Source organism: Actinoplanes sp. NPDC051388 (assembly GCF_055586225.1).
In genome coordinates, this window is sequence record NZ_JBVJIP010000013.1 from 189,257 (window position 1) to 289,826 (window position 100,570).

Here is a 100,570-nt window from a genome sequence, read left to right on the forward strand (position 1 = left end):
GCTTCCTCTGAGGAAGCACAACGCGCTCGCCACGGCTGGGCCCTTTGCTCTGCTTCCTCTGAGGAAGCACAACGCGCTCGCCACGGCTGGGCCCTTTGCTCTGCTTCCTCTGAGGAAGCACAACGCGCTCGCCACGGCTGGGCCCTTGCTCTGCTTCCTCTGAGGAAGCACAACGCGCTCGCCACGGCCGAGCCCTCTGCTCCGCTTCCTCTGAGGAAGCACGCGCGCCCACCACAGCCGAGCCCTCTGCTCCGCTTCCTCTGAGGAAGCACAACCCGCTCACCACAGCCGAGCCCTTGCTCTGCACACCTATACGCAACACCTAGCGGCGCTTTGCTCTAGATACCTCGAGGTAACGCCCGGCGGTTTGCTTTTGCTCTGGGCACAAGCAGCCGCATCTCGCCACGGTTCTCTGCAGGCTCGTCAACGACTCCGGATGGACTCGCAACCCTAGGCGTCCAGTCCGGCTGCATGGCGACGCAACCGTGGCACCGTGTCCAGGCGGACACGAGCTTCTGGATCGCCGGCCCACAAACGGTTACCAGGTCGTGCGCACCTTGAGGCGTTCGCTAGAAAGCGGATGCGCTGTTCCCCTGGCTCAGGAATCGGCGCGAAGATCCTGGCGACTCCATCACCGCGTTGCCGCGCTTGCGGCAAGTGACGGCACATGGACTGGCGCCTCGGCGCTCGATTCGTCCACGGTCTACCGGCTTACGAATCAGGCGCAGGCAAAGGACGTCAGCTCGACGGCACCGGCCGCGCGGCTCACCATCGCACTGAGCGACGAAGGCAGCCGTCAGCGGCGGCGATTGCTTGTTTCGTCATGCTCGATCACGTCGTACCGGCGCCATGGCCGATGTGACGGAGCGCGAGGGTAGCGATGTCCAGAATGGAATTGGGCGCATGCCGAGGAGATAAGCGTGACGCCACGAAACGAGCTGGATCGTGACGTGCCGCAGGACGACACCATCCACCGGCAATTGGTCGGGCCAAATGGTGCGGGCGACTTCAGGTGCTCCCCGACAATGCCTACTGAGCTGAGCGACGATGCCGAGCCCTCACGCCAAGGCCGTCGCGGAAATGTGAGCCAGGCCGCGCCCTTTCGACAATGCGGGCGCGAAGCGAGCTTCAGGGTCGTTGGGTATCGGCCGCCCGACGGCGCCGCGCCGCCTCGCTTGGTCGGCAGGACACTGCATAGCCGACAATCGGCGGCTCCTGCGAGTCAGGGCCTCGGTCGCGATGACCGATGATCCGGCCAAGGTGACCGGATCATCCGGTGGAGCCGCAAGGACGACATCGGGAGGTCAACCGCGAACACCAGCCGCCGGAGGGCATCCTGCTCCATGGCCCACCCGCCCGCCGCAGACGCTCATCGCCGCCCACGCAGGAAGCAGCTCGAGAGGTGCCCGCCAGCAGCCGCTGCACAATCCGCTTGCCTCCCCCGACTTCGCCGGTGTCTCGTCCGCGGCGGTCAGCGGCATCGTGGTGTTCCAGGCCGGCGGGCTGGTGGTCAGCGGCCATGCGTGATCGAAGAAAAGGCCCGCTTCCTCAGAGGAAGCAGAGCAAAGGCGCGCCAACCGTGCCGCCGGAGGGCACGAAGGCAAAGGCCCGCTTCCTCAGAGGAAGCAGAGCAAAGGCGCCAACCGCGCGTTGGAGGGCGCCAAGCCACGGGTCAAAGCGGATGTCGCACACTTGCGCTCGGAGCAACGGCGCGCCAACGGAGGGCACCAAGCCACAGGTCGACCCGGATGATGCGACCTTGCGTTCGGAGCAAAAGCACGCCAACCGTGCGGAGGAGGACGCGAAGCCACAGGTCAGCCCGGATGATGCCAGCTTGCGCTCGAAGCGAAGGCGCGCCGACCGTTCGCACGAGGGCACGCGGCCCGAGGTCAGGCCGGGAGACAAGCAGAGCAAACGAACGGATGTCTTGATCACCTTGCCTCAGGGCGCGCGTCAGGCTTAGCCTGACAGGTGTCAGGATGATCCTGACGAACTGAGGAGGACCCCATGTCTGCCGCGGCTCGCGCCCAGGACGGCCTCGAACTGCGCTGCTCCTTCTGCGGGAAGACCCGGGATCAGGTGGCCCAGCTGATCGCCGGACCCGGCCCCTCCATCTGTGACGAGTGCGTCCACCTCTGCAACGACGTCCTCGCCGGCAAACGTCTCGAAGGGGTCCGCCTGTGGGACGACCAGTCCGACGAGGAATTGATTGCCACCATGGTCCGGGTCGCCTCCCTGCGGCATCACGTCGATCGGGCGGTTGGCCGCATCGCCAGGATGTTGCGCGCCCGGGGCACGACCTGGACGGCCATCGGTGACGCTCTGGGCATCACCAAACAGTCGGCCTGGGAGCGATTCTCCGGCGAGGACTGAAGGAGACCGAGCGGTGGCTGATCGGGCGGTGGCGATCGATGGGCGAATCCTGCGTTACCGCCTCTACGGGCCGGCCGACGGGTTTCCGATCATCGCGCAGAACGGCACGCCGAGCACCCGGTGGCGGCGGCCGGATCAGATCGCCGCGATGCACGAGAGTGGCGTGCGGGTGCTGATGCCCGACCGGCCCGGATACGGGGGTTCGACCCGCCGGCCGGGGCGGACCGTCGCCGATGCGGCCGAGGATGTTCGAGTGCTCGCCGATGCCCAGGGCTGGGAGCGGTTCGGGGTATTCGGTGGTTCGGGTGGCGGGCCGCACGCGCTGGCGTGTGCCGCGCTTCTGCCGGAGCGGGTGATCCGTTGCGCGGTGCTCGCCGGGATCAAGCCCTCCGAAGACGCGGATCCACCGGAGGAGCGGACGCTGCGGCCCGCGCTGGAGCAGATCGCCCGCGACATCATGGACCAGGTTGCCGGTGGCGGGCCGGAGTGGCCGGGCACGCCGGGTCCACCGGTCCGCGATGATCCGGATGCCATGGCACGGTTGACGGCCACCTTCGTGGACAGCCATGACGGCTGGGTCGACGACCAGATCGCCCTCGCCCGGCCCTGGGGTTTCGCGATGCCGGATGGCGCCGTGCCGGTCGGCGTCTGGTTCGGAACCAAGGACGAGAACGTCCCCAGCGACCATGCGCAGTGGCTGCTGGCACACATTCCCGGCGCTCAGGGACACCGGTACGCCGGCGGCCACCTGCCGGGCCCGGAGACTTCGCGGGAGATCTTCGAATGGCTGCGCGGGCCAGACGCCTGACCGCCGGGTGTTGCGTATATGTGTGCAGAGCAAAGCGTGGTCAGACGGCGGTCACGGTCATGGTCAGTTCGACGTCCACGTGGCGGCTGATCAGGGCTCGGCCGGTGGGGACGCCCACCGCTACGCGGTCCACTCGGGCGGTTGCGGTGATCCGGGCGCCCGAGGCGGTCGGCGCTACGCCGGTGATGGTCAGTTCCACCTCGCCGGAACCGCCTCGGACGCTCAGGACTCCGGTCAGCTTCCAGCCGGCGGCGGCGGTGGTCAGACGGGTGCTTCGGAAGCCGATCACCGGAAACGCGGCCGCGTTCAGGAAGCGTTTTCCTTTGACGTCCTTGTCGCGGCGAGGGTTGTCGGTCTGCCAGCCAGTCGCGTCCAGTTCGGCGGAGACCGTGGAGCGGGCCGGCTCGGCGGCCACCGTGACCGTGCCGGAGCGGACCGGCATCTCGCCGCGGACCGCCTTGCTTCCGATGGTGTGGTAGGCCGCGAATCGGATCGTGGAGGCGGCGGGGTCGATGGTGTACGTGCCGGGCAGCAATTCGATCAGGGTGTTCGTCATGCGTCCAGCCTCGGCGTCACGGAGGCGCGGCGACTCAGTACGACTACGTAGACGCGCCACGCAAAAGCGCGGCCAGCTCGGTGCGGTTGCGGGCGCCCAGCTTGGCGAGCACGTTGCGCACGTGGGTCTCCACGGTGCGCTCGGAGAGCACCAGCTTGGCGGCGATCTCCCTGTTCGGCAAGCCCGCCGAGACCAGGTCGGCGATCTCCTTCTCGCGCGCGGTCAGCCCGGAGCCGCCCAGGTCACGGGCGATGCGCAGCAGGCGGTGCAGGCCCAGCCGTCGGGCCGTCGCGGTGGCCGGGGCGACCAGGCGCTCGACGCCGCGCCGGTCGTCGCCGCGGGTGATCCGGGCCCGGGCCAGGGACAGCTGCGCGAAGGCCACGAACGGCACTGCTCCGATCCGCTCCTCCATGGCGACCGCCTGCTCGAGCAGCCGCACCGCCTCATCGTGTTCGCCGAGCGCGGTGGCCAGTTCGCCGAGCGGGCGGGCGAAGGCGCCATAGCAGCTGACCGTCGAGTTGAGGAAGCGATGGGCGTGCGGCAGCAGCTGCTGGTAGCTCTGCCGGGCCACGGACAGGTCGCCCATCCAGACGCCGACCTCCCCCGCCGTCAGCATGATGTATCCCCACCGCCGGTCCCGGGCCAGCCCGGGCAGCGCCGCCCGCAGCCGGGGCCAGCTGTCCGCCGCGAAGGACCGGTCGTCCATCATCCGGGCGACGTCGCTCACCTGCGCGGCGGCGATCGGCACGTCGATGAATCCCCGGGACATCTCGACCGCCGCGGCGTCCCAGTGCCGGAAGTCGCCGGTGAGCGCGCCGATGCCGCCGGCCAGTGCCAGGTGCAGCCAGAACGCGGTCTCGTCCTGGGCCCGCAGGCCGCGCTCGCGGGCTTCCCAGCCGAGCGCGTCGGCCTCGGCCACCCGGCCGTTGAGCAGCTCGCGGACGGCCTGCGCGCGCAGCAGATGCCAGCGCGCCACCGGCCAGCCGAGCCGGTCGGTGAGCACGCTCAGCCGCTGCAGCTCGGCGGTGAAGGCGGGCCGGTCGCCGAGCATCAGCAGGGTGTCGATCCGCCACATGCGGCCCCACAGCTCGGCGTCCGGCCGGCCGCTCGCCGCGGCCAGCTCGCAGCTGCGGTCGGCCAGCTCGAGGATCTCGCCGGCGTGCGTCAGCGGTTCCAGGATTTCGTGCCGGGCGTGCGCCGCCGCGACGATCGCCTCGGGCCGGCCGGACCGCTCGGCCATCGCCATCGCCCGCGCGCTGGCTTGCTCACCGGCCGCCCGGTCGGTGTCCTCGGCGAGCAGGAACGCGTATTGCGCCAGCACCTGCGCGGCGTCGTCGGAATCGCCGAGCAACGCCAGCGCCCGCTCGCACAGGGCGATCAGGGCGGGCGCCAGCGGGCCGGAGAGTCCGCGCACGACCAGCGCGGCGGCCGCCGCCACCGAGCGGTCGCCGGACGACTCGGCGGATTCCATCGCCGCGCCGGCATCGGCGAGCGCCAGGTCCAGCCGGCCGTCGTGGTAGGCCGCCTCGGCGCGGGCCAGGCGCAGCGCCGGATCGGCCGGGGACAGCTCGATCGCGCGGCCGTACCAGTGCACCGCCTCGCCGTGGTCGAGCCGCAGCGCGGCGGCCCGGGCGGCGTCCACACAGGACTCTTCGGCGGCACGGCGCGACGGGGCGGAGACCGCCGCCCGGACGCGGTGCCGGGCCACCTCCGCGGGCGTCGCGCCGGTGCTGGACAGGGCGGTGGCGATGCGGTCGTGCCAGCCGACCCGCTCCGGGCGGGACATCTCGTCGTAGCGCGCCTGCCGCACCAGATCGTGGGCGAAGCGCAGCGTCGCCGGGCGCCACGGGTCCTCGGTCAGCACCCCGGCGGCGAGCGCCTCGGCGAGCAGCTCGTCGACCGCCGCCGGGTCGGGCGCGGCGGCCCGCAGCACTCCGGTGTCCACCTCGGCGCCGAGCACCGACGCGCCGCCGAGCAGCTCGCGAGCCGCCGGACCGAGCTGGGCGGTGCGCCGCCCGACCAGCTGGCGCAGGCCGTCCGGCAGGTCGACGTCGGTGGCCGGGCGCCGCAGCCGGTCGCCGCGGGCGAGCAGCCGGGCGAGCTCGCGGACATAGAGCGGGTTGCCACCGCTCAGCCGGTGCACCACGGACGTCCAGGTCGGATGCGCCGGCGCCAGGCAGGCCGCCACCTCGGCGGGCGCGAGCTGCTGCAGCGGCAGGATCTCGGCGGCCACCGCGGCCAGGTCGCCGGTCACCGACCGGGCGGTGCCGATCACCAGCAGCGGCCGGCCGGCGATCTCCGCGGCGAGCCGCCGCAGCACCGTCAGCGAGCCCTCGTCGGCCCAGTGCAGATCTTCGAGTACGAGAAGCAGCGGTCCCGCCGTACTCAAAGCCCGGACCATCTCGTGCACCACCCGGAAGCGCGCCGCGGCGGCCGACTCCCCCGCCGCCTCGCGGATCGTCAGCAGTCCGGGCGAAAGCCCGGGCACGCGGGCGCCGTCGAGCAGCCGCAACCACGGCCAGAAGGCCGGCGCGCCCTCGTCGGGATCGGCCCGCCCGGTGAGCACGGTCAGCCCGCCCGCCTCGGCCCGCGCCACCGCCTCCTCGACCACCGCGGTCTTGCCGATGCCGGGCTCTCCGGTCAGCAGCGCCACCGCCCCGCGGCCACCCGTCGCGGCGGCGCGCAGCCGGTCGAGGGCGACCACCTCCGCCACCCGCCCGACGAGCTTCATCACTTGGCCGGGACGTCCACGGCGATCTCGTCGCCCAGCCGGTATCCGTCGCAGAGATCGAGCTCGTCACCGCTCCAGAAGCGGCCCGGGTCGTACCAGCTCGCCTTTCTGCCGTGCGGCAGCAGGCCCATGTCCTCGAAGGTCACCGCGACCACCTCGGCGCAATAAGCCGTCTCCAGCGCCGCGGTGTCCGGGCCGCTCTCCTGCCACGGCGCCCGGATCTGCGGCACCCGGCCGCGCACCCAGCGCCAGGCCAGCTGCGCCGAGGAGGGGAACGGAGTGCCATCCAGCCGGGCGACCGTCCTGAGCGCGCGATCCTCCATCTCCTTGGTCGCGGTCGGTTCGAGCTGCCGCAGCCAGCCGCGCTGCCCGTAACGATGCGCCCAGACGCCGACCGCGTCGCGCAGGTCGTGCAGCTGCACCCCGCGCGCGAACTTGCCGGTCCACAGGTCGGGCAGCGAACGGCCCAGCTCGGCGTGCCACATCAGGGGTGGCATGTCCTCGATGACCAGCGACATCCCGACGTGGTTCACGGGGCTGTTGGTGAGCGCCTGGATCGCACGATCGGGGCCCGAACGGCCACGGAAGATCCAAATGTCACCCGTACGCGTGAGTTCGATCGCCTCGTCGAGGCTCAGGTCGGCGTCCATCTGTCTATCCTCAGCAGATGCGTTGGTGGAAGTTAGCGGGTTTGGCCGGACTGGCAGGCGTCGCCGCGACGGGCATCGTGCTCGCACGCGCGGAACGGGAGCGCAGGGCATATACCCCCGACGAGATCCGCGAGCGCCTGCACGCGCGCGTCAGCGAGGCGAACGGCGCCAAGCCGGACGGTGAACTGCCGGACAAGTAATCAGACCACATCGGTGTCCCGCAGGAGTGACCACAGGCCCGCGCCGTCCGGCGCGGAGAACCAGGTCTTGCCTCCGGACCCGACCGCCTCGGCGCCGCCGGACGGGCTCGGGATGGCGCCGGCCAGCACCGCCTGGGTGGGTGACAGCCGCCGGATCGCGACCGCGGCCACGTTGTCCGGGTGGTCGTGCGCGAACTCGGAGTAGATCTCCAGGTCGTGCTGCCCGTCGTCGCCGATCAGCAGCCAGCGGATGTCCGGGAACTCGGCGGCCAGCCGGCGGAGCGAGTTGCGCTTGTGCTCCTGGCCGCTGCGGAACCAGCGGTCCGGCGTCGGGCCCCAGTCGGTGAGCAGCACCGGCCCGGCCGGGTAGAGATGCCGGGACAGGAATCGGTTGAGCGTGGGCGCCACGTTCCACGCACCGGTGGACAGATAGATCACCGGGGCGCCCGGGTTGGCGGTGACCAGCCGCTCGTAGAGGACGGCCATGCCGGGCACCGCGTTGCGCGCGTGCTCGTCGAGCACGAACGTGTTCCACGCGGCGAGCAGCGGCCGCGGCAGGGCGGTGACCATCACCGTGTCGTCGATGTCGGAGAGCAGGCCGAACTTCATCGCCGGATCGACCACCCGGATCGGCGCCTCGACCGGCATCGCGCCCTCGGAGCTGAGCCGCACGCTGCCCCAGCCCGGCTCGAGGTCGCCCTTGACCTTGACGTCGACATAGCCGCTGCGGTCGGTCTCGGTCTCGTGGACCTGGTCGCCGATCTGGATCTGCACCCGGGCGTGGTTGACCGGCGAGCTGGTGAAGCTGCGCCAGCCGCGCGCCTTTTCCCGCTGCTTATGTGACTGTGCGTGACGAGTCAGGACCACGCGAGCCATCACCCGGGCCCAGCCGGGCGCGCCGTATCCGGTATATGCCGTGATCACCGGTTGCCACCCGCGCTGTCGCAACCGGCGCACGATGATCTCGTGCGCGGCATCCTCGATGCGCGCTGCCCGGTGCATCCGCACGGCAGGCGACTTGCTCGTCGGAGTCGACGCCACGGTCCCTGACCTCCACAACCTCGGTGTCCGTCCCGTGACGGTACCCGCAGGGCCTGACAGGTTGCCGGGGAACGCCCCGAACAGGGGACTTACGTCCACAGTCGACGGGTGTCAGGCCGCCGCGGCACGCACCGGCTCGGCGGTCGCCCACTGCTCGGCCCACCAGTCGGCGTCCGCGGAGAGGGTGTCCTCCTCATCTGCCCGCACGGTCGCCATGCATGCCTCGGCCCGCAGACTGCGCAGCGCGACGGCGGCCTGCTCGGCGGTCTCCCAGGCGGCCCGCTCGCGTTCGGCGGCCTGCAGATAGGTGGCCAGACGATGGTCGCGGACCGCGGCCCGGATCGCCGACTCCTGCGCGGCCGGGTGCGCCCGCTCGTTCCAGCCGCGGTGCGCGAGCACGTCGTTGAGCTGGGCGATGCCGATCTCCCGGTGCCGGCAGGCGGTCAGCGCGGCGTGGTGCAGGAAGCGCTCCCGATCGGCGTTCTCCCCCTTGGCGCGGCGCCGGCGCATCACCGGGTAGACCGCCGCGGCGGCGAACCGGCGGGCCTCGGCCTCGGCCTTCTCATAGGCCACCCACGCGGCATCCACCTCGTCCTGCGCCGCCGACCACTCGTCACGGCGGCGCCGGGCGGTGGCCGCGGCCCGATCGGCGGCGACCGCGATCTCCTGCGCGTACCGAAGGTCCTCGGGGTCGGGTTGTCTGATGGCCGGGACGTCGCCGGCGGCGAGCCGGCGCGGGAGAGCGATGACGGCCGCCGAGGCGGCCACGACGAAGAGCAGGATCATCCAGAGGGCAGCAGCGATTTCCATGATCTGAACCTCACGCGAGCTGGGGGGTCACGGTTTCTTCCGGATACGCCCGCTCTGCCCGTCAGGAGCAGAGCCGGGGCAACGCGCGTCAGAGCAACCACAGCGAAGCAGTGGCAGCGACCGCATGACCAGCACAGTGATTTTGGGCCGGCAGGCCTAACCCCGCGGCGGACCCCGGGTGCGGATGCCGGCCGGCTCGGCGGAGCGCAGCGCCCGCACCGGGGTGAGCACGACGGCGGCCAGCAGGATCAGCAGGCCGAAGTAACCCACCGTGAGAACCTGCGTCGCCGGCGGGAGCTCATCACCGTCGGTGACCGCATCGAGCGACGGCGCCGCCTCGACCACGGTGATCGTGGTGGAGGCCGTCGGCGGCGGGACGGCGGCCGGCCCGATCAGCCCGGCGTGCGCCGCGAACGCCATGGCCAGCATCGCCAGCCCGGCGAGAAAGCGCAGCAGCCGCTGCCCGTCCCACAGACGGGGCGAGAGACGCACGGCATCGGCCACGATCACCAACCTACCGTTCTGCCCCTGAAATCGCACTCCTCGATCTTTCTGGCCCGGTTTGTCACCGGGTCGGCCGATGGTGGGCAGATCGCGGTCCGGCGAGGGACCATGGCCGGGTGAGTGTGGCTGAGCTGGCGGAGTGGGTCGCCGAGGGTGACGTGGTGGTGCTCAGCGGCGCCGGGCTGTCCACCGAGTCGGGCATCCCGGACTACCGCGGCCCGTCCGGCGTCGCGCGCAAGGCGACGCCGATGACCTATCAGAGTTTCACCCGCGACCCGGTGGCCCGGCGGCGCTACTGGGCGCGCAGCCACCTCGGCTGGCGGACCATCGGCGACGCCCGGCCGAACGACGGCCATCGCGCCGTGGCCCGGCTGCAGGATCTGGGCCTGCTGCGCGGCATCATCACGCAGAACGTGGACGGGCTGCACCAGGCCGGCGGCGCCCGCGACGTGGTGGAGCTGCACGGCAACCTGGCCCGGATCACCTGCCTCGACTGCCACGCCGGCACCGACCGCGGCGCGCTGGAAACCCTGCTGCGGCAGGCGAATCCCGACTTCACCGCGGAGGCCGCCGAGATCAACCCGGACGGCGACGTGGAGCTCGCCGACGATCAGCTGGACGGCTTCCGGGTGGTCGACTGCGGCGACTGCGGCGGCCTGCTCAAGCCGGACGTCGTCTACTTCGGAGAGACGGTGCCGCCGGAGCGGGTGGCCCGCAGTTTCGAGCTGGTCGCCGCCGCGAAGACGTTGCTGGTGCTCGGATCCTCGTTGACCGTGATGTCCGGGCGGCGGTTCGTGCTGCGGGCGGCCAAGGACGGCATCCGGGTGGCGATCGTGAACCAGGGCGTGACGCGCGGGCAGCCCTATGCCTCGCTGGTCGTGGACGAGCCGCTGGGCCGGGTGTTGCCGGAGATCGCCCGGCGTGCGGAGATCGGTTTCGCGCGCTCGTCCGCCTGATTTCAGGGTCGTCCGCCTGATTTCAGAGCCGAGAGAGCGTTTACCGACCTGAAACCTAAATAAAGGCGAGCCCATATTGACGTGACGGTTGTCACTGCTGTTAACTGCCGGAACCGCTCCCGAAACCGGTTCCGAAACTCCGGTGTTACGAGCAGGACATGCCAGCACGAGCACCCCAGGAGCACCAGTGCCAATCACCATCGCCGATGTGGCGGCCCGGGCGAAGGTCAGCAAGACCACCGTCTCGCGGGTCCTCAACGGCAAGGGTGAACTGGACGAATCGACCGCCGCCCGGGTCCGCGCCGTGATCGACGAGCTTGGATATGTTCCCAGCTCCCGTGCGGTCGGTCTGGCCCGGGGTCGCACCCGCGTCGTCGGCATGCTCGTACCGTCGCTGACCTGGCCCTGGATCGGCGAGGTCCTGCAGGGCGCGGTCGACGTGCTGGAGACCGAGCGATACGGCCTGCTGCTGTTCACCTGCAACCGGGGCGACGAGTCGATGCGGCAGTTCGGCGCCCAGGTCTCCGCCAAGTCGTTCGACGGCCTGCTGGTGATCGAGCCCGAGGGCACCCTGGACTACATCGCCACGCTGCACGCGCGGGGCCTGCCGGTGGTGCTGATCGACGACCGCGACTCGCAGCCGGTGCAGATCCCGAGCGTCGGCACCACCAACCACTCCGGGGCCGGCGCCGCCGCCCGGCATCTGCTGTCCATCGGCCGGCACCGGCCGCTGGTCATCGCCGGACCGGAGCACTTCGGCTGCACCCAGCAGCGGCTGCACGGTTTCGCCACCGCCTATGCCGACGCCGGCCACCCGATCGCCGCCGAGCGGGTGCGGCCCGGCGACTTCACCATCGCGTGCGGCTTCGAGGGCGTGCAGCAGGCGTTCGACGCCGGGCTCGAGTTCGACGCGGTCTTCTGCCACAACGACCTCTCCGCCACCGGCGCCATGCAGGCCGTGCTGGACAGCGGCCGGCGCATCCCGCAGGACGTGGCGGTGGTGGGCTTCGACGACATCCCCATGGCGGCGCACACCCAGCCGCCACTCACCACCGTGCACCAACCGTTGCGCGAGATGGGCGAGGCCGCGGCTCGCACGCTGCTCGCCCACTTCGAGGGCACACCCCTGCCCAATCGACCCACCGTGATCCCGGCGACGTTCATGGCCCGTGGCTCGACCACGGCGACCGTCGCCAACTGAAAAACCGCCCTCACCGGGGCCACCCCTGATAACCGACCCGTTCCACCGTTGAGGAGTATTTCGATGCAGAGAAGGAAGTTGTTCTCGGTGGCCCTGGCGGGCGTGCTCGCCACGGGCGCCCTGGCCGCCTGTGGGGACTCGCCCAACGAGAGCCCGAACAGCAACAACAACGGCAAGGCCGCCACCACCGTGCTGACCGTGGGCATGCCGAACGGCCCGCAGACCGAGAACCACAACCCGTTCCTGTCCACGTCGGCGGCGTCGTCGCTGGGTTACAAGTGGGTCATCTACGAGCCCCTGATGATGTGGAACCCGGTCAAGCCGGCCGAGGCCGCCAAGCCCTGGCTCGCCACCGCCGCGGAGTGGGCGCCGGACAGCAAGAGCGTGAAGATCACCGTGCGGGACAACGCGACCTGGTCGGACGGCACCAAGCTGACCGCCAACGACGTCGTGTTCACGCACAACCTGATCAAGAACACCAAGGCGCTGAACACCAACAACACGCCGTACGGTGAGATCTCCGCCGCCGGCAACGTGGTGACCATCACCTTCACCTCCTCGATGTTCGTCTACAAGGAGAAGTTCCTCGGGCAGACGCCGATCGTCCCCGAGCACCTGTGGAAGGACATCAAGGACCCGGCCACCGACACGGTCAAGGCCCCGGTCGGCTCCGGCCCGTTCACGCTGAAGTCGTTCACCCCGCAGACCACCACGCTGGTGGCCCGCGACAACGGCTACTGGGGCACCGCCCCGGCCGTCAAGGAGCTGCGCTACAGCTCGCCGACCGGCAACGACGCGCAGACCACCGCGCTGGCCGACGGCTCGATCGAGTGGTCGTTCGTGTTCATCCCGAACTACAAGACGGTCTTCATCGACAAGGACTCGGCGCACTACAAGGTCTGGGCGCCGCCGGTGCTGGGCATCCACGGCCTCTACATCAACACCACCAAGAAGCCGTTCGACAACGTCGCGCTGCGCCAGGCGATGAACATGGTCGTCGACCGTGAGGACATCTTCAACGTGGCCGAGGCCGGCTACTTCCACCCGCTGGTGTCCAGCGTGACCGGCCTGCCGTCGCCGGCCGGCGACGCGTTCATCTCGGAGCAGTACAAGGGCAAGAGCCAGGCCGTCGACGTGGAGGGCGCCAAGGCGCTGCTCACCGGCGCCGGCTTCAAGCTGGACGGCACCACGCTGAAGGACCCGTCGGGCGCCCCGGTCAAGCTCACGCTGACCGACCCGGCCGGCTGGTCGGACTACCAGACCTCGCTCGAGATCGTGAAGGACAACCTGTCCCAGATCGGCATCGCCGCGACGGTCGAGAAGGCCAACCAGGACGCGTGGTTCAAGAACGTCGAGGAAGGCAAGTTCGACGCGACGTTCCGCTGGACCAACGGTGGCTCCACGCCGTTCGACATCTACCAGACCGTGATGGACGGCTCGCTGCTCAAGCCGATCGGCCAGGCTTCCCCGGGCGGCAACTTCGGCCGCTTCAACAACGCCGAGGCCACCGCCGCGCTGACCGCGTACAAGAACGCGGCCGACGACGCCGCTCGCAAGACCGCTCTGGACACCCTGCAGAAGGTCTTCGTCGAGCAGGTCCCGATGATCCCGGTCGGCGCCGACAACATCGGCATGGCCTACAGCACGAAGAACTGGGTCGGCTGGCCCGACGACTCCAACCCGTACGGCGCCGGGCAGCCCACCCAGGCCAACGCGCTGGACGTCATCCTGCACCTCAAGCCCGCCACCAGCTGATTCGCCGCCGCTCCCGCGTGCCCGCCCGGCACGCGGGAGCGGCATCCCCCTCCAGAAGGAACCGGCATGACGTCGATCCAAGACGCGAAGGCGCCGGCCGGCGAGGTGGTGCTGGAGGCCCAGGGCCTGACCAAGCACTTCCCCGTTCGCCGAGGTCTGCGCGACCTCCTCACTCGCAAGCGCACCGCCGTGCACGCCGTCGATGACGTGCATCTGGTCCTGCGGCGCGGCCATGTGACCGCCCTGGTGGGTGAGTCCGGCTCCGGCAAGTCCACGGTGGCCCGCCTGCTCGCCCAGCTCTATCCCCGCACCGGCGGCGACATCCGGTTGCATGGGGAGTCGTCCCGCGTGAAGGGCGGCCGGAACTTCCGGCGGTACGCGCGCAAGGTCCAGATGATCTTCCAGGACCCGTTCGCCTCGCTCAATCCGGTGCACACCATCCGGTACCACCTGACCCGGGCGCTGAAGATCCACGGCAACGCCGGCAACTCCGCGCAGGAGCTCGAGCAGGCGCTCTACGACCTGCTCAACCGGGTCAGCATGACGCCGCCGGAAAGGTATCTGGACAAGTTCCCGCACGAGCTCTCCGGTGGCCAGCGCCAGCGCATCGCGATCGCCCGCGCGCTGGGCGCCAACCCGGAGGCGCTGCTCGCCGACGAGCCGGTGTCCATGTTGGACGTCTCGATCCGGCTCGGCGTGCTGAACCTGCTGCGGGACCTGAAGGAGCGCTTCAACCTCGCGATCCTCTACATCACCCACGACATCGCGTCGGCCCGCTACTTCGCCGACGACACCATGGTCATGTACGCCGGCCGGATGGTGGAGGGTGGCGACTCCGAGACGGTCACCCAGTCGCCGGCACACCCGTACACCAGGCTTCTGATCGAATCGGCTCCTGACCCGGACCGGCTGCACGGTGAGCTCGGGCCGGACACCGGCGACCGCGGGAACGGCGAGCCGCCCAGCCTGATCAGCCCGCCGAGCGGCTGCCGGTTCCACCCGCGCTGCCCGATGGCGGGACCGCGGTGCAGCACCGAACTGCCGGTCCCGCTGGAGATCGGCGACAAGCCGGGCCACTGGGCCGCGTGCTGGCTCTACGACGCGCGGGGGGTCGGCAAGTGAAGTACATCCTGCAGCGCATCGCGTTCTACGTGTTCACCGCGTGGGCCGCCATGACGCTCAACTTCTTCATCCCCCGGATGATCCCGGGTGACCCGATCAGCGCGCTGCTGGCCCGGTTCCAGGGCCAGATGAACACCGACGCGATCGAGTCGCTCTACGTGCTCTTCGGCATCGACAAGGACGCCAGCCTCTGGAGCGAGTACATCGACTACTGGAAGCAGCTGGCGCACGGCGACCTGGGCCTGTCGTTCAGCGCCTTCCCGACCCCGGTGTCCGAGGTGATCGGCGACGCGCTGCCCTGGACGGTGGGGCTGGTCGGCATCACCACGATCATCAGCTTCCTGCTGGGCACCAGCCTCGGCGTGCTGGCCGGCTGGCGGCGCGGCTCGTGGGTCGACGGCCTGCTGCCGGTGACCACGTTCCTGTCCTCGGTGCCGTACTTCTGGCTCGGTCTGCTGGCCATCTTCCTGCTGGCCGGCCCGGACAGCTTCTTCCCGTCCTCCGGCGGCTACGCGCCCGGCCTGGTCCCCTATCCCGACTGGGCGTTCATCTCCAGCGCGCTGAGATACAGCTCGCTGCCCGCGATCACCATCCTGATCTCCTCGGTGAGCGGCTGGATCCTGAGCATGCGCAACATGATGGTCACCGTCGCGGCGGAGGACTACATCACCGTGGCGCACGCCAAGGGTCTCTCCGAGCGGCGGGTGGCGCTCAGCTATGCGGCCCGCAACGCGTTGCTGCCCAACGTCTCCGGCTTCGCGCTGTCGCTCGGCTTCATCGTCGGCGGCACGCTGCTGGTCGAGATCGTGTTCTCCTACCCCGGGCTGGGCTTCCTGCTCTTCCGCGCGGTGGGCGCCAAGGACTACCCGCTGATGCAGGGCATCTTCCTGGTCATCACGATCGCGGTGCTGGTCGCGAACCTGCTGGCCGACATCATCTATCTGCTTCTCGACCCGCGCACCCGCAAGGAGGGCTGACCGATGACGATTCCCACCTCGAGCATCGACCAGGTCATCCCGGAGGGCGCGATGGCGCAGCCGGATGCCCGCCCGACCAAGGCCAAGCGCCGCAAATTCCGGTTCATGGCCAACGCCAAGGCGGCCACCGGCCTGATCATCCTCGGCATCTATCTGCTGTTCGCGGTCATCGGGCCGTGGATCGCGCCGTTCGACCCGAACAAGCGCGGCAAGGACCTGGTGGCGCCGCCCTCCGGCGAGCACTGGCTGGGCACCACCCACCTCGGCCAGGACGTGCTCAGCCAGCTGCTGGTCGGCACCCGCGGCGTGATGGTGGTCGGCCTGACCGCCGGCATCGCGGCGACCATCCTCTCGGTCATCGTCGGCGTCACGGCCGGCTATCTGGGCGGCGGCTGGGACGACACGCTCTCCGCGCTGTCCAACGTGTTCCTGGTGATCCCGGCGCTGCCGCTGATCATCATCGTGGCCTCGACCTTCGAGAACGCGGGCTCCACCATCGTCGCGCTGACCATCGGCCTGACGTCGTGGGCGTGGGGCGCGCGGGTGCTCCGGGCGCAGACCCTCTCGCTGCGCAGACGCGACTACGTCGAAGCGGCCCGGGCGTCCGGCGAGACGACCTGGCGGGTGATCTTCTTCGAGATCCTGCCCAACCTGACCGCGATCATCGCCTCCGGTTTCGTCGGCACCGTGATCTTCGCGGTCGGCACCGAGATCACGCTGGCCTTCATCGGCATCGGCGGCATCTCCAACTGGAACTGGGGCGAGATCCTGTTCTGGGCGCAGAGCCAGCAGGCCCTGCAGCAGGGCGCGTGGTGGTGGTTCGTGCCGGCCGGTCTGGCCATCGCGTTCCTCGGCACGTCCCTGTCGCTGATCAACTTCGGCATCGACGAGTTCGTCAGCCCGCGACTGCGCAGCGCCGGCAAAACCAAGATCAAGACCGCCTCCGGCCACACGGTACGCATGCGCGTCGGCTTCACGCCCGTCCTGGACAACTCGGCCGCCCCGCACACGCACGCGCGGCCGCTGCCGATCAACCTGAACGGGGCCACCCCGGTGCACCGGAAGGAGACCACCCCGTGAACGAGCCGGTGCTCGAGATCCGCAACCTGAACGTCGACTACGGCCTGGGCGACCAGGCGGTGCACGCGGTCCGCGACGTGAACCTGACCCTGCACCGCGGCGAGGTGCTCGGCCTGGCCGGCGAGTCCGGCTCCGGCAAGTCCACCCTGGCGTACGGGCTCACCCGCCTGCTCGCGCCCCCCGGCGTGATCACCGGCGGCGAGGTCGTCTACCACCCGGAGAAGGGCGAGGCGTACGACGTGCTGGGCCTCTCCGACTCAGGGCTGCGGGCGTTCCGCTGGGCCGAGACGGCGATCGTGTTCCAGGGCGCGATGAACTCGCTCAACCCGGTGCACAAGATCTCCACCCAGCTGAACGACGTGCTGCAGGCGCACGAGCCGAAGATGTCGACGCACAGCCGGGCCGCCCGCTGCCGGGAGATGCTCAAGCTGGTCGGCATCTCGCCGGACCGGATGGAGGCCTACCCGCATCAGCTCTCCGGCGGCATGCGGCAGCGCGTGATGATCGGCATGGCGCTGATCCTGCAGCCGCAGGTGGTCATCATGGACGAGCCGACCACCGCGCTCGACGTGGTGATGCAGCGGCAGATCCTGGGCCAGCTGATCGAGCTGCGCGAGCGGCTGGGCTTCTCGGTCATCTTCATCACCCACGACCTGTCGCTGCTGGTCGAGTTCTCCAACCGGATCGCCATCATGTACGGCGGCCGGATCGTCGAGGAGGCGCAGGCCGCCTCGCTCTACCGGGACTCGCTGCACCCGTACAGCGCCGGGCTGCTGGGCTCCTTCCCGGCGCTGCGCGGGCCCCGGCGCGAGCTGTCCGGGATCCCGGGCTCACCGCCGGACCTCAAGGGCATGCCGACCGGCTGCTCGTTCCACCCGCGTTGCCCCAAGGCCTTCGAGCCGTGCGCGGAGCACATCCCCGTCCTCGGTCGGCCGGACACTCCGGACGGCGGCACCCGCACGGTCGCGTGCTGGCTGCACCCCGTGAAGGAGCCGGTCGGCGCCCCCCACGCCGGCATCACCACTAGTGGAGACCGATGAACCCCACCGCCATCCCCGAACTTCTCGTCCCCGCCGTGAAGTTCCCGACCTCGTTCCAGTGGGGCGTCGCGACGTCCTCCTATCAGATCGAGGGCGCCGTCGCCGAGGACGGCCGCACACCGTCCATCTGGGACACGTTCTGCCGCAAGCCCGGCGCCGTGCACGATGCCGACAACGGTGACGTCGCGTGCGACCACTACCACCGGATGCCGCAGGACGTGGCGCTGATCAAGAGCCTGGGCGTGGACGCGTACCGGTTCTCGGTGGCCTGGCCCCGGGTGCAGCCCGGCGGCTGCGGCCCGGCGAACGCGGCCGGCCTGGGTTTCTACGACCGGCTGGTGGACGAGCTGCTCAGCAACGGGATCGACCCGTGGGTCACGCTCTACCACTGGGACCTGCCGCAGGAGCTCGAGGACGCCGGCGGCTGGCCCAACCGGGACACCGCCTACCGGTTCGCCGACTACGCGATGATGGTGTTCGACAAGCTTGCCGACCGGGTGGAGACCTTCACCACGCTGAACGAGCCGTGGTGCTCGGCCTGGCTGGGCTACGAGGTCGGCGTGCACGCGCCGGGCCGGCAGAACTTCGACGACGCCATCAAGGCGGTGCACCACCTGCTGCTCGGGCACGGCCTGGCGACCCAGCGGATGCGGGCCGCCGCGCAGCGGGAGCACAAGTTCGGCATCACGCTCAACATGGGCACCGCCGACCCGGCCGCCGACACCCAGGAGGACCGCGACGCGGCTCGCCGCGCCGACGGGATGGGCCTGCGGATCTACCTGGATCCGTTGCGCTACGGGCGATACCCCGACGACATGGTGGCCGATCTGGCCGATCGCGGCGCCGCGTTCCCGGTCGTGGACGGCGACCTCGAGGTGATCGCGACGCCGTTCGAGGTGCTCGGCGTGAACTTCTACTTCGGGCAGGACTTCAGCGGCGTCGACGAGCAGGGCCGCACCCGCGACGACGACGGGCACCCGGTGGTGCGGCAGGTGCTGCCGGACACCGCGCGCACGGCGATGGACTGGCCGATCACCCCGGAGCGGTTCACCCAGCTGCTGGTCCGGCTGCACCGCGACTACCCGGGGCTGCCGATGGTGGTCACCGAGAACGGCGCCGCGTTCGACGACGTGGCGGACGACGACGGCAACGTGGCGGACGACGACCGCACGGCCTATCTGGCCGACCACATCGCGGCCGTGGCCGACGCGCGGTCGCAGGGCGCCGACATCCGCGGATACTTCGCGTGGTCCCTGATGGACAACTTCGAATGGGCCTACGGGTACGCGAAGCGGTTCGGCATCGTGCACGTGGACTACGAGACGCAGACCCGCACCCCGAAGCAGAGCGCGCTCTGGTATCGGGACGCGATCGGCCGCTTCAAGGGCGGCCCGCAAGCCTGATTCACGGGGGAACGAAAGAGGCCGCGTCCTGTCGCCGGACGCGGCCTCTTTCATTTATCTTCATTAATCTGTTAAGCGGGTTTACTATCACCGGGTGAGACACTCATCCCCGCATCTTGTCGCCGCGGCCGTGCTCGCCGTGGCCGCCACCGTCTTCCCCACTTCGCCGGCGCTCGCCGCCGGCGAACAGGTCTCGGTCGTCCTCACCACCACTTCGGACTCGGCCGGCCGCACCGTCACCCGCGGCCTGCAGGCTCAGCCGCCGATCGCGTTCGCGTCCTCCAGCGCGGCCGCCCCGACCACCATCACGGTCAACGAGAACACCCGCTACCAGACCTTCCAGGGCGGCGGCGCCTCGATCACCGACACCACCGCACACCTGCTGCGCGGCGGCCCGATCAGCGCGGCCACCCGCGACGCCACGATGCGCAAGCTCTTCTCCCCCACCGACGGCATCGGGCTCTCCTTCGTGCGCAACCCGATCGGCGCCTCCGACCTCTCCCGGCCGGGCAACGTGTCGCTCGACGACACCTGCTGCAACCTGAACGACTTCGGCGCCAACGGCTACGACACCAACGTGCGGCTGCTCACCCAGCAGGCCAAGGGATTGAACCCGGCGCTGCGGGTGAAGGGCGTGCCGTGGAGCGCGCCGGGCTGGATGAAGGACAACGGCCGGATGGACCAGATGGGCTGGCTCAAGGCCGAGTACTACCCGATGTACGCGCAGTACCTGGTGAAATACGTCCAGTCCTATCAGGCGGCCGGGATCCCGGTGGACTACGTGTCGGTGCAGAACGAGCCGAACTGCTGCCACGCGGACAACCCGCCGGCGCAGACCTATCCGGGGATGAACTGGAATCCGGCCGGACTCGCCGAGTTCACGAAGAACCACGTCTATCCCGCCTTCCGCGCGGCCGGGATCAGCACCAAGGTGCTCGTGCACGACTGGAACTACGGCGACTACGCGAACTTCGGCTCCGGGGTGCTGAACGACGCCGGCGTGCGCAACGATCCGCTCTTCGGTGGCATCGCGTGGCACGGTTACTTCGGCGACCCGGCGGTCGGCACCCAGGTGCACAACCAGTATCCGTCGGTGCCGCAGTTCTCCACCGAGCACAGTGGCGGCGAGTGGATCCCCAATCAGCACAACGAGGACCTGACCGACATCATCTCGTACGCGCGAAACTTCAGCGGCAGCCTGGTGAAGTGGAGCCTGGCCGTGGACCAGGCCGGCGGCCCGCACAACGGCGGCTGCGGCACCTGCACCGGCCTGATCACCGTGCAAAACGGCGGATCGCGGGCCGGGCAGGTGGACTACACGGTCGAGTACTACACCACCGGGCACCTCACCAAGTTCGTGAAGCCCGGCGCCCAGCGCATCGAGTCGAACGACGGCTCGGCGGTGCGGAACGTGGCCTGGCGCAACCCGGACGGCTCCAAGGCGCTGATCGCGCACAACGCCGGCACGTCGGCCCAGGCGGTCAAGGTCAACTGGGGGAACCAGTCGTTCACGTACACCCTGCCGGCGCGTACGACGGCGACCTTCGCCTGGAATGGCACCGCTCCGCCGCCGGCCACCCGCACCGGGCAGATCGTCAGCGCGGCCAACGGCAAATGCCTGGACGTAACCGGCGGCTCGACCGCGGACGGCACGCTGCCGCAGATGTGGACCTGCTATGCCGGATCGGCGAACCAGACCTGGACGGTGTCCTCCGACGGCACCGTGCGCGCCCTCGGCAAGTGCCTCGACGTGCAGAACGGCGGCACCGGCGACGGCGCGGTCGTGCACCTGTGGACGTGCTATCCCGGGCTGGCCAGCCAGACCTGGACGGTGACCGCCGGGCGTGACCTGGTGAACGCGGGCGCGAACAAGTGCCTCGACATCACGAACAACAACCAGTCGGACGGCGCCAAGCTGCAGATCTGGTCCTGCACCGGCGCCGCCAACCAGAAGTGGACGGTGCCCTAGGGCGACTTACGCCGCGCGCCGGCGGTGGCGGGCATGCCGCCGTCGGTGAGCAGGCGGGCGATCGGCAGGGTGGCCGCGCCCATCGCGACCGCGTCCGGACCGAGCTGGCAGACGTCGATGCGGGTCTTCTCAAAGGGATGGCGCAGGGCGTAGCGGGACGTTGCGCGGCGAATGTCCGGAAGAAAGCGCTCTCCCAGCGCCACGCCGATCGGGCCGCCGAGCACGATGCGGTCCGGGCTGAACAGGTTGACCAGCCCGGCCACCCCGGCGCCCAGATAACCGACCGTCTCCGCGATGACCGCCTCGTCCACCGGCCCGGTCAGCACCCGGGCCAGCGACCGCGGTTCCACGTCGACGCCGAGCCGCGCGGTGATCGCGTCCGCCCCGATATATGCCTCGAGGCAGCCCTTCGCCCCGCACCGGCAGGGAGCGCCGTCATAGACCAGCGTGGTGTGTCCCCACTCCCCCGCGCCGGCCTCCGCGCCACTGCCGGTGACCACCGCCGCGCCGACGCCACGGCCGATCATCACCACCACGGCACGCCGGGCGCCGCGGCCCGCGCCGAACCACATCTCCGCCTGGGCCACCGTGTTCGCGCCGTTCGCCACGAACACCGGCACCTCGGTGGCGGCCCGCAGCATCTCGGTCAGCGGCACCCCGTCCCACCCGGTGGTCTGCGAGAACACCACGCCGCCGCGGTCCACCACGCCGGCCACGCCGATGCCGTAACCCAGCACCTCGGCCACGCCGACGCCCGCCTCCGCGGTCACCGCCCCCAGGCCGTCGAGCAGCAGCGTCGCCGCGCCCTCGTGGTCGGAGGGGTCGCGCAGGTCGTAGCTCGCCGCGCCGAGGCGGGACATCGCCAGGTCGTACAGCTCCACCAGCACCCGCGACTCGCCCACGTCGGCGCCCACCACATAGCCGAAACCGGGCGCGACCCGCAGCAGCGCGCGCGGCCGGCCGCCGTCCGAACCGACCAGCCCGGCCTCCTCGACCAGGCCCTCCTCGATCATCTCGCCGACCAGGTTGCTGACGCTCGCCTGGCTCAGCGCGGTGGTGTCGCCGAGCTGCTGCCGGCTCTGCCGGCCGCCGTGGAACAGATCGGTCAGCAGGCTGGCACGATTCGCCCTTCGCACGTCCCTGACCGTCGTCCGCCTGCGCTCCACGGGCACCATCTAACGCTATGACCATGGACGTTGTCTTCCGGGTAGGTTGCTGCCGTGAGCTACCAGGACCTGAACCGGGCGAACTGGGACGACCGGGCGGACGCCCACGCGGCCTCGGGCGACTACAACGTGGCGGCTTTCGCGGACCCGGCGCACCTGAGCGACGTGGTGCGCTTCGATCTGCCGCTGCTCGGCGACATCCGCGGGATGCGCGGCGTGCACCTGCAATGCCACATCGGCACCGACACGATCTCGCTGGCCCGGCTCGGCGCCACCATGACCGGACTGGACTTCTCGCCGAAGTCGCTGGCCCAGGCCCGCCGCCTGGCGGAGCTCTCCGGCGACCCGGTCGACTTCGTCGAATCAGAGGTGTACGCGGCCCCGGATGCGCTCGGCCGCGCATCCTTCGATCTGGTCTTCACCGGCATCGGCGCGCTGTGCTGGCTGCCCGACATCAAGCGCTGGGCGCGCACGGTGGCGGCGCTGCTCAAGCCCGGCGGCCGGTTCTTCATGCGTGAGGGGCACCCGGTGCTGTGGAGCCTCGAGCAGGGCCGCCAAGACGACCTGCTGGTGATCCAGCTGCCCTATTTCGAGCAGCCCGAGCCGCTGGTCTGGGACGAGGGCGGGACGTATGTGGACACCGACGCCGAGTTCCAGCACAACGTCACGCACGAGTGGAACCACGGGATCGGCGAGATCCTGACCGCGCTGCTCGAAGCCGGTCTGACGATCACCGGTCTGGTCGAGCATCAGAGCGTGCCGTGGCCCGGGCTGCCCGGCAAGATGCGCGCGCTACCCGGCGGGGAGCAGCAGGTCGCGGTCGGGCCGGAGCGGTTGCCGCACACGTATACGTTGCAGGCGGTGCGCGACGCCGTTTAGAGATCGACCCGATCGGGGTATCTGCGGAGCCACCCCACAACCCTGCTCGAGGAGATCGCGATGCGCTTCGGATCGATCGGCGGCTTGATCGTCCTTATCTGGCTCGTGCTGGGCGGCGTTGCCGCGTACGAGCGTGGTTATTTCTCCGACACCGGCGACGCGAGCTGCGCCGAGGCCGGGACGGTGATCGTCACGGTGGTCGCCGGCCCGCTCAACTGGCTCGGCGTCAACCCGAAGATCTCCTGCGACATCGACGTGCCGGAACCCAGCAACTGAGGCATTCCGAAAGCCGTCGCTCCGGCTCAGGCGGTCCGGCCGCCGTCGGGGCGGCGGCCGGTGCGACGGCCTCGCGGGCGGGGACGAGCGGCCGGGCGATCCGGACGGGGACGGTCCGGGCGGGGACGCGGAGCATCGGAGCGGTGGGGCGGCACGGGCCCACGCTAATCAGGCGGGCAGATCAAGAGCTGCGCTTAAGCCAGACCTAAGCTGAATTTGTGAGTCCACTGCGGATGGAGACCCACCGGCTGAGGCTGCGCCCGTGGGAGCCCGGCGACCTCGAGGACTACGCCCGCATCTTCGCCAAACCCGGCGCGCTGGCGTTCCAGATGGACCGCGGACTGACCCGCGCCGAGGCCCGGCAGTTCCTCCGTTTCCACCTCGATGCCTGGACCAGGCACCCGTTCGGCGCGTGGGCGCTCATCCCCAAGGACACCGGCCGTCCGATCGGCTGGGTGTCGCTGGAGACCACCGAATCCTTCCCGCAGGCGCCGCCGGGCGTGCAGATCGGCTGGCGGCTCGACCCCGACGAGTGGGGCAAGGGCTTCGCCACCGAGGGAGCCCGGGCCGTCCTCGCCTACGGCTTCGACGTCCTCCGGCTTCCCGAGATCTGGGTACTTTTCCACAGCGACAACACGCCATCGGCCCGGGTGGCCGCCAAGCTGGGCGCCGTCCCGCACGGCAGCGTCACCGACGAGTCCGGAGCCCACCTGCGCGAGGTCCACGTGATCCGACCACGAAATATCGGTCCGGCGTCCGGCGGCCCACCCCGGCGCTGATCTCCACCTCTTCCAGGCCGCAGTCGCGCAGCAGCTCGCGCAGTTCGGGCTCGGTCCACGGCCGCATGGTGAACCGGCAGCGGGACGTGCGGGCGTCGAGTTCGTACTCCTCCTCGACGTGCAGGAGGCCAGCGGACCAGGTGGTGCGGGCACGGAAGGTGAGCCGCCGGCCGCCGGCGAGGTCGACCGACGTGGACCGTGCGGTGCCGTCCGCCCGGCGCCGGGAGCCGTCCTGCTCGCGGACGTCGAGAAACAACAGGCCGCCCGGCTTGAGACTGCCGGCCAGCGAGAGCATCGCCGACCTGCGGTCGTCGTCGGTGGTCAGATCGTTGAGTACGCCGCGGCAGGTCACCGCGTCGTGGACCGGTTGCACGTCCATGGCGCAGAGGTCGGCGAGCCTGGTGCGCGATGACGGGCAGCGGGCGGCGGCCAGCTCGAGCAGCTCCGCGGAGGCGTCGACCAGATCCACGCGGTGCCCGAGGGCGATCAGGCCGGCGGCGTGCCGTCCGGTGCCGCAGCCGGCGTCCAGGACGTAAGAGGCCCGCGCCAGCCGGTCGTCCACCGCGGTCACCCAGGGCCCGATCGGATCCGTGATCAGCAGGTCGTATGCGTCGGCATGCGCCGCATAAAAGGGCCGCGACTCCACCGGACGACCCTAGCGTGGATACCATCCGCGGATGGATGCCTTGAAGCCGCTGGTGCTGCCCGTTGAATTTCGTGCCGCCGAGCGACGGGACGCCGTGGACCTCTATCCGCCGGATGACGTTGCGCGGCCGGGGCCCGCGGTCCTGCTCGTCCACGGTGGACCGCTGCCGGCCGAGGTGCGCCCGACGCCGCGTGACTGGCCGCAATACCGGGGCTACGGGTCACTGATCGCCGCGCGGGGCGTGTTCGCCGCGACCGTCGATCACCGCTTGCACAGTCCGGCCGCGTACCCGACGGCCGAAGGTGATGTGCGGGCCGCGATCGAGGCGCTCCGCGCCGATCCGCGCGTGGACGGCGATCGGATCGCGTTGTGGTTCTTCTCCGGTGGCGGGCTGCTGTCCACGGCATGGCTGCGCGAGCCCCCGGCGTGGCTGCGGTGCCTGGCGCTGACCTATCCGCTGGTGGCGCCGGTGGAGGGCTGGGACGTCGACCCGCGGTTCCGGCCGGTCGAGGCGGTGGCCGGCGCCGGCGACCTGCCGATCGTGCTGACCCGCGTGGGCCTGGAACGGCCGGACGTCGCCGAGGGGGTCGCGCGCTTCGTGGACGCCGCCGCGAAGGCACGCCTGGAGATCATCGACGTGCCGCAGGGGCACCACGCGTTCGACATTCTGGACGACGACGACGCCTCCCGGGCCGCGATCACCCGAGCCCTGGACGCCGTGCTGCAGACACTGGCCTGACGGAAACTCCCGGGTGCGGGTCGTCTCCCGGATACTGCCCGGGTGATCAGGTTTCGTTTCGAACTCACGCCGGTGGACGCCGTCGCGCCGTGGGGCGGTGAGCGGCCCGCGCTGCACTGGTTCGGGCTCACCGACGGGTGCTATTGGATCGAGGCCGGCGGACACGAGTTCCTGCGCCGCACCCGGGCGGACCGGACGGGCGCGGCAATCGACTACTACCTGGCCCGGTTGTGGGAGGACGTCAACGACATCACCCCGTCGGTGCTGGAACCGGTGCCCGAAGACCTGGAGGAGTTCATCGCCACCGACCCGGAGCGGTGGGTGTGCGACCCGGTCGAGTTCTTCCCCGACAAGGACCCCGACACGCCCGAGCATCCGGTGATCACGGCGTCGAACTGGCGCAGCGACCGCTATCTGGACTTCGGCTACGTGCGCAACGCGCCGGACGTGCGGCTCTGGCGCACGACCCGCGACGAGGTCGTCCTGGACTGGCGGCATCGCGACGACGGCGGGATCGGTTTCACGGCGGGCCCGGCGGTGCGGGTCAGCTTCCCCGCGGCCGAATATCTCGACGCCGTGCACACCCTCGACCGGGAGCTGATGACCGCGATGCGGCAGCGGGTCGAGGAACTGGCACGCCGGGGCGGTCTCCCCGGCGTCGACCTCGACGTCGCCGCGTTGCGCCGCGAACACGAGGACCGCGAGAAGTGGCAGGCCAGAAGACTGGAACACCGGCCGAGAACCGATTGGAGCATGGTGCGAGCGGGTGCCCATCGCCTCCTCGGCCATTGACCCCGCCGATAGCTTTACAACTGTTTAGTCAGCGCCTAGGTTTACGGCTGTATAGCGAAGCCGGAGCATCTGGGGGCCACCATGACCGTCTCTGCCACCGAGGTCGTCCTTCCGGGGCTCGTGGGGCCCGACGGCTTCCAGATCCGCCGCCGGGCCGTGTCCGCCCCCGCATCGGGCCAGGTGCTGGTGACGGTGGAGGCCACCGGCATCTCGTTCGCCGAGCACGCCATGCGTCTGGGCCGCTATCCCGGTCAGCCGAAATTCCCGTTCGTGCCCGGCTACGACCTGGTCGGCACCGTGACCGCCGCGGGCGCCGGCGTGCCCGAAGCCCTGGTCGGCCGGCGGGTGGCCGCCGTCACCAAGACCGGCGGCTGGTCCACCCACGCCCTGCTCAAAGCCGTCGATGTGACCCCCGTCCCGGCGGGCCTGGACCCGGCCGAGGCCGAAGCCGTCGTGGTCAACGGGCTGACCGCGCACCAGATGCTGCACCGCAAGGCCCGGGTGCGCCCGGGCCGGACGATCCTGGTGCACGGCGCCAACGGCGGCGTGGGCACCACCCTGGTGCAACTGGCCCGGCACGCCGGGGCGAAGGTCATCGGCACCTCGTCGCCCCGCCACCACGACGCCCTGCGGGAGCTGGGCGTCCTGCCCCTGGATTACCAGGATCCGGACCTGGCGGCCCGGGCACGCGAGATCGCCCCGGCGGGCGTGGACGCGGTGTTCGACCACATCGGCGGCAAGAGCATCGCCCGCTCCTGGTCGATGCTGGCCAAGAACGGCACGCTGGTCAGCTATGCCATGCTCAAGGACACCGGCCCGATGATCCCGGCGTTCGTGGCGTTGCTGGCCCAGCTGTCCTGGCTGAACACCATGCCGAACGGCCGCCGGGCCGGCTTCTACGACGTGTGGGGCGGCCGCCTCCTGCACCCGGCCCGTTTCCGCGCCCAGCGACGAGAAGACCTGTCCAAGGTCTTCGCCCTGGTGACCGAGGGCGTCCTGCACCCGCAGATCGCCGCTCGCCTGCCCCTGACCGAGATCCGCAAGGCAGTGGAGCTGGCCGAGTCCCGAACGATCGTCGGCAAGGTCGTCCTCATCCCCTGACCCGGATCCCGTTGTGCTGAGGTGGAGAACGTGACCACGACCTCGCCCGCGACACCGCCCCGCGGACGCAACGCCCGCGGTGAGGGCGGGCGCCTGCGCGCCGACATCCTCACCGCGGCGGCCGAGCTGCTCGACGAAACCGGCGACGAACAGGCGGTGACGTTGCGCGCGGTCGCCCGGCGGGTGGGCATCACCGCCCCAGCCATCTACGGCCATTTCGCGGACCGCCACGAGATCCTCTTCGCGGTCGTGAGAAGCGCCTTCCAGGAACTCACCGAGACCCTCGCCGCCGCGGCCCAGCCGGCAATCGACCCCACCACGCACCTCATGGCGGTGTGCACCGCATATCTGGACTTCGCGGTCCGCCACCCCCAGCGTTACCGGGTCATGTTCGGCGGCCTCTGGAACGCCCAGCACGCCGTGGACGACGCGGCCATCACGCCCGAAGACGCCACCGGCCTCGGCCGCAACGCCCTCGGCGTGCTCATCACCGCAATGGACGACTGCGTGCGCACCGGGGCGTCCGCCAGCACCGACACGACGACCGACGCGATCGCCCTGTGGCTGGGCCTGCACGGCCTGGCTCACCAGCGCGCCGTCATCCCCGGCTTCCCGTGGCCGCCCGACATAGCCACCCACCTGATCCGTTCCCTGGCCCGCCGAACCACCTGACCAGCGCCCCGACGATCCGACGCAGCCCGACCCCAACGCGGCCCGGCACGACGCGGCCCGACCCAACGCGACCCGGCACAACGCGACCCGGCACAACGCGGCCCCGCGGGCCACCCAGCACGGCCCGGCCCGGCCCGTTCAGGGCCGGATGGCGCCCGGCGGGTGGGTCAGCCTCGTTCGATCTGGTGGCCGATGATCTGCGGGCCCATGAGGACCGCCTCGCCCGAGCCGTCCCGCCGCTCGTCCACGCCGGGCAACTCGACCGGGTCGCCGTTCGCGCCCGCGCCCACCGGGCGCGGACCCACCCAGGCCACGGCCAGGCGCGTCTCGCCCTTGAGGAAACGCTGTGCTCGCACGCCGCCGGTCGCCCGGCCCTTCGCCGGGTAGACCCGGAACGGAGTCACCTTCACCTGCGTGCCGGTGGAGGTCACCACCATCGGCTCGCCGTGTTCGGTGTCGGTGGTGTTGATGACGTGGAAGGTCAGGACCTCGGCGTCGGCGGTCAGATTGACCCCCGCCATGCCGCCGCCCTTCAGTCCCTGCGGGCGCACCAGCTTGGCCGGGAAGCGCAGCAGCGACGCGTCCGACGTGACGAAGACCAGGGACTCCGTGCCACCGGCGAGCCAGGTGGCCTGCAGCACCTCGTCGCCGTCTTTGAGGCTGATCACCTCGAACTCGTCGGAACGCACCGGCCACTCGGGGGCGCAGACCTTGACCACGCCCTGCTTGGTGCCGAGCGCCAGACCCGGCGAGCCGGCCGGACCGCCGAGCGGGGCCAGGCCCACCACGCGCTCGCCCTTTTCCAGCGGGATCAGCTCGGACACCGACATGCCGCCGCGGATCGACACCGTGCCGGTCTGCTCGGGCAGCACCGGCAGCGGCAGCACGTCCACCTTGAACGCCCGGCCCCGGCTGGTCACCAGCAGCACGCGGCCGCGGGCCGTGGAGTGCACGACCGCTCGTACCGCATCGTGTTTGACCCGGCCCGAGCGCCGCCGCCCCTCGGTGGCCTCCTCGCTCTCCGCCGCGGTCCGGGCGATCAGCCCGGTCGCCGACAGGATCACCTGGCACGGGTCGTCGGCGACCTCGAGCGGGCCGGCCGGCGCCGACGCGGCCAGCACCTCCTTGAGGTCGCCGTCGATCAGCGTGGTGCGCCGCGGCTGGCCGAACTCGGACGCCACCGCGGCCAGTTCGTCCGAGACCACCTGCTTGAGGACGCCCTCGTCGTCCAGGATGCGGCTCAGCTCGGCGATCTCGGCGCGCAGCCGCTCCTGCTCGGTCTCCAGCTCGATCCGGTCGAACCGGGTCAGGCGCCGCAGCGGGGTGTCCAGGATGTACGTCGCCTGGATGTCGGTCAGGCCGAACTCGCTCATCAGCGACGCCTTGGCCTGGGCCGCGTCGTCGCTGGCCCGGATGATCGCGACCACCCGGTCGATGTCGATCAGGGCGATCAGCAGGCCGTCGACCAGGTGCAGCCGGTCCTGCCGCTTGGTGCGCCGGTGCGTGGTGCGCCGGGTGACCACCTCGTAGCGGTGCTTGAGGAACACCTCGAGCAGTTCCTTGAGCCCGAGGGTCTGCGGCTGCCCGTCCACCAGCACCAGGTTGTTGATGCCGAACGACGACTCCAGCGGCGTCAGGCGGTAGAGGTCGGCCAGCAGCGCCTGCGGGTTGACGCCCACCTTGCACTCGATCACCAGGCGGGTGCCGTGCTCGCGGTCGGTCAGGTCCTTCACGTCCGCGATGCCCTGCAGCCGGGCGGCCTGGCGCTGGCCCTTGCGCGGCCCGGAGACGATCAGCTTGCCCTTCACCTCGTCGGTGATGGCCTCGATGATCTTCTCGGTGCCGACGCCATAAGGCAGCTCGACGACCGTGATCGCCTGCCGGCCGCGACCGCCCTCGAGCAGCCCGGTGGTGGCCTTGGCGCGCATGCGCACCACGCCGCGGCCGGTCTCATAGGCCCGGCGCACCTCGTCGAGCCCCAGCAGCTGCCCGCCGGTCGGCAGGTCGGGCCCGGGCACGAACCGCATGATCTCGTCGAGGTCGGCCTCCGGCACGGTGATCAGGTGCCGTGCGGCCGCGACCACCTCGCCCAGGTTGTGCGGGATCATGTTGGTCGCCATCCCGACCGCGATCCCGGACGTGCCGTTGACCAGCAGGTTGGGAAAGGCGGCGGGCAGAACCTTGGGCTCGACCTCGGAGCCGTCGTAGTTGGGCTTGAAGTCGACAGTGCCCTCGCCCAGCTCACCGACCAGCAGCATCGCCTCACGCGACATCCGTGACTCTGTGTAACGCTCCGCTGCCGGTCCGTCGTCTGGGCTCCCAAAGTTGCCGTGCCCGTCGATCAGTGGGGCGTTCAGGGAGAAGTCCTGGGCCAGGCGGACCAGGGCGTCGTAGATCGCCAGGTTGCCGTGGGGGTGGTAGCGGCCCATCACGTCGCCGACCACCCGGGCCGACTTCACGTAGGGCCGGTCGGGGCGGTGGCCCTGCTCGGTCATCGACCAGAGGATGCGCCGGTGCACCGGCTTGAGGCCGTCGCGCGCGTCCGGCAGCGCGCGCGAGTGGATCACCGAGTACGCGTACTCCAGGTAGGAGTCCTCGACCTCGGTGCTGAGGGAGTTGTCGATGACGCGGGCGCCGGCGTTGTCGAACGCCGACAGGTCCACCCGCTGCGAATCGTTCTTGCGGCGTGCCATGAACGTGTCCCTCTCAGGCGTCGATCGTCTCCTGGTCGATCCGGCCCGCGGCCTCGATCAACCAGTTCTTCCGTGGCTCGACCCGCTCGCCCATCAGCAGTTCGAGCGTGGCCTCGGCGGCCTCCGCGTCGTGCAGCGTGATCCGCCGCACGGTGCGCGTCGCCGGGTTCATCGTGGTGTCCCACAGCTCGTCGGCATCCATCTCGCCGAGGCCCTTGAACCGTGGCACCGGCTTCTGCACCTGCTTGCCGGATCTCTCCAGCCGGGACACCGTGGTCTCCATCTCCTGCTGCGTATACGTATATAGCGTCTCGGAGTTGCGGCCCTTGGTGACCACCTTGTGCAGCGGCGGCATCGCGGCGAACAGCCGGCCCTGCTCGATCACCGGTCGCATGTATTTCGCGAACAGGGTGATCAGCAGCGTGCGGATGTGGGAGCCGTCGACGTCGGCGTCCGCCATGATCATGATGCGGCCGTAACGCAGCGTGGTCAGGTCGAAGGTGCGGCCCGAGCCGGCGCCCAGCACCTGCACGATCGCCGAGCACTCCACGTTGTCCAGCACCTGCTGCAGGCTGGCCTTCTGCACATTGAGGATCTTTCCGCGGATGGGCAGCAGCGCCTGGTATTCGGAGCTGCGGGCCATCCGGGCGGTGCCCAGCGCGCTGTCGCCCTCGACGATGTAGAGCTCGCTGCGGGCGATCCCGGTGCTGCGGCAGTCGACCAGCTTGGGCGGCATCGACGCGCCCTCGAGCGCGGTCTTGCGGCGGGCGGCGTCCTTCTGCTGTTTCTGGGTGAGCCGGACCCGGGCCGCGTCCACCACCTTTTGCAGGACGGTGCGGGCCTCCGACTTGGTGCGCCGGCCGTCCACATATTCCTTCAGGTGCTGCTCGACCAGGCCCTGCAGCACCCGGGTGATGCCCGCGGTGGACAGCTCGTCCTTGGTCTGCGAGGTGAACTGCGGCTCCGGCAGGCGCACGTGGATGACCGCGGTCATGCCCTCGAGGTAGTCGTCGAGGACCGGCGCGTCCTCCTTGGGCCGCAGCAGGCCGCGGGTGTTGCGGACGGCGTCGCCGAGCGCCCGCACCAGGGCCCGCTCGAAGCCCTTGCGGTGGGTGCCGCCGTGCGTGTTGCGGATCGTGTTGGTGAAGCACTCGACGATGCGCTCATAGCCCGTGCCCCAGCGGAACGCGATCTCCACCTCGGCGCGCCGCACGACGTTGGACTGCATCACGCCGTTCTCGTCGGCGGCGTTCTCCTTATATGTCCCCTCACCCGTCACCATCAGGATCTGGGACACCGGCTTGTCGGCCGCCGGGCTGAGGAACTCGACCATGTCGGTGAGCCCGTTGGGGTAGTGGAACGTCTCGGTGACCGGCTCCTCGGCGGTCTCGTCCCGCAGCGTATAAGCCACTCCGGGCACCAGGAACGCCGTGTTGCGCAGCTTGGCGCGGACCGACTCCACGTCCAGCCGCGCGCCGGTCTCGAAGTAGCGGGCGTCGTACCAGTAGCGGATGGAGGTGCCGCCGCGCTCGCCACGCTTCATCTTGCGCACGATGCGCAGCCCGGACTCGGGGGTGAAGCGCGCCTTGGGACCCGGGCCCTCGAAGGAACCGGCCACGCCGCGCTGGAACGAGATCTCGTGGACCTTGCCCTCGCGCTTGACCGTGACGTCGAAGCGCAGCGACAGGGCGTTGACCGCGGACGCGCCGACGCCGTGCAGTCCACCGGAGGTCTTGTAACCCGAGCCGCCGAACTTGCCGCCGGCGTGCAGCCGGGTGAGCACCAGCTCGACGCCGTTCAGACCGCTTTTGGTGTTGATCGCCGTCGGGATGCCCCGGCCGTCGTCGTCGATCTGCACCGATCCGTCGGCGTGCAGGATCACCGAGACGGCCTCGGCATGCCCGCCGACGCCCTCGTCGGTGGCGTTGTCGAGGATCTCGTTGACCAGGTGATTGATGCCGCGGCTGTCGGTGGAACCGATGTACATGCCCGGGCGCTTGCGGACGGCGTCGAGGCCCTCGAGATGGGTGAGGTCGTCGGCGCCGTACAAGATCTCGGGTTGGGCGGTCACGCTTACTCTCCCCGCTGGGCGTGGTGGCTCGGGACGCGGCGAGCCTACCGGGGAGCTACGACGAGATCGGGGAGCCGAGCCGCACCCGGCTACCCAATCCAGCGAACAAGCCGGACAAAAGCAACACGCCGTGACCTAAGACACGTGTACGAGAGGATGCCGTCAGCCGCTGACGTGGCGCAGGACGGCCAGGACCCGGCGATTGTCGCTCTCCGAGGACGGCAGCCCGAGCTTCGCGAAGATGTTCGCCACATGCTTCTCCACCACTCCGGAGGTGATGACGAGGGCCGCCGCGATCCCCGTGTTGGATCGTCCCTCGGCCATCAACGCCAGCACCTCACGTTCCCGCGGCGTCAGCGACCGCACCCCGGTCGTGGCGTGCCCGGCCCGCATCAGATGGCCGACCACCTCCGGATCCAATGCGGTGCCACCGGACGCCACCCGGGTCAGCGCGTCCACGAAGTCGGCGACGTCGGCGACCCGGTCCTTGAGCAGGTATCCGACGCCGGACGGCCGATCGGCGAGCAGGCGGGTCGCGTAGCGGGTCTCCACGGACTGCGAGAACACCAGCACCCCGACGCCGGGATGGTCGCGGCGGATGTCGATCGCGGCGCGCAGCCCCTCGTCGGTGTGCGTCGGTGGCATCCGGACGTCGATGATGGCCACATCCGGCACGGTGGCGTCGATCGCGGACCGCAGCGCCTCCGCGTCGGCCACCGCGGCGCACACCTCGAAGCCGCGGTCGGTGAGCAGCCGGACCAGCCCCTCGCGCATCATCGCCGCGTCCTCCGCGATCACCACCCGCATGTCGTCCTCTCCTTCACAACCGTGTGGGCAGTTCGATCTCGACCCGGGTCGGACCGCCGGCCGGGCTGTGCACCCGCAGCAGGCCGTCCACGACGGCGATGCGGCGGGCCAGGCCGGACAGGCCGGGACCGGCCGGGTCCGCACCGCCGACGCCGTCGTCCTCGACGGTCAGCACGAGACCCGCGCCGGACCCGGCGAGGCCGAGCCCGACACGGGTCGCCCGGCTGTGTTTGGCCGTGTTCGCGAGCAGCTCGGAGGCGCAGAAGTAGGCGATGGTCTCGATCGCGGGCGCCGGGCGGCCGGGCAGTTCGACGTGCACCGCGACCGGGATGGCGCTGCTCGTCGCGAGGGTTGCCAGCGCGTCGCCGAGCCCGTTGTCGAGGACCGGCGGGTGGATTCCGCGCACCAGGTCGCGCAGGTCGGCGAGGGCGTCCTTCGCGCCGCGGTGGGCGAGTGCGACCAGCTCGCGGGCCTGCGCGAGGTCGGGTGGCGGGCCGTCGGCGCCGAGCTTCTCGGTCGCCATGCCGAGGTTCATCGCCAGCGTGGCCAGCCGGATCTGCGCGCCGTCGTGCAGGTCGCGTTCCAGCCGGCGCATCATGGTGGCCGCGTCGTCGATCGCCCGGGCCCGGCTGATCTGCAGCTCGCGGACCCGCTCGGCGAGCCGGCGCGGACCGAGCAGGCGGCGCATCGCGGCCACGTCCAGGGTCGTGCCGGCCCGCATCAGCCACGGTGCGACCAGCAGCATGGCGAGGCCGGCGCCGGCGATCAGGAACGTGCCGGCGAACGTCCGCGTGCCGATGGCGCCGAACGGAGTCAGCGCCCACACCGGCCCGAGGCTGGTGCCCGGCGGGTGATTGCGGAACAGCGGCCACCACACCGGGTAGCTGAGGTTGACCAGACCGAACACATAGCAGAACGCGCCGTAGCCCTCGGGGATGGCCAGCGGCACCTTGAGCAGCGCGTATCCGACGGCGGGCCAGCCCGAGCGGAGTGGTGAGGCGTCCACGTGCTCGTCGAGCAGCCGGTTCGCGAGTGAGCGTTGCACGGCTCCCATCGCCCGCCCGATCGGGCGGGCCAGCACGACCACGAGCGCGATGGTGAGCGGGAAGAGGACCAGGAACACCGGTCCGACGGCGGGTGCGGGCTGGCGTGACAGGGCCCCGGTCGCCCAGAGGATGAGGACGGCCAGGGCCGGCAAGATCGCCGGTACGCTCAAGATCGCCGCCGCACTGACCACGCCGCACACGCAGAACACCGCTCGGCGCAGGGCCATGGCGGTGAACGGGGCGCGCAGCGCGGTCATCGGCCCATTGTCGTCGGTCACGCGTCACGTCGGCGCAGCAGCACACCGCCGCACAGGATCGCCACCGCCGCGTAGCCGCACATCAGCAGGGTGCTGATCCAGGCGGTGAACAGCCCGGGGATGGGCGTGGTCACCGTGATCGAGTTGAGCAGCATCAGCAGCGGGACGAACCGGCCGACCGCGATGCCGCTCTCGCCGAACAGGCCGGCCACGATCATCGGGACGAACATCAGGCCGAACAGCGTGCCGATCGCGGCGCCGGAGTGCCGCATGATCGTCCCGACGCCGACCCCGATCAGCGCGGTGGCGGCCAGATAGACGCCGGTCAGCACGACCGCGCGCAGGACCACCGGGTCGCCGAGGGAGGCGGCCGGGATCGCGGTGCCGCGGATCGCGAGTTGCCCGCTCAGATAGCCGGCGAAGCTTGCGGCCAGGCCGACGGCGAGAGCCACCCCGCCGCACACCGCGGCCTTCGCGGCCAGCACGGTCCGGCGCCGCGGTACGGCGGCCAGCGTCGAGTGAATCATCCCGGTGCCGTATTCGCCGGTCACCAGCAGGACCCCGAGCGCGCCGAGAAGCAGCTGGGCGACGATGGCGCCGCCGAGGCTGTTGTTGAGGATCTGGGCGGCGGTGGCGACCGGGGTGTGCGATCGGTAGCCGAGCCCCACCCCGGCCCCGGCCCCGGCCATCGCGACCACCGCGGCGATCGCCAGCCACCAGGTCGACCGGACACTCGTCAGCTTGATCCGTTCCATCCTTGCCGCGTGCCGGAATCCGTACCCGCTCATCAGGCTGCTCTCGTTCCGCGATAGTCGGTGGCCTGCTCGGTGAGCCGGAAGAACGCGTCCTCCAGGCTGTCGTCGCCGATGGCGAGCTCGGCGACGGTGGTCTCGGCCAGCAGCCGTCCGCGGCCGATCACCACCAGCCGGTCGGCGGTCAGCGCCATCTCGGCGATCAGATGGCTGGACACGAACACCGTCCGGCCCTCGGCGGCGAGTCCGCGCAGCAGGTCCCGGATCCACCGGATGCCCTCCGGGTCCAGTCCGTTGACCGGCTCGTCGAGCAGCAGCACGCCGGGGTCGCCGAGCAGGGCCACCGCGACCCCGAGCCGCTGGCGCATGCCGAGCGAGTAGGTGCCGGCGCGCCGCGTCGCCGCGTCGGACAGCCCGACCATGCTCAGCACCCGCTCGACCCGGGACCCGGGGAGGTCGTTGCTCGCGGCCAGCGCGATCAGGTGCGCCCGGGCGCTGCGGCCGGGATGGAACGCCCCGGCGTCGAGGAGCGCGCCGACCGTCCGCAACGGCCAGTCCAGATCGGGGTATCGGACGCCGCCGATCAGTGCCTCGCCGTGGTCCGGGGCATCCAGGCCGAGGATCATCCGCATCGTCGTCGACTTGCCGGATCCGTTCGGCCCGAGGAAGCCGGTCACCACCCCGGGCTGCACCCGGAAGCTCAGCCCGTCGACCGCGACCTGGTCGCCATATCGTTTCGTCAGTTCACGTAGTTCGATCACACGATCGACGCTAGGCAGTCCCGCCGACGGCCAGAAGCCGGAAATCACCCGGCCGGACCCGGGGGTTATCCGCCCCCACGTGACTTGGCAACGCGCGCCAGAGGTCCAATTGACGCGCCCGGCCGGGCAGCGACACCGGCGGCAGGTCCTGGTAGGCGATGGCGCGGTCGGTCACGTCGCGGGTGGTCTCGCAGACCACGACCGTGTCGTGCGGGGCGTAGGCCTGGAGTTTCGCGGCGAAGCTGACCACCGAGCCGTTGATCATGGCGTGGCCGCCGTCGCGCGCCGCATCCTCGTCCACCATCACGTCCCCGGTCGCGACCCCGGCCCTGGTCCGGACCGTGTGCCGGCCGGCCAGGCGTACCCCGGAAACCGCCTGCTGGATCGCCAGGCCTGCGCGGACCGCCGCCGCGGCGCCCCCCTCCGGGCGCCGCGACGACAGACCGAACACCGCCATCACGGCGTCGCCGACGTACTTCTCGACGATGCCGCCGTGCCGGCGGACCACCGCCGAGACCGTGGTGAAGTAGTCCATCTGCAGCGCGCGCACTTCCGCGCAGTCGAGTTCGTCGACGAGCGTCGTGAAACCGACGATGTCCACGAAGAGGACTGACACGGCTTGCCGGCGCACGCGCACCGCCATGATGGTCATCTCCCACGCTCCCCCTGTTCGGCGCTGGCGAGGTCAAACAATCCCAGCCGGGCGTCGCCGCCGGATCGGCAGAACTACCTATCTGTGATACATGGATCGACGGTCTGATTTGTGACGCAGATCGGGCCGAACACACGAGAACGTGCTAGGTGGTTCCGGTTTAGGCTGCCCTTCATGACCGGCGAAACGGACGACGCGCCCCTCGTGGGGCGTGCCGAGACGCTGGACGCGATCCGCCGCGATCTCCTGGACGTCGGTCCGGGTGGCACCGCCGCGGTCTTCGTCACCGGCGAGAGCGGGGTCGGCAAGAGCCGGCTGCTGCGGGCGGTCGCCGAAACGATGGCGGCGGCCGGTGCGGCGGTGCTCTCCGGCGCCTGCCTGGACATCGGCGACGCCTCCCCGCTGCACCCGGTGCTGTCCGCCCTGCGCCGCGGAGACCCCGGTTTCGAGAGCCACGGCGCGGACGCGGGCGCCCTGCTCGAGCGGGTGTCGCGGGCGTTGCGCGAGGTGGCCGGCGACCGTCGCCTGCTGCTCGTGCTCGACGACCTGCAGTGGGCCGACCGCAGCACCCGCCAGCTGCTGCTCTATCTGCTCGCCGGGCTCGGCGAGGTGCGGCTGTCGGTGCTGGCCGCGGTCCGCGCCGAGTCGTTGCAGGGCACCCACCCGCTGCGCCGGGTGCTGGCCGAGCTGCGCCGGCTGCGCTCGGTGCGGGTGGTCGATCTCGCCCCGCTGACTCGATCCGGCACGCATGAGCTGGTCACCGCGATCGCCGGTCCCGGGGTGCAGGCCGAGGACTCCGACCGGGTGTTCAAGCGCAGCGGCGGCAACCCGTTCGTGGCCGAGGAGCTGGCCCGTGACCTGCGCGACGGCCGGGTCGAGCTGTCCGACACGCTGCGCGAGATCTACCTGTCCCGGGTGGACGAGCTGCCCCGGTCGGCGCACGCGGTGGTCCGCGCGATCGCGACCGGTGTCGAGCCGGTGGCGCACGACGTGCTGGCCGCGGTGGTGCCGCTGCGCGAGGAGCAGCTGATCGAGGCGATCCGGGCGGCGGTGGCGCACCGCATCGTGGCCGGCGAGCCGGCCGGTTACCGGCTGCGGCACCGGCTGGTCGCCGAGATCCTCGAGCAGGAGGTGCTGCCGGTCGAGCAGGCCGCGCTGCACCGGCGTTACGCGGAGGCGCTGACCACCGACGAGCCCGACCACGCCCGCCTGGCCCACCACTGGCAGCGGGCCGGCGAGCCGTCCCGCGCGCTGCCCTCGGTGGTCGCCGCGGCTCACGCGGCCGAGGCGCTCTACGGCTTCGCCGAGGCCCACCGGCACTGGACCCTCGCCCTCGAGCTGACCGGCGACGACGACCGCACCGAGCTGCTGGCGCATGCCGCCGAGTCGGCCCACCACTGTGGCGAGCACCTGCGCGCGCTCTCCCGGCTGGAGGAGCTGGCCGCCCGCCCGGACGGTCCCGGCGTCTGCGAGATCCACCTGCGCCGGGCGCGTTACCTGGCGGCCGCGGGCCGCACCGCCACCGCCGAGGTGGAATACGAGAACGCGCTCGCCGCACCCGGTTGCACCCCGGCGGAAAGGGTGACCGCCGCGGCCTATCTGGCCGAGCTGCTGCTGCACCTGGGGCGTTATGCGGACGCCGGCGAGCGGGCCCGCGCCGCCCTCGAGCCGGCCGAGCAGGTCGAGGGTTCCACCGCCGACCGGGTGCGGGCCAGCGCCGCGCTGGGCTTCAGCCTGGCCTTCCGCGAGGACCCCGATGCCGGCCTGCTGGTGATCCGGCAGGCGCTGGAGGAGGCCGAGCGCGCCGGGCGCCCGGACGACGTCGGCTGCGCCTATCTGCACCTCGCCGAGCTGCTCACCGGCCCACTCAACTCCCTGGAGGAGGGCGTGCTGGTGGCCCGCCGCGGCGCCGCCAAGCTGGCCGGCCTGGGCGTCGGGCGCACCTATCAACTGCGGCTGCTGGCGATCGCGGCGAACGGTCTCTTCCGGGTCGGGCAGTGGGCCGAGGCGGACCACATGCTCGAGCGGGCCATGCGGCAGCGGCCGTCCGGCGCCGACGCGGCGGACATCCTGCTGGCCCGCTGCCGGTTGTGGGTCGGCTTCGGCGACATCGAGGCGGCCGAGCGCGACCTCGACGCGGTGGCCACCCTGCTGGCCGGCGGCGGCGCGCGGCACGTGCTGCCGATGCTCACCCTGCGAGCCGGCCTGGCGATGTGGCAGGGCCGGCACGACGAGGCGCGGCTGGCCGTGCAGCGCGGGCTGACCGAGACCCGCTCCGACGACCTGGTGTTGCTCGGCGTGCTGGCCTGGCACGGGTTGCGGGCCGAGGCCGAGGCGCACTGCGGCGGCGAGATCGCGGTCGACCCGGGCGCGGTGCGCCGGCTCGAGGTGGTGGTGGACCGCATGGCCGCGGGCGTGGACAGCGCCGCGGCGCCGGTGCGCGCGGTGGTCGACGGTTATCTGGACCTGTGCGCGGCGGAGATCACCCGGATCGAGGACCGGCCCGACGCGGAGCTCTGGTCCCGCGCGGCGCAGGCCTGGGACAAGCGGCTGCAGCCCTATCCGGCGGCATATTCGCGGCTGCGGCAGGCCGAGGCGCTGTTGCAGGGCCGGGGTCGCAAGGCCGCCGCCACGGCGGCCTTGCGCCAGGCGTTCGGCACCGCTCAGGCGATGGGGGCCAGGCCGCTGGCCGCCGAGATCACCGCGGTGGCCGGCCGGGCGAAGGTCTCGCTCGGCACCGACGACGAGACGATTGCGATGCCGGCGCCGGAAGCGCCCGGCGACGACCTGGCCGCGCTCACCGGCCGGGAACGCGAGGTGCTGGCCGCGGTCGCGGAGGGCCTGACCAACCGTGAGATCGGGCAGCGTCTGTTCATCAGCGAGCGCACGGTCGGCGTCCACGTCGGCCACATCTTCGACAAGCTCCAGGTGCGCAGCCGGGTGCAGGCCAGCCGGCTCTATCTGGAGAACCGCACCGCAGCCTAGGCATACGTATATACGTCGTTCTACCGATCCCTGCGTACCCCCGTGGTGCAAGAGTCGGGCCACGGGGGAGCACCGCCCGGCGCCGGCCCGGCGCCGGGCGGTGCTGGGGGCCCCGGCAAGACATGGAGGAAACCCGATGACCGAGCCGGTCTGGGGACCCGTGCATCCGGACATGTCCGCGCTTCTGACACGTCATCCCGAGGACGTGCCGGCGGTGGTCGACCAGCTCACCAAGCTGCAGGACGTGCTCGAGCGGGTGCCCCCGCTGCATGACAGCAACCCTCTCGCCGACTTCAATCGGCTCTACCTGCGGATCACCACCAGCGTGCTCGAGCGGCTCTATGAGGGACGCTTCGCCGATCCGCAGTTCCTGGCCCGGCTGGACGTCGAGTTCGCGGCCCGCTACTTCGAGGCGCTGCGGGCCTGGAGCGACGGCCACGCGAGCTGCCCGCGGGTCTGGTCGGTGCTGTTCCACCGGATCGCCGGCCCGGACTGCCGTCCGCTGCCGTCGGCCGCCGCCGGTGTCAACGCGCACATCAACTTCGACCTGCCGTTCGCGCTGGTCACCACCTTCGACCACATCGGATCCGATCCGGTGGACGACGGCGATCAGCACCTGGACTACCTGCAGATCAACGAGATCTTCGCGGAGGCGATCCCGGAGCTGCGCCGGGGATACCTGGAGAAGTGGCAGCTGCTGATCGACACCATGAACGGCGATCTGGACGACTGGTGGCAGGGCGAGGTCGTGGAATACACCCGGAACGTCGCGTGGCGCAACGCCCAGAAGCTCTGGGCGGTGCGCCACGATCTGAAGGCCACGGCGAAGGAACGGGAGCGGCTGGACGACAACGCCGCCGCGCTGGGCAAGCTGCTGATGTCGCCGCTCGGGACGTTCCTGCAATAGCGGCTAGGAGACGGCGACCAGCCGGGCCGTGGTGGCCGAGCCGTCCTTCGCGCCGGCCACCCCGACCTCCGCGCCGACCTTGATCGCGCTCGCGTCGGCCTTCTCCTGGTCCCGCACGACCTTGAGATCCGCGGCGGCGGTCCAGGTCAGCGTGAACCCGTCGGCCGACTTGACGGTGATCGATTTCCCGTCGGTCTCGGTCACCGAGCCGCGCTGCACGACGACCGTCCGGACGCCGTCCTTGCCCTGCACGGTCATCTCGCCGTGCAGGGGGTTCTTGCGCAGGAACTTCCGGGCCGCCTGCCGCCGCTCCTGACGCTTCTCGGCGCGGTCCGGCGCGGCGGGTGCGGCGGACGAGGACGGGTCGGGCGCCACCTCGAACCCGACCTGCTGCAGGGCGGCGATCTCATCGCCGAGGTCGGCCGCGGCGGTGGTCGCGGGCCCGCCACAGGCGGAAAGACCCAGGACAGAGGCCAGGCCGAGGGTGGTCACGGTGAGTGCGATCCGGGTACGAGTCATAGCGAAGAGACTCGCCCCGCCATGCGAGCACAGAGTCAGCGCTGTGTACGAATCGTGTAAGGCAACGTGACCGTGAACCGCGCCCCGCCCTCCCCCGCATGCCCCGCCTCGATGGTCCCGCCGAGCCGGGCCACCAGCCGCGCCGCGAGAGCCAGCCCGAGCCCGCTGCCCACCTTGCGAATCCCCCGATACTTGCGGTTCAACGCGCCCCGCTGGAACGCCACCGCCAGATCCTCGTCGGCGAACCCGGGCCCGCCGTCACGCACCTCCACCACTCCCCCGGCCGGCGTGGCCCGAACCGCCAGGATCAGCGGCGCGCCCTGCGGCACCACCCGCAACGCGTTCTCGCACAGCCCGTCCACCACCTGCCGGATCCGGCCCGGGTCGGTGTGCACCGGCACCGGATCGCCGGGCAGCTCGGTGTGCAGGCTCGGCCCGTCCGGGCCGCAGCGCGGCGCCCACGCCTCGGCGGCCGCCGAGATCAGCTCGACCAGGTCCACCGCGACGATGTCGAGCGGCAGGTCGGCCGCCTCCAGCCGGGAGAGCACGAGCAGGTCGGAGATCAGCCGGTCCAGCCGTTCCGCCTCGGCGAGCATGGTCTCGCCGGCCTTCGGGGCGCCGTCCGGGCCGACGACGCCGTCCGCGAGCGCCTCGGCGTACCCCCGGATCGTCGACAGTGGGGTGCGCAGCTCGTGCGAGACGCTGAGCAGGAAGTCGCGCTCGCGACCCTCACTGACCTGCAGGGCGCTGGCGAGCTGGTTGAACGCGCCGGCCAGCTCGGCGGCCTCGGCCGGGCCCTGGGTGGAGAGCCGGATCGAGCGGTCGCCGGCGGAGAGGTGTCCGGCGGCGGCCGCGGCCCGGCGGATCGGCCGCACGATGAGCCGGGCCAGCACCGCGCCGGCCAGCAACCCACCGGCGAGACCGGCGAGCAGCGCGATCCACACCCCGCCGAGCAGGCCGCCCGCGGTGCCGGAGCTGACCGGCCGGGTGAGCACGACGCCGCTGGAGTTGCCGGTGAGCGGGCGGCCGACGATGAACTCGGCCCGGCCGCCGACCATGCCGCGGGTGTCCACGACGGCGCCCTCGGAGACCTGCTTGATCACCCGCTGCGGCAGGCCGGGGGTGTCCACCACGCCGCGCCGGATCAGGTAGACCGCGATGTCGTCGTCGCGGAGCCGGCTGACGATGCGTTCGCGGGCGGCCGGGCGTTCGGTGGCGAGCAGTTCGACGGCGAGCGCGCTCTTCTCCATCAGCTCGGCGCGCACCTGGTTGTTCACCGCGCGGACCGCGATCGGCACGGCGACCAGCGCGGTGATGATCACCGCGATCACCGCGGTCGCGGCCGTGATGAGCACGACGCGCGCGGTCAGTGTCCGGAAAATCAAGATTCTTTTTTCCGGTCAGGGGCGGTGGGCGGGGCGGCGGACGTATCTGCGGTGTAACCGACTCCGCGGACCGTGCGGATCAGGCCGGCGGCTTCCCCCAGCTTGGCGCGGACCTGGGCCACGTGCACATCGACGGTACGAGTGCCCGCATGCGACGCGTATCCCCAGACCGAGGCCAGCAGCTCCTCCCGGGTGAACACCCGCCCCGGCCGACCGAGCAGGTGTCCGAGCAGGTCGAACTCGGTCGGGGTGAGGGTCAGCGGGCTGCCGTCCACGGTGACCAGCCGACGGCCGGGGTCGAGGACGACCGGGCCGAGCGCGCGCACCTTCGCCCCCTGCTCCGGACCGGCCGCCCGGCGCACCAGGGCCTTGACCCGCGCGACCAGCTCGCGCGGGCTGAACGGCTTGGTCACGTAGTCGTCCGCGCCGAGCTCGAGCCCGAGGATCCGGTCCACTTCGTCGTCGCGGGCGGTGAGGAAGATGACCGGCGTCCAGTCGCCGTCGGCGCGCATCCGCCGGCAGATCTCGGTGCCCTCCAGGCCGGGCAGCGCGATGTCCAGCACGCAGGCCACCGGCCGCATCCGGCGGGCGGCGGAGAGACCGAGGCTGCCGTCGTGCTCGACGTGCACGCCGAAGCCCTCCCGGCTCAGATAGAGCCGCACGAGGTCGGCGATCGGGCGCTCGTCCTCGACCACCAGCACGAGGCCCTTGCCGGTCGTATCGGTCACCCGACCATCATGCCCGCCGGGCGGCCGGCTCAATGTTCGGACGCGGTAAGGGATGCCCGCAGGGTCAGGTAGCGCATCTCCGGCACGCTGGTGGTCAGCCCGGCGGCCTTCAGATAGGCCTGGTGCGCGGCCTTGCGGTCGCCGGCTCGTTCCAGCAGGTGCGCGCGGACCGCCTCGACCCGGTGGTTGCCGGCCATCCGCTCGTCGCCGTCGAGCTCGCCGAGCGCGGCCAGCCCGGCCAGCGGTCCGCGGGCCCAGCCGACCGCGACCGCCTTGTTCAGCGTCACCACCGGGCCCGGCGACACCCGCTCGAGCACCTCGTAGAGCGCCAGGATCTGCGGCCAGTCGGTGGCGTCCGCGGTCTTCGCCTCGTCGTGCAGCGCCGCGATCGCCGCCTGCAGCTGGTAGGGACCGACCGGGCCCTTGCCCAGGGTCGCCGACACCAGCGCCACGCCCTCGGCGATCTGCTCGGCGCTCCACCGCGACCGGTCCTGCTCGTCCAGCGGGATCAGCGCGCCCTGCGCGTCCGACCGCGCCGCGCGGCGGGCATCGGTGAGGAGCATCAGCGCCAGCAATCCGCCGGTCTCCACGTCGTCCGGGGTCAGCGAGCGCAGCATCCGGGTGAGCCGGATCGCCTCGGCGGTCAGGTCGGCACGCAGCAACGCCGGGCCGCCGCTGGTCGTGTAGCCCTCGTTGAACACCAGGTAGAGCACCTGCCGGACGACCCGCAGCCGCTCTGCCCGCTCGGCCGGCGGGGGCAGCGCGAACGGCAGCCCGCTGCTCTTGATCTTCTGTTTGGCCCGGCTGATCCGCTGGCCCATGGTGGTCTCCGGCACCAGGAACGCGCTGGCGATCTCGCCGGTGGTGAGGCCGCCGACCGCGCGCAGGGTGAGCGCGAGCTGTGAGGGCGGCGAGAGCGACGGGTGGCAGCAGAGGAAGAGCAGGCTCAGGGTGTCGTCCCGGGAGCTGACCGAGCCGGGCTCCACGTCGAGCTGGAAGACGCTCTCCTCGCGCCGGCGCCGGGCGCTCTCGCTGCGGAACTCGTCCACCAGCCGGCGGCCGGCGACCGCCATCAGCCAGGATCGCGGGTTGTCCGGCACGCCCTCGGCCGGCCACTGGGTGGCGGCCGCGAGCAGCGCCTCCTGCACCGCGTCCTCGGCGGCGTCGAACTGGCCGTAACGCCGGGCCAGCGCGCCCAGGACCTGGGGCGCCAGCTCGCGCAGCACCTGCTCCATCAGACCTCCGGCGGCCCGGCGGCGACCGGCCGCAACTCCACCCGCTGAGCCCATTTGACGATCTTGGAGGCCAGCTCGATCGCGCGGGCCTCGTCCTTGACGTCCCAGATCCAGTAGCCGGCGAGCGACTCCTTGGCCTCGGCGAACGGACCGTCGGTGACGGTCACCTGACCGTTGTCCAGCGAGATCGTCTTCGCCGCGGACGGGAACTCCAGCCCCTCCGCGGAGACCATCTCGCCGCTGGCGGTGATCTCCTCGTTGAAGGAGGTCATGAACGCGACCATCTCGCGGACCCAGTCGGTGTCCTGCTCGGCCATCATGTCCTCGGCGTCGCCGAACATCATCAGCATGTACTTCATCGCTGTCTCCCTATCCCCAAGAGCATCGGTCACCGGCTGGTCGGAGCCGTCGGCCGGTTCTCGACACCGGAGGACACATTCTCACGAAAAAAGAGCCACCCGGATCACCGGGCGGCTCTTCAGTCTTTCGGCGGGTGGTTCAGCCGAGCAGCGTGGGGATCTTCTCGAACAGGTCCTGAGTGAACTTGATCATCTCGTGCAACATCCAGTTACCCGAGAACAGAATCGCCGCACCCACCCCAATGGCCTTCGGCACGAACGAGAGCGTCGCCTCCTGGATCTGCGTGACCGACTGGAACAGCGAGATCGCGAAACCGATCAGCAGCGCGGTCAACAACACCGGCGCGCACATCTTCGCGGCGATGGTCATGGCCTGCAGGCCCAGCTCGACGATCTGCGTGTCGGTCATGCCCATCAGTTCGCCGGACTTGAGAAAAGCCGGAGAGCGAAACGGGTGAACGTTGGTTGCCGTTCGGTTACCGGGTGTTCAGCGTGGGCTGCCCTGCATGATCCCGGTGATGATGTGACGGCCGAGCAGGGCGAAGACCAGCAGCAATGGCACCGTCGCGATGGTGGCGCCGGTCAGGATCAGCGAGAAGTCGCCGACGTCGCCGCTGGCCAGCGTGGAGAGGGCGACCTGCACGGTCGGATCGTCCGGGTTCAGCGCCACCAGTGGCCAGAAGAAGTCGTTCCACGCGGACATGAAGGTCAGCGTGGCCAGCACCGCGGCGGCCGGGCGGGCGGCCGGCCACCCCACGTGCCACAGCACCTTGAACATGCCGCAGCCGTCGACCCGCGCCGCCTCGATCAACGAGTCCGGCACCGCGGCGCGCAGGTACTGCGTCATGAAGAACACGCCGAACCCACTCACCATGAACGGCACGATCACCGCGGGCAGCTTGCCCACCAGCTGGAACTTCGCCATCACCAGGTAGAGCGGGATGATGCCGAGCTGGGTCGGCACCATCATGGTGGCGATGATGATCAGCAGCAGCGCGCGGCTGCCCCGGAAACGCAGCTTGGCGAAGGCGAAACCGGCCAGCACGGAGAAGAACACCACGCTGATCGTGATGGTGCCGGCCACCAGGAACGAGTTGAGCAGCGCCCGGCTCATCGGCGCGCTGCCGAACGCGCGCTCGATGTTCTCGATCAGATGACCGCCGGGCAGCAGCGGCGGCGGTGTCTGGCTGAGCACCGCGTTGTCCTGGGACGCCACCACCACCGACCAGTAGAACGGGAAGATCGAGAAGAACCCGACGGCCAGCAGGATCAGCACCACCAGCCGGCTCGGGCGGTGTTCGCGGGAGCGGCGCACGGCGTGCCGGGAGTGCCGCATCGGCGGACCCGACCGGCTCGGCGGGCGGGTGGCGGTCGCGGTCATTCGTGCCTCCGGAGCCGCGCGACGGACAGATAGCTCACCAGCGCGGCGACCAGGATCAGGGCGAACGTCACCCAGGCCGCGGCGGACGCGTAGCCGAACTCCCAGCGGGCGAAGCCGACCTCGTACAGATAGAGCGACAGGGTCTGGAACTGGCGGTCCGAGCCGCCGGTCAGGCCGCCGCCGCCGAACAGCAACGGCTCGGCCAGCACCTGCATGCCGGCGATGGTCGAGACGATCACGGTGAACACGATGGTCGGGCGGATCGCGGGCAGCGTGATCAGCCGGAACTGCTGGAACCTCGAGGCGCCGTCGAGGGCCGCCGCGGCATAGAGCACCTTGGGCACGCCCTGCATCGCGGCCAGGTAGATCAGCGCGGTGTAGCCGGTCCACCGCCAGATGATCATCACGGCGATCGCCGTCTGCGAGGACGCCTTGCCCGCCTGCCAGTCCACCGCGCCCAGGTCGAGCAGCCCGAGCAGCCAATTGATCAGGCCGTAGTCGCGGCCGAAGAGCTGGCCGAAGACCACCGCCACGGCGGCCACGCTGGTGATGTTCGGCAGCAGCGCGCTCATCCGCCACAGTTGCGGCGCGCGCAGGCCCTGGTTCAGCGCATAGGCCAGCAGCAACCCGAGCACCAGTTGCGGGATCGTCGCCAGCACCAGGATCTGCAGGGTGTTGACCACCGCGTTCCAGAACGTGTAGTCGCCGAACAGCCGGGTGTAGTTGTCCAGCCCGATGAAGGTGTGCGTGTCGGCCAGGAAATCCCAGTCGAACATCGACACCCACACCGTGTAGAACAGCGGGAACGCGCCGAACAAACCGAACAGCACGAAGAACGGGAGCACGTAGAGATAGGGCGAAACGCGGGCGTCCAGCCGATGGAACCGGGAGCGCCGCCTCACGAGAGCGCGTCCACCTCTCGCAGCACCTTGCGCCACGATTCGTCGGGGGTGTCGCGGCCCTGCTCGATCCGGATCAGGCCGTCGGTGATGCGGCCGTTGATGTCGCCCGAGCGGGGTCCTTGATATTGCGGCACCAGCGCGGTCACCGACGCCGAGAAGATCCGCCCGACCGGCGCGTTGCCGAAGAACTCGCTCGACCGGTCGCGGATCACCCCGTCCCGGTAGAGCGCCACTGTGGACGGAAAGTTGCCGGTCTCCCGGAACACCTTGGCCTGCTGCTCGGGCGCGGTCAGCCAGATCGCCAGCACGACGGCCTCGGCCGGGTGCTCGGTCTGGGCCGGCACGCTCAGCCACGAACCACCCCAGTTGCCGCCCTTGCCGGGCACCGTCGCGATGTCCCACTGCCCCTTCGCCGAGGACGCCTCGGACTGGATGTAGTTCGTCAGCCAGGACGGGCAGGCGATGGTGGCGAACCGGCCCTGGGCCAGACCGGCGGTCCAGTCCGCGGTGAAGGCGGCCTGCTTCGCGGAGAGCCCGGCCTGCAACGCCTGCGCGGTGAGATCCCACGCGCGCTTGACCGCCGGGTTGGTGGCCACCACGACGTTGTTGTTCCCGTCGTACACGCCGACCTTGCTCTGTCCCAGGATGCCGCGGTAGATGGCGGCCGGCCCGTCGAAGAACGCGGAGTCCGGCACCCGTTGCTTGTAGGTGATGCCGGTCGCGATGTACTCCTCCCAGCTGGGCCAGAGTCGGCCGACCGCCTCGCGATCGGTGGGCAGACCGGCCTTGGCGAGCAGGTCCTTGCGATAGCACATGGCCATGCCGCCGACGTCCGTGCCGAGCCCGACCACCCGGCCGTCGGGCGCCACGCCGGCCGCCCACTTCCAGTCCGGCCAGCGCGTCCGGACGGTCCCGGCGCCGTAGCGGTTGAGGTCGCGGAACCGGTTGGGCGCGTTGGCGAACTGGCTGATCCAGCCCTCCTCGATCGCCTCCACGTCGGCCGCGCCGGTCCGGGTGGCCAGGTGCGCGGCGAGGTTCTTGTGGTGGTCCTCGCTGCGGGTGACCCGCTCGGTGATCCGGATCCCCGGATGCAGCGCCTCGTATTCGCGGTAGAGCGGCCCGAATCCGAACGCGCCGAAGGTGCCCACGGTGAGGTGGATGCGGCCGTCGTCCTCGCCGCAGGCCGCGGCCGTGCCCAGCAGGATCACGGCGATCAGGCCGGTGAGCAGCACTCGTCGCACGGCAACCTCCGCCACCGGACGGAAACATCTGTGTCGATCAATACGGTGACCCCCGAACGGCCGAGCACGCATCAACCGATCATCCAAAGCTTGCAGAGCAGGTGCATGATTCTCTGTCGGAGAGCGCTTTCCGAGGCCGGTACGAGCGGACGGCAAGAAAGTGTTATTCGTCCGTCTTCGACCCGTCCTCACGCATCGAGGCATTGACATGACCGAAAGCCTGGCGTAACACTTCGGCCATCATGGAGAGCGCTTTCCCACGCTCGCGACCAGTCAGGAGATCCCCGTGCATCCGGCTCCGGTCATCCGCCGACTCATCCCCCTCCTCGTCATCGGCGTCGTGGTCGCGTACCTCGGCATCGCCCAGCTCAGCGCGCACGCCGCCGACACCCTTCTCTCCCAGGGCCGACCCGCCACCGCCTCGTCCGTCGAAGGCGGCGACGTGACCGCGGCCAACGCGGTCGACGGCAACGCCGGCACCCGATGGTCCAGCCAGTTCAGCGATCCCCAATGGCTGACCGTCGACCTCGGCGCCACCGCCACCATCAGCCAGGTCGTGCTGCAGTGGGAGACCGCGTACGGCAGCGGCTACCAGATCCAGACCTCGAACGACGGCGGCAACTGGACCACCGTCAAGACCGTCACCGGCGGCGTCGGCGGCACCGAGACCCACGCGGTCACCGGCAGCGGCCGCTACGTGCGGATGTACGGCACCACCCGCGGCACCGGCTACGGCTACTCGCTGTGGGAGTTCAAGGTGTACGGCGGCGGGACGCCGACCGACCCCGATCCGCAGCCCGAACCGGGGTGGACCCAGGTCTGGACCGACGGCTTCGACGGCGCGGCCGGCACCTCGCCGTCCGGCGGCAACTGGCTGCTGCGCACCGGCACCCAATATCCGGGCGGCGCGGCCAACTGGGGCACCGGCTCGGTCGAGACGGCCGGCAACTCCACCGCCAACGTCAGCCTGGACGGCGGCGGAAAGCTGAACATCAAAGCGATCCGGGACGGCGCCGGCAACTGGACCTCGGGCCGCCTGGAAACCCAGCGGGCCGACTTCAGCCCGGCGCGCGGCGAGATGCTCAAGTTCGCGGCCGTGCTCAAGCAGCCCGACGTGGCGAACGGGCTCGGCTACTGGCCGGCCTTCCGCGCCACCGGCGCGGCCTTCCGCGGCAACTTCACCAACTGGCCGGGCATCGGCGAGACCGACATCATGACCGACGTCAACGGGCGCGGTCAGCTGGCCCAGACGCTGCACTGCGGCACCGCGCCGGACGGCGTCTGCGCGGAGTACAACGGACGGTCCAGCGGGCTGGCGTCGTGCACCGGCTGCAAGACCGGCTACCACGAGTTCAGTCAGGTGATCGACCGCACGAAGACCGACGAGGAGATCCGGTTCTATCTCGACGGCCGGCAGACCTGGGTGGTCCGCGAGTCGCAGGTCGGCGTCGCCGCCTGGCAGGCCGCCGTGCAGCACGGCTTCTATCTGCGGCTGGACCTGGCGATCGGCGGCTCACTGCCGAACGCGATCGCCGGCCGGACCACGCCGAACGCGGAGACCACCAGCGGCGGCGTGCTCAGCGTCGACTCGGTCACCGTCTCGCGCGCGACCGGGACGACGCCGGCGCTGATGACCGATCCGGCCACGCCCGCCGGTCCCAGCACGGTCCGGGTCACCGGCTCGCAGGGCAACTGGCAGCTGCAGGTCAACGGCAGCCCCTATGAGATCAAGGGCATCACGTACGGGCCTCCGCAGGCGGCCGCCGACGGATACATGCGCGACCTGAAGAACATGGGCGTCAACACGATCCGCACCTGGGGCGTGGACGACGCGAACACCCCCACGCTGCTCGACCGGGCGGCGCAGCAGGGCATCAAGGTGATCGTCGGGCACTGGCTCAACCAGGGCGCCGATTATGTGAACGACACCGCGTACAAGAACGCCGCCAAGGCCGAGATCGTGGCCCGGGTGAACGCGCTCAAGAACCGCCAGGGCGTGCTGATGTGGGACGTCGGCAACGAGGTCATCCTGACCATGCAGGACCACGGGCTGGCGGCCGACGTGGTGGAGGCGCGGCGGGTGGCCTATGCCCGGTTCGTCAACGAGGTCGCGCTGGCCGTGCAGGCGGCCGACCCCAATCACCCGGTGACCTCGACGGACGCGTACACCCAGGCGTGGACGTACTACCGGCAGTACTCCCCGGCGCTGAACCTGCTGGCGGTGAACTCGTACGGCGCGATCGACACCGTGAAGCGGGACTGGATCGCGGGCGGGTACACCAAGCCGTACGTGCTGACCGAGGGCGGGCCGGACGGCGAGTGGGAGGTGCCCAACGACGCCAACGGGGTGCCCACCGAGCCGACCGATCTGCAGAAGCGGCAGGGTTACACGGACAGCTGGAACGCGATCAAGGGGCACCCGGGCGTGGCGCTGGGCGCGACCGAGTTCCACTACGGGCTGGAGAACGACTTCGGCGGCGTCTGGTTGAACACCACGACCGGCGGGTGGCGGCGGCTCGGGTATCACGCACTTCGCCAGGCGTACACCGGGCAGGCCGCGTCGAACACGCCGCCGGAGATCACCGCGATGACCGTCGGCACGCCGCAGGCGGTGCCGGCCGGCGGAACCTTCCCGGTGTCGGTGAACGCCACCGACCCGCAGGGCGACCTGATCCGCTACAACCTGATGGCCAGCGAGAAGCACATCAACGGCAACGTCGGCCTGACGAACCTGACCTTCACCCAGAACGGCACCTCGTTCTCGGTGCGGGCGCCGGAGAAGCTCGGCGTCTGGAAGGTCTACGTGTACGCCTTCGACGGCCACGGCAACGTCGGCATCGAGCAGCGCTCGTTCCGGGTGGTGCCGCCGACGGTCGGCGGGACCGAGCTGTCCCGCGGCCGGCCGGCGACCGCGTCGTCCTATCAGCCGACCGGCACCAACGGGCCGCAGCTGCCGGCGTACGCGGTGGACGGGAACTACGGCACCCGGTGGGCGTCGGAGTGGCTGGACACCGCGTGGGTGCAGGTCGACCTGGGCTCGGTGCAGTCGTTCAACCACGTGCAGCTGGCCTGGGAGGACGCGTACGCGCGGTCGTACCAGGTGCAGACCTCGAACGACGGCAACAGCTGGACCAACGTCTACGCCACCACCAGTGGCGACGGTGGCTTCGACAGCCTGAACATCAGCGGTTCCGGGCGCTATGTGCGGGTCAACGGCACGGTCCGGGCCACCGGCTACGGCTACTCGCTCTGGGAATTGGGTGTGTACCGCACCTGACCGACAGGTAGAAATGCAGGCGTGCGCGAGGTCTGGTGTGACGAGTCGGGTTATGAGGGCGAGAAGCTCATCGACTCCACCACGCCACTCTTCGCGCACGCCTCGGTCGAGATGGACGAGGCCGTCGCCAAGGACCTGCTCGCCGAGCTGCGCGCCCGGGTGAAGTCCCCGGTCAGCGCCTACCGCGCGAACCACCTGCTGCGCGAGAAGCACCGGGCGCACCTGCGCTGGTTCCTCGGCCCGCACAGCCCGGTCCTCGGCCACGGCCGCGTCTTCGTGCTGGACAAGACGGAGTGGGTCGCCACCCGGCTGGCCGAGCTGCTCGACCTCGACCCGGCCACCGTCGACCGGTCGCCCTATTTCCTCGCCGCCGCGAACGACCTGCTGCGGAGCAAGGACCAGCCGGGCGTGGTGGACGAGTTCTTCCGGGTCTCCGGGCTGACCGAGGGCCGCGAGCGCGCCGAGCTGTTCCGCTCCTGGCTGCTCGCCGACCCGGCGGTCAACTCGGTGCTCGACCCGCTGGTGCCGGCCCTGGTCGCGGCGGCCCGGCACTGGGGTCCGGTGACCGTGCTGCACGACCGGCAGATCATGCTGCCGGCCCGCCGGGTCGAGCACATCCGCGAGCTGTCCGGCGGCCTGCTCGCCGAGGTGCGCTTCCTGAAAATCGAGCAGCACCCGCGGATCCAGGTGGCGGACATGCTCTCCGGCACGGTGCGCTGGATCCTGGAGCACCCCGACGCCGGCCTGACCGAGCTCGCCGAAACCCATCTCCTTCCGGCTCAGGGTGCTTGACCCGCCCCTGACATGCGAGAAGTCTGGGGCGGGTCCGGTTCACAGGGAGGTTGGCGATGGACAGCGTCGTTCATTTCGAGGTGCCGTTCGACGACGGCGAGCGCGCCACGACGTTCTACCGCGAAGCGTTCGGGTGGCAGCTCAACGCGATGCCGCAGTTCCAATACGTGATGGTGCAGACGGGTGAATCCGACGAGCGCGGCGCCCCGAAGTCGCCCGGATCGATCAACGGCGGCATGCTCTCCCGGCAGGGCCCGATCACCGCGCCGGTGATCACCGTCGGGGTCGAGGACCTGGACGAGGCGCTGGCCCGCGTGGAGAAGCTCGGCGGCAAGGTGGCGATCGGCCGCCAGCCGGTCGGCGACATGGGCTTCAGCGCCTATTTCCACGACACCGAGGGCAACCTGATCGGCCTCTGGCAGAACGCCTAGGGTGGACCCTAGGGCAGCAGGCCGGTCGTCTGGCCGGTCCAGGCGAAGTCCTTGACCACGGTCAGCAGCAGTCTCAGGAACCCGGCGAAGTCCTCGGCGATCCGCACCGGCTCGCCGAGGCCGCCGGTGTAGACGCCCTCCAGCAGGCCACCCGGCGGCAGGTGGTGGATCGTGCCGTCGGCGCGCGCCAGCACCAGGAAGCCGCCGCCGCCGTCGGTGCCGAAGGTCGCGACGTCGCCGATCGCACCGGCCTCGGACCGGACCGGCAGCCCCCACTCGACCGACTGCGGCAGCCGCTTCGCCGGATGGATGAAATATCCGATGTGGATGTCCGGCAGGCAGACCTCGCCCACCTCGGCGTAGAAGGCGGCCAGGGCGGGCGGGAAGAGCGCGTCGGCGGCCGGGTCGAAGTCCGGATCCGGTTCGGCGACGAAGTTGGCCTCCGCCGGATAGCCGAAGCGCTGTTCGAAGATCGCCCCGAGCCGCTCGAGCTCGGGGCGCATCTCCGCCTTCCATTCGGAAAGTTCGCTCATGCCGGCGCGACTACCTCCAATAGAAGGATCCGAAGTTCTCGTCCACCCGCCGGGCGAACTGCTCGATCTGCGCCCGACTGGCGTTCGGGTGGGCCTGTTGGAAGGCCGCCCACTCGTTGGTGATCACCTGATGCACGTTCTTGTCCGGCCCGGCCCGGGACCCCTGCACACCGCGAAGATTAGCCGGTGAGTCGAAGTCGAAACCTTTGAAATCCGGGTGATCACGGTAGTACTGCGGCACCGCGTGGTGCGAGTCGTAGTCGTCCGGCAGCCGCTGCTTGCCCTGCTTGGCCAGGTCCGCGTTCAGCCGCCCGCGATGGTTGTCCGCGGCGATCTTGCAGTCGCACGGGTTGCCGCGGTGGTCCACGCCGCCGGTGCAGTTGTGCACCAGCACCGGCGTGTCGCCGGCCAGGACGTAGAACGTGTGCGCCTGCTCGACGGTGAGGTTGTGCACCCGGGCCGGCTCGACCCGGCTCGCGGTCGCCCGGATCCGCACCTCGGCGCCGGTCGGCGACCGCAGCGACTCCCCGGCCACCAGGTCGCCCGCGTTCACGAATCGGCCGAGTTCGGCCACCCAGAACGGATGCCCGGCCGTGGCGGTCACCGAGCGGACCCGGCCGTCGCTCTCCACCGCGACGTCGACCAGATCCTTCTCGCCCTGGCCGACGATCGCCGCGGTGACCCGCCGGGCCGAGGTGCGCCCGGTCGCCGGATCGGTGGCGAGCACCAGGTCGCCGACCACCACGTCCTCGATCGGCTTGCGGCTGCCGTCCGCCATCACCACGAGGGTGCCGGGGGCGAAACTGTTGCTGGTGCAGTCCGGTCCCTTGTTGGCCACCGTCGACCCGGCGTCGTCGACGTTGTCGGCCTTGGACGCCTTGTTCACCGTGTTCGCGTCGGCGATCTTGTCGGCCGCCCGCGCGGTATCGCCGGCGTGGTCCGCGGTGCGCAGCGCCTCGCCGCCCTTGGTCGCCGCCTTCAGGGCGCCGGCCGCCTTGCCGCCGCCGCGGACCGCGCCGATCACCGAACCGGCCGCGCTGGGCACCGGCGTGAAGAACGTCGCGGTGTCGAGGGCGACCCCGACCGCGTCGAACGCCGCCGCGCCGTAATTGCCCTCGCGCACGTTCTGCACCAGGCTCACCACGCCGCTGCCGATGCTGATCAGCTGCCAGGGGCTGGGCAGGGCGCCGCCGGGGTCGGTGTATTTCAGTGGGTTCTGGTACCCGTACGCATAGCTGTTGAGGTTGTCGGTGTTGAAGACGCCGCCCTGCGGCGCGCCGGACAGATATCCCTCGCCCGCCGGGTCCGGGCTCTGCCAGGTGCCCAGCCGCGGGTCGTAGTAGCGCGCGCCGAAGTAGTAGAGCCCGGTCTCGTTGTCGAACTCCTTGCCGGCGAACCGGTAGTCCGGCTCCGGGTCGTCGCCGCGGGTCTCCGAGACCCAGCCCTCGCCGCCGGCGAAGTACTCCTGGTGCTGCAGCAGCTTGCCGTCCCGGTCGGTGACGTCGTTGGTGCTGCCCAGGTGGTCGCCGTGATAGAAGAACTGGTCCTTCTCGAGCGGGTCGGGGTCGTGCCGGTCGCCGCTGCGGACCACCTTGGAGGCGATCCGGGTGGTGCCGACGAAGATGTGCTTGGTGCCCTTCTGCTCGTTCCGGACGGTGAAGAACTGATTCGGGTACGCGGTCCGGTCGTCGTCCTCCTCCTTGACCACCCGGGCGCCGGACGCGTCGTAGGTGTACTCGTTCTCGTCGTCGTCGTCGACGCTGCGGATCTGGTTCTCCTCGTCCCAGACCAGATCCCGGTCGTCGCCGTCGTCCGGCTCGCGATGCGTCTGGTTGCCGTTCAGGTCATAGGAGAACTCGGTGTCACCGACCTTGGAGACGGCGTGCGGCTGGGCGCCCTCGTAGTGGTAGACCCAGTCGTAGCTGGTCCTGGCGAGCCGGTCGCGCGTGCCGTCGGCGTTGTTCACCAGTTCGTGCCGCTGCCACTTGCCGACGATGTTGTCGATCGGGTCGTAGTTGAGGATCGTCTGGTACTCGTTCGTCGTGCGCGGATCGGCCAGATAGCTGCCGTTCGCCTCGAGCAGGCGGTGCTGGTCGTCGTACTGGAAGGTCTGGTAGGTCGGGCCGGTCGCGATGCCGTCGCCGGTGCGCTCCCGGACCGCCACGTCGTTGACGATCGCCTCGACGTCGCCCACCTCGTCGTAGGCGTAGCTGCGGTTCTCGAACAGGCCACGGGTGTCGCTCGCGGTCAGGGTGGACAGCCGGCGGTCCTCGTCGCCGTACGCCCAGGTGCTCCGGGTGCCGTTGCCGGCCTCCAGCAGCACGCGCTGGTCGAACTTGTCGTACTCGAGCCGGTTCACGTAGGGGTACGCGTGCGCGCCCTTCTGCCCGGCCGCCGCCCGCACCTGACCACCGGAGTCGTACGCGTAGGTCAGCACCTCGCCGTCCGGATAGGTCATCGTCCGCAGGCGCCCGAAGGTGTCGTAGACGTACCGCGTCGTGTACCCGCTGTTCGTCGCGACGTCGTGATCCGACCCGCCGAGATACCGGGTCTCCCGCACGGTCTCGCCGAGCCGGCCGTAGCCGAGCTCCTGCCGGCCGGCGCCGTCGCTGATCGACGCCACCCGGCCCGCCGTGTTCTCCGGGGCGCCCGGCCGCCCATACGTGTAAGTGATGTTGTTCTGGCTGTTGATCGGGTAGTTGATCTTTTCCAGCCGGGTGAAGTCGTAGGTGTAGGTGATCTTCTTGTTCCTGGCCCGCAGGTTGGCGGTGGCCTTGCTGATCGGGTTGCCCGCGGTGTCGTAGGCGGTCTCGGTGCGCCCGCCGTCCGGCGTGGTCACCGCGGTCACCCGGCCGGCCAGGTCGAACTCGGTCCGGCTCAGGTTGCCGCGGTCGTCCTTGACCTCGATCAGCTGGTCCAGCGGGTCGTAGCCGTAGCTGGTCCAGATGTCGGTCGGCGCGCCGGACGGCGTGGCGTGCGGCTCCTGGATGGCGGTCACCAGGTCACGCACGTTGTGATAGGTGCGCTTCTCGGTGCCCGAGGCGTCCGTCGCGATGCTGCGGAACTGGGTGACGCCGGCCCGGTCCGGTCCGAAGCCGAACGCGGTCCGGGTGCCGGTGCCGTCCGGCAGCCGCATCGAGGTGCCGCGGTCCAGCACGTCGTAGGTCAGCCGGCTCGGGCTGATCTCGTCGACGCTCTCGTTGAAGACGCCCGGCGTGCCGAGCTCCTCGGTCACCGGATAGGAGGTGCCGACGGTCCGCCCGACGAAGTCGAACTGCGACCGGCCGGACACCGTCATCACGTCGATCGGTGGCGCGTCCGGTCCGGCGTGGACGGTGGCGTCCTTCTTGGTCTGCACGGCGCGGCCCAGGCCGTCCACGAACTGGACCGTGTCGATCGTGTCGGTGGCGCTGCGGAACCTGTCGTCGTGCCGGCTGATCGCCCACGGCACGCCCGCCTCGGGGTGGTACTCGAAGCGGATCGTCGCGGTGTCGCCGCCCTGCTCGTACGGGCCGGTGACGGTGGCGGTGCGGCCGAACTCGTCGAACGTGTACGAGGTGGCGTTGCCGGTGGTGTCCTCGGACCGGTTCAACGCCCCGAACCGCAGGTCGTAGGTGCTGGCCGAGGAGAGCCCGAAGCTGTCGGTGACCCGGGCGACGTGCGTGCTCAGGTCCGGGTCGTAGGCGTAGGCCAGCTGGTAGCGCTGGCCGCGGGCGTTGCGCGGCCCGGTGACCTGGCGGATGTTCCCGTCCGGGAAGTAGGCCAGGTCGGTGATCGCGGTGGCCTCCGCACCGGACCCGCCCAGCGACTCGCGCACCTGCGTGACGTCGCCGGTCGCGCAGTTCACGTCGGCGGCGCTGCGCCGCAGTTCCTTGCCGGCCCGGCCGGGCGCGGTGACCACGGTGCTGTTCGCGACGCCCAGCACATGGGTCGACGGGCACGAGCTGTAGCCGGTCGCCGTCTCGACGTCGTCCAGCGCCCCGGTGTCACCGAGGTCGAGCACCCGGACGATGTTGCCGGCCGCGTCGTACGCGAACGTGGTCGCCGTCGTCTTGGCGGCCGTCGCGGTGCCCTCGAAGAACAGCTCGTCGGTGCGGATCAGCTCGGGGAACACGGTGGCCGTGGTGCTGTGCGGGTCGGCCACCGCCGCGCCGGTCGCCACGTCCCGCAGACGGTAGGTGCGCAGCGTCTCGACGAACTTGCGCCCGGCCGCGTCCGCGGTGGTCTGCCTGGTCGGCAGGCCGGCCGCGAAGATGCTGTCGGTCCGGTACTCCCGGGTGATGGTCCGGTAGACCGCGTTGTTGCTGCCCGGGTTGCGGTGCTGCTCGATCACCTTGGCGTGGCCCAGGAAGGTCCGTTCGAGCCGGTCCTGCACCCCGCCCTCGTAGGTGAAGGTGGTCAGCTGGGTGTCCGCGCCGTCGCCGGGGTGGCCGTCGTGCACCGCCACCCGGGACAGCACGTAGCGGGATTCCGGCGCCGACTCGGTGTTGCCCGAACGGCTGTAGTCCAGGCTGATGGTGGCGCCGAGCGGGCGTTCCACCGACTTGAGCAGGTTGGTCCGGCCGGTCCTGTTCAGCGCCACCTTCATGCTGCTGTCGTCGGAGCTGGCGATGTGGTCGGCGTACCCGTCGCCGTCGATGTCGCGGAACGCGGCCTCCTCGCGCGACATCGAGGTGTTCCCGTCCGCGCCCGGGTTGACGATCAGGTAGCAGGCCAGCAGGCAGAGCGGACCGATGCCGATGGTGAAGTAGGCGCCCGCGCCCAGCCCGGTGGTGCCGGAGCAGATCCGCGTCGTGTCCCAGTCGATGTCGCTGATGCCCAGCCGGGTGTCGTCCGCGCACACCCCGCTCATCCCGCCGGACCAGGCGACGTCCGGCGCGAACCCGTTGCCGGTGTTGAAGCCCACCCGGACCGTGCCGCCGCCCGGGCGGATCCGGTCGGCCAGCCCGTCGCCGTTCAGGTCGGCCAGCGTCTGCCCGGTCTGCGACTTGTCCTTGCTCAGCGACAGGCCGCCGGCGAAGTCGTAGATGCCGCCGTTGAAGCCCAGGTTGGCGCCGAGCGAGCCGTTCTCGCTGCCGCCCTGGTTGAGCCGCGCGTCACCCCACGGCTCGGCGGGCGCGAAGCCATAGCCCAGGTTGAGCGCGACGGTGAGCCCACCGCTGCCGCTGGAGATCCGGTCCGGCAGGCCGTCGCCGTTGACGTCGGCCAGATCCGAGCCGGGCGTCGAGTCGCCGGCGCCGAGTCCGCCGGAGAGGCCGAGCGGGGTCATCTGGGTGCCGGTGCTGTTGCCCCGGCGGGTGTTCCCGCCGGTGGCGTCCACGTCGCCGGAGCCGTTCGGGAAGAACGCCGCCGGGCTGCCGCCGACGCCGACGTTCTTCGCCGACGCGTCGGCCTGCCGCGGCGCACCCAGGCCGGCCACCGCGCGGGCGCCGTCCTCCAGGCCGCCGCCGGGCGTCGTGTACTGCACCCGGCCGGCGCTCACCACGTCCGGGAACTTGTCGCCGTTGAGGTCGAGGAACTCGGTCTCGCCGGTGGTGTCGCCGGTGGACAGCGATCCGGACAGGAACGAGGCGCCGGCGCCGACCGCGGTCTGCGCGCCGCTGCCGCGCCGGGACACCGCCCGGGCCGCGGCCTGGGTCGCCATCTGCGTCGCCGTCCCGGTCGCGGCGACCGCGTCCGGGCCGAAGCGTGAGCTGCTCATCGTGCCCGCGGCCACCCAGGTGTCCTCGTCCGCCCCGCGCCATTGCCGCTGCTCCGGGAAGGGCAGGAACGGATGGGCCGGCGCGGTCAGCGGGTCGAAAGTGGACTCGTCGGTGAAGCCGACGTTGAGGTCGGCCTCGCGGATGGGTTGCGCGCCGCGCTCCCCCTCGCCGTTGTACCCGGCGTACGCCCAGCCACGGTACGAACGGCCGAACAGTCCCTGCGCGGTGGCGGTGTGCAGGGCCGCGGGGGCGATCTCCGGTGTCGCCTCCGGGTCGCCGGGCGGGCGCACCTCGACCCGCGGCGCGGACAGCCGGCGACCCAGCTCGGGATCGGCCGCCGAGAAGTCGAAGAACAGCTCGTCGCCCTCGGTCACCGCGAGATCGACGGACGCCTCCCGCGTCTTGGCGACCAGCTGGCCACGCTTCTTCACGGTGAAGATCACCGTGCCGTCCGGCCCGTTCCGGTCGACCAGCGGCGTCAACCGCACCGTGCCGGTCCGCGGCGCCACCCAGGCCCGCGCCGGCGTGGCCGGTTCGGCCTGCGCGTAGGTGTCGATGTCGAACGGCGGGTGCAGCTGGACGATCGGGTTCCCGTTCTCGTCCTCGGTGACCGGCAGGTCCGGCGAGGCGACGTAGGCGATCTTCGGCTGCCAGCTCAGGGCGGTCACGTCGATCGGCGAGTCCACCTGCACCCGCAGCTCGATCTTGTCCTGCTCGGCCACCTCGATGTCGCGGCCCACGTCGACCGGCCCGGTGGCGGCGCCGGGGATCTCCCGGCTCAGCACCGGCTGCCCGTTCTTGAGCACCAGCACGGTCACGTCGTCAGTGGTGGCCGCGGTCTTGGTGAACGCGCCGGACAGCCGGACCGTGCCGTTCAGCGGCGCCAGCACGTGCGCGCCCGGACGCCCGGCGGTCACGAAGTCGGCCGCGGCCGCGTAGGAGTAGGCGTCCAGACCGTTCACGTCCGGGGTCGCGGGCAGGTCCAGATAGGCGATCCGCGGATCCCAGCGCACCTGGTCGTAGGCGCCGTCGCCGGCCGAGCCGACCCGGAAGTAGAGATGATCGCCGCGCTTGACCTCGATCGCGCCGACCCCGTCCGGCGTGTGTGCCGAGTAGTCGGTGGCCGCGATCCGTGCCGTCCACAGCTCGGCGCCGTCGTGCTGCACGGCCACCCGTACGCCGTCGGCCGGATAGCCGGCCCGGTCCGGCGTGGTGTCCTCGACCAGCGCCACCTCGCCGGTGACCGCGACCCGCCCGTCGAACGGAGCGGTCCACCGGCGCAACGTGTCGATCAGCGGGAAGACGATCGGATCCTCGGCCGCGGCGTCCGGCCGGCGGGTCAGCGCGGCGGTGTCGACCACGCCGTCCTCGATCGGCACCGGGCTGCCGGCGCTGTTCGCCTCGAAGGTGGGCACGCCGTCCGGGCCGAGCCGGTTGTACCGGACCCGGCCACGGTCGACCAGGTCCGGCAGGCCGTCCGCGTTGACGTCGGAGAGGTAGGTGTCGTTGCTGGTGGCGGTCCGCGAGCGGTTGACGAACGCGTTGCCCACCAGATATTGCTCCGCGCCGACCGAGGTGGTGCTGGTGCTCTCCCCGTGGATGGCGGGCAGCGTCGGCACCCGGCGCACCGCACCGGAGAAGTCGCTGGACCCGTCCGGCCCGGACGTGTTCAACCGGAAGGAGACGCCGTTGCCGTCCTTGAACACCTTGTCCGGCAGGCCGTCGCCGTTCAGGTCGACGAGTGCCAGCACACCCTCGCTGTCGCCCTCGGTGTAGCCCACCTTGGCGCCGGCCGAGCCCTGCTTGAGCGGCAGCAGCGGGTTGTACCCGACGTACGAGTGCCCGCCCACCGAGGTGCTCCGGTTGCCGCTGATCGCGCTGGCCCCGCCACGCCCGAGCAGCCCGGCGCTCACGTCGTCGTCGCCGGTCTGCCAGGTGCGCACCGCGGCGAAGCCCTCGTAGCTGCCGTCCGCCGCGCCGAGGTCGTCGTGGTAGCCGAACCGGTGCGTGTGGAACGCGGTCCCGTCGCTTCCGGCCTGGGTCACCGTGGCGAGCAGCGTCTTGCCGAACGCGCCCCGGGTGTAGCCCAGGTCGTAGCGTCGGACGGCCTGCTCGCCGCGCTTGACCTCGATCCGGCTGAGCAGGTCGGCGGTGACCATCTTGAAGCCGCCGCGGGCGTCGATCTGCACGTCCGGCCGGCGCTGGAAGCCGGGCAGGTCACGGTCTCGGACGAAGGTGACGGTGTAACCGCCGGGCCGGTCGCCGAAGCCGGTGTAGTTGATGCTGCGGGGGTAGATCTGGACGCCCGGCACGGTGCCGCCGGCCACGCCCGGGTCGGCCACCGTGTCGTACGCATAGGTCATGGTGTTGCCGTTGAGGTCGCGCACCTCACGCACCGGCCAGCGGAACCCGTTGCCGGCCCCGTCGGCGAGCCGGCTCTCCGCGGTGCCACCGAAGATCGTGCTGGTGCCGTCCTTCGCGGTCACCTCCCACCAGTAGCCGGCCGGGCCGTCGCCGTGCCGCACGATCCGCTGGAAGGCGCCCTCGACCCGGGTGTGGAAGACCTTCTCCGCGGTGCGCGCGGCCGGTTCGCCCCGATGCGCGACCGGGGTGAGCTCGGCGCCGTTGAGCAGGTAGGTCTCGGTCTCCTTGGCGGCGTCGTAGCGCGGCACACCCCACCGGGTGTCCACGGCGATGGACGGCGTGACCAGGTCCCACCCGACACCGGCCCAGCCGTTGGCGCGATCGGAGGCGTAAGTGAGCGACAGCTGCGGCGACATTCCGGCACGGCCCGGCGGCAGCTCGATCGGATAGCCCAGCCGGGCGGCGCCACTGGAGTCCGCGGCCGGCGGCTCGACCAGGTTGACCGCGGACGACGGGTCGGCCGCGGTGATGTCCTTGATGCTGGTCGGGTTGTTGGTGACCGTCTCCGGGTGGTCCGGCACGGTGACCGTGGCCGCGATCATGTCGGTGAAGTGGTTGGTGCGGCTGCGCACGACGCCGGCCGCGGTGTCCACGCCGATCCGGCTGAGCGCCTGCCACATCTTGCGCTTCTCGTCGAAGTAGAAGACGTGGATGTCCTGCTCGGACTGGCCCGGCGGGATCAGCTCACGGTCGTAGGGCAGGCTGACCTCGAGGTCGGCGGCGAACGTCGTGTGCGGCAGGAAGCGGTAGCCCCGGCGCGGACCCGAGGTCACGTTCGTCATCCCGCTGTCCAGCTCGGCCAGGTCGGCGCCGCAGAGCGACTCGGCCTTGATCGCCGTGCGCCCGGTCACCGCCTTCGGCCCGAAGGTCAGGCCGGCCCGGTCGTGGGTGAGCAGCAGGTGCTTGCCCGGCTCGGCGACCGCGCCGGCCGCGGCCGGCAGCTGCGGCTTGGCGCACTCCGGCTGCGGCGCGGCGGCCCGGAAGCTCGCCAGCAGCGGATCGACCAGGAATGGGCCGGTCGGTGCGGACCGCCCGGCGGGGTCGCCGCCAGGGCGGATGACCGCAGCGGTCTGCACGGCCATGGCCAGGATGAGCAGGATGGCGGCGGCGCCGGCCAGGGGGCGGCGGGCCAGTGGATTCCGGGCGGGCACAAGGAGCCGGGACATGGACGGACCTCCCCCATAAAGTCACCGTCATCGATGACCGAGGTCCACGTTAGACAGAGAGAGATCCGGCCCAAACATGTCGATCTTCGATTGTTTCTGTCGGACATCGGACGGTTATCTACTGTGGACAACCGCCGGATGTCGACTCCGGCAACCGGAGCGTCGACCCCGTTACGCCGAGATCACCGCGGCGCGGAGCCGGGTCAGGGCCTCCCGGCGCGCGCCGGTCAGGGACGGCTCGGCGATCGACGAGGCGGGCCGCAGCGGAGCCCGGCGCGGCAGCTCCGCCACCGCCGCCTCGATCGCGGGCAGCAGCGGAGGACCCCAGGAGCCGCCCACCACCACGCGGCCCGGATCGGCCAGCGCGATCACCGCCGCGATCACGCCGGACACCGCGCGTGCCACCGCCGCCCGGGTGCCGGCCGGTGCGGCGAGCAGGGTCGCCACGTCGATCGCGCTGGACTCGGCGCGGCGCAGGCCGAGCTCGTCGAAGACGTCGATCAGCCGGGTCGCGCGGCCACCAGGGCCGACAGTCACCAGGTGAGCGATCTCGCCGGCCAGCCCGGAGCGGCCGCGGATCAGCTCGCCGTCACCGACCACCGCGCAGCCCAGACCCTCGCCCAGGAAGAGATAGGCGAAGTCGTCGCCGGCGTGCGCACGCTCGGCGCGGGCCGCCCAGTTGACGTCGTTGTCGACGGTGATCGGGCCGGTCACGTGCGGGGTCAGCACGGCCACCGGGTCGAGCTCGCCGACCAGGAACGGCGCGTCCGGCAGCTGTACGAGCCGGCCGGAGTCGCGGTCCACCGGGTCGGCCGCGCTGACCACCGCGAGGGCCGCCGCTTCTCCGCCCAGCACGCCGGAGATCGCGTCGACCACGGCGGCGGCCACCTCCGTGGGCCGAGCGGGCCGCCCGATCGGCGCGGTGGCGCGGCCGACCGTGTCGCCGTAGGCGTCCACCGCCTCCGCGACCACACCCCCGGGCGCGATGCTCAGCGCCAGCGCCACGCCGGCCCGGGCGGTCAGCGCGTAATAGGAACCGACCCGGCCGCGGCCGCGCCCGCCCGGGGTGCGCTCCCCGGTGTCCGCCACCAGGCCGCGCTCGGTCAGCCGGCGCACGCTCTCGCCCGCGGTCGGCTTCGAGATGCCGGTGCGGGTGGCCAGCTCGGCGCGGGTGAGCCGGCGGTGCTCCATCAGCGCGCGCAGCACCAGCTCGTCGGTCGGCGGGGGGTTCACGTTGACGATTCTAGGCAACCCTCTTGCCTAGAAGGTGCCGACACGCCTACAGTCTTCAAGTAAGGAGAGCTGACTAGAAGGAGTGCACGCCGTGGACCTGCCGCACTGGGACGAGACCCCCGCCGACCTGAAGGCCGCCGTTCGCGAGACCAAAGCAGCGCTGCGGGCCAGGATCGCGGCGTCCGGGCGTACCGTCGAAGAGGTTTTCGCGGTCGTCGAGGAGCGCGTGCGCGTGGCCGTGGAGGAGATCGAGGCGGCCCGCGAGAGTGGCGAGCAGGTCTGGCCGGTGATCGACTATGCCGATCTCGCCGCCGGCCGTGTGCCGGCCGAGCAGCTCGCGCTGCTGCGCAAGCGCGGGTGTCTGGTGGTGCGCGGGCACTTCGAGCGCGAGCAGGCGCTGGCCTGGGATCAGAACATCGTGGACTACGTCGAGGGCAACCACTTCTTCGAGAACTACCGCGGGCCGGGCGACGACTTCTTCGGCACGGTCGGCTCCAAGCCGGAGATCTACCCGGTCTACTGGTCGCCGGCCCAGATGCAGGCGCGGCAGAGCGAGCGGATGGCGGTCGTGCAGTCGTTCCTCAACTCGCAGTGGCGCAGCGAGTCCGAGGGCGTGCGGTGGTTCGACCCCGAGCGCGACTCGCTCTATCCGGACCGCATCCGCCGCCGGCCCGAGGGCGCCGACTCCGGCGGGCTCGGCACCCACCTCGACCCGGGCACCCTCGACCTGTGGATGACGCGGGACTATCAGCAGGCGTTCCGGCACCTCTTCGACGGCACGGTCGAGCAGTATGACCCGTGGGACGCCGCGCACCGCACCACCGGCCCGCAATACCCGGGCTCGACCATGTGCTCGGTGTTCCGCACCTTCCAGGGCTGGACCGCACTGTCCGACATGGACCACGACCAGGGCGTGCTGCACACCGTGCCGATCCCCGAGGCGATGGCCTATCTGATGCTGCGCCCGCTGCTCTCCGACGTGCCCGAGGACGACATGTGCGGGGTCACCGTCAACCAGGTGTTCCCGGCCAACGAGAAGTGGCACCCGCTGCTGATGCGCGCCCTCTCCGGCATCCCGGACGTGCGGGCCGGCGACTCGGTCTGGTGGCACGCCGACATGATCCACAGCGTCGCTCCGGTGACGAACCAGCGCGGCTGGGGCAACGTGATGTACATCCCGGCGGCGCCGTGGTGCCCGCGCAACGAGCGCTACGCCGAGTCGGTGCGCGACGCCTTCCTGACCGGCTCGAGCCCGAGCGACTTCCCGGCCGAGCACTACGAGCGCACCTGGCCGGACCGGTTCCGCCCGGAGGACCTGAACGACACCGGCCGGCGCGGCCTCGGCCTGCCGGCGCCGGCGATCGCCTGAGAAAGAGGGGGAGCCCACGGTGGCGGGGCTCCCCCTCTTTCTGCCTGCGGGTTACGGACCGCTGGTCAGGTACTGGATCTCGGCCCCGCGCCGGGCGGTGCCGCCGCTGTTGTTGATGATCCGGTTGATCGTGCCCTGGCCGCCGAGCGACACCGTCACCATGTTGGTGAAGCGGATCCCCGGTTTGACCGGGGCCTCGATCGCCCGTTCACCGACCACCGACTCGTCCAGCGTGAAGACGCAGTAGCTGCCCACCCCCCAGGCCTGATGGTCGCTCACCGAGTCGGCCACCTTGTAGGCCGCGTAGCCCCGGGTCGACCCGTTCATCCAGGACGCCTGGTTCGGCATCTCGTAGGGCATCTCGTTCTGATAGAAGTACGTGCGCCCGCGCTCGCCGTTCCAGACCGTCTGATACTTCTGGAAATGCTCGACGAACAGGCCGTACATGGTCACGTCGTTGCCGTTGACCACCAGGCCCTGATCGGCCGTGTTGACACTCCAGCCGACCCCGGCGCCGTGGTCCGCCCGCCACAGCCACATGTGGTCGCCGATCACGTGGTTGCTGTTGATGATCAGCGTGTTGGTGGCCCGGCCGACGCCCGGCCCGCCGAGGCGGAAGAAGACGTCGTGCAGCGAGATCGGGTTGGCGCTGTTGTTGGCGCTGGAGCCCGGCGCGCCGACCTCCATCAGGGAGGGCGAGTTGGTCGGGCCGGCGTCGAACATGATGCCGGCCACCTTCACTCCGGCGACGTCCGCGACCTTCATCGCGGTGACGCCGTTGTCCGCGGCGAACGTGGCCAGGCCGAGGCCGAGCACCACGGTGTCCGGGCGGGTGATGGTGATGGTCTGGTTGACGTGGTGCGTGCCCGGGGTGACGAGCAGGTGCTTGCCCGCGGCCAGCGCGTTGTTGATGGTCGCGGCGGTGGTGCCCGGCCGCACGATGAAGAAGTCGGCCAGCGAGATCGAGGAGCCCGCCGGGGTCTTGTTGTACCAGCTGGTGCCGGTGCTGTTCTGGCGCAGCGCGGGCACGAACACCCGGTACTGGCCGTTGGCGAAGTACAGGAACGGCTTCTCGCGCACCACCGGGGTGGTGTTGATGACCGTGTGCGACGGGTTCGGGAAGTGGTTCGGCGGCGCGCCCTGCACACCCTGGAACACCATGTTCCAGACCGAGCCGCTCCAGCTGCCGAACTCGCTGTTGCGCGAGTACCACTGCTGCTGCGAGCCGGAGACGACCGCGCCGTCCACCTTGGTGTCGGCCATCAGGCCGCCGGAGGACCAGCCGTCGCCACCGTTCCAGAGCTGGATCTGGTTCTGCGCGCCCCTGAGGTGCATGCGGCGGTAGGGCGCGGCCTGGGAGACCGCGTAGCGCTCCACGGTGGTTCCGGCGGGGAGCGTGACCGACAGGTTTTCGGCCGTACGCCAGAAGTTCTGCGTCGCGTTGCCGTTCATCCAGAACGCCTCGACCCGCACGTGGCCGTTGAGGTTGACGTCGTCCGGGGACATGCCGAGGCCGGCCACCTGCGTGAAGAAGCCGAGGTTCACGTCGGCCTGGTAGCTGCCGGGCTTGAACAGCACCGCGTACCGCTCCGGGCCGAACTGGTTGGTCTCCTGCGCGGTGAACAGCTGGTTCAGCCGGTTCTGGATGGTCGCGGTCGGGGTGGACGGGTCGTAGACGTTGACGTTCGGCCCGAAGTTGGGGTTGACCGGGTCGGTCGGCTCCACCGGGTCGGTCGGCGTGCTGCCGTCGCCGGCGAAGACCCGGAACTCCCAGAGCGAGTAGCCGTAGCCGGTGCCGCGGGCGGTGCCGTACATCCGGATGTAGCGGCCGGTGCCCGCGACGGTCAGGCTCTGCGTGCCGCCGGCGCTGGTGGTGGTCGAGTAGACGCTGGTCCAGGTGCTGCCGTTCGGGCTGGTCTGGATCTGGAAGCTCCGGCCGTACGCGGCCTCCCAGAGCAGGTCCACCTGGCAGATCGTGGCGCTGGCGCCGAGGTCGACCTGGATCCACTGCGGGTCGCTGAACGCGCTCGACCAGCGGGTGCCGGTGTTGCCGTCGACGGCCAGCGCGGCGGTCGTGCCGCCACCCTCCTGCGACGATGCGGTGGTGGGCTTGCCCAGGGCGACGTTGGTGGTGCCGCAGGCGGCTGCGGCGGCGAGCTGAGTTCGTGCGCTCTGGGTTTCGGCGCCGGCCCGGGTGACCCCGGTGACGGTCAGGCCGAGCACGGTCGCGGCGGTGGCGACGGCCGCGACTAGGGAACGGCGGACACGCCGCCGGGCATCAGGGTTCATGGTCCTGCCTGTCGTGACGGGGTGGGGCCGGCCCGCGGGGAAACGGGCCGGCCGCCGTGGGGACTGGGGCAATAGAAAGAGGGGATAGCTAGGAAAGCGCTCTCCAAGCTCTGATGATTGTTTCGCCCATGTTGCGGGACGTCAATACGTCCACGGTTCCGGAACAATTCCCGGAACCGGTCGTGCATTGACATCGTTCGCCCTATTCGCCGAGAATTCGGCGGTGCCCGTCCCCCGCCTGGCGTCCGCGACGCTCGCCGCCCTGCTGGCGGCCGGCCTGTGTGGCTGCACGGCGGAAGCGCCCGCCTCGGTGCCCGCCCCCGCGCCGCCCGCGGTGAGCAGCGCGCCCGCCTTCGGCGGCACCGACCGGGCCTGGATCGAGATCAACATCGCCATGAACGACGAGCTCGCGCCGCTGCTCGAGCTGCCCGCCGCGCACAGCCGCGACGCCGGGCTGAAGGCGCTCGCGGGGCAGGTCAAGGCGTTGAACGAGCGGGAGTCGGCGACCCTGCGCGAGCTGCACGACGCGGCCGGGCTGCCCGCGGAGAACCCGCACAAGGGGATGCCGATGCCGGGCATGGTCACCCCGGAGCTGATCGCCAAGGCGGCCGCGGCCGAGGGGCCGGCGTTCGACCGGCTCTTCCGCCAGCACGTCCGCGGTCACTTCGAGCAGGGCGTACGGCTGGCCACGAGCGAATCGACAGCGGGCCTGGAGCCGCGGTCGAAAGAGCTCGCCACCCGCATGATCGCGGATCGTCAGTCGTTGTTGGCCAAGTTCGGCCGGCCCGTGGAATAGGTCGGTTCCGGAACATGAAGAAGATTTCCGCGCCATTTCCTCGATGATTTATTGTTATTTGCTCGGCTCGCGACCGTCCCCGCCTCTCCCCCGGCGGGACGGTCGCGAGCCCGCTCTCACGGCAGCTCGTAGTTCTCGTTGAGCGCCGCCCCGCGCTCCGGCTTGTAGAGGTCGAAGCCGCGCGGGTCGCACTGCAGCCCGCCGTTGATGCAGTGGCTGGTCAGGGCGGCCAGCACCGGCTGGTTCCAGACGTTGTAGAAGTCGTAGTGGAACGAGTAGCCCCGCCCACTGGACAGGCGCACGTTGGCCATGTTGCCGCTGACCGGGAACGCCATCTTGAACTCGATCATCGGCACCGCGACCGGGTGGCTGGTCGGACAGACCCCGAGCACCGGGTACGCCATGTGGCTCTTGTGGTCCGGCGAGTCCAGGTGGATGCCGTTCCAGCAGCTCGGCGCCTGCATCCGGATGTTCAGCTGCGACCCGGCCGGACAGTTCGCCGGGAAGTCCCAGTTGAACGAGCTGTCCCCGCACTCCCAGCCCTCGACCGCGCCGGGCGCGTTCTGGAACTCGGCCTGCGTCGCGCTCGGGCTGCCGACCAGGTAACGCAGTCCGGGCGGCGACGGCCGCACGCTGCGGTAGTCGATCACGCCGGACTTGTAGTAGATGACCTGCCGGCCCACCGGCTGCACCGCGGTGTCGCCGTTGAGCAGGGTCGGCATCCAGTAGCCGGTCTTGTCCCCCGGCGTGATGCAGCTCGTCCCGCCGGCCTGCAGGCTGCCCAGCGTGGAGTTGGCGTTCGTGGAGTTGTTGCCCATGAACGTGTGCGAGTGCGAGGCGCCCGGCAGACCCGGGAAGACGATCGGGTCGTCCGGCAAGTTGGACCTGCTCACCGAGCAGTTCATCTGGAACTCGTGGTGCGTGGTCGGCGGGTTGGTCGGCGGCGGCACCTGGGTGGACGGGACCACGCCGAGGACCGGCGGGTCGGCGAGCACGTAACCGCCGCCGCCGGGCGGGACCGAGGTGCTGGTGCCGAAGACCTGGAACTCGTAGAGCGAGTAGCCGTAGCCGGTGCCGCGGGCCGTGCCGTGCATCCGCACGTAGCGACCGCTGCCGCTGACGGTCAGCGTCTGGTTGCCACCGGTGCCGTTCGTGGTGCTGTAGATGGTGGTCCAGGCGTTGCCGTCGGGGCTGGTCTGGATCTGGAAGGCCCGCGCATAGGCGGTCTCCCAGCGCAACGTCACCTGGTTGATGGTGGAGGTGGCGCCGAGATCGACGCGCAGCCACTGCGGGTCGGCCCAGGCGCTGCCCCAGCGGGTGTCGTTACGGCCGTCGACCGCGGCGACGGCGGGAGCGCCGCCGTTTTCCTGCGAGGACGCGATCGCCGGCTTGCCCTGCGACAACAGGGTGTCCGCCGCCATCGCGTCCGGCCCGGCCACCAGCAGCGCGCCACCGAGTGTGGCGGCGGCGCAGATGGCGATCAGGCGTCTTCTTCCTCTTCTCATCTCGAGTCTCCAGGGGATCGGGGAACGGAGAGCTTGGAGAGCGCTTTCCGAAGTGTTGCGCCAAGGTTGCACGGACGTCAATGTCTCGCGTAGTGAAGACCGTAATGTCGCATTCGCTGGCGCCTTAGGAGAGCGCTCTCCGGCCGTTGTGCTATAACTCCCGTATGACCACCACGAGCGGACGCTCCCGTGTCGGCGATCGTCTGCCGACCCTGGAGGACGTGGCCCGCGTGGCCGGCGTCTCCCGGGCCACCGTCTCCCGGGTCGTCAACGGGGTGCGCAACGTCGATCCGCAGCTGCACGAGGTGGTGTGGCATGCAGTGGACCAGACCGGTTACGTGCCCAACAAGCTGGCCCGCTCGCTGGTCACCCGGCGCACCGGCACGGTCGCCCTGGTGGTGTCCGATTCGGAGTCACACGACGACGACCCGTTCCTGAGCCGGTTCTTCGCCGATCCCTATTTCGGGCGGGTGGTCGGCGGCCTGATGAGCGTGCTGCGCCAGGCCGGCGTGCAACTCGCCCTGCAGATCGTCGGCTCACCCGAGCAGCGCACCCGGCTGGTCGGCGACCTGCGGCACGGCCAAGCCGACGGCGTCATCGTGCTCTCCCTGCCCGCGCACGACCCGCTGCCCCGCATGCTCACCGACGCCGGCGTGCCCGCGGTGCTGATCGGCCGGCCGCCCGAGCCGGTGCCGATCGACTATGTGGACCTCGCCAACGACACCGGCGCCGCGCTGGCCGCCGACCACCTGGCCGGCCGCGGCTGCCGGCTGATCGCCATGATCTCCGGCCCGGTCGACGTGCCGGCCAGCAGCGACCGCATCTCCGGCTTCCGGCGGGCGATGGCCCGCCGCGGGCACGGCTGGGTGCCGCTGGTGTCCGGCAACTTCACCCAGGAGTCGGGCGAGCAGGCGATGCGCGAGCTGCTGACCGAGCACCCGGCGCTGGACGGCGTGTTCGTCGCCAACGATCTGATGGCACTGGGCGCCCTGGGTGCGCTGCGCGAGGCCGGCCGCAGCGTGCCGGACGACGTCGCGGTGGTGGGCTTCGACGACAGCAGCGCGGCGACCGCGGCGAGCCCGGCGCTGACCACGGTGCGGCACCCCTTGGAGGACATGGCCGCGGAAAGCGCGCGGTTGCTGCTCGCCCGGGTGGAGGATCGCGACATGCGGGTGTCCTCAGTGATCTATGAGCCGACGCTGGTCGTGCGCCGCTCGGCCTGAGAGCCCCGGGTGCTGCCGCGGACCACGGGGCGGCGGCAGCACCCGGCCCCTCTTCGGACGCGCTGACCGCGGCGTTCCGGCCGTCCTTTGTCCGGCTCGGACCGCGGCGGCCGCCACTGGCTTGGCGGGCCCGCGGTCACGGGCCGGCCGAGATCGGCTCCGGGGTGGCCGGCGGGCTGGTCACATAGCGCCGGCTCAGGCGCCGGTACGGGTTGCTGCGCAACGCCAGGCCGGTGGCCACCAGGCCGACGATGCCGGTCAGCACGAAGACCAGCGCGAGGCCGCGGTCGGCGCCGACGCCGAACCACTCGCCGATCGTCCGGGCGCCCGCACCGTCGGTCATGAACGGGATGAACACGAACTGGGCGATCGGCGAGATCAGGAACGCGGTCAGCGGCGAGGCGGCCTGCTCGACGCTCTGCGCGAAGCCGAAGACCCTGCCCTGCCGCTCATAGGGCACCACCCGCTGCAGAATCGTCTGCTCGGCGGCCTCCGCATACGGGATCAGCAGCATGTAGGCATACATGCCGGCGGCGAGCAGGACGATCGAGGACCGCAGCGGGAAGAGCATGGTGACCGCCCACAGCACAAGGTTGACGATCAGCAGCAGCCGCACCGGGTTCCGGCCCAGGCCCCACCGGGCGACCATCAGCCCGCCGACGATGAACCCGGTGCTCAGCACTCCCCAGAGCAACCCCCAGGTCTGCACCGAGACCAGCGACAGTCCATACGCGTCGATGAGCGCCATGAACACGCCGCCCAGGAAGTTGTTGAACGCGGAGAAGAGGATCAACGCGGTCAGCCCGGGCACCTGGCGCACCAGCCCGACAGTGCCCCGCAGATCGACCATGCCTTCCCGGGTGGCCGGCTCGGCCGGGGTGGCCGGCTCGGCCGGGCGGTCCGCGGCGGCCGGCGCGGCCGGGCGTTCCGGCATCGGGACGAGGGCCAGATGCCCGATCGCGACGGCCAGCACCACCAGCGCCAGGACGAGCACCCAGAACATGCCGCCGGCTCCCACCAGCAGCCCGCTGATCACCGACGTCGCCAGGAACGACACGCCCGTCGTGGTGCCGACCAGCCCGTTGGCCCGGTCCCTGGTGTCCTCCTCGATCAGCACCGTGACCAGCGTCGGCAACGCGATGGTGCGGATGTTGCCGGCGATGACGCCGAACATCAGCAGCACGATGAGCGTCCACAGGGAGACGCTCGCCGGGTCGGTGAACGACACGTGCGGGACGACCAGATACACCGCGAACGCGACGGTGAAGAAGAGGAACGACGCGGCCGCCGACACCTGCATCATCGTCTTCTTGGGGTAGCGGTCCACCAGGCTGCCGAACCAGATGCCCGAGGTCGCCGTGAGCACCAGGAAGATCCCGGCCACCACGCCGGTGGCGAAGACCGAACGCGTCTGCAGATAGACGTAGAAGGTGATCGCGAACCAGACGGTGAAGTTGATCACCGACACCAGCAGGGTGTTGATGAGGACCTGGAAGAACACCTTCCGGTTCCCGCGGATCACGCTCATGCCATGAACCGTATGACCTCAAGGCGGGTTGATGTCCAGGAAGATCTCACGGGCTTGCGGCCAGGAACAGGAACACTGCAAGCAGGCTCAAGTGGATGCCGCCCTGGAGGACGTTCGCTCGGCCGGGGACGACGGTCAGGGTGCCGGTGACCACCGTCAGGGCCAGCAGGACCATCTGGGTGCCGCCCAGGCCGAGGAGCAGCGGGCCGTCCAGCCAGATCATCGCGATCGCGATCGCCGGGATGGTCAGGCCGATGCTGGCCATCGCCGAGCCCAGGGCCAGATTGAGGCTGGTCTGCATGCGGTCGCGGGCGGCCGCGCGGACCGCCGCGATGGTCTCCGGCAGCAGCACCAGCAGGGCGATCACGACGCCGACGACCGATTGCGGCAGGCCGGCGTTGCCCACCGCCGCCTCGATCGACGGTGACACGCCCTTGGCCAGGCCGACCACCGCGATCAGCGCGACCAGCAGCAGGCCGAGGCTGATCCCGGCGTCCCGGTTGCTCGGCGGGTCGAGGTGCTCCTCCTCGTCGATCACCTGGCCGGCGGTGGTGATCGGCAGGAAGTAGTCGCGGTGCCGGCGGGTCTGCACGGCCACGAACAGCAGGTAGAGCCCCAGCGAGGCGACCGCGGCGAAGGCCAGTTGGGCGGGTGAGAACTCGGCGCCCGGGCGGCTGGTGGTGAAGCTGGGCAGCACGAGGCTGAGGGTGGCGATCATGGCCACGGCGGCGAGGGCTCCGCCGGTGCCCTCCGGGTTGAACACGGCGAAGCGGCGGCGCAGGGCGCCGACCAGGATCGACAGGCCCAGAATGCCGTTGCAGGTGATCATGACCGCGGCGAAGACGGTGTCCCGGGCCAGCGATTGGGTCTTCTCGCCACCGCTGATCATCAGCGTGACGATCAGCGCGACCTCGATGATCGTGACGGCCACCGCCAGCACCAGGCTGCCGTAGGGCTCGCCGACCTTGTGCGCGACCACTTCCGCGTGGTGCACGGCGGCCAGCACCGCACCGGCGAGCAGCAGGGCGACCAGCACGACCACCGGCGGCGGCAGGCCGCGGCCCCAGCTCAGGATGAGGGCGAGGATTCCCAGCACGGGCACCGAGACGGTCCACTTAATCTTCGCGATCATCCAACTAGCGTCCCAGACCGGCGTCGCGCGCGCGGACGATGGCCTCGGCCCGGGACGACACCTGGCTGGCCGTACTGGACGCCTTCTGGCCGCTGTCCATGCTGGGCATGGCGATCATCGGCATCAAGGTCGCGTTCACCGGCGCCTGGCGTGGCCCGGATCTGGCCGTCGGTGGCCGAAAGCTGGGCCCTGGTCACGGTTCCGACCTTCGGCATCCTGGGCGCGACCGCCGGCTGGGCGGTCGGCGTGGCTCACCTCTTCGTCGGCTACCTGCTGCTGGGCCTGATCATCGCCCTGCGCCCGCACCTGACGGGCGCCCGTGACTGAAACCCGATGATGGAGACCCGATCGGTTCGCCGACCGGGTCTTTTCCGGTACGCACACAGCACCCGCTCGTCCCCCGCCTCCCCACCGCCGCGCATCCCGCCGTGCGGACGCCCGGTCAGTCGCGCAGCGCCAACAGGTCATCCTCGAAGTCGCGATATCCGGAGTTGTTCAGCGCCCCGTTCAGCAGGCCCAGCGCGAGGCGCCGGGCCTGCGTGGCGGTGTCGTCGGCTCCGAGGTCGCAGGGGAAGTGGTTGATGAGCGAACGGGTGCTGAAGGTGTCCTCCTTCCCTTCGAGCCGCGGCAGATCGCGGACGATGAGGATCGCCGGGCGGCGCGACGTGATCGTCGCCTGCAGAATCGTCCGGGCGAGCGTGATCCCGGCGATCAGCTCGTCGAACAGCGCCGACGACGACTCGATCCCCGTGGCGATCATGGCGGTGAGCAGTGCGTCCACCTCGGCCAGCGAGGGTTCCGCGGCCGGCGGAGGGCCGTCGCCGTCCGGGACTCGCTGGGATAGCGCTCGGGCCAGCCAGAGTTCGACCTGGAGGTCGGTGAGCAGCAACGAATCCGTCTCCTCCGGAAGGCGTGCGAAGGTCTGGATCTCGGCGAAGACGCGGATCGCCCTCGGCAGCCGCCACGAGTCCTCGTCGCCCGCGGCCGGCCGCACGACCGTGCCGACCCGGACTCGATTCGCGCCGTCGCCGTCCGAGTCGGCCAACGACCACGGAAGTTCGATCGACGGCCGCGCACCGGCGGCGCCCCGCAGCCATAGTGCCAACGGGCTGCGCTCGAAGTGCGAGAGGACGACCTGCCAGCGTGTGGCGCCGGTTAGCCGGGCCGGCTGCTGCGATGCGAGAAGCTCGCCGTGCGGCGGCCTCATCGCGGTCACCGTGATCTTGAGATCCGGCTCGTTGTCGTCACCGACCGGCGACAGATGGACGGAGCGCGCGATCAACGATCTCGGGAGGCCATCGCGCATCGTGGGCAGCGAAAGCATGGCCTCCCACGCCGACGCGATGCGCCGGAGCGCCGCCTCCGCATGGTGGCGACGGCTCGGCCAGGAGACGTCGTGACCATCCGGCTCTCCGGGGCGATCGGCCGCCGCCCGCAGCGCGGCTCGCACCCGAGCCCGCCCGACCCGCCGGATCATCGCCTCCGCGTCGACGCCGATCACGACCGGCCGGTTCGTCTCGCTCGCCACGCCCACCTCGACCAGGCGGGCCGCGACCGTGCCCAGCCCGACGCCGTCATCGATCGCACGCTGCAGGCGCAGATTCGTCTCGGTCGTGCCCAGCATCAGTTCGACCAGGTTGAAAAGGGTCTCCGCGGGCACGTCCGGCGCCCGGTCGCCCGCGTCGAGGTGGGCGCGGAAGTGCCGCCAGCCCAGCTCCGCCGCGCCCTCGGCCAGCGTCTCCAGCCACCCGGCGCTGATCGAACCCCGGGAGGAACGCGCGCAGGAAGTCGATCAGGCCGCGGATGCCGCGCTCCTCGAGGCCGGCGATCAGGCCCGCGACGTCGAGTTCGCCGGCCCGATCGAGCAGACGAACCAGCCACTGGATCATGGCCGCGTCCGGCCCTCCGAGAATCAAACCCGGGCCGGGCGGCAGCGGAAGGAATCGCACCGCGCCGCCGAGCACCCCTCCGGCCTCGGCCGCGGAGAGCTGATCGGTCAGCGCCTGCAGCCGCCGCAGGACACCCGCGCTCGTTTCGCAGGCCTCCCGGTCGCCGGCATCGGGAGCGAGTGACCCGGCCAACGCCGCCGGCACTCCGCCGGCGTCGCGCGCCCAGGCGTGCAACGCGAGCGTCAGCTCGGCGTCCGAGATGTCGGCCGCGGCGCGCGGGAAGGTGAAGTACCGATCGACGTAGTCCGGATCGCTGACCCCCCGGCGTCGCGGTGCGACCCGATCGGCCTCGTCGAGCAAGGGGAACAAACGCCTGATCGCGCCGCTGACCCGCTCGGCCGGGCCGGCCGGCAGGCCCAGGCCGGACATGCTGGGCACCTGCCGCCAGAACGCGAGCCGCAGGTCCCCGGCGGTCGGTGCGACCAGGCGAAGGCGGTCCGCCAGCAGGGCTCGATAGACCGGCGGATACGTCGACCGCAGGTGCGTGATCACCAGGTAGTCGACCAGGTCGACCTCGTCCGGTCCCACCAGTGGCAGATAGACCCGCAGCTGCGCGATGAACCGGCTGATGGTCCGTGGTTCGGCCAGATCGGCGGACAGCAGCAGCTCCCACTCGTCGGAGAGCCGTCGCCGTTCCTCGTCTCCGAGGTTGGCCCGCAGGTCGGCGAGCAGCGTGGTCAGGCCGTCGTTGAACAGCGCCGACGACTGCCCGGCCCGGATCATCGGCTGGTCGGCCCGCAGGGTGACGATCTTCTCCAGGAAGGCCAGCGCGCGATCCTCCCGCCCACCCGCGATCGACGTCGCCTTCAGCAGATCGACCAGCGTGTGCTGGTCGTACGCGACGAGGTAGTGCACGTTCGGCAGCCGGCCGACCACCCGGATCGCGCGCAGCAGCGCCAGCAGCTCGTCGGGTTGCAGGCGGTCCACATCGTCCACGAAGACCAGCACCGGGCGGCTCAGCGCCCGCATCTCATCGCTCAGCGCGTCGAACGCCGACTGCACGGTGGTGTCGGTCTCCAGCAGCTTGGCGGCCTGGGTGGCCGCGCCGGCCCCGCCCGGCACCAGGGACACCGCGATCGGCAGGTAGCGCGCGTAACCGGTGAGCCTCTCGCGGGCTTTCCTGGACCGCTCCGGGAGCGCGGATCGGATGGCGCCGAGCAGTTCCGTGACGATCGCCTCGGGTGAGCCGAGGGCCCACGGGTTCACCCGCGCGATGCCCCAGCTCTGGTCGCCCAGGCCGTCGAGGACCAGGTTGATCGTGCTGGTCTTGCCGCTGCCCCACGGGCCGACGAGGGCGACCACCGTGCTGCTCGGGTGGGCGCCGATCTCGCCGAGCATCGCGACCAGCCGGGCCACGAACGGGCCGCGGCCCAGCGCCTCGGCGTCCGGTGTCGAGATCGGATCGTCCACCCACCAGGTGCTCACCTCAGGCACGCTAACGGAGAGGAGCCCGCGGCAGACCTGTCAGATAGGCGCGCAGGATCGGCTCGGCGGGAGGGCGCGCGTCCGGATGCAGGCCGCTGCCGGCGACCCGGTCGTACAGAAGGCCGTCGAGGAGGGCGACCAGGGCCGGCGCGTGGGTGGCCGCGTCGCGCACGCCGATCGCCTCCAGGGTGGCCTCGGCCGCGGCCAGCGTGCCGGCCCGCACCGGAGATCGCGCGGTGATCATCGCGTGCAGTTCGGGGTCGTTCGCCAGATCGACGGTGAGCGCGTAGCGCGCCCGGTGATCGCCGGCCCGGGTGGCCAGCTGGTCGAGGAGGCCGGCCAGGCGTTTCGCGGCGCCGTTCACCGTGCGCGGCGTGATCGGCTCGGCGCGCATGTCGGTGACCGTGCGGTTGGCCAGCCGGTGGACCATGGCCTCGATCAGCTGCCGCCGGGTGCGTGCGTAGTACGACGCCGAGCCGTCCGGCAGATCCAGCTCGCGATCCACCGCCCGGTGGGTCAGTGCCCGCAACCCGGACCGGGCCACGATCGCGATCGCCGCGTCGCCGATCGCCGCCCGTCGATCTGTGCCTCCTGCCACCTTCACAACCGTGACTCTACAGCGGTAGAGTCCTCTACATGCGTAGAGGAGTCCAGGTGATCGGCGCCGGCATCGGTGGCCTCGTGACGGCGATCGGCCTGCAGCGGCATGGTTTCGAGGTCACCGTGTTCGAGCGGGCGCCCGAGCCGCGCCAGGTCGGGTCTGGGTTGTCGTTGTTCGGCAACGCGTTCACCGCGCTGGACACGGTCGGTGTGGGTGACGCGGTGCGCGCGCTCGGATCGCCGCCGCCCGGTCTCGTGGCCGGCCAGCGCCGGCCGGACGGGCACTGGCTGGCGACCGCGCCGGCCGCGGCGGGCGGTGAGTTCCGTGTCGTGCACCGGGCCGACCTGCACGAGGTTCTGGTGGACGCGCTCGAGCCCGGCACGATCCGGTGGGGGCAGGACGCGGCGGCCGCGCCGGGCGAGTTCGACGTGGTGGTCGCGGCGGACGGCCTGCGCTCGGCCACCCGCGCGTCCTGGCCCGGCGATCCGGGGGTGCGCTATTCGGGTTACAGCACCTGGCGAGGCGTCACGTCCGGCCCGGTCGACCTCGGCGACGCCGCGGGCGAGACGGTGGGCCGGGGCGAGCGCTTCGGCATGGCGCCGCTGCCGGACGGGCGGGTCTACTGGTTCGCGGTGGTGACGATGCCGCTGGACGCCACGTTCGCCGACGAGGGCGCCGAGGTGCGCCGCCGGTTCGCCGGGTGGCACGCGCCGATCCGCGAGCTGCTCGACGCGACCGACCCGGACGACACGTCACGCACCGGCATCTTCGACCTGGCCCGGCCGCTGCCGACCTTCCGCCGGGGCAACGTGGTGCTGCTCGGCGACGCCGCGCACGCCATGACGCCGGACCTGGGCCAGGGCGCCGGCCAGGCGATGGAGGACGCCGCCACGCTGACCACCCGGCTCGCCCGCACGGGCATCGACGAGGCGCTGGCCGAATACGACCGCGTGCGCCGCGCCCGGGTCCAGCCGATCGCCGCCCGGGCCCGGCAGATGGGCCGCCTGATGCAGAACGGCGGGCTGCTCCGCGACTGGACGCTGCGCCTGACCCCGCGGCGTGTGGTGGCCGCTCAGTTGGCGAAGTTGTCGGGTTGGCAACCGTGATCGAGCGGCTTGTCGCGGCGGCGACCGCCGGGCGGGGGCAGGATGGGGGCATGGCGCAGGAGAAGGAGTCCGGTGAGTTCCGCCGGGACCAGAACTACATCACCACCCGGATCACCGCGGACGGACGCGACGGTTATCCGGTGGAGCCCGGTCGCTACCGGCTGGTCGTGGCCCGCGCCTGCCCGTGGGCGAACCGGTCGATCATCGTGCGCCGGCTGCTCGGGCTGGAGGACGCGCTGTCGATGGGTGTGTGCGGGCCGACCCACGACGAGCGGAGCTGGACCTTCGACCTCGACCCGGGCGGTCGCGACCCGGTGCTCGGCATCGAGCGGTTGCAGGAGGCGTTCTTCAAGCGCGACCCGGGTTACGAGCGCGGCATCACCGTGCCGGCCATCGTGGACGTGCCGACCGGGCAGGTGGTGACCAACGACTTCGCGCAGATCACCATCGACCTGTCGCTGGCGTGGACCGAATATCACCGCGAGGGTGCGCCGCAGCTCTATCCCGAGCACCTGCGGGCGGAGATCGACGAGGTCGACGACGTGGTGTTCCGGGACGTGAACAACGGCGTCTACCGGGCCGGGTTCGCCAGTGGCCAGGACGCATACGAAAAGGCCTACCACCGGCTCTTCGATCGTCTCGATTGGCTGTCCGAGCGGCTGGCCGGGCAGCGTTACCTGGTCGGGGACACGATCACCGAGGCGGACGTGCGGCTGTTCACCACGCTCGCGCGCTTCGATCCGGTCTACCACGGGCACTTCAAGTGCAATCGGCAGAAGCTCGACGAGATGCCGGTGCTGTGGGCGTATGCGCGGGATCTCTTTCAGACGCCCGGGTTCGGCGACACCATCGACTTCGCCGACATCAAGAAGCACTACTACGTGGTGCACACGACCATCAATCCGTCGCAGATCGTGCCCGCGGGACCGGATCTGAGCGGCTGGCTGACCCCGCACGGGCGCGAGAAGTTGGGCGGACGGCCGTTCGGCGACGGCACTCCCCCGCCTCCGCCGCGCGAGCCGGTGCCGGCCGGGCATGGGGCCAGTGCGTGACGTAGGACACCTTGAACCGCCGAACGGCTGTACCGTCTCGCCATGACCGACGACGAACTGGACGTCCGCGCCTTCGCGACCGAGTTCCGCGCGTTCATGAAGGCACTGCAGCGGGCGACCCCGCCGCCGGAGCCGACCGAGCTCGCCCGGCGGATGGCCGAGCACCTCGGCGCCGACCCCGCCGAGCTACCCGTCACGGTCGAGGCGCTGCCCTCCTATGAGCAGGCCAACGTGCAGGCGGCGCTCGATGCGTACCTGGCCCGCGAGGGTGTCACGAGCGACCTGATCGGGGTCGTCGGCAGCGGCCGCGAGCACCAGGGCTTCGCCGATCTGGTGGACGCCGCCCGCAAGCACGGCCAATACGACGTGGGCGCGGTCGACTACGCCACGGTAGCCGTCGGGGTCGGCAAGGAGCAGGCCTGCGTCAGCTACGGGCTCTTTCTGCTCACCACCGGCGGCAGCAAGCTGGCCGCCCTGGTGCGGCTCAGCGGCCATCGCCGGGCGGTGCCGGAAATGCTGATCGAGGTGATGTGCGCGGACGCCGAGGTGTCCCGGCAGTTCCTGCGCACCATCCGGGAGTACACGGTCACCCACCACGTCTGCCGCGGCCAGGTGCTGTCCTTCGAGTCGTACGAGTACGGCGACGGCATCGGCCCGCTGCGCTTTCACGAGCGCCCACACGTGGACGCCTCCGACGTCATCCTCCCGGCCGGCGTGCTCGACGCGGTGCACCGGCAGATCCTGGGCGTCGCCGAGCACCGCGAACGGCTGCTCAAGGCCGGCCACCACCTCAAGCGCGGCGTGGTGCTGTTCGGACCGCCGGGCACCGGCAAGACGCACACCATCCGGCACCTGATCGGGGCGCAGCCGGACACCACGGTGATCGTGCTGACCGGGCTGGGCGTGCAGTTCATCCGGGAGGCGTGCAGTCTCGCCCGGCTGCTGCCGCCGGCCATCGTGGTGCTCGAGGACGTCGACCTGATCGCCGAGGAGCGCACGATGTCGCACCTGGGCATGGGCAACCCGCTGCTCTTCCAGCTGCTCAACGAGATGGACGGGGTGGCCGGCGATGCGGACATCGCGTTCCTGCTCACCACCAACCGGCTGGACCTGGTCGAGCCGGCGCTGGCGCAGCGGCCCGGCCGGGTGGACCTGGTGGCCGAGGTGCCGCTGCCGGACACGCACGGGCGGCGGCGGCTGCTCTCGCTCTACGGCGTCTCGGCGCACCTGAGCCCGGACGAGGTCGAGCGGGTGGTGAACGCGACGGCCGGCACCACCGGCTCGTTCTTCGCCGAGCTCTCCCGCCGCGCCGACCTGCTCGCCGCCACCGCGGACGACCAGGAGACCGAGATGAAGCACGTCAGCGCGGCCCTGGACGAGCTGGGCCGGAGCCGGGCCGCGGTGTCCAACGCGATCGCCAACTTCAGGAGCTCCGGAGGGCTTGGCGAAGAAGCTCACCCAGGGCCCTCAAACTCTCCGGCTCCATATGTCTGAGCAGGCGCCGCTGCTCTGACAGACCGGCCGTGACCGCCGGGTCGATGACCTCGCGACCGGCGTCGGTGAGCCGCACCAGCACGCTGCGGCGATCGGAGTCCGACGGGCGGCGCTCGATCAGGCCGGCCTTCTCCAGCCGATCGAGCCGGGCGGTGGTGCCGCCGCTGCTGAGCATCATCGAGGCGGACAGGGCGCCGGGCGGCAGCTCGAAGGGCGGCCCGGAGCGACGCAGGGTGGCCAGCACGTCGAACTCGGGCCGGCCGATGCCGAACCGCCGATAGGCCGCCTGCGTGGCCTCACCGGCCAGGGCGGCCAGGCGGAACACCCGCCCGAAGACCTCCATCGGTGCGGTGTCGAGGTCGGGACGCTCGCGGCCCCACTGCTCGACGATCTCGTCCACGCCGTCACGTTCCGTCATACGAGTAATTTATCTCGACGTCGAACTTCTTGACAAGGAGATACCTGCGAGCAACTATCTTCATGTCGAGATACTTTGGATCGAGGGAGTTCGTGATGAGGGTCCTACTGCTCACCGCCGTCACGCCGATGGTCTGGGGCACCACCTATGCGGTGACCACCGAGTTCCTTCCGCCCGGCCGGCCCCTGCTCGGCGGCCTGCTGCGCGCCCTGCCGGCCGGCCTGCTGCTGCTCGCCGCCACCCGCCGCCTCCCGCGCGGCGACTGGTGGTGGAAGTCCGCGGTGCTCGGCGCCCTGAACATCGGATTCTTCTTCGCGCTGCTGTTCGCCGCCGCCTATCGCCTGCCCGGCGGCATGGCCGCCGTGCTCGGCGCCGCCCAACCCCTGGTGGTGGCCGGCCTCACCGTGTTGCTTCTGACCGAGCGGGTTCGCCTGCGTACGGTCATCGCCGGCGTCCTCGGCGCCGGAGGGGTGGCGCTGGCCGTGCTCACCGCCACCGCGCGACTGGACGCCGTCGGGATCGTCGCCGGGCTGGCCGGCACGATGTCCATGGCGCTCGGGCTGACCCTGACCAAGCGCTGGGGCCGCCCGGACGTGTCGCTGCTGACCGCGACGGGATGGCAGCTCACCGCGGGCGGGCTGGTGCTGGCGCCGATCACGCTGCTGGCCGAGGGGCTGCCGGCGGGACTGTCCGGGACGAACCTGGCCGGGTATGCCTATCTGTCGCTGGTGGGGACCGCGCTGGCGTACACGATCTGGTTCTGGGGTCTGGAGCGGTTGCCGGCCGCGAAGGCCTCCCTGCTCGGGTTGCTCTCACCGGTGGTGGCGACCGCGGTGGGCTGGGCGGCGCTCGGCCAGAGCCTCACGCCGGTGCAGGTCGGCGGCATGCTGCTGGCCTTCGGCGCGGTGGTCTGGGGGCAGCGCGGCGGCTCAGCGGACGTCGAGCCCCTCGATGATGTGCGTGTGGAAGCCACCGCGGGCGGCCCGCAACATCGCCCGGCCGACCCGGTCCGTGCTGGTCGTGTATTTCGGCGCGAACCGGTCGAGGACGGCGAGCAGCGGCGCGGCGAGCGCGTAGCCGACGCGGTAGACGCGGGTCTTCGAGGCGGCGCCGTGGGTGGGCACGATGATGCCGGGGCGGCACGCGTAGCCGTTCGGCAGTAGCTGGATGATCTCCTGCTCGGTGCGCCCCTTGACCCGCTGCCACATCTGCCGCCCGGTCGGATTGGTGCCGGCCCCCGAGACGTAGACGAAGGTCACGTCCGGATTCAGATCTCCGAGGGTGCGCGCGGCCGCCATCGGGAAGTCGTAGCTGATCCGGCTGTACGCCGCCTCGTCCATGCCGACCGACGAGACGCCGAGACAGTAGAAGCAGGCGTCGTATCCGGCCAGCTGGTCCTTGATCGGCGACAGGTCGGTGAAGTCGGCGAGGGTGACCTCGCGCAGCTTCGGGTGCCGCACCCCGGTCGGGCCACGGCCGACCGTGAGCACCTGCTCGACGTCCTTGGCCAGCAGGCTCTCGCGCAGCACGCCCTGCCCCACCATGCCGGTCGCGCCGAAGACGATGACCTTCACGCCGGTCTCCCCTCTGTTGGCCTCGACCCTGCCCGATCCGAGGCCCGTTGTCTTGCTCCCGCCCCGCGCGGCTCAAAACGTCGTACCGGTTGCCTATGGTTGCCCGGTGCCGATTGAACGGTGGTCCCCCGCCCAGGTCATCGCGCTCGCACCCGATGCGAGCTCGCTGCGTGGCGCGCGCGGGGTCAGCTCGCTCAGCCACTGGTCGTCCACCGGGCGCACCGGCGACGTCCTGTGGGGACTGTGCCGGGGCTCCGGGAAAAATCCCTATCAGGTGTGTGTCGATCTGGCGGGTCCGGCATACAAGTGCAATTGCCCCAGCCGTAAATTCCCCTGCAAGCACGCCCTCGGGCTGCTCTTCGTGTGGGCCGAGATCGGGTTGTCCCCCGGCGATCCGCCCGCTTTCGTGACCGAGTGGCAGGCCTCGCGGGAGGCCCGGGCGACCAGGGCCGCGGCTCCGAGATCCGACGGGCCGGCCGATCCGGCCGCCGCCGAGAAACGGGTGCTCCGGCGGGCCGAGCGGGTGGCCGGCGGCATGATCGAGCTGCGCCGCTGGCTCGACGATCAGGTCCAGCAGGGGCTGGCCGCGACCGGCAGCGCGGGCTTCCGGCCGTTCGAGACGATGGCCGCCCGACTGGTCGACGCGCAGGCCCCGGCGGCGGCGTCCGCGGTGCGGCGGCTCGGCGGCATGGCCGGCGTCGGCCCGCAGTGGGCCGACCGGCTGCTCGGCGAGATGGGCCTGCTGCGGTTGCTGGTCGCCGGGCACGAGCGGCTCGCCGACCTGCCGCCCGATCTGGCCGCGACCGTGCGCACCCGGATCGGCTTCCCGGTGAGCGCCGAGGACGTGCTGGCCGGCCCCCGGGTCCGCGACCAGTGGCAGGTGCTCGGCCTGGTCGACTCCGACGACGGCGCGCTGATGTCCCGGCGCATCTGGCTGCGCGGCGCCACCACCGGCCGGTTCGCCATGCTGCTGTCCTTCGCGGTGGCCGGGCAGAGCCTGCTGTCCGACGTGCTGCCGGGCACCACGCTCGAGGCCGAGCTCTGCTTCTATCCGGGGGCCTACCCGCTGCGGGCGTTGATCGCCGACCGCTGGGAGCAGTTGCCACTCGCCGAGCCGGGCGGCGCCGACCTCCGCGGCGCACTGGCCGCCTGGTCGGCCGCGCTGGCCGCCGAGCCGTGGCGGCACGACGTGCCGGTCCTGCTCGCCCGGGTGCGGCCGGCCAGTGGCGGCTGGCTGGTCGACGACTCCGGCGACGCGCTGCCGTTCGCGCCCGGCCACCGCGAGCCGTGGTGGCTGCTGGCCGCCGCCGGCGGGCGCCCGGCCACGGTGGCCGCCGAGTGGTCGTCGTCCGGGCTGCGCCCGCTCGCGGCCTGGGTCGACGGTGGCTATGTGCCGGCCGGTGAGGCGATGCCCGACGGCGTCGTGCGCCGGGCTGCCGAGCTGCCGCCGGATCTGCTGGCCGCGGCGCTGGTCGGCACCGCCCGGCGCCCGTGGCAGGCCACCGCGGTGACCGTCGGCGGGCGCCCGCTGGCGACCGACGGCGCGTCGCTGCTGGAGGCGGCCGGGGTGGCGCTGGTCTATCACCGCGCCGGGGCCGAGCCGGCGCCCGGGCACGACCCGGTCGCCGAAGCGCCGGTCGAGACCGGGCCCGCCCTGCCGGCCTCCGCGGGCGCCCGGCTGCTGCGCATCCTCGCCGACGGCGGGGTGCCCGGCGGCGCCCAGATCGCGCAGGAGGTGCTCGCGCAGTGGCTGGCGCTGGCCGACGCGCACGGCGGGCACGTGCCGCCGCAGACGCTGCCCGCCCTGCTGGATGCGGGGCGCCGCAACGGTTCCATCCGAGGCGCGCTCGGCCGGGTGGCCGGCCGGCGCGGCGCCTGGCTGGCCGCGATGCGCGACGACTGGGCGTGGTTGCTCGATCAGGCGCCGGCCGGCGACGCGGCCGACTGGGAGACCGGCTCGGCCGGCGAGCGGCTGGCCCATCTGCAGCGGCTGCGCGCCGACGACCCGGCCGCCGGGCGAGTGCTGCTCGAGACGGCCTGGCCGGGCGAGTCCTCCGAGGACCGCGCGCGCTTCCTGAGCGGGCTCGAGATCGGTCTCTCCCTCGACGACGATCCGCTGCTCGAGCAGGCGCTCGACGACCGGCGCCGCGAGGTGCGCGAGTCCGCCCTCGAGGTGCTGCGCCGGCTGCCCGAGTCGGGGCTCGGCCGGCGGATGCGCGACCGGGCGCGGCGGGCGGTGCGGCTCGAGCGACGGCTGCTCGGCCGCGACCGGCTGACCGTCGAGCCGCCCGAGGACCTCGACGCCGACCTGCGCCGCGACGGGGTCGGCGCGTCCCCGGCCCGGGGCATCGGCATCGGCGCCTGGCTGCTCGAGGAGATCGTGGCCGGCGCGCCGCTGTCCACCTGGCACGACTACGGCCGCGGCCCGGCCGCCGTGATCGACCTGGCCCGCGGCAACGACTGGGAGACGGCGCTGCTGCACGGCTGGGCCAAGGCCGCGATCGCGCAACGCGACCCGCTCTGGGCCGGTGCGCTGGTCGGCAACGACGCCGGATCCGACGGCCCGGCGCTGCGCGAGGCGGTGCGCTGGGACCTGCATCTGATCCTGCCGCCCGAGGAACTGGCCCGGATCGCGGCTGACTTCCTGCGCCGCGAGGACCATCTGGCCAACCGCCTGCTCGCCGTGCACACCGGCGACTGGCCCGACGAGCTGGCGATCGAGGTGATCAGCACGATCGCGCGGCGGGCGCGCACCGACCGGCACAGCTGGCAGCTGTCCGAGCTGTGCCGCTCGGCCGCGCTGTCCATGCCGCCGCGTTATGCCGGGCACGTCGAGCGGCTCGCCGAGGAGCTCGACCACGACCCGGCCACCTCCGTCCGCACCAGGCCGGTCGCCGAGCTGGCCCGCACCCTCACCTTCCGCAACGAGATGCACCTGGAGTTCGAGTGACCGCACTGCGCCCGCACGCCGAGGACCAGTACTCCGAAGAGCTGGCCCTGCTCGCCGCGTCCGACGACCGCCCGCGGCCGGCCGGCTGGCGGCTCTCCCCGGCGGCCGTGGTGACCTACCTGCTGGGCGACGGCGCGAAGATCACCCCGAAATACGTCGGCCCGCGGCGGCTGCTCGAGGTGGCGGTGTCCACCCTGGTCACGGACCGCGCGCTGCTGCTGCTCGGGGTGCCCGGCACGGCCAAGACCTGGGTCTCCGAGCACCTGGCGGCGGCGATCTCCGGCGATTCCAAGCTGCTGGTGCAGGGCACGGCCGGCACCGCGGAGGAGGCGATCCGCTACGGCTGGAACTACGCGCGCCTGCTGGCCGACGGCCCGAGCGAGGCGGCCCTGGTGCCGAGCCCGGTGATGCGGGCCATGCGGACCGGCGCGATCGCCCGCGTCGAGGAGCTGACCCGGGTGCCGTCCGACGTGCAGGACGCGCTGATCACGGTGCTGTCGGAGAAGACGCTGCCGGTGCCGGAGCTCAACACCGAGGTGCAGGCGCAGGCCGGCTTCAACCTGATCGCCACGGCGAACGACCGCGACCGTGGGGTGAACGAGCTGTCCAGCGCGCTGCGGCGGCGGTTCAACACGGTGGTGCTGCCGGTGCCGGCCTCCGCCGACGAGGAGGTGGAGATCGTCGCCCGCCGGGTGGCGCAGCTCGGCAAGTCGCTCGACCTGCCCGAGGTGCCGGCCGCGATGGAGGAGATCCGCCGGGTGGTCACGGTGTTCCGCGAACTGCGATCCGGCATGACCGAGGACGGCCGCACCAAGCTCAAGTCGCCGACCGGCACGCTGTCCACCGCCGAGGCGATCTCGGTGATCACCAACGGCATGGCGCTGGCCGCACACTTCGGCGACGGCCGGCTGCATCCGTCCGATGTGGCGTCCGGCATCCTCGGCGCGGTGGTCAAGGACCCGGTCTCCGACGACGTGGTCTGGCGCGAATACCTGGAAACCGTGGTCCGCGAGCGGGCCGAGTGGCGGGACTTCTACCACGCGGCCCGCGATGCCTGAGCGGTTCTACGGCATCCGGCACCACGGCCCGGGTTCGGCGCGGGCGGTGGTGCAGGAGCTCGAGACGCAGCGCCCTTCCATCGTCCTGATCGAGGGCCCGCCGGAGGCCGACGACCTGGTGCGCTGGGTGGCCGACGAGGGCCTCGAACCACCGGTGGCGCTGCTGGGCTACGCGACGGACGACCCGCGGCGGGCGGCGTTCTGGCCGTTCGCAGTCTTCTCCCCCGAGTGGCAGGCGATCCGGTGGGCGCTGGCCAATGCGGTCCCGGTCCGCTTCTTCGACCTCCCTTATGGCTTCCGCATGTCCCCGGCCCAGGCCGGGCCCGATGCGCCTTCCGGTGGGCCCACGCCCGATCGAGGGCCGGCGGCTTCCCACGGGTCCGGGCCTGACGAGAAGCCCGCCCCTGGTGCGTCCCGGCCTGACGAGAAGCCCGCCCCTGGTGCGTCCCGGCCTGACGAGAAGCCCGCCCCTGGTGCGTCCCGGCCTGACGAGAAGCCCGCCCCTGGCAGAGACCAGGCGGGTGGCGGCGATGCCGCCGAGCGGACCGCGCCGGCCGGTCTGCCGACGGGCACCGGCGGACACCCGCCTGGCAGAGAATCCACGCCCGACAGCCGATCTGTGTTCAGCGATGGGCAGGGGGCCCCTGGCTCGCCGACGCACGACGCGCAACTCGACGATGGCGAAAAGCCGGTTCTCGGCGGCAACGCCGCCGCGCCATCCGCGCTCGGTGGACTGCCCCCGGCACTCCCCACGTCCTCGGCAGGCGAATCCACGCCGGTTCCGCTCGCTCCCTCTCCGCCCTTGGGTGAGGGCGGAGATGAGCCGGTGAAGCGGGTTCGGCCTGTTGACCCGATTGGGGAACTGGCCGCTGCGGCCGGCTATGACGATGCCGAGCGGTGGTGGGAGGACGTTGTGGAGCATCGGGGGATGCCGGCGTTCGAGGCGGTTGCCGAGGCGATGACCGCGATCCGGGAGACGTCGCCGGAGGATCCCGACGATCTGGTTCGCGAGGCCTACATGCGGACCGTGCTGCGGGAGGTGCGCCGGAAGCACGAGAACATCGCGGTCGTCTGTGGGGCCTGGCATGTGCCCGCGCTTCTTCGCAAGGTCGCCGTCAAGGACGACGCCGCGCTGCTCAAGGGGCGGAAGAAGGGCAAGGTCACGTTCACCTGGGTGCCGTGGACCTATGGGCGGCTGGCGTCCTGGTCCGGCTATGGCGCGGGGGTCAGTTCTCCCGGGTGGTACCACCATCTCTTCACCACCTCGGACGAGGTGGTGCCGCGCTGGCTGGTGGACGCCGCGCGAGTCTTGCGCGCCGAAGGGGTGCCGACCTCGTCGGCGCACGTGATCGAGGCGACCCGGCTGGCCGAGGCGCTCGCGAGTCTGCGGGGACGGCCGCTGGCCGGGCTGGCCGAGGTCACCGAGGCGGCCGAGGCGGTGATGTGCGACGGCGAGCGGCTGCGGGTCGAACTGATCGGCCGCAAACTCGTGGTCGGCGAACGGCTCGGCGGGGTGCCCGAGGAGATGCCGGCCGTGCCGCTGGCCAAGGATCTCGCGGCCCAGCAGCGCCGGCTGCGGCTCAAGCCGGAGGCCCTGGACCGCACCCTCGACCTGGACCTGCGCAAGGAGACCGACCTGGGTCGCAGCCGCATGCTGCACCGGCTGCGGGTGCTGGACGTGCCGTGGGGCGAGCCGGAGACCGGCCGCCGGGGCTCGGGCACGTTCCGCGAGCAGTGGCGGGTGCGGTGGCAGCCGGAGTTCGCGATCAGCCTGGTCGAGGGCAGCATGTGGGGCACGACGGTGGCGGCCGCGGCGACCGCCCGGGTCACCGACCGCGCCCGCAAGGCACAGTCACTCGCCGACGTGACCGCGCTGGTCGAGGTCTGCCTGCTCGGCGAGCTGACCGAGGCGTACGGTCCGGTGCTGGCCGCGTTGGACACCCGCGCCGCGCTCGACGCGGACGTCAACCATCTGATGGCCGCGCTGCCCGCGCTGGCCCGCACCCTGCGATACGGCGACGTGCGCAAGACCGACGTGGCCGGGCTCGGCGCGGTCACCGACAGCCTGCTGCGCCGCATCTGCGCCGGGCTGCCGGCCGCGATCGGTTCGCTGGGTGACGAGGCCGCCAAGGAACTGCGCAAACACCTCGACGGCGTGCACTCGGCGATCGCCCTGCTGGACGACGAGGCGATGCGCGAACGGTGGCTGGGCACGCTGGTGTCGCTGGCCGACCGCGCGGATCTGCACGGGTTGCTCGCCGGCCGGCTGACCCGCCTGCTGCTGGACGCCGGGCGACTCGGACCGGCCGAGGTGCGCCGGCGGCTGCGGCTGCCGCTCACCGTGGGCACCGCGCCCGCGCACGCGGCCGCCTGGGTCGAGGGCTTCCTGTCCGGCGGCGGGCTGCTGCTGGTGCACGACGAGAGCCTGCTGGAACTGCTCGACGACTGGCTCGCCGACATCGCGGCGGACTCGTTCGACGACGTGCTGCCGTTGCTGCGCCGCACGTTCGGCGCCTTCGAGGCGGGCGAGCGACGGGCGATCAGCGAGCGCATCGCCGGCCCGCGCGACACCGCGGCGGCCGGCACGACCCTCGATCACGGGCGCGCCACCCAGGTGTTGCCAACGCTGAGCGCGTTGCTGGGCCGCGAAATCACGGGAGCTGAAGCATGAGCGCTCCGTGCGGGACCCGGCGAGTGCAGGGGCCGGCGGGCACGCAGACCAGATGGGCCATGTCGTCGCCGCGTCGGTCGGGCGGCATCGAGCTGTTGAGCGGGGAGGCGGGGGCATGACGGCGCGGGAGGATTCGGAGCGCGGCGAGCGGATGCGGCGGTGGCGGCTGGTGCTCGGCGGGCCCGCGGAAGAGGCGTTGGGGTCGGCGGAGGGGCGGGACGGGCAGATGGACGCGGCGCTGTCCGCGCTCTATGACGCCGGGAACGACGAGGAGGGCGATCCGCAGCAGAAGAACCGGCGGTCGGGTGGGCTGGGCGGGTCGGCGCCGCGGGTGGCGCGCTGGCTCGGTGACATCCGGGAATACTTCCCGAGCACTGTGGTCCAGGTGATGCAGGCCGACGCGATCGAGCGGCTCGACCTGCATCGGCTGCTGATGGAGCCGGAGATGCTGCGGGCCGTCGAGCCCGATGTGCACCTGGTCGGCACGCTGCTCTCGCTCAACCGCGTGATGCCGGACGAGACCAAGGAGGCGGCGCGGCAGGTGGTGCGTAGCGTGGTGGAAGATCTTGAAAAGCGGGTCGCACAGCAGACGCGGGCGGCGGTCACGGGTGCGCTCAACCGGGCCTCGCGGATCAATCGGCCGCGGCACGCCGACATCGACTGGAACCGCACCATCCAGGCGAACCTCAAGCACTACCAGCCCGAGCACCGCACGGTGATCCCGGAGCGGCTGATCGGCTACGGCCGCCGGACCAGCGCCGTGCAACGCGACGTGATCCTCTGCGTGGACCAGTCCGGGTCGATGGCGGCGTCGGTGGTCTTCTCCGGCGTGTTCGCGGCGGTGCTCGCCTCGATGCGGTCGCTGCGGACGTCGCTGGTCGTCTTCGACACGTCGGTGGTCGACCTGACCGAGCAGCTCAACGACCCGGTCGAGGTCCTTTTCGGCACGCAGCTCGGCGGTGGCACCGACATCAACCGGGCGATCGCCTACAGCCAGCAGCTGATCACCCGCCCGCGGGACAGCATCTTCGTGCTGATCAGCGACCTCTACGAGGGCGGCGTGCGCGAGCAGATGCTGCGCCGGGTGGCCGAGATGACCGCGGCCGGCGTGCAGGTGGTGGTGTTGCTGGCGCTCTCCGACGAGGGGGCGCCGGCCTACGACCACGAGAACGCGGCGGCGCTGGCCGCCCTGGGCGTGCCGGCTTTCGCGTGCACTCCGGACGCGTTTCCGGAATTGATGGCCGCCGCCATCCAGCGCCGCGACCTCCAGGCCTTCGCCCAACGCCTCGCCGACGGCTGACCCGGCCGGCCGCGCCGCCGGCTCGGGGGCACGTCGGCTCGGGGGCACGTCGGCTCGGGGCGCCACCGTCTTGGGATGCCGTCGGGGCGGGGTGCCGACAGGATGGGCTGCCGTCAGGGCGGGTGTCATGCGCGGTTATCGCTAACCACTGGATACGCCAATCTCGGGTCGGGGATTGCGTGCGGCCTGGAAGTGTAACTACCGTAGTGCTCATGACTGCTTACATTGACAATCCCGAAGCTTGGCAGCTGAGTTGGGATCGGCAGCAGGAGGAATACCTTCCGGATCGGGAGCATCGGTTTGCCACGATGCTCGACGCGGTGGATGCCGTTGTCGGTGGTGCGGCGCCTCGGCTGCTCGACCTGGCCGGTGGGACCGGGACTATCACGTTGCGCGCGCTGGCTCGCTTTCCGGGGGTGGCGGCCACCGTGCTTGATCAGGATCCGGTGCTGCTGACGATCGCGCGGTCCACGCTGCGCGAGCGGGCTACTGTCGTCGCCGCCGATCTGAACGATCCGTCTTGGGCGGCCGCGCTGCCGCATCGTGAGTTCGACGCGGTGTTGACCGCTACCGCGCTGCATTGGATTTCCGAGCATCGGCTGACCGCGCTGCTGGGCGAGATCCGTGAGGTGCTGCGGCCGGGTGGGGTCTTCATCAACGCCGATCAGATGCCCGATGAGGATCTGCCCGGGCTGAGCAAGGTGCTCGGCGGCCGCGAGGACGCGCGCCGCGATGCGCGGCAGACCGCCGGCACCGCGCTGTCCTGGAACGGGTGGTGGGACCGGGTGCGGGCGACCGAGGCGTTCCGGGAGCAGATGGCCGAGCGCGACGTGATCTATCCGCCCGAGCGGGCCGAGCACACCGAATGGCTGCCGGCCGCGTCCTGGCATCTCTCGACGCTGCGTGCGGCGGGCTTCACCGAGGCGGGCCTGCTGTGGCGGGGCGGCATTGACGCGGCGGTCATCGGCGTCCGCTGAATCACGACCCACGAAGCACCGCACGGGCAGGCCAGCATCGCAGCACCCGAGATAGCCGCGCGCGGCCCGAGCGAACGCGGCTTGAGGCGAGCGGAAACCGCGGCGCGGGCAGCGCGCGTGCGCAGCGCGGGCAACGCGGGTGCGCAGCGCGGGCAACGCGGGTGCGTAGCGCGGGCAACGCGGGTGCGCAGCGCGGATGCAACGCAGGCAGCGCGACCAGCGCGGGTGAGCAGCGCGGGTGAGCGGCGCGGGTGAGCGGCGCGGGTGAGCGGCGCGGGCCGCGACGCGACGTAGGTCACGGCGCGACGTTGGGGTGCGACGTAGGCTCGCGGTCATGCCGTTGTCGGGAGAATATGCGCCCAGCACCTCCGATTGGGCCCGCAAGCAGGCCGAGACCTATGAGGCCAGCGGCGGGCAGCGCGCCAAGGACATGATCGGGCTTCCGGTCATCGTGCTGACCTCGGTCGGCGCCAAGACCGGCCTGCTGCGCAAGACCGCCCTGATGCGGGTCGAGCACAACGGGGAGTATGCCTGCGTCGGGTCTCTCGGCGGGTCGCCCAAGAACCCCGTCTGGGTCTACAACCTGCGCAACAACCCGCTTGTCGAGTTGCAGGACGGGCCGGACAAGCACGACTACACGGCCCGCGAGGTCGAGGGCGCCGAGCGCGACGAGTGGTGGGCCCGGTCGGTCGAGGCGTTCCCCAACTACGCCGCCTATCAGAAGAAGACCGAGCGCGTCATCCCGGTGTTCGTGCTGACGCGCGTCTAGCGGCACGGCCGGCCGGCACCACCAGCGGGGTGCCGGTCTGCGGGTCGGGGATCACCTCGCAATTGAGGCCGTAGACGTCCTCGACCAGTTCGGCCGTGATGATCGTGGACGGCTCGCCCTGCGCGACGATCGCGCCCGCCTTCATCGCGATCAGGTGCGTCGCATAGCGGGTGGCCTGGTTCAGGTCGTGCAGCACGGCGACCAGCGTGCGGCCCTGCTCGTTCAGGTCGGCGCACAGGTCGAGCAGATCGATCTGATAGGCGATGTCGAGATACGTGGTGGGTTCGTCCAGCAGCAGGATCCCGGTCTGCTGGGCCAGCGCCATCGCCATCCACACCCGCTGCCGCTGACCGCCGGACAACTCGTCGACGGCCCGGTCCGCCAGCGCGGTCACCCCGGTCGCCTCCATCGCCAGCGCGACCTGCTCCTCGTCCTCCGGCGTCCACTGCCGCAGCAGCTTCTGGTGCGGGTACCGGCCGCGGGCCACCAGGTCGGCCACCGAGATGCCGTCCGGCGCTATCGCCGACTGCGCGAGCAACCCCAGCCGCCGGGCCACCTCCTTCGCGCGGTAGGACGAGATCGCCGCGCCGTCCAGCACGACACTGCCGGAACGAGGGGTGAGCAGGCCGGAGAGCGCCCGCAGCAGCGTCGACTTGCCGCAGGCGTTGGGCCCGACGATGACCGTGAAGGCGCCGTCCGGGATCTCCACGTCCAGGCCGGACGCGACGACCCGCTGGTCGTACGCGAGGGTGAGATCCGCTCCGGAGAGCCTGGTCATGTCGTTCCCTTTCGCCATTGCACACTGAGCAGCCAGGCCAGGTACGCCCCACCGACCGCACCGGTGACCACCCCGACCGGCAGCTGGGCCGGAGACAGCAGCCGCTGCGCGACGAAGTCGCTCGCCATCATCAGCACCGCGCCGGTGATCATCGACGGCACGAGTTGCAGCGTGGCGGCGCCGGTCAGCCGCCGGGTGATCTGCGGCGCGGCCAGCGCCACGAACGCGACCGGCCCGGCGGCCGCCGTGGCCACCGCGCAGATCGCCACCGCGAGCAGCACCAGCAGCAGCCGGTCCCGGCCGGCCCGCACGCCGAGCGAGTGCGCGGAGTCGTCGCCCATCTCGAGCATCCGCAGCCGGCGGCTCATCAGCAGCAGCGGCGGGGTGAGCACGATCAGCGCCAGCCCGAGCAGTTGCACATAGATCCAGGTGCGCCCGTTCAGCGTGCCGACCAGCCAGACCGACGCGGACTGCGCGGCGTCCAGGCGGGCGCGGCTGATCAGGTAGCTGTTCAGCGCCACGAGCATGGCGCTGACGCCGATGCCGACGAGCACCACCCGCCGGATGGCGCCGCCGCCGATGGACGCGAGGCCGTACACGATCAGGGCGGTGATCAGGCCGCCCGCGATGGCCGAGAAGGCCGCACCGGCCGGGCCCGCGCCGAAGGCGATGATCGCCAGCACCGCGCCGGAGGCCGCGCCGGTGGTGAAGCCGACGATGTCGGGGCTGCCGAGCGGATTGCGGGACAGGCTCTGGAAGACCGCACCGGAGACCGCCAGGGCGGCGCCCGCGAGCGCGGCCAGGCTGAGCCGCGGCAGGCGCAGGTCGAGCAGCACGAAGCGGTCGGCGCGGCGGCCCCGGCCGGCGAAGACGTCCATCATGTCGGCGAACGGGATGCGGGTGCCGACCGCGAACACGGTGATCGCGGCGACCGCCAGGACGGCGAGCAACAGCAGCGCGGACACCCACAGTGTGCGCACGTCCAGCCGCAATGCGACGCCGGGCGCACGCAGCATCACCCGGCGGCTCACAGCGGCACGATCCGGCGGCGCAGCATCACGCGGCGGCTCACAGCGGCACGATCCGGCGGCGCAGGATCACGGTGAGGAAGATCGGCGCGCCGAGGAACGCGCACACCAGGCCGGCCTGCAGCTCTCCGGGCCGCACCACGACCCGCCCGGCCACGTCGGCGAGCAGCAGCAGCGTCGGGGCCAGGATCATCGAGTACGGGAGCAGCCACCGCTGATCCGGCCCGACCAGCGCCCGGGCCAGATGTGGCACGGCCAGCCCGACGAACGCGATCGGCCCGACCGCCGCGGTCGCCCCGCCGCAGAGCAGCGTGATCGCGATCGCGCTGAGCACCCGCGTGCGGTTCAGGTTGGCGCCCAGCGCCCGCGCGGTGTCCTCGCCCAGCGCCACCACGTTCAGCGACGGCCCGAGCCCGAGCGCGAGCAGCGCGCCGATCGCGATGAACGGCAGCACGCCGAGCACCACGTCCATGTCCCGGCCGGACAGCGCGCCGACCACCCAGAGGCGGTAGCGGTCGAAGGTGGTGACGTCCAGCAGCGCCACCGCGTTGGTGATCGCCAGCAGCGCGGCGCCGACCGCCGCGCCGGCCAGCGCGAGCCGTTCCGGTGAGGCGCCCGAACGGCCGCGCGAGCCGAGCAGATAGACCACCACGAAGGCGCCGGCCGCCCCGGCGAACGCGAACCAGATGTAGCCGGTCAGCGAGCTCACCCCGAGCACCCGGATGGCGAGCACCACGGCGGCCGCCGCGCCCGCGTTGATGCCCAGGATGCCGGGGTCGGCCAGCGGGTTGCGGGTGAGCGCCTGCATCAGCGCGCCGGCCAGGCCCAACGCGACGCCGGCGGCCAGGCCGATCAGCGTACGGGGGATTCGCAGGTCTTGAATGATCGTCAGATCCTCGGCGCGGGACGGGTCGGTGACCACGCCGTCAAGCGCGTCCCACACCGTGCCGAGCGGGATGGCCTTGGTGCCGATCGCGATGCTCAGCGCCGCGGCCACGATCAGGGCGGCGACCGCGAGGAGCAGGCCCAGGCCGCGGGTGGTGAGCCCACCGCGAGCCTTGACCCGCTCCGCGGCGGGCAGATATCCGGCCCGCGCGGCCGCCGTCGTCGTCACGCCAGAGCGTCCTTGACCATCGGCACGAACTTCTCCAGCGTGTACGGAGTGCTCAGCACCGAGTTCGTGGAGAACGAGTTGACCAGGTCGGCGTCGTCGATGATGAGCAGCCGGCCGGCCTTGGCGGACGGGATGCTGTTGAGCACGGTGTCCTTCTCGAGCTCGCCGCCGGCGCCGATGGCGAACACCACGGTCAGGTCGGCGTCGAGCAGGGCGACCCGCTCCTTGGAGACCTCGGCATAGAACGTCGGGGCGGACAGTGCCTCGACCTTCGGCGAGTTGGTGAAGCCGATCGACTGCATGAACTGCACCCGGCCGTCGCCGCTGGTGTACGCGCCGTACTGCCCGCCGAACGCCGCGGCCACCACGACCGTCTTGCCGGCGAACCCGGGGTTCGCCGCCTTGGCGTCGGCCAGCGCCTTCTCGTTGTCCGCGACCAGCTTCTCGCCCTCGGCCCGGCGACCGAGCGCCTCGGCGATCATGATGGTCTGGTCCTTCAGGCTGGTGCCGTAGGGCGGCACGTCCTTGGGGCCGGACAGCGTGGGTGCGAGCTTCTCCAGCTGGTCCCAGGTGGCCTTGACGTTGTCCGACTTGGTGAACGTGACCAGGTCGGGCCGCAGCGCCGCGACCGCGTCGTAGTTGATCTCCGGGCCCTTGAGCACGGTGGGCTTGGCGCCGTTCAGCCTGGACTGCGCCCACGGGCCGACGCCGACCGGCCAGGCCTGGAACCAGTCGAGGATGCCGAGCGGCACCACGCCGAGCGCGAGCAGCACATCCGCGTCGGCCCAGCCGAGCGATACCACCGCCTCGGGCGCCGCCTCGACCGGGGTGGTGCCGAACTGGTGGGTGACCGTGGCCGGGAACGCGCCGCCCGCCGCGGCGGACGAACCACCGGTCGACGGGGTGCTCGAGCTGTCGTCGTCGCCGCACGCGACGAGCAGGCCGGCGGCCGCCGCGCCGAGGGCGCCGGTGAGCAGTCCACGGCGGGACAGGTGGTGGCCGGTCATCTGTTCTCCTGATCATCTTTAGTAAGGCTTGCCTCACCTTAGCTGAGCTCGATCCCGCACGGCACGCGACCTGGGCAGGGAAGATGTGAGTCCGCACTGGACAGTCCGAGCGCGGAGAATCACGCAAAGGTGAAAACGGCTGTATTTCCTACCGCTTCCGGACGATCATGGAGACCATGCGCACACCCCATCAGTCCGTCGACCGGCTCGGCAGCCGCCCCGTGGAAGTCGAGGCGCTCAGCCTGCCCACGGCCCAGTCCCTGCCGCTGTCCGGCGCCGTCGATGACGGTGACCGGCTGGTGGATGTGGTCGACCTGCTCGCGCTCGACGCCTTCGTCACCGGGCGCGAGCCCTTCGGCCGCACGTGCTATCTGGAGAATGTCCGCGCCGACGCGCCACTGACCACCGACGACGCCCGCGTGATCCGCGACGCGGTGGAGGAGGACGGCCAGGGCCGCCTTTCGGTCGGCGAGGGCTGGACGCTGCACGTCACCCGCTGGCGGCAGAGCCGGCGCGCCCGGGTCACGGTCACCGCGATCAGCGCCGAGCTGGCCGAGTCGGTGCTCGCCACGGCCAGCGCGAACGCCGTCGAGGAGCCACAGCCGGCGCCGGACAGCGTACCCATCGGGTTTTGGCATTTTGGAACTCATGGCCCGCGCCGCGTGCAGCGTGAGATCGACGCGGCGCCGTGGGACAAGATCCGGGCGAACTACTCGAGCCCGGTCGCGCAGACCCTCGAGCGGCTGATGGCGATCGACGGCACCGCGGTCAACGGCCGCCTGCTGCTGCTGCACGGCGAGCCCGGCACCGGCAAGACCACCGCGCTGCGGGCGCTGGCTCAGCAGTGGCGCTCGTGGTGCCAGGTCGACTGCGTGCTCGATCCCGAGCGGCTGTTCGGCGATCCGGCCTACCTGATGAGCGTGGCGCTGGGCAGCGGCGACGACGACGAGCCGCGCTGGCGGCTGCTGATGCTGGAGGACTGCGACGAACTGGTCAGCGGCGAGGCCAAGGCAAGCGCCGGGCAGTCGCTGTCGCGCCTGCTCAACCTCACCGACGGCCTGCTCGGCCAGGGACGCAACGCGCTGATCGCGATCACCACGAACGAGGATCTGGCGTCGCTGCACCCCGCCGTGGTCCGGCCCGGGCGGTGCCTGGCCAGCATCGAGGTGGGTCGTCTGCCGTACGCCGAGGCGGTCACCTGGCTGGGCCGCACCGCCGGGATCGGCCCCGACGGCGCCACCCTCGCCGAGCTGTACGCGCTGCGCACCGGCGCCCAGCCGGTCACCGTCCCGAAGACCCACCCCACCACCGGGATGTACCTGTAAGAGCGATCGCCGCCGCGCCCAGTGCGGTGGCGCCGGCGATCGCGCCGAGCACGAGCCACGGCGAGCCGGGCTGCCAGGACAGCGTGATCAGCCCGGCCACCGCGCCGCCCGGCAGCAGCTCGGCGAGCGTGCCGCCACCCTGGATCAGCCACAGCCCACCGCCGAACAGCAACAGGAACACCGGCGCCGTGGTCAGCTGCGCCAGCTCCGGCGCCGGTGTCACCGCGGCCGTCGCCACCGCCAGCACGCCGACCAGCACCAGCCCGAGCACCAGCGCCAGCAGGACCGGCCACCAGCGCACCGGCGGCACTCCCCCGGTGGCCAGCGTGATCGCGATCAGCAGGCCGGCCTGGACGATGCCCAGGCTCAGGTAGGGCCACAGCAGCCCCGCCCACACCCCGGCCGGCGTCAGCGCGCTCTCCCGCAGCCGCCGCAGCACCCGTTCCTGCCGCCGCGCGGCGAGCATCGTCACCGCGCCGCTATAGGGCGTGAACCCGAGCAACATGAGTAGTTGCATCGCGATGTCGTTGCCGCCGACGGACATGCCGGAATCGCGGGCCAGCAACAGCCAGCCGACCCCGAAGCCGATCGGCAGCAGCATTGCGTTGACCAGCGCGAGCGGGCTGCGCATCAGCAGCGTCGTCTCGGCGCGGGCCAGCGTCATCCAGGTCATCGCGTCACCTCCCGGAACGCCTTCTCCGCGTCCCCGGTGCCGGCATTGGCGATGCGGCCCTGGTGCAACACGACGAAGCGGTCCGCGTGCCGCGAGGCCTCCTCCAGGTAGTGCGTGGTGACCAGCACGGACGCGCCGGCATCGGTCCGTTCGCGGATGACCGCCCAGGCCGCGTCGCGGGACTCCGGGTCCAGACCGGTGGTGGGCTCGTCCAGCACCAGCAGCGGCGGATCCCCGGCCAGCGCCACGGCGAGGTCGAGACGGCGGCGCTCACCGCCGGACAGCTTCTTGACCTTGACGTCGGCCCTGCCCTCCAGCCCGACCTCGGCGAGCGACCCGTCGCCGTCGCGCCCGTTGAGGCGCGCCCAGAGACGCAGGGTCTCGGCCGCGGTCAATCCCGGAGCAAAACCCGATTCCTGCGGTACGAGCCCGACCAGCGGCGCCAGCGACCGGCGTTCCCGGCACGGATCGCGGCCCAGCACCCGCACGCTTCCGGAGGCGGGCACGAGCAGCCCCCGGATCAGATCGACGACCGTGGCCTTCCCGGCCCCGTTGGTCCCGAGCAGCGCGACGATCTCCCCGCGCCCAACTTCAAGATCAACCCCTTTGACGGCTTCAAACCTCTGGTACGCGAACCGCAGCGCCTGACATTCGATCATGTCGTCGAGCGTGCCGCCGTCCGTGCGCCGCCAGTAGTGCCGCCCGCGCACGGGAGCTGATGACACTTGTCAGTACCGCGACGCGCGCGCCGGGCGGGATGATGGGCGGATGTCCGGGTCGCTGCGTTACCTGCGGCACTTCACCGCGGGCTCGCTGCTGGTCTGCGTCGTGCTGGTGGCGGTGCTCGCCCCCGACCCGGCGACGCTGGTCTCGTGCGCTGTGGCGTCGGCCCTCTATCTGGCCGGTGTCTACGGCCTGGGAGGCGCCGAAAGCCGCGCCCCTGCCATCCGGCGGCCCGCTTCCCCGAGGTCCGCTTCCCCGGCGCCCGCTTCCC

At 71.3% G+C, this 100,570-nt stretch carries 82 protein-coding genes and 1 pseudogene; 40 read left to right on the forward strand and 43 right to left on the reverse strand.

All coding sequences use genetic code 11. The annotated features are described in order from the left end of the window. Positions 1 to 2,007: 2,007 nt before the first annotated feature. Complete coding sequence (locus ACZ6TI_RS30260; protein WP_465348567.1) at positions 2,008 to 2,373, forward strand: ClpX C4-type zinc finger protein; 366 nt, start codon at positions 2,008 to 2,010, stop codon at positions 2,371 to 2,373. 13 nt (positions 2,374 to 2,386) lie between these two features. After that, positions 2,387 to 3,181: an alpha/beta fold hydrolase gene (locus ACZ6TI_RS30265; protein ID WP_465348568.1), complete on the forward strand. Its 795-nt coding sequence runs from the start codon at positions 2,387 to 2,389 to the stop codon at positions 3,179 to 3,181. A 40-nt stretch (positions 3,182 to 3,221) separates the two neighbouring features. Here the strand turns inward: ACZ6TI_RS30265 and ACZ6TI_RS30270 are convergent, their stop codons facing one another. Genes ACZ6TI_RS30270 through ACZ6TI_RS30280 form a run of 3 tightly spaced genes read right to left on the reverse strand, consistent with a single transcriptional unit; the run spans position 3,222 to position 7,118 of the window. After that, positions 3,222 to 3,737 (reverse strand): YceI family protein, encoded by a 516-nt coding sequence (locus ACZ6TI_RS30270; RefSeq protein WP_465348569.1) that lies wholly within the window; start codon positions 3,735 to 3,737, stop codon positions 3,222 to 3,224. A 43-nt stretch (positions 3,738 to 3,780) separates the two neighbouring features. Continuing rightward, positions 3,781 to 6,468 carry an ATP-binding protein gene (locus ACZ6TI_RS30275; RefSeq protein ID WP_465348570.1) on the reverse strand — a complete coding sequence of 896 codons (2,688 nt, stop codon included), beginning with the start codon at positions 6,466 to 6,468 and terminating at the stop codon, positions 3,781 to 3,783. Then, the gene (locus ACZ6TI_RS30280; protein WP_465348571.1) at positions 6,468 to 7,118 is read right to left on the reverse strand and encodes a hypothetical protein; all 651 of its coding nucleotides are present in this window, start codon (positions 7,116 to 7,118) and stop codon (positions 6,468 to 6,470) included. Before ACZ6TI_RS30280 ends, ACZ6TI_RS30275 begins: the two co-directional genes overlap by 1 nt. Positions 7,119 to 7,135: 17 nt before the next feature. Here ACZ6TI_RS30280 and ACZ6TI_RS30285 point away from each other — a divergent pair, with 17 nt between their 5' ends. Next, positions 7,136 to 7,318, forward strand: coding sequence for a hypothetical protein (locus ACZ6TI_RS30285; RefSeq protein ID WP_465348572.1), 183 nt, complete (start codon positions 7,136 to 7,138; stop codon positions 7,316 to 7,318). Here the strand turns inward: ACZ6TI_RS30285 and ACZ6TI_RS30290 are convergent, their stop codons facing one another. The 3 genes from ACZ6TI_RS30290 to ACZ6TI_RS30300 all read right to left on the reverse strand — a co-directional run bounded on the left by ACZ6TI_RS30290 (position 7,319) and on the right by ACZ6TI_RS30300 (position 9,673). Continuing rightward, positions 7,319 to 8,419 carry an App1 family protein gene (locus ACZ6TI_RS30290; protein ID WP_465348670.1) on the reverse strand — a complete coding sequence of 367 codons (1,101 nt, stop codon included), beginning with the start codon at positions 8,417 to 8,419 and terminating at the stop codon, positions 7,319 to 7,321. Between the two features lie 51 nt (positions 8,420 to 8,470). Continuing rightward, positions 8,471 to 9,169, reverse strand: coding sequence for a hypothetical protein (locus ACZ6TI_RS30295; protein WP_465348573.1), 699 nt, complete (start codon positions 9,167 to 9,169; stop codon positions 8,471 to 8,473). Positions 9,170 to 9,325: 156 nt separating this feature from the next. Continuing rightward, positions 9,326 to 9,673 carry a hypothetical protein gene (locus ACZ6TI_RS30300; RefSeq protein WP_465348574.1) on the reverse strand — a complete coding sequence of 116 codons (348 nt, stop codon included), beginning with the start codon at positions 9,671 to 9,673 and terminating at the stop codon, positions 9,326 to 9,328. A 116-nt stretch (positions 9,674 to 9,789) separates the two neighbouring features. Here ACZ6TI_RS30300 and ACZ6TI_RS30305 point away from each other — a divergent pair, with 116 nt between their 5' ends. From ACZ6TI_RS30305 to ACZ6TI_RS30345, 9 genes are all read left to right on the forward strand, one after another. After that, positions 9,790 to 10,629 (forward strand): NAD-dependent protein deacetylase, encoded by an 840-nt coding sequence (locus ACZ6TI_RS30305; RefSeq protein WP_465348575.1) that lies wholly within the window; start codon positions 9,790 to 9,792, stop codon positions 10,627 to 10,629. 187 nt (positions 10,630 to 10,816) lie between these two features. Continuing rightward, a complete protein-coding gene (locus ACZ6TI_RS30310; protein WP_465348576.1) occupies positions 10,817 to 11,830 on the forward strand; it encodes a LacI family DNA-binding transcriptional regulator in 1,014 nt (337 codons plus the stop codon). A gap of 63 nt (positions 11,831 to 11,893) precedes the next feature. Further along, positions 11,894 to 13,585, forward strand: coding sequence for an ABC transporter substrate-binding protein (locus ACZ6TI_RS30315; RefSeq protein ID WP_465348577.1), 1,692 nt, complete (start codon positions 11,894 to 11,896; stop codon positions 13,583 to 13,585). A 66-nt stretch (positions 13,586 to 13,651) separates the two neighbouring features. Next, positions 13,652 to 14,707: an ABC transporter ATP-binding protein gene (locus ACZ6TI_RS30320; protein WP_465348578.1), complete on the forward strand. Its 1,056-nt coding sequence runs from the start codon at positions 13,652 to 13,654 to the stop codon at positions 14,705 to 14,707. Next, positions 14,704 to 15,684: an ABC transporter permease gene (locus tag ACZ6TI_RS30325; protein ID WP_465348579.1), complete on the forward strand. Its 981-nt coding sequence runs from the start codon at positions 14,704 to 14,706 to the stop codon at positions 15,682 to 15,684. Before ACZ6TI_RS30320 ends, ACZ6TI_RS30325 begins: the two co-directional genes overlap by 4 nt. 3 nt (positions 15,685 to 15,687) lie before the next feature. Then, positions 15,688 to 16,764, forward strand: a complete 1,077-nt coding sequence (locus ACZ6TI_RS30330; RefSeq protein WP_465348580.1) for an ABC transporter permease — start codon at positions 15,688 to 15,690, stop codon at positions 16,762 to 16,764. After that, positions 16,761 to 17,804 (forward strand): ABC transporter ATP-binding protein, encoded by a 1,044-nt coding sequence (locus ACZ6TI_RS30335; RefSeq protein WP_465348581.1) that lies wholly within the window; start codon positions 16,761 to 16,763, stop codon positions 17,802 to 17,804. The genes ACZ6TI_RS30330 and ACZ6TI_RS30335 overlap by 4 nt, the downstream gene beginning before the upstream one ends. After that, positions 17,801 to 19,207, forward strand: a complete 1,407-nt coding sequence (locus tag ACZ6TI_RS30340) for a GH1 family beta-glucosidase (protein ID WP_465348582.1) — start codon at positions 17,801 to 17,803, stop codon at positions 19,205 to 19,207. The genes ACZ6TI_RS30335 and ACZ6TI_RS30340 overlap by 4 nt, the downstream gene beginning before the upstream one ends. A 94-nt stretch (positions 19,208 to 19,301) precedes the next feature. Continuing rightward, complete coding sequence (locus tag ACZ6TI_RS30345; protein ID WP_465348583.1) at positions 19,302 to 21,176, forward strand: ricin-type beta-trefoil lectin domain protein; 1,875 nt, start codon at positions 19,302 to 19,304, stop codon at positions 21,174 to 21,176. Here ACZ6TI_RS30345 and ACZ6TI_RS30350 read toward each other — a convergent pair. After that, a complete protein-coding gene (locus ACZ6TI_RS30350) occupies positions 21,173 to 22,312 on the reverse strand; it encodes an ROK family protein (RefSeq protein WP_465348584.1) in 1,140 nt (379 codons plus the stop codon). The genes ACZ6TI_RS30345 and ACZ6TI_RS30350 overlap by 4 nt on opposite strands. 84 nt (positions 22,313 to 22,396) lie before the next feature. Between ACZ6TI_RS30350 and ACZ6TI_RS30355 the strand changes: the two genes are divergently transcribed. The 3 genes from ACZ6TI_RS30355 to ACZ6TI_RS30365 all read left to right on the forward strand — a co-directional run bounded on the left by ACZ6TI_RS30355 (position 22,397) and on the right by ACZ6TI_RS30365 (position 24,276). Next, complete coding sequence (locus tag ACZ6TI_RS30355; protein ID WP_465348585.1) at positions 22,397 to 23,221, forward strand: class I SAM-dependent methyltransferase; 825 nt, start codon at positions 22,397 to 22,399, stop codon at positions 23,219 to 23,221. Between the two features lie 60 nt (positions 23,222 to 23,281). Then, complete coding sequence (locus ACZ6TI_RS30360) at positions 23,282 to 23,497, forward strand: hypothetical protein (RefSeq protein WP_465348586.1); 216 nt, start codon at positions 23,282 to 23,284, stop codon at positions 23,495 to 23,497. Positions 23,498 to 23,715: 218 nt separating this feature from the next. Next, positions 23,716 to 24,276, forward strand: coding sequence for a GNAT family N-acetyltransferase (locus ACZ6TI_RS30365; RefSeq protein ID WP_465348587.1), 561 nt, complete (start codon positions 23,716 to 23,718; stop codon positions 24,274 to 24,276). On the opposite strand, the gene ACZ6TI_RS30370 is transcribed toward ACZ6TI_RS30365, so the two are convergent. Beyond that, positions 24,185 to 24,922: a class I SAM-dependent DNA methyltransferase gene (locus ACZ6TI_RS30370; protein ID WP_465348588.1), complete on the reverse strand. Its 738-nt coding sequence runs from the start codon at positions 24,920 to 24,922 to the stop codon at positions 24,185 to 24,187. The genes ACZ6TI_RS30365 and ACZ6TI_RS30370 overlap by 92 nt on opposite strands. A 31-nt stretch (positions 24,923 to 24,953) precedes the next feature. Here ACZ6TI_RS30370 and ACZ6TI_RS30375 point away from each other — a divergent pair, with 31 nt between their 5' ends. The 4 genes from ACZ6TI_RS30375 to ACZ6TI_RS30390 all read left to right on the forward strand — a co-directional run bounded on the left by ACZ6TI_RS30375 (position 24,954) and on the right by ACZ6TI_RS30390 (position 28,226). Next, positions 24,954 to 25,661, forward strand: coding sequence for an alpha/beta hydrolase (locus ACZ6TI_RS30375; protein ID WP_465348589.1), 708 nt, complete (start codon positions 24,954 to 24,956; stop codon positions 25,659 to 25,661). A 42-nt stretch (positions 25,662 to 25,703) separates the two neighbouring features. Then, positions 25,704 to 26,453, forward strand: a complete 750-nt coding sequence (locus tag ACZ6TI_RS30380) for a DUF5984 family protein (protein ID WP_465348590.1) — start codon at positions 25,704 to 25,706, stop codon at positions 26,451 to 26,453. Positions 26,454 to 26,534: 81 nt separating this feature from the next. Then, positions 26,535 to 27,554: a medium chain dehydrogenase/reductase family protein gene (locus ACZ6TI_RS30385; RefSeq protein ID WP_465348591.1), complete on the forward strand. Its 1,020-nt coding sequence runs from the start codon at positions 26,535 to 26,537 to the stop codon at positions 27,552 to 27,554. A gap of 30 nt (positions 27,555 to 27,584) precedes the next feature. Beyond that, complete coding sequence (locus ACZ6TI_RS30390) at positions 27,585 to 28,226, forward strand: TetR/AcrR family transcriptional regulator (RefSeq protein ID WP_465348592.1); 642 nt, start codon at positions 27,585 to 27,587, stop codon at positions 28,224 to 28,226. Positions 28,227 to 28,393: 167 nt separating this feature from the next. On the opposite strand, the gene ACZ6TI_RS30395 is transcribed toward ACZ6TI_RS30390, so the two are convergent. The 7 genes from ACZ6TI_RS30395 to ACZ6TI_RS30425 all read right to left on the reverse strand — a co-directional run bounded on the left by ACZ6TI_RS30395 (position 28,394) and on the right by ACZ6TI_RS30425 (position 37,265). Further along, positions 28,394 to 30,919 carry a DNA gyrase/topoisomerase IV subunit A gene (locus ACZ6TI_RS30395; protein WP_465348593.1) on the reverse strand — a complete coding sequence of 842 codons (2,526 nt, stop codon included), beginning with the start codon at positions 30,917 to 30,919 and terminating at the stop codon, positions 28,394 to 28,396. A 13-nt stretch (positions 30,920 to 30,932) separates the two neighbouring features. Further along, positions 30,933 to 32,990, reverse strand: a complete 2,058-nt coding sequence (locus ACZ6TI_RS30400) for a DNA gyrase/topoisomerase IV subunit B (protein WP_465348594.1) — start codon at positions 32,988 to 32,990, stop codon at positions 30,933 to 30,935. 162 nt (positions 32,991 to 33,152) lie between these two features. Next, positions 33,153 to 33,797, reverse strand: a complete 645-nt coding sequence (locus ACZ6TI_RS30405) for a response regulator transcription factor (protein WP_465348595.1) — start codon at positions 33,795 to 33,797, stop codon at positions 33,153 to 33,155. A gap of 13 nt (positions 33,798 to 33,810) precedes the next feature. After that, a complete protein-coding gene (locus tag ACZ6TI_RS30410) occupies positions 33,811 to 35,100 on the reverse strand; it encodes a sensor histidine kinase (protein ID WP_465348596.1) in 1,290 nt (429 codons plus the stop codon). Positions 35,101 to 35,117: 17 nt separating this feature from the next. After that, a complete protein-coding gene (locus ACZ6TI_RS30415) occupies positions 35,118 to 35,888 on the reverse strand; it encodes an ABC-2 transporter permease (protein ID WP_465348597.1) in 771 nt (256 codons plus the stop codon). After that, on the reverse strand, positions 35,888 to 36,613 hold the full coding sequence (locus ACZ6TI_RS30420) for an ABC transporter ATP-binding protein (RefSeq protein ID WP_465348598.1): 726 nt from the start codon (positions 36,611 to 36,613) through the stop codon (positions 35,888 to 35,890). Before ACZ6TI_RS30420 ends, ACZ6TI_RS30415 begins: the two co-directional genes overlap by 1 nt. Positions 36,614 to 36,623: 10 nt before the next feature. Further along, on the reverse strand, positions 36,624 to 37,265 hold the full coding sequence (locus ACZ6TI_RS30425; RefSeq protein WP_465348599.1) for an adenylate/guanylate cyclase domain-containing protein: 642 nt from the start codon (positions 37,263 to 37,265) through the stop codon (positions 36,624 to 36,626). Between the two features lie 174 nt (positions 37,266 to 37,439). Between ACZ6TI_RS30425 and ACZ6TI_RS30430 the strand changes: the two genes are divergently transcribed. Both ACZ6TI_RS30430 and ACZ6TI_RS30435 read left to right on the forward strand, forming a co-directional pair. Further along, on the forward strand, positions 37,440 to 40,250 hold the full coding sequence (locus ACZ6TI_RS30430; RefSeq protein ID WP_465348600.1) for an AAA family ATPase: 2,811 nt from the start codon (positions 37,440 to 37,442) through the stop codon (positions 40,248 to 40,250). 136 nt (positions 40,251 to 40,386) lie between these two features. Beyond that, a complete protein-coding gene (locus ACZ6TI_RS30435; protein ID WP_465348601.1) occupies positions 40,387 to 41,157 on the forward strand; it encodes a DUF5995 family protein in 771 nt (256 codons plus the stop codon). 3 nt (positions 41,158 to 41,160) lie between these two features. Here the strand turns inward: ACZ6TI_RS30435 and ACZ6TI_RS30440 are convergent, their stop codons facing one another. The 9 genes from ACZ6TI_RS30440 to ACZ6TI_RS30480 form a co-directional block, all read right to left on the reverse strand. Next, positions 41,161 to 41,676 carry a hypothetical protein gene (locus ACZ6TI_RS30440; RefSeq protein ID WP_465348602.1) on the reverse strand — a complete coding sequence of 172 codons (516 nt, stop codon included), beginning with the start codon at positions 41,674 to 41,676 and terminating at the stop codon, positions 41,161 to 41,163. 35 nt (positions 41,677 to 41,711) lie between these two features. Next, positions 41,712 to 43,061 carry a HAMP domain-containing sensor histidine kinase gene (locus ACZ6TI_RS30445; RefSeq protein WP_465348603.1) on the reverse strand — a complete coding sequence of 450 codons (1,350 nt, stop codon included), beginning with the start codon at positions 43,059 to 43,061 and terminating at the stop codon, positions 41,712 to 41,714. Next, complete coding sequence (locus tag ACZ6TI_RS30450; RefSeq protein ID WP_465348604.1) at positions 43,058 to 43,789, reverse strand: response regulator transcription factor; 732 nt, start codon at positions 43,787 to 43,789, stop codon at positions 43,058 to 43,060. Before ACZ6TI_RS30450 ends, ACZ6TI_RS30445 begins: the two co-directional genes overlap by 4 nt. Before the next feature lie 29 nt (positions 43,790 to 43,818). Continuing rightward, positions 43,819 to 45,024, reverse strand: a complete 1,206-nt coding sequence (locus ACZ6TI_RS30455; protein WP_465348605.1) for an RNA polymerase sigma factor — start codon at positions 45,022 to 45,024, stop codon at positions 43,819 to 43,821. Beyond that, positions 45,024 to 45,383, reverse strand: coding sequence for a YciI family protein (locus tag ACZ6TI_RS30460; RefSeq protein WP_465348606.1), 360 nt, complete (start codon positions 45,381 to 45,383; stop codon positions 45,024 to 45,026). Before ACZ6TI_RS30460 ends, ACZ6TI_RS30455 begins: the two co-directional genes overlap by 1 nt. A 139-nt stretch (positions 45,384 to 45,522) precedes the next feature. After that, positions 45,523 to 45,792, reverse strand: a complete 270-nt coding sequence (gene fliQ / locus ACZ6TI_RS30465; RefSeq protein WP_465348607.1) for a flagellar biosynthesis protein FliQ — start codon at positions 45,790 to 45,792, stop codon at positions 45,523 to 45,525. A gap of 78 nt (positions 45,793 to 45,870) precedes the next feature. Continuing rightward, positions 45,871 to 46,764: a carbohydrate ABC transporter permease gene (locus tag ACZ6TI_RS30470; RefSeq protein WP_465348608.1), complete on the reverse strand. Its 894-nt coding sequence runs from the start codon at positions 46,762 to 46,764 to the stop codon at positions 45,871 to 45,873. After that, the gene (locus ACZ6TI_RS30475; RefSeq protein WP_465348609.1) at positions 46,761 to 47,666 is read right to left on the reverse strand and encodes a carbohydrate ABC transporter permease; all 906 of its coding nucleotides are present in this window, start codon (positions 47,664 to 47,666) and stop codon (positions 46,761 to 46,763) included. The genes ACZ6TI_RS30470 and ACZ6TI_RS30475 overlap by 4 nt, the downstream gene beginning before the upstream one ends. Then, positions 47,663 to 48,907 carry an ABC transporter substrate-binding protein gene (locus ACZ6TI_RS30480; RefSeq protein ID WP_465348610.1) on the reverse strand — a complete coding sequence of 415 codons (1,245 nt, stop codon included), beginning with the start codon at positions 48,905 to 48,907 and terminating at the stop codon, positions 47,663 to 47,665. The genes ACZ6TI_RS30475 and ACZ6TI_RS30480 overlap by 4 nt, the downstream gene beginning before the upstream one ends. Positions 48,908 to 49,193: 286 nt before the next feature. Here ACZ6TI_RS30480 and ACZ6TI_RS30485 point away from each other — a divergent pair, with 286 nt between their 5' ends. From ACZ6TI_RS30485 to ACZ6TI_RS30495, 3 genes are read left to right on the forward strand one after another with little or no spacing between them, the layout of a single operon-like run. Beyond that, positions 49,194 to 52,184 (forward strand): discoidin domain-containing protein, encoded by a 2,991-nt coding sequence (locus tag ACZ6TI_RS30485; protein WP_465348611.1) that lies wholly within the window; start codon positions 49,194 to 49,196, stop codon positions 52,182 to 52,184. Positions 52,185 to 52,205: 21 nt separating this feature from the next. Next, positions 52,206 to 52,976: a hypothetical protein gene (locus ACZ6TI_RS30490; protein ID WP_465348612.1), complete on the forward strand. Its 771-nt coding sequence runs from the start codon at positions 52,206 to 52,208 to the stop codon at positions 52,974 to 52,976. Positions 52,977 to 53,032: 56 nt separating this feature from the next. Continuing rightward, positions 53,033 to 53,407, forward strand: coding sequence for a VOC family protein (locus tag ACZ6TI_RS30495; RefSeq protein ID WP_465348613.1), 375 nt, complete (start codon positions 53,033 to 53,035; stop codon positions 53,405 to 53,407). Positions 53,408 to 53,415: 8 nt separating this feature from the next. Here ACZ6TI_RS30495 and ACZ6TI_RS30500 read toward each other — a convergent pair whose 3' ends face one another. From ACZ6TI_RS30500 to ACZ6TI_RS30510, 3 genes are all read right to left on the reverse strand, one after another. After that, complete coding sequence (locus tag ACZ6TI_RS30500; RefSeq protein ID WP_465348614.1) at positions 53,416 to 53,940, reverse strand: hypothetical protein; 525 nt, start codon at positions 53,938 to 53,940, stop codon at positions 53,416 to 53,418. Positions 53,941 to 53,950: 10 nt separating this feature from the next. Then, entirely contained in the window at positions 53,951 to 63,232 is a 9,282-nt protein-coding gene (locus ACZ6TI_RS30505; protein ID WP_465348615.1) for a SpvB/TcaC N-terminal domain-containing protein, read from the reverse strand. Positions 63,233 to 63,403: 171 nt separating this feature from the next. Then, positions 63,404 to 64,465, reverse strand: a complete 1,062-nt coding sequence (locus tag ACZ6TI_RS30510; protein WP_465348616.1) for an ROK family transcriptional regulator — start codon at positions 64,463 to 64,465, stop codon at positions 63,404 to 63,406. A gap of 91 nt (positions 64,466 to 64,556) precedes the next feature. Between ACZ6TI_RS30510 and ACZ6TI_RS30515 the strand changes: the two genes are divergently transcribed. Continuing rightward, the gene (locus tag ACZ6TI_RS30515) at positions 64,557 to 65,834 is read left to right on the forward strand and encodes a YbiU family protein (protein ID WP_465348617.1); all 1,278 of its coding nucleotides are present in this window, start codon (positions 64,557 to 64,559) and stop codon (positions 65,832 to 65,834) included. Positions 65,835 to 65,885: 51 nt separating this feature from the next. Here the strand turns inward: ACZ6TI_RS30515 and ACZ6TI_RS30520 are convergent, their stop codons facing one another. Further along, positions 65,886 to 68,123: a discoidin domain-containing protein gene (locus ACZ6TI_RS30520; RefSeq protein ID WP_465348618.1), complete on the reverse strand. Its 2,238-nt coding sequence runs from the start codon at positions 68,121 to 68,123 to the stop codon at positions 65,886 to 65,888. A 223-nt stretch (positions 68,124 to 68,346) separates the two neighbouring features. Here ACZ6TI_RS30520 and ACZ6TI_RS30525 point away from each other — a divergent pair, with 223 nt between their 5' ends. After that, the gene (locus ACZ6TI_RS30525; protein WP_465348619.1) at positions 68,347 to 68,919 is read left to right on the forward strand and encodes a DUF305 domain-containing protein; all 573 of its coding nucleotides are present in this window, start codon (positions 68,347 to 68,349) and stop codon (positions 68,917 to 68,919) included. 116 nt (positions 68,920 to 69,035) lie between these two features. On the opposite strand, the gene ACZ6TI_RS30530 is transcribed toward ACZ6TI_RS30525, so the two are convergent. Then, on the reverse strand, positions 69,036 to 70,424 hold the full coding sequence (locus tag ACZ6TI_RS30530) for a DUF1996 domain-containing protein (RefSeq protein WP_465348620.1): 1,389 nt from the start codon (positions 70,422 to 70,424) through the stop codon (positions 69,036 to 69,038). A 164-nt stretch (positions 70,425 to 70,588) separates the two neighbouring features. On the opposite strand from ACZ6TI_RS30530, the gene ACZ6TI_RS30535 reads away from it, so the two are divergent. Then, positions 70,589 to 71,647: a LacI family DNA-binding transcriptional regulator gene (locus tag ACZ6TI_RS30535; protein ID WP_465348621.1), complete on the forward strand. Its 1,059-nt coding sequence runs from the start codon at positions 70,589 to 70,591 to the stop codon at positions 71,645 to 71,647. A 136-nt stretch (positions 71,648 to 71,783) separates the two neighbouring features. Here ACZ6TI_RS30535 and ACZ6TI_RS30540 read toward each other — a convergent pair whose 3' ends face one another. Genes ACZ6TI_RS30540 through ACZ6TI_RS30550 form a run of 3 tightly spaced genes read right to left on the reverse strand, consistent with a single transcriptional unit; the run spans position 71,784 to position 74,446 of the window. Continuing rightward, complete coding sequence (locus ACZ6TI_RS30540) at positions 71,784 to 73,175, reverse strand: MFS transporter (protein ID WP_465348622.1); 1,392 nt, start codon at positions 73,173 to 73,175, stop codon at positions 71,784 to 71,786. 46 nt (positions 73,176 to 73,221) lie between these two features. Further along, a complete protein-coding gene (locus ACZ6TI_RS30545; RefSeq protein ID WP_465348623.1) occupies positions 73,222 to 74,307 on the reverse strand; it encodes a calcium:cation antiporter in 1,086 nt (361 codons plus the stop codon). Between the two features lie 4 nt (positions 74,308 to 74,311). Next, positions 74,312 to 74,446 carry a hypothetical protein gene (locus ACZ6TI_RS30550; protein WP_465348624.1) on the reverse strand — a complete coding sequence of 45 codons (135 nt, stop codon included), beginning with the start codon at positions 74,444 to 74,446 and terminating at the stop codon, positions 74,312 to 74,314. 11 nt (positions 74,447 to 74,457) lie between these two features. Between ACZ6TI_RS30550 and ACZ6TI_RS30555 the strand changes: the two genes are divergently transcribed. Further along, positions 74,458 to 74,634, forward strand: a complete 177-nt coding sequence (locus ACZ6TI_RS30555; RefSeq protein WP_465348625.1) for a hypothetical protein — start codon at positions 74,458 to 74,460, stop codon at positions 74,632 to 74,634. 115 nt (positions 74,635 to 74,749) lie between these two features. Here the strand turns inward: ACZ6TI_RS30555 and ACZ6TI_RS30560 are convergent, their stop codons facing one another. Genes ACZ6TI_RS30560 through ACZ6TI_RS30570 form a run of 3 tightly spaced genes read right to left on the reverse strand, consistent with a single transcriptional unit; the run spans position 74,750 to position 78,285 of the window. Next, positions 74,750 to 75,931, reverse strand: coding sequence for a hypothetical protein (locus ACZ6TI_RS30560; protein ID WP_465348626.1), 1,182 nt, complete (start codon positions 75,929 to 75,931; stop codon positions 74,750 to 74,752). Further along, entirely contained in the window at positions 75,882 to 77,681 is a 1,800-nt protein-coding gene (locus ACZ6TI_RS30565) for a P-loop NTPase fold protein (protein ID WP_465348627.1), read from the reverse strand. The genes ACZ6TI_RS30560 and ACZ6TI_RS30565 overlap by 50 nt, the downstream gene beginning before the upstream one ends. Before the next feature lie 10 nt (positions 77,682 to 77,691). Beyond that, positions 77,692 to 78,285, reverse strand: a complete 594-nt coding sequence (locus ACZ6TI_RS30570) for a TetR/AcrR family transcriptional regulator (protein WP_465348628.1) — start codon at positions 78,283 to 78,285, stop codon at positions 77,692 to 77,694. Between the two features lie 32 nt (positions 78,286 to 78,317). Between ACZ6TI_RS30570 and ACZ6TI_RS30575 the strand changes: the two genes are divergently transcribed. From ACZ6TI_RS30575 to ACZ6TI_RS30585, 3 genes are read left to right on the forward strand one after another with little or no spacing between them, the layout of a single operon-like run. Beyond that, on the forward strand, positions 78,318 to 79,388 hold the full coding sequence (locus ACZ6TI_RS30575) for an FAD-dependent monooxygenase (RefSeq protein WP_465348629.1): 1,071 nt from the start codon (positions 78,318 to 78,320) through the stop codon (positions 79,386 to 79,388). Between the two features lie 50 nt (positions 79,389 to 79,438). Continuing rightward, complete coding sequence (locus ACZ6TI_RS30580; RefSeq protein ID WP_465348630.1) at positions 79,439 to 80,440, forward strand: glutathione S-transferase family protein; 1,002 nt, start codon at positions 79,439 to 79,441, stop codon at positions 80,438 to 80,440. A gap of 42 nt (positions 80,441 to 80,482) precedes the next feature. Continuing rightward, complete coding sequence (locus tag ACZ6TI_RS30585; RefSeq protein WP_465348631.1) at positions 80,483 to 81,934, forward strand: AAA family ATPase; 1,452 nt, start codon at positions 80,483 to 80,485, stop codon at positions 81,932 to 81,934. Here the strand turns inward: ACZ6TI_RS30585 and ACZ6TI_RS30590 are convergent. Further along, entirely contained in the window at positions 81,864 to 82,352 is a 489-nt protein-coding gene (locus ACZ6TI_RS30590; protein ID WP_465348632.1) for a MarR family winged helix-turn-helix transcriptional regulator, read from the reverse strand. The two genes, ACZ6TI_RS30585 and ACZ6TI_RS30590, sit on opposite strands and share 71 nt — an antisense overlap. A gap of 95 nt (positions 82,353 to 82,447) precedes the next feature. Here ACZ6TI_RS30590 and ACZ6TI_RS30595 point away from each other — a divergent pair. Next, a pseudogene (locus ACZ6TI_RS30595) lies at positions 82,448 to 83,251 on the forward strand (EamA family transporter); the annotation flags it as partial. Positions 83,252 to 83,281: 30 nt separating this feature from the next. Here ACZ6TI_RS30595 and ACZ6TI_RS30600 read toward each other — a convergent pair. Next, positions 83,282 to 83,926 (reverse strand): NAD-dependent epimerase/dehydratase family protein, encoded by a 645-nt coding sequence (locus ACZ6TI_RS30600; RefSeq protein WP_465348633.1) that lies wholly within the window; start codon positions 83,924 to 83,926, stop codon positions 83,282 to 83,284. Between the two features lie 106 nt (positions 83,927 to 84,032). Between ACZ6TI_RS30600 and ACZ6TI_RS30605 the strand changes: the two genes are divergently transcribed. The 6 genes from ACZ6TI_RS30605 to ACZ6TI_RS30630 all read left to right on the forward strand — a co-directional run bounded on the left by ACZ6TI_RS30605 (position 84,033) and on the right by ACZ6TI_RS30630 (position 93,651). Further along, positions 84,033 to 86,876: a DUF5691 domain-containing protein gene (locus ACZ6TI_RS30605; protein WP_465348634.1), complete on the forward strand. Its 2,844-nt coding sequence runs from the start codon at positions 84,033 to 84,035 to the stop codon at positions 86,874 to 86,876. Next, positions 86,873 to 87,934 (forward strand): ATP-binding protein, encoded by a 1,062-nt coding sequence (locus ACZ6TI_RS30610; RefSeq protein ID WP_465348635.1) that lies wholly within the window; start codon positions 86,873 to 86,875, stop codon positions 87,932 to 87,934. Before ACZ6TI_RS30605 ends, ACZ6TI_RS30610 begins: the two co-directional genes overlap by 4 nt. Then, complete coding sequence (locus ACZ6TI_RS30615) at positions 87,927 to 90,605, forward strand: DUF5682 family protein (protein ID WP_465348636.1); 2,679 nt, start codon at positions 87,927 to 87,929, stop codon at positions 90,603 to 90,605. The genes ACZ6TI_RS30610 and ACZ6TI_RS30615 overlap by 8 nt, the downstream gene beginning before the upstream one ends. A gap of 115 nt (positions 90,606 to 90,720) precedes the next feature. Beyond that, positions 90,721 to 91,905, forward strand: a complete 1,185-nt coding sequence (locus tag ACZ6TI_RS30620) for a VWA domain-containing protein (protein ID WP_465348637.1) — start codon at positions 90,721 to 90,723, stop codon at positions 91,903 to 91,905. 212 nt (positions 91,906 to 92,117) lie between these two features. After that, entirely contained in the window at positions 92,118 to 92,882 is a 765-nt protein-coding gene (locus tag ACZ6TI_RS30625; protein WP_465348638.1) for a class I SAM-dependent methyltransferase, read from the forward strand. Positions 92,883 to 93,216: 334 nt separating this feature from the next. Next, a complete protein-coding gene (locus ACZ6TI_RS30630; RefSeq protein WP_465348639.1) occupies positions 93,217 to 93,651 on the forward strand; it encodes a nitroreductase family deazaflavin-dependent oxidoreductase in 435 nt (144 codons plus the stop codon). Here ACZ6TI_RS30630 and ACZ6TI_RS30635 read toward each other — a convergent pair. The 4 genes from ACZ6TI_RS30635 to ACZ6TI_RS30650 form a co-directional block, all read right to left on the reverse strand. Next, positions 93,620 to 94,429 (reverse strand): ABC transporter ATP-binding protein, encoded by an 810-nt coding sequence (locus ACZ6TI_RS30635; protein WP_465348640.1) that lies wholly within the window; start codon positions 94,427 to 94,429, stop codon positions 93,620 to 93,622. The two genes, ACZ6TI_RS30630 and ACZ6TI_RS30635, sit on opposite strands and share 32 nt — an antisense overlap. Beyond that, positions 94,426 to 95,460, reverse strand: coding sequence for a FecCD family ABC transporter permease (locus tag ACZ6TI_RS30640; protein ID WP_465348641.1), 1,035 nt, complete (start codon positions 95,458 to 95,460; stop codon positions 94,426 to 94,428). Before ACZ6TI_RS30640 ends, ACZ6TI_RS30635 begins: the two co-directional genes overlap by 4 nt. Before the next feature lie 37 nt (positions 95,461 to 95,497). Beyond that, entirely contained in the window at positions 95,498 to 96,487 is a 990-nt protein-coding gene (locus ACZ6TI_RS30645) for an iron chelate uptake ABC transporter family permease subunit (protein WP_465348671.1), read from the reverse strand. Positions 96,488 to 96,567: 80 nt separating this feature from the next. Beyond that, a complete protein-coding gene (locus tag ACZ6TI_RS30650; protein ID WP_465348642.1) occupies positions 96,568 to 97,578 on the reverse strand; it encodes an ABC transporter substrate-binding protein in 1,011 nt (336 codons plus the stop codon). A 176-nt stretch (positions 97,579 to 97,754) separates the two neighbouring features. On the opposite strand from ACZ6TI_RS30650, the gene ACZ6TI_RS30655 reads away from it, so the two are divergent. Further along, positions 97,755 to 98,903, forward strand: coding sequence for a DUF5925 domain-containing protein (locus ACZ6TI_RS30655; RefSeq protein WP_465348643.1), 1,149 nt, complete (start codon positions 97,755 to 97,757; stop codon positions 98,901 to 98,903). Here the strand turns inward: ACZ6TI_RS30655 and ACZ6TI_RS30660 are convergent. Both ACZ6TI_RS30660 and ACZ6TI_RS30665 read right to left on the reverse strand, forming a co-directional pair. After that, complete coding sequence (locus tag ACZ6TI_RS30660) at positions 98,860 to 99,576, reverse strand: ABC transporter permease (RefSeq protein ID WP_465348644.1); 717 nt, start codon at positions 99,574 to 99,576, stop codon at positions 98,860 to 98,862. The two genes, ACZ6TI_RS30655 and ACZ6TI_RS30660, sit on opposite strands and share 44 nt — an antisense overlap. Then, on the reverse strand, positions 99,573 to 100,301 hold the full coding sequence (locus ACZ6TI_RS30665) for an ABC transporter ATP-binding protein (RefSeq protein ID WP_465348645.1): 729 nt from the start codon (positions 100,299 to 100,301) through the stop codon (positions 99,573 to 99,575). The genes ACZ6TI_RS30660 and ACZ6TI_RS30665 overlap by 4 nt, the downstream gene beginning before the upstream one ends. Positions 100,302 to 100,344: 43 nt before the next feature. Between ACZ6TI_RS30665 and ACZ6TI_RS30670 the strand changes: the two genes are divergently transcribed. Next, positions 100,345 to 100,570: hypothetical protein (locus ACZ6TI_RS30670; protein WP_465348646.1), on the forward strand; the 226-nt coding region annotated here is incomplete at its 3' end.

What these genes read in the sequence shown, in the direction of transcription:
- ACZ6TI_RS30415 (WP_465348597.1), bottom strand. Translation starts at nt 35,888, where the DNA reads ATGAGCGGGTACGGATTCCGGCACGCGGCAAGGATGGAACGGATCAAG.
- ACZ6TI_RS30470 (WP_465348608.1), bottom strand. Translation starts at nt 46,764, where the DNA reads ATGACCGCGACCGCCACCCGCCCGCCGAGCCGGTCGGGTCCGCCGATG.
- ACZ6TI_RS30540 (WP_465348622.1), bottom strand. Translation starts at nt 73,175, where the DNA reads ATGAGCGTGATCCGCGGGAACCGGAAGGTGTTCTTCCAGGTCCTCATC.
- ACZ6TI_RS30615 (WP_465348636.1), top strand. Translation starts at nt 87,927, where the DNA reads ATGCCTGAGCGGTTCTACGGCATCCGGCACCACGGCCCGGGTTCGGCG.
- ACZ6TI_RS30340 (WP_465348582.1), top strand. Translation starts at nt 17,801, where the DNA reads ATGAACCCCACCGCCATCCCCGAACTTCTCGTCCCCGCCGTGAAGTTC.
- ACZ6TI_RS30460 (WP_465348606.1), bottom strand. Translation starts at nt 45,383, where the DNA reads ATGAAGTACATGCTGATGATGTTCGGCGACGCCGAGGACATGATGGCC.
- ACZ6TI_RS30520 (WP_465348618.1), bottom strand. Translation starts at nt 68,123, where the DNA reads ATGAACCCTGATGCCCGGCGGCGTGTCCGCCGTTCCCTAGTCGCGGCC.
- ACZ6TI_RS30425 (WP_465348599.1), bottom strand. Translation starts at nt 37,265, where the DNA reads ATGACCATCATGGCGGTGCGCGTGCGCCGGCAAGCCGTGTCAGTCCTC.
- ACZ6TI_RS30410 (WP_465348596.1), bottom strand. Translation starts at nt 35,100, where the DNA reads ATGACCGCGCTGCGCGCCCCGTTCACCGCCATGGCCCTGCGCCGAGCG.
- ACZ6TI_RS30630 (WP_465348639.1), top strand. Translation starts at nt 93,217, where the DNA reads ATGCCGTTGTCGGGAGAATATGCGCCCAGCACCTCCGATTGGGCCCGC.
- ACZ6TI_RS30625 (WP_465348638.1), top strand. Translation starts at nt 92,118, where the DNA reads ATGACTGCTTACATTGACAATCCCGAAGCTTGGCAGCTGAGTTGGGAT.
- ACZ6TI_RS30535 (WP_465348621.1), top strand. Translation starts at nt 70,589, where the DNA reads ATGACCACCACGAGCGGACGCTCCCGTGTCGGCGATCGTCTGCCGACC.
- ACZ6TI_RS30545 (WP_465348623.1), bottom strand. Translation starts at nt 74,307, where the DNA reads ATGATCGCGAAGATTAAGTGGACCGTCTCGGTGCCCGTGCTGGGAATC.
- ACZ6TI_RS30650 (WP_465348642.1), bottom strand. Translation starts at nt 97,578, where the DNA reads ATGACCGGCCACCACCTGTCCCGCCGTGGACTGCTCACCGGCGCCCTC.
- ACZ6TI_RS30360 (WP_465348586.1), top strand. Translation starts at nt 23,282, where the DNA reads ATGCGCTTCGGATCGATCGGCGGCTTGATCGTCCTTATCTGGCTCGTG.
- ACZ6TI_RS30280 (WP_465348571.1), bottom strand. Translation starts at nt 7,118, where the DNA reads ATGGACGCCGACCTGAGCCTCGACGAGGCGATCGAACTCACGCGTACG.
- ACZ6TI_RS30560 (WP_465348626.1), bottom strand. Translation starts at nt 75,931, where the DNA reads ATGCTGGGCACGACCGAGACGAATCTGCGCCTGCAGCGTGCGATCGAT.
- ACZ6TI_RS30575 (WP_465348629.1), top strand. Translation starts at nt 78,318, where the DNA reads ATGCGTAGAGGAGTCCAGGTGATCGGCGCCGGCATCGGTGGCCTCGTG.
- ACZ6TI_RS30275 (WP_465348570.1), bottom strand. Translation starts at nt 6,468, where the DNA reads ATGAAGCTCGTCGGGCGGGTGGCGGAGGTGGTCGCCCTCGACCGGCTG.
- ACZ6TI_RS30270 (WP_465348569.1), bottom strand. Translation starts at nt 3,737, where the DNA reads ATGACGAACACCCTGATCGAATTGCTGCCCGGCACGTACACCATCGAC.
- ACZ6TI_RS30295 (WP_465348573.1), bottom strand. Translation starts at nt 9,169, where the DNA reads ATGGAAATCGCTGCTGCCCTCTGGATGATCCTGCTCTTCGTCGTGGCC.
- ACZ6TI_RS30395 (WP_465348593.1), bottom strand. Translation starts at nt 30,919, where the DNA reads ATGGCACGCCGCAAGAACGATTCGCAGCGGGTGGACCTGTCGGCGTTC.
- ACZ6TI_RS30375 (WP_465348589.1), top strand. Translation starts at nt 24,954, where the DNA reads ATGGATGCCTTGAAGCCGCTGGTGCTGCCCGTTGAATTTCGTGCCGCC.
- ACZ6TI_RS30440 (WP_465348602.1), bottom strand. Translation starts at nt 41,676, where the DNA reads ATGACTCGTACCCGGATCGCACTCACCGTGACCACCCTCGGCCTGGCC.
- ACZ6TI_RS30585 (WP_465348631.1), top strand. Translation starts at nt 80,483, where the DNA reads ATGACCGACGACGAACTGGACGTCCGCGCCTTCGCGACCGAGTTCCGC.
- ACZ6TI_RS30495 (WP_465348613.1), top strand. Translation starts at nt 53,033, where the DNA reads ATGGACAGCGTCGTTCATTTCGAGGTGCCGTTCGACGACGGCGAGCGC.
- ACZ6TI_RS30455 (WP_465348605.1), bottom strand. Translation starts at nt 45,024, where the DNA reads ATGGAGCAGGTGCTGCGCGAGCTGGCGCCCCAGGTCCTGGGCGCGCTG.
- ACZ6TI_RS30260 (WP_465348567.1), top strand. Translation starts at nt 2,008, where the DNA reads ATGTCTGCCGCGGCTCGCGCCCAGGACGGCCTCGAACTGCGCTGCTCC.
- ACZ6TI_RS30530 (WP_465348620.1), bottom strand. Translation starts at nt 70,424, where the DNA reads ATGAGAAGAGGAAGAAGACGCCTGATCGCCATCTGCGCCGCCGCCACA.
- ACZ6TI_RS30435 (WP_465348601.1), top strand. Translation starts at nt 40,387, where the DNA reads ATGACCGAGCCGGTCTGGGGACCCGTGCATCCGGACATGTCCGCGCTT.
- ACZ6TI_RS30285 (WP_465348572.1), top strand. Translation starts at nt 7,136, where the DNA reads ATGCGTTGGTGGAAGTTAGCGGGTTTGGCCGGACTGGCAGGCGTCGCC.
- ACZ6TI_RS30320 (WP_465348578.1), top strand. Translation starts at nt 13,652, where the DNA reads ATGACGTCGATCCAAGACGCGAAGGCGCCGGCCGGCGAGGTGGTGCTG.
- fliQ (WP_465348607.1), bottom strand. Translation starts at nt 45,792, where the DNA reads ATGACCGACACGCAGATCGTCGAGCTGGGCCTGCAGGCCATGACCATC.
- ACZ6TI_RS30385 (WP_465348591.1), top strand. Translation starts at nt 26,535, where the DNA reads ATGACCGTCTCTGCCACCGAGGTCGTCCTTCCGGGGCTCGTGGGGCCC.
- ACZ6TI_RS30430 (WP_465348600.1), top strand. Translation starts at nt 37,440, where the DNA reads ATGACCGGCGAAACGGACGACGCGCCCCTCGTGGGGCGTGCCGAGACG.
- ACZ6TI_RS30580 (WP_465348630.1), top strand. Translation starts at nt 79,439, where the DNA reads ATGGCGCAGGAGAAGGAGTCCGGTGAGTTCCGCCGGGACCAGAACTAC.
- ACZ6TI_RS30660 (WP_465348644.1), bottom strand. Translation starts at nt 99,576, where the DNA reads ATGACCTGGATGACGCTGGCCCGCGCCGAGACGACGCTGCTGATGCGC.
- ACZ6TI_RS30620 (WP_465348637.1), top strand. Translation starts at nt 90,721, where the DNA reads ATGACGGCGCGGGAGGATTCGGAGCGCGGCGAGCGGATGCGGCGGTGG.
- ACZ6TI_RS30330 (WP_465348580.1), top strand. Translation starts at nt 15,688, where the DNA reads ATGACGATTCCCACCTCGAGCATCGACCAGGTCATCCCGGAGGGCGCG.
- ACZ6TI_RS30590 (WP_465348632.1), bottom strand. Translation starts at nt 82,352, where the DNA reads ATGACGGAACGTGACGGCGTGGACGAGATCGTCGAGCAGTGGGGCCGC.
- ACZ6TI_RS30655 (WP_465348643.1), top strand. Translation starts at nt 97,755, where the DNA reads ATGCGCACACCCCATCAGTCCGTCGACCGGCTCGGCAGCCGCCCCGTG.
- ACZ6TI_RS30405 (WP_465348595.1), bottom strand. Translation starts at nt 33,797, where the DNA reads ATGCGGGTGGTGATCGCGGAGGACGCGGCGATGATGCGCGAGGGGCTG.
- ACZ6TI_RS30505 (WP_465348615.1), bottom strand. Translation starts at nt 63,232, where the DNA reads ATGTCCCGGCTCCTTGTGCCCGCCCGGAATCCACTGGCCCGCCGCCCC.
- ACZ6TI_RS30635 (WP_465348640.1), bottom strand. Translation starts at nt 94,429, where the DNA reads ATGACCAGGCTCTCCGGAGCGGATCTCACCCTCGCGTACGACCAGCGG.
- ACZ6TI_RS30500 (WP_465348614.1), bottom strand. Translation starts at nt 53,940, where the DNA reads ATGAGCGAACTTTCCGAATGGAAGGCGGAGATGCGCCCCGAGCTCGAG.
- ACZ6TI_RS30315 (WP_465348577.1), top strand. Translation starts at nt 11,894, where the DNA reads ATGCAGAGAAGGAAGTTGTTCTCGGTGGCCCTGGCGGGCGTGCTCGCC.